Here is a 112,167-nt window from a genome sequence, read left to right on the forward strand (position 1 = left end):
GGGCACAGTCGTTCGGACTATTGCCGACTAGGCGTTGCCGGACAGCTTCTCACGCAGAGCCGCCAGCTGGGCGTCGCTCGCCAGCGAACCGCCGCCGGACTCGGTCTGGCTGGCGGAAGCCTGCGAACCGCTCTCGGAAGAGTAGTTCGACGCGCCGCCGCCGTTCGCGGCCTCGGCCGCGGCGTCGGCCGCCATCTTCTCCATCTGCGCGGTGTGCATCTTGTGGCGACGCTCCGCCTCGGCGTAGCGGCCTTCCCACTCCTCGCGCTGCTTGTCGAAGCCCTCGAGCCACTCGTTGGTGTCGGGGTCGAAGCCCTCGGGGAAGATGTAGTTGCCCTGCTCGTCGTAGCTGTCGGCCATGCCGTACTTCGACGGATCGAACTCGGCGTGGTAGTCCTCGTTGGCCTGCTTGAGGCTCAGCGAGATCCGGCGACGCTCCAGGTCGATGTCGATGACCTTGACCATCGCGTCGTCGCCGACGGCCACGACCTGGTCCGGCACCTCGACGTGGCGCTCGGCCAGCTCGGAGATGTGCACCAGGCCCTCGATGCCCTCCTCGACGCGGACGAACGCGCCGAACGGAACGAGCTTGGTGACCTTGCCCGGCACGATCTGGCCGATCGCGTGGGTGCGGGCGAACTGACGCCACGGGTCTTCCTGGGTCGCCTTGAGCGACAGCGAGACACGCTCGCGATCCAGATCGACGTCGAGCACCTCGACGGTGACCTCGTTGCCGACCTCGACGACCTCGGACGGGTGGTCGATGTGCTTCCAGGACAGCTCGGAGACGTGCACCAGACCGTCCACGCCGCCCAAGTCGACGAAGGCGCCGAAGTTGACGATCGAGGAGACCACACCCTTGCGGACCTGGCCCTTCTGCAGCTGGTGCAGGAACTCGCTGCGGACCTCGGACTGGGTCTGCTCCAACCAGGCGCGGCGGGACAGCACGACGTTGTTGCGGTTCTTGTCCAGCTCGATGATCTTGGCCTCGATCTCCTTGCCGACGTACGGCTGCAGATCGCGGACCCGGCGCATCTCGACCAGCGACGCGGGCAGGAAGCCGCGCAGGCCGATGTCGAGGATCAGGCCGCCCTTGACGACCTCGATGACGGTGCCCTTGACGGCCTCGTCCTTCTCCTTGAGCTCCTCGATGGTGCCCCACGCACGCTCGTACTGCGCCCGCTTCTTCGACAGGATCAGGCGGCCTTCCTTGTCCTCCTTGGTGAGAACAAGGGCCTCGACCTCATCACCCACGGAAACGACCTCATTGGGGTCGACGTCGTGCTTGATGGAGAGTTCGCGAGAGGGGATGACGCCTTCGGTCTTGTAACCGATGTCGAGCAGGACCTCGTCGCGATCGACCTTGACGATGGTTCCTTCGACGATGTCGCCGTCGTTGAAGTACTTGATCGTGGCGTCGATGGCGGCGAGGAAATCCTCGGCGGAGCCGATGTCGTTGACGGCTACCTGCGGCGAGGTGACGGTGGTGGGCATATGTCGGTTTGCTCCGGACGGATTGTGGTCGGTTGCGGACATTGGAACTTTCGGTACGCTGCGATCTCACCGCGAGGTGTGAAGACGGACACTTAGGAACGTACCGCACGTGACGCGCGTGAAACTCAGCACGGGTTGAACTCCGGTACGGTTGTACGGAAGACACTCGCGCGTTCAGCGTACGCGACCGCGGTCCGGGCGGGCAAACCGTCGGGTCGCCACGCCGTTAGTCTGATCGGCGTGTCGGAAGATCGCCATGCGCAAGCGAACGCACTGCTCGGAACGGCGGGCATCGCACGGACCCGGATCGGATCGGCGGCCAGCAAACTGGCCAGCCGGCGGTGGTGGGACGCCGATGCCGCCCAATACCACGAGACGCACGCGGAGTTCCTCGGCGTGGACTCCCCCGGCGGCGAGTTCGTGTGGTGCCCGGAGGGTCTGCACGAGGGCGACCTGCGATTCCTCGGCGACGTCACCGGCAAGCTGGTGCTGGAGATCGGCTGCGGCTCGGCCCCGTGCGCTCGCTGGCTGGCCGGACAGGGCGCGCGGCCGGTCGGACTGGACCTGTCGCGCGGAATGCTCGAACGGGGCCTGGCGGTGATGGCGCGCGGCGGCCCTCGGGTGCCGCTGGTGCAAGCGGACGCCGAAGCTCTTCCGTTCGCGGACGAATCGTTCGATCTGGCCTGCTCGGCGTTCGGCGCCGTGCCGTTCGTCGCCGATTCGGCGCTGGTGATGCGGGAGGTGGGGCGGGTGCTGCGGCCGGGCGGGCGCTGGGTCTTCTCGGTGAACCACCCGATGCGCTGGATTTTCCCGGACGATCCCGGTCCGGCGGGCCTGACCGCCACCATCCCGTATTTCGACCGCACCCCCTACGTGGAGGTCGACGGCGACGACGTGCCCACCTACGTCGAGCACCACCGGACCATCGGCGACCGGGTCCGGGAGATCGTCGCGGCGGGACTGGTGGTGGAGGACATCGTGGAGCCGGAATGGCCGGAATGGCTCGATCGCGAATGGGGACAGTGGAGCCCGCTGCGCGGCGAGCTGTTCCCCGGCACGGCGATCTTCGTCACGAGGAAGCCCGGACGCTGAGGCGACGATCGTCGACCAGCTCGAGGATCGAGACCTCGTGGCTGACCAGCAGCATCTGCGTGTGCGGCAGGTCGATCAGCTTGTGCAGCGCGCCTCGAAAGGCCTCGGCCTCCGCCATGGTGTCGAAGTCCAAGTCGACGAGCACCCGGTTGGGGTTGTGCGTGAAGCGCGCCACCCGGCAGCTGCGGGCCCCCGCCTCCGCGAAGAACTGCTCGAGACCGTCGAACGCCGGCTTCCACGTCTCGTAGTCGCGCACGGTGTCATCGATGTGCACAATCGTGGTCATCATTTCCCCTTTCGGTGCCGATGGCCGGACACTTGCTGACACCTTGCAAGTCTTCGCGCCCTCGGGCCGGGGCACCATCTCTGATCGGTATCGAGGTCGTGTCACTGCGACTTCGGTTTGCGCCCCGCCTGCTCCAGCGCCATGCGCAGCGCGTACTCGATCTGGGCGTTGATACTGCGCAGGTCGTCGGCCGCCCACTTCGCGATGGCGTCGTGGACGGCCGGGTCCAGGCGTAGCAGCAGTTTCTTGCGCTCAGCCATGCGCCGCCCGCCTCAGGAGTACAACGAACCGGCGTTGACGACGGGCTGGGCCGGGCGATCACCGCAGAGCACAACGAGCAGGTTCGACACCATCGCCGCCTTGCGCTCCTCGTCCAACTCCACCATGCCCTCCTGTGCGAGCCGCTGCAACGCCAAGCCGACCATACCGACCGCGCCCTCGACGATCCGGGTGCGCGCGGCGACCACCTGGGCGGCCTGCTGGCGAACCAGCATGGCCTGGGCGATCTCGGGCGCGTAGGCGAGGTGGGTGATCCGCGCCTCCAGCACCTCGATGCCCGCCATCTCGGTGCGCTCGCGCAGTTCGACGGTCAGCTCCTCGGCCACTTCCGCACCGTCGCGCAGGCTGGTGCGGTCGGCCTCGTGCGCGTCGTAGGGGTGCGTCGTAGCCAGGTGCCGCACGGCCGCCTCGGATTGGGTCTCGACGTATTCCTCGTAGTCGTCGACGGCGAAGGCTGCTTTGAAGCTGTCCACCACCCGGTAGACGACCACCGCGGCGATCTCCACCGGGTTCCCGTCGGCGTCGTTGACCTTCAACTTCTGGGTCTCGAAGTTCCGCACGCGCAGCGAGATGCTTTTGCGGTCCGTCAGCGGGAGCACCGAGAAGAAGCCCGGCTCGCTCACCGAGCCGACGTAGCGGCCGAAGAACTGCACCACTTTGGCCTCGTTCGGGTTCACCACGGTCAAGCCGGTCGCCAGCAACAGCAAGACGACGATCACGACGATCGCCGCGATCGCGCCGATCACGGCCGAGGCGTTGTCGTGCCGGGCGCCCACGGCGAAGCCGAGCACTGCCGCGCCGCCGAACAAGATCGTGAGCACGAACCACCCCAGCAGCACCAGGAAGCCGTTGACGTGGAACGCGGATCTGAACTGCATGACATCCTCCCAATATCAAAGTGATATCACGAAGATAGCATGGTGCCGCCGCGCCGCACCAGGCGCGGCGGCGGCATAGTCACCCGGCGTCCGGTCGGATGTTGCGGTTGAAGCGGAACAGGTTGCGCGGATCGTGCCGGGCCTTGAGCGCGGCCAGCCGGGCGTAGGTGTCCGGCCGATAACCCGCCCGGGTCTGCGCCTCGTCTACGTCGTCGCCCGCGCCGTAGAGGAAATTGAGGCTGTGCCCGAGCGTCCACGGCATCAGCGCGGCACGGATACCGGCTCGGGCCGCCGCATTCTCCGGGCCGGTGATGATCCGCACGATATAGGCGGCTTCCCGATGGTCCACCGCGATTCCGGCGTCGCCCGCGCGAGCCAGCGCGCCACCGAGATGACGGACGTCGATGACGGCTCCGGCGCCGGATTCTGGCCCCGCGACATCGAGCAAGGCCACGGCCGTCTCCTGGGTGAACGCGCCCAGCAGTGCGTTGGTGGCGGCGTAGGCGTGCGGATGGTCGGGGTCGCTGTGAATGGTGTGCGACTCGGTGTACGGCATCGCGCGCAGGTCGTCCTTCAGTCGTTCCCCGACCGACCGCAGCGGCGCGACCAGCCGTTCACCCTCTTCGGCGGGGCCGCTGTACGCGATCCGGATCGACGCGACGTACCGCCCGCGCAACGGCGCGGGTACCTGCGGGATGTCCGGGAACGCGAGCATGCTCACCGTCGAGGTCAGGTCTTCCGGCACGGTCGCGGTCCAGCGCCGCCACGCGTCCAGCGCTCGCTCGACCAGCGGTGTGTTGAATACGAGCTGTCCGCCGTACACCGTCGTGACGGGGACGAGTCCGACCTCGAGCCCCGTCACGACACCGAAGTTGCCGCCGGTGCCGAGAACGGCGCCGAACAGTTCATCTTCCGGGGTCAGCGTGCGCACGCGGCCGTCGGCGGTGACCAGTTCGATCGTCCGCACGTGCTCGGCCGCGTACCCGAACCGGCGGGCGAGCAGCCCGACTCCCCCGCCGAGCAGGTAGCCCACCACACCTACCGACGGCGACGAACCGTTCACCGGCGCCAGCCCGTGCTCGGCCGCGGCCTCGACCAGCGCGCCCGCGCGCACCCCCGCGCCGATGTGCGCGGTCCGGCGGGCCGGATCGATCCGGATGCCGGTCATCCGCCGCGTGCTGATCAGCACGCCGCCGTCGGTGGCGACGGACAGGCCGTGGCCGGTGGCCTGCACGGCGATCGGCAGCTCGCGGCGCGCGGCGTACTCCACGGCGGCGCGCACGTCCTCCGCGTGCACGGCGCCGACGATCAGCGCGGGCCGATGCGAGTAGGCGGTCTGGAAGCCGGCGATCTCCGCGGCATAGCCGTCGTCGCCTGGGCGGAAGACCGGACCGGAGAAGATGTGGACAATTTCCTCGGCTTGTGCGGTGTCGTTTCCCATGACTTCGACCCTGCTACGGGCAGCGAAAGAAGTAAAACAGATAATTCTTCTACTTCTTATAATGATCAGTTATGGAACTACGGCAGCTGCGCTACTTCGTCACGATCGCGCAGGAGGCGAGCTTCACCCGCGCGGCGGCTCGGCTGCACTTGGCCCAGCCCGGGCTCAGCGCCCAGATCCGGCAGTTGGAGCGCGAACTCGGCCACCCGCTGCTCGACCGTGGCGGGCGCACGGTGACCCTGACCGAGGTCGGCGCCGCCGTCCTGCCGCATGCGCGGGCGGCGCTGGCCGCCGCGGAGCGGATCACCCACACGGTGGACGAGTTCACCGGCCTGCTGCGGGGTCAGGTCCGGGTCGGGCTCATCTCCGGGGCGGCGGTCGAGGAATTCGACGTCGCCGCCGTGCTCGCCGATTTCCACCACGACCACCCGCAGATCGGAATCAGCTTGACCGAGGACACCTCCGAGCGGATGCTCGCCGCACTCGGCCGGGGTGGGCTGGACATGGCCCTGATCGGGATGACCGGCGCGGAACCCGATCCGGCCATCGGCATCGAAGTGGTACTGGAGACCGCGGTGGTGGCCGCGGTGGCGGTGGCGGACCGGGGCTACGGCGCCGAGATCGCGCTCACCGCGCTACGAGATCGCCCGCTGATCTGCCTCACCCCGGGCACCGGCATTCGCGACGTCTTCGAACGAGCTTGTGCGGCGGCCGGATTCGAGCCCGGAATCGCCTACGAGGCGGCTGCGCCCGCGCTGCTGCTGCGCTTGGCCGCACGCGGACTCGGTGTCGCCGTCGTGCCCGAACTCACCGCCGAGGAGGCCGTCGCCTTCGGGGTGCGAACCGTACGCATCGTCGAGCCGGAACTGCGCGGACGCCTCGCGCTGGCCTGGCGCGCCGACCGCCCCGCGAGCCCGGCGGCCAAAGTGCTGCTCGGGCAGCTGCGGATCGCGCTCCGCGCCGACGGGTGAGTCCGACGGCCGAAGCACAACCCGCCCACCTGCACATCGCCCGCGCACCCGACAGCCGAAGCACAACTACACCTACCCTGCGCACCGACAGATGAGCCGCGCAGCCCGCCATCGTCGCCGCAGGCACGGGTTCCCGGCCCGAGCCGGGGGCGAGTACAGCCCGCCCCCGGTGACACTGGTTGTTCCCCGCGGTCGACCCAGCCATCTCCAGCAGGTCGGCGCGTGCCGGGAGCCGGGCTCAGAGCAGTCGGGAGAGAAACGCCTTGGTGCGCTCGTGCCGCGGATCGGCCAGCAGCTGCCGGGGCGCTCCCGCCTCCACCACCACGCCGCCGTCCATGAAGACCAGCTGGTCGGCGACCTCGCGCGCGAAGCCCATCTCATGGGTCACCACGACCATCGTCATGCCCGAGCGGGCGAGTTCCCGCATGACCGTGAGCACCTCCCCGACCAGCTCCGGATCCAGTGCGGAGGTCGGTTCGTCGAACAGCATGAGCTTGGGGTCCATGGCCAGCGCACGGGCGATCGCCACGCGCTGCTGTTGCCCGCCGGACAGCTGCGCCGGATAGGCGTTCGCCTTGTCGGCCAGGCCGACGCGGTCCAGCAGTTCGCGCGCCCGGGCCACCGCGTCGGCCTTGCGCACCTTCTTCACCTGGACAGGCGCCTCGATGACATTCTCCAGGGCCGTCCGGTGCGGGAACAGGTTGAAGTGCTGGAACACCATGCCGATCTCGCGACGCTGCTTGGCCGCGTCACGCGGGTGCATCTCGTAGAGCTTGCCGTTCTTCTCCCGGTAGCCCACGATCTCGCCGTCGACGTAGAGCCGGCCCGCGTTCACCTGTTCGAGGTGATTGATGCAGCGCAGGAAGGTGGACTTACCCGAGCCGGACGGCCCGATCAGGCACAGCACGTCGCCGCGGCCGACCTCGAGGGAGACGCCCTTGAGCACTTGCAGCGCGCCGAAGTTCTTGCAGACCCGGTCCGCGACGATCATCGCCGGGGCGGTGGCCTTCTCGACATCCACGCTCATTTCGCCTTCTCCCCCTGCTGGGCGTCGGCGAGTTCCTGCAGCTGTTTGGCGGTCAGCCGGCGGGAGACACCGCGCGAGTAGTAGCGCTCCAAGTAGTACTGCCCGACCATGAGCACACTCGTGATGGCCAAGTACCAGGTGGCGGCGACCAGCAGCAGCGGGATGGGCTGGAAGTTCACGCCGTAGATGTCGCGGGCCCGGCCGAACAGATCGGTGCTCAGCGGGATGCCGGTGACCAGCGAGGTGGTCTTCAGCATGCCGATGAGTTCGTTGCCGGTCGGCGGGATGATCACACGCATGGCCTGCGGCAGCACGGTGCGGCGCATCGTCTGGCTCCAGGACATGCCGAGCGCGGACGAAGCCTCCCGCTGCCCCTCGCCAACGGAATTGATTCCGGCCCGGACGATTTCGGCCATATAGGCGGCCTCGTTGAGACCGAGGCCGAGCACCGCGAAGGCGAACGCGGCCTGCAGTTGCTGCACATCGAGCTGGAAGAACTGCGGCCCGAACGGAATGCCCAGGTGGATCTGCCGGTACAGCGAGGGAACCAACCCCCAGAACACCAGCTGTACGAACACCGGGGTGCCGCGGAAAATCCAGAGATACACCCACGCCGTGCTCCGCAACACCGGATTCGGCGACAGCCGCATGACGGCGAGCGTCGTCCCGAGCGCGACCGCGATCGCCATCGCGCACACAGTCAGTTCCAGCGTCACGACGGCGCCGGCGGTGATCCGGGTGTCGAACAGGTATTTCCCGTAGGTATCCCAGCGGTAGGCCGGGTTCGTCGTGGCGCCGTAGACGAACAGCGCCACCAAGACGAGGATGACCGCCGCCGCTATCCAGCGCCCCGGCCTGCGCAGCGGAACCGCTTTGATCGGCTCCGGCGCCCGCGCCTGGTCCGCTCCACCGGGCCCGGGGTCGCCGGGCGCCGGCCGAGTGTCGTCGTCCGCCATCGATCAGCTCACGGCGCCGTTGACGACGGACTTGGTGATGGCGCCTTCCTGGACGCCCCAGTTCTTCGTGATCTCGAGGTACTTGCCGGTGTCGATCAGATGCTGGACCGCCCTCTGCAGCACGGCGGCCAGGGGCGCGCCCTTGGGCACCGCCCAGCCGTAGGGCGCGGAGTCGAACACCGGGCCCGCGTTCTCGATCTTGCCGTCGCTCTGCTTGATCGCATACGCCGTCACCGGGGAGTCGGCCGACATCGCGTCGACCTGGCCGAGCACCAGCGCGTTGGTCGCGGCGCTCTGCTCGTCGAACGGCTTGATGTCGATGGCGGGTTTGCCCTCGGCGACGCACTCGGCGCTCTTGGCGGGCACCTCCTCGGTGTGCTCCACCGTCGTGGCCTGCACGGCGACCTTCTTGCCGCAGGCGTTCTCCGGGTCGATCGGCTTGCCCTTCTGCTGGGCCCACTGGACGCCCGCGTTGAAGTAGGTGGTGAAGTCGACCTGCTGCTCGCGTTCCTTGGAGTCGGTGATCGACGACATGCCCACGTCGTAGGTACCGGCCTGGATCGAGGGGATGATCTTCTCGAAGGCCGACTCGACGTATTCGGCCTTCACGCCGAGCACGGAGGCGACCGCGTCCATCAGGTCCACGTCGAAGCCGGCGATCCGGCCACTCGCGTCCTTGTACTCGTTCGGCTGATACGGAATGTTCACGCCGACGACGAGCTTGCCGGACTGCTTGATCTTGTCGGGGAGCTGCGCGGCGATCTCGTCGACTTTGTCCACCTGCACCTTGGCCACCGAGGGTCCGGTCTCCTCGGTGTTCGTGGTACATCCCGTCAGCACCAACGCACCCGCGGCGAGCGCACCCATGGTGGCTCGCAGGGCGCGCCTGCCGAGAAACCAACGATCAGACACAGCAGCCCTCCACATTTCGGCTCCACGCAACCCGGGCGTCATCACCCGTTTGGCAATCTAAGCGACCGGGACGCTCCGCGCTGGACAGTAATGCAACAGCAACACGAGTGGTTGCGCGTCCGGTGCCGGTACACCGGCGGGACACCCTACCCCGCTGTCCGCTGACCTGCGAATTCGGGACCGCGCGGGCGGTGCGGCGCCGCGGGCGAGCAAATGCGGACGGCGTACGAATTCGTCTGCGCCACAAGACCCGCTTCCAGCGCACCGGGTCCGGCTACCTGCGATGCACCCTGGCGCACACCTGCTCGGTGAATTCACTGGTGGAAGCCAGTCCCCCGAGGTCGGCGGTGGCGATGCCCGCCTCGAAGGTCGCGGCGACGGCCCGCTCGATCCGCTCACCCGCCCGCGCCAAGGTCACCTCGGCGTCCCGCGTCGCCAGCCATCGCAACAGCATCGCCGACGACAACTGCAACGCCGCCGGATTCGCCCGGTTGTGCCCGGCCAGCGACGGCGCGGCGCCGTGCACCGCCTGGGCCATCGCCGTGGTGGCCGAACAGTTGAGCGACGCGGCCAGCCCGAGTGATCCGCTCAACTCCCCGGCCAGGTCGGACAGAATGTCACCGAACAGGTTCTCGGTGACCAGTACGTCGTAGTCGGCGGCGGCTCGGACCAGGTGCGCGGCCGCCGCGTCGACGTGTTCGTCGTCCACCTCGATCCCGGGGTACGCCTGGCCGACCTCGTGGCAGACGTCGCGGAACAGCCCCATCGTCAGCGGCAGGACATTGGCCTTGTGCACGATGGTCACCCGCTTGCGCCGTGTCGCGGCCAGCCGGAACGCCTGATGCGCGATTCGCTCGCAGGCCGCACGGGTCACCAGCCCCACCGACATCGCGACGTCCGGCGTCGGCCGGAACTCCCCCGAGCCGGCGAACATGTTGCGGTCGGCGTAGAACCCCTCGCTGTTCTCCCGGACGATCACCAGGTCGATATCCGGCGCCGCCGAGTGCACACCGGCGAACGCCCGCGCGGGACGGATATTGGCGTAGAGATCGAAATGCTTGCGGATCGAGCCGCCGGGCGCGACACGATGTTCGGCCGGATAGGACGCGTTGTCGTGCGGGCCGAGAATCCACGCGTCCACCCGGGCCAATTCCTCGAGCGTCTGCTCGGGCAGCGGGGCGCCGAACTCGGCGATGGCACGGTGGCCCATGACCAGCGGCACCCACTCGACCGGCGCGGCTCCCGCCGCGGCCAGCGCCTCGTCGACCACCTGCTTGGCGGCTCGCACCACCTCGGGGCCGATGCCGTCGCCATCGATCAGGCCGAGCCGCAGCGCCCGGTGCCCGCGGGATTGGTTCGCGTCGTTCACCGGGACATCCTCCCGCCGCCGCGCCCGGCTGCCGGAAGCGGCCCGCGGACACGCCGGTTGCGGTTACCTTCGGAGACCATGGTGCAGTCGGTCGAACTACTTCTCGACGAGGCCGCCGATACGGAGATCCGCAGGCAGTGGCAGCTGCTCGCGGAGGCGGGCGTGCGGAGCCTCGCCGCGCGCACCGACGAGTCCCATCGTCCGCACATCACCGCCGCGGTGGCCAGGCAGATCTGGCCGCGCATCGAGCAGGCGCTCGACGAGCAGGTCTTCGCGCCGATTCCCGTGCGGCTCGGTGGAGTGGTGGTCTTCGGGGCACGCCGCCCCATCCTGGTGCGACTGGTCGTCCCGACCGAGGCGCTGCTCACCCTGCACCGCCGGATCTTCCAGACGATCTCCCCGTGCCCCGGCGTTCCGGCCAACGTGCAACCGGACGCGTGGACCCCGCACATCACCCTGGCCAGGCGGGTGCCCCCGCATCAGCTCGGCGAGGCGATCCACGCCGTCGCCGCCGACCGGGATTTTCCGGCGACTGTGCTGGGTATCCGTCGATGGGACGGGGATCAACGGCGCGAATGGCCGATCGGCCGGATCCGCCGTGGAAGATAACCCGAACAGCCCGCGTTATAGCAGGCACACCGAAACGAGAGGACGTCATGGCCACCCAGACGCTGACCCAGCACAATTTCGATGAGGTAGTCACCGGAAACGACGTGGTACTCGTCGACTTCTGGGCCGAATGGTGCGGTCCGTGCAAGAGTTTCGCACCGACTTTCGAGGTCTCCTCCACCAAGCACCCCGACGTGGTGCACGGAAAGGTCGACACCGAATCCGAGCAGGGCCTCGCGGCGGCCGCCAACATCCGCTCCATCCCGACGATCATGGCCTTCCGGGAGGGTGTGCTGGTGTTCGCGCAGCCCGGCGCGCTGCCGCCCGCGGCGCTGGAGGATCTGGTGAGTCAGGTCAAAGCGCTGGACATGGACGAGGTGCGCAAGCAGATCGCCGAACAGCAGCAGGCCGCTGAATAGCAGACATACGGTGCACCGTGCGGCGCGATAGGCTTTGCGACGCAACAAAATTCATAAGGGCCCGGATACGGATACACGAAGCGGCAATCCGCAGCCGGGCCCGCTCCGCGTCCAGGACCGGACGCGAGACCGCGGGGCGACAAGCGCCCCGCGGTCGGATACTCGATCTCAGGACACGCCCAGCAGGTTGACGCCCGCGATCATGGCGCGGACGGTCGACTCGGCGCCGTCGTCCGCGAGCGCCGCGCCCCAGCCGCGCCTGCCGTTGCATTCGCACTGCACGAACGTGGCGGTGCCCTCCGCGGTGCGCCGCTGATGGAATTGCAGGATCTCCACGGGATAGCCCTCTTCGTAGAGGGCGGAGGTCATCGCCGCCACCGGGCTGCCGGTGGCGACGACGGTCCGCAGATGGCCGGCGAATTCCAGCGTGGCGGTGAACTCCGCGGTCCTGGCGCCCGCGGGCGACCATTCGCTGAGGCGAATCGGACCGCCGTGCGCACAGTAGCGGCTGTGGAACTCCGCCGAGGTCAGCCCGTCCGCTTCGGCGCGTAGGCCCTTCGGAGCGGCGGCGTGGAACATGTCGGTATCAAGAGTCAGGATGGTCATTGAAAGTAGGTCTTCCCGAAGAATGTCGTGGCTCAGTTGACAGAGGGGACCAGCACTAACAAGGAGAAAAGCCCGCAGCGAGGGGGCCGGCCCGGAATCAGACCCCGCTACGGCGGGCTACTACGAGAACTCGGGGACGCGCCGCCACCATCGCGGTGAGCGGAAGTAGCTCGGCGCGAACCTCGGACTCGGAGGCGGTAGCCTGCGGAGCCACGGAGGACCCGATGAGCGACGCCGAAAGCAGAGCGCTGTCGCGGTCTGCGACGGTAAGCGCTGCACTGCGGCGGTCGGCGGGATTCGGCACGGCATCGAGGATAGGGACATCGCGCCGCAATAGCAACCATATCCGCTGCCCGATTTGTCTACTGACGAGTACCATCAGCGCAGTTCAGGACGTTGCGGCCGAGTCGAGGGTAGCGTCGGTGACATGGGTCTCCTCGTGGCCATGACCATCCCGGGTCTGGCGGTCCTGCTCATCCTGCTGGCCTTCGCGGAAGTGGCCTGGAACAAGCTGACCGGTGGCCGCGCGCTGCCCTGGACTCGCACGCGGTCGGGACGCCCGGTGGCGGCCGCGGGCTTCGAGGAGGTCACAGCAATCTTCCAGGGCGGCAAACACCACGAGTTCGAGCAGCGCCTGACGACGCTGATGCACCGGGAGGACGTCTCCGAGGGCGCGCCGCCGCGCGACGAGGTGGACCTCACCACAGGTTCGGCCCGCCTCCTCCCGCACCGGCTTCCGTGAAACACGCCACAGCGCAGTAGTGCGGAACTCGCCTTACTAGCGGGGCAGAACCTCGTTCAGCTTGCCGGTGGCCACGTCGAACACGAAACCGCGGATCGAGTTCTTGTGCGGGACGAACGGGCTGGCGAGGATGCGCGCGATCGATTGGCGCACATCGGTTTCCAGGTCCGAGAACGCCTCCGCCGACCAGTCCGGCTTGATGCCGGTCTCCTCTTGGATGCTCGCTTTGAAGTCGTCGTCGGTGAAGGTGAGCATGCCGCAATCGGTGTGGTGGATCAGGATGATCTCCCTGGTCCCGAGCAGTCGCTGGCTGATCGCCAGCGAGCGGATCTCATCCGCGGTGACGACGCCGCCCGCATTGCGGATGACGTGCGCCTCGCCCTCGGCGAGCCCGAGCGCGCCGTAGACGTTCAGCCGCGCGTCCATGCACGCGACGACGGCAACGCCCTTCGCGGGCGGCAGCGGCAGCGGGCCGCGGAAGGTGCTCGCGTAGGCCGCGTTGTTCTCCAGGTACTCATCGGTGACAGTCATAAGCCATCCCCTGCGCTCGGTATGCGTGAATCCCTCTGTACGACCAGCCCTACGGTAGGTGGCCGCGCGGCACGGGACAGCCGTCCCGTTCACCGTGATTCGTTTACTTGCACGCGGCCCGATGGTAGCTCTACGGATGCCGAATGCCGAGCCCCTGCGGTGGGGCTCGGCATGTCCTCCTGCGCTGCGCCGGTCCAGCCGGTCAGTGCGCGGCGGAGTCCCAGCTGTGGCCGACGCCGACCGAGATCTCCAGCGGTACCGACAGGGCGATCGCCGCGGACATCTGCTCGCGCGCCAGCGCCTCGAGCGTCTCGCGCTCCCCGTCGGCGACCTCGAACAGCAGTTCGTCATGGATCTGCAACAGCATCCTGGAGCGCAGCCCGGCGTCGTCCATCGCGCGGTGCACGTTGATCATCGCCACCTTGATGATGTCGGCCGCGGTGCCCTGGATCGGGGCGTTGAGCGCCATCCGCTCGGCCGACTCCCGGCGCTGCCGGTTGCTCGAGTCCAGATCGGGCAGGTAGCGGCGGCGGCCGAACAGCGTCTGGGTGTAACCGACCTTGCGCGCCTGCTCCACCACCTCGTAGAGGTAATCACGGATGCGGCCGAAGCGGGCGAAGTAGACCTCCATCTGCTCCTTCGCCTCGGCGGTGCTGATCTTCAGCTGCGCGGACAGACCGTAGGAACTCAACCCGTAGGCCAACCCGTAGGACATCGCCTTGATCCGGCGGCGCAGTTCCGGGGAAACCTCGGAGATCGGGATGTCGAACGCTTTCGACGCCACGAAGCTGTGCAGATCCTCACCGGAGTTGAAGGCTTCGATCAGCCCTTCGTCCCCGGACAGGTGGGCCATGATCCGCATCTCGATCTGGCTGTAGTCCGCGGTCATCAGCGACTGGTAGCCGGAGCCGACCACGAAGGTGTCGCGGATCTGCCTGCCGGTGTCGGTACGGATCGGGATGTTCTGCAGGTTCGGTTCGGTCGAGGACAGCCGCCCCGTGGCGGCGATCGTCTGGTTGAACGTGGTGTGGATGCGTCCGTCCTCGGCGACGCATTTGAGCAAACCGTCGACGGTCACCTTCAAACGGGTGGCGTCGCGGTGCGTGAGCAGATGCTCCAGGAACGGGTGCTGGGTCTTCTCGTACAGCGACTCCAGCGCGTCCGCGTCGGTGGTGTAGCCGGTCTTGGTGCGCTTGGTCTTCGGCATGTCCAGCTCGTCGAACAGCACCACCTGCAATTGTTTGGGCGAGCCGAGGTTGATCTGCTTGCCGATCACGTCGTAGGCCGCCTCCGCCGCCTCGGCGACCCGGTCGGCGAACTGCCGCTGCAGCGTCGCGAGCTGGTCGGTATCCACCGCGATGCCCGCCTGCTCCAACGTGGACAGCACACCGAGCAGCGGCAGTTCCATGTCCGCCAGCAGCGGGGTGGACTCGATCTGGGCCAGTTCGCCGTCGAGCGCGTCGGCCAGGTCCGCGACGGCACGGGCGCGCAGCATCTGCGCGCGCGCCAGCTCGGCGTCGACGGCGTCCTCGTCGTCGAGCAGCGACAGCTGCGCGGTCTCGTCGGCCTCCGCGCGCAGTTCCCGGTGCAGGTAGCGCAGCGACAGGTCGTCGAGGTTGAATGTGCGCTGCCCAGGGCGGACCAGATACGCCGCCAGCGCGGTGTCGCTGGTCAACCCGCCGAGGGGCCAGCCGCGGCCGCGCAGCGCGTGCACGGCGGCCTTGGCCTCGTGCAGCGCCTTCGGCACGGCTGGATCGGCGAGCCAGGCGCCCAGCGCGGCCTCGTCCTCGGGGGTGAGCACCGTGACGTCGATATAACCGCTCTCGCCGTCACCTGCCGCGATGGCCAGCGCGCGGACGTCGCCACCGGCCGGGGAGCCCGTACCCAGGATCGAGACACCATGGCGTACACCGGCTTTCGCGTGCTCGGCGAGCCAGCCCGCGACCGCGCCGATCTCCAGCGCACCGCCGCTGATCTCGAAACCCGCCTCCGCCTCCGGCTCCGGCGGCGCCAGCGTCTCGAACAGCCGGTCGCGCAGCACGCGGAACTCGAGATCGTCGAACAGCTGATGGATCTTCTCGCGGTCCCACGGCCCCTGTGCCAACTGGTCAGGGGTGTAGGGCAGCGGCACGTCCCGCATCAACTCGGTGAGCTGCCGGTTGAGCACCACACTGCTCAGATTCGCCCGCAGCGCGTCGCCGACCTTGCCCTTCACCTGGTCGACCTTCTCGACCAAGGTGTTCAGGTCACCGTATTCGCGAATCCACTTGGCGGCGGTCTTCTCCCCCACGCCCGGGATGCCGGGCAGGTTGTCGCTGGGGTCGCCGCGCAGCGCCGCGTAATCGGGGTACTGGCTCGGCGTCAGGCCGTATTTCGCCACCACCTCTTCCGGGGTGAACCGGGTCAGGTCCGAGACGCCTTTGCGCGGATACAGCACCGTGACGTTCTCGTCCACCAATTGGATGGAGTCGCGGTCGCCGGTGACGATGAACACCCGGAAACCCGCGGCCGTCGCCTGCGTGGTGAGCGTGGCGATGAGGTCGTCGGCCTCGAAGCCCTCGATCGCCATCACCGGGATCCCCAGGGCACCCAGCACGTCCTTGGTGAGTTCGACCTGGCCGCGGAACTCGTCCGGCGTGGTGGTGCGATTGGCCTTGTACGCCGGGTACGCCTCGGCGCGGAAGGTCTGGCGCGAGACGTCGAACGCCGCGGCGACGTGCGTCGGCTTCTCGTCGCGCAGCAGGTTGATCAGCATCGCGGTGAAGCCGTAGACCGCGTTCGTGGTCTGCCCGGTGACCGTCTTGAAATTCTCCGCCGGTAGCGCGAAGAACGCGCGATAGGCGATCGAATGCCCGTCCAGCAACAGCAGCGTCGGCCGGTCTCCCGAGCCGGGATCGCCGGAGCCGGACGCGGGGGCAGGACGCGGAGCGGTCGTGGGTGAACTCACGCCCCAGAGTCTAGGGACCGGCACCGACAGGGCAATACGCCGACACCCGGCAGCCAGGCGCGGCCGGATTTCCGGCTCGCGGGGCGCGTGTCGATCGCGCCCCGCTGCCGTCACAGCGTGGCGACCAATTCCCGCAGCACGGGCAGACTCACCGATCCGGAGCCGAGCACCACGTCGTGGAATGCTCTGATGTCGAAGTCCGCGCCGAGCCGCTCGGTGGCCGCCACCCGCTGGCGCAGGATCTCCAGCTGGCCGATCTTGTAGGCGACCGCCTGCCCCGGCATGGCGATGTAGCGGTCCACCTCCACGGTGATCTCGGCCAGTCCGACCGGCGCGTTGGCCACCATGAAGTCGATGGCCTGCTGCCTGCTCCACCCCTTCGCGTGCAGGCCGGTGTCGACCACCAACCGGCAGGAGCGCCAGGAATCTCCGGCCAGCATGCCGAGCCGGCCCAGATCGTCCTCGTACAAACCCATTTCGTCGGCCAGCCGCTCGGTGTAGAGCGCCCAGCCTTCGACGAAAGCGGTGTTGGCGAAGGACTGACGCTGGAAGCGCGGCAGATGGTCGAGTTCGTTGGCGATGGTGAGCTGCAGATGATGGCCCGGAATCGCCTCGTGGTAAGCCACCGACGCGGTCTCGTAGCGGCCGCGGCCGGTGGGATGGTGCTGGTTGACGAAATACGTGCCCGGCCGGGATCCGTCGGCGGCGGGCGGGAAGTAGTACGCCGCAGGCGAATCCGCGGCCAGGAACTCCGGCACCGGGACGATGTCGCAGGACTCCTTCGGCAGGCGCCCGAACCAGTTCCCCATCTCGGCGCCCGCCATGGCCAGCGCCCGGCGGGCGTCGAACATGATCTGCTCGGCGTCGTCGTAGCACAGCGCGGGATCGTCGCGCAGCCGGGCGAAGATCTCGCCGAGATCGCCGGTACCGAACAGGCGCGCGCCCACCGTCGCGTACTCCTCGCGCAACTTCGCCAGCTCGGTGAGGCCGAGGTCGTGGATCTCGTCGGCGCCCAGCTCGGGCAGCGTCGTGTGGTGGCGCAGCAGTCGCCGGTAGATGTCCTCGCCGTCGGCGCCGAGCCAGCACAGACCCGGCCGGTCGTCGGGACGAGCGGCGGGCAGCAGTTCGTCGTACAGCGCGTCGCGGTAGACCTGGAACGCGGGGCGGATGACATCCCGTGCCACGTCGGCCAATTCGGCGCGCCACGCGGGCTCGCCGTCCCAGCCCTGCGGGCCGGGGAAGGTGACGAACGGGTCGGCGGCCATATCGGAATCGAGGTAGCCGTCCAGCTGGTTGAGCGCGCGCTCGATCGCGATCCGAGCGGGCGCGCGCCCGGCGGCCAGGCCCGCCCGGAACCGTTCCACGGCCTGGCCGAGCAGGTCACCGAACTGCCGGTAGCGCCGCACCAGCGCCAGCGCGTGCTCCGGCCGCGGCGCGTTCGTCTGCGGCGCCATGATCAGCACGCCTGCGTGCACGCCGTTCATCTGGTCGGAGGCCAGCTCCACCGGCCGCCATTCCAGATGTTCGACCGCGCCGTGCAACTCGGTGCGCAGCAGGCTGCGGGTGGTGCGGTCGGTCGGGCTCAACCGCTCGGCGTCGAGCGCGTCGACCGCGCGCAGCAGATCGCGCCAGGTCGACAGCAACCGCTGTTCCGCGTCGACGGTCAGATCCTCGATCCGATCGTCGAAGCGGCGGTCGCCCAGCAAAGTCGCCTCGCTCGGCGCCGCCTCGAGCACACTGTCCCAGTACCGCTCGGCCAGGCTCATCAGCTCGTCGTGACCATCCATGGTCACGATCATGCCTCGAGCCGGGCCGAACGGCACCGGAGTCGGCGCGCCCGCCGGGGCGTCGGCGGTAGCGGGAGTCCCGCACCCGCGCTCGGCCCGGCGAAGGCGCGGCGGCCGCCTAACCCACGCCCAGATAGGCCGATTTCACCGCGGGATCGGTGAGCAGCTCCGCGCCACGGCCGGTTTTGGTGACCTCACCGGTTTCCATGATGTAGGCGCGGTCGCTGCGGGCCAGCGCCTGCTGGGCGTTCTGCTCCACCAGCAGCACCGTGGTGCCCTGCTGGTTGATCTCGCCGATGATTCGGAAGATCTGCTGGATCACCATGGGCGCCAGTCCCATCGACGGCTCGTCGAGCAGCAGCAGCCGCGGACGCGCCATCAGCGCGCGGGCGATGGCGAGCATCTGCTGCTCGCCGCCGGAGAGCGTGCCGCCCACCTGCTTGCGCCGCTCGAGCAACCGGGGGAAGAGCTCGAACACCCACTCCAGCGTCCGGTCGTACTCGGCCTTCTGCTTGAAACCTCTTCCGTAGCAACCCATGTCCAAGTTCTCCTGCACCGTCATACCGGGGAACACACCCCGGCCCTCCGGCGCCTGGATCAGCCCGTGTGTCACCCGCTCGTGCGCCTTCATGCGGGTGATGTCGCGGCCCTCGAACGTGATCCGACCCCGGGTCAGCGGCAGCAGTCCGGACATCGCGCGCATCGAAGTCGTCTTGCCCGCGCCGTTGGCGCCGAGCAGAGTGACCAGCTCGCCCTCGGCAACGGTCAGCGAAATGCCGTGCAGCGCCTGGATTCTGCCGTAGTTCACGACCATGTCCTCGACCTCGAGCAGCGGGACTCCCCTACCGGCGGCGGGCTCGCGCGTCGCCTCCGGCACCGGCTCGGTGACCGCCGTCTTGCCGAGCGGCGCCGCTCCCGGTTCCGGACCCGTCGCCCTCGCATCGTCTCCGGTCGCGGGGCCGCCGGATTCGCTCACCTCGGTATCCGGCACCCCGAGATACGCGGCGATCACAGCGGGGTTGTCCCTGATGTCCGCGGGCAGCCCGTCGGCGATCTTGCGGCCGAACTCGAGCACCACGATCCGGTCGGTCACACCCATGACCAGGCGCATGTCGTGCTCGATCAGCAGCACGGTGAACCCGTCGTCGCGGATCTTGCGGATCAGGTCCATGAGCGCGGACTTCTCACTCGGATTGAACCCGGCCGCAGGCTCGTCCAAGCACAGCAGCTTCGGCTCGGTGGCCAGCGCGCGGGCGATCTCCAGTCGACGCTGGTCGCCGTAGGACAGATTGCGCGCCTTCTCCACCGCGCGCGGGGCGATGCCGACGAACTCCAGCAGCGCCATGCCACGCTCGATGGCGTCGCGTTCCTCGCGCCTGTGCCGCGGCGTCCGGAACACCGCGCCGGGCACCGACGTGCGGTGCCGTGCGTCGGTGCCGACCACGACGTTCTCCAATGCGGTCATCTCGCCGAAGAGCCGCACGTTCTGGAATGTGCGCGCGATGCCGAGGCGGGTGATCGCGTTGCGTTTGGTCTTGGTCAGCGGCTTGCCGTCGAAGTGCACCAGCCCGGAGGTGGGCTGGTAGACACCGGTGATCGCGTTGAAGCAGGTGGTCTTGCCCGCGCCGTTGGGCCCGATGAGACCGAGGATCTCGCCGCGGCGGATCTCGAAGCTCACCTGGTCCAGGGCGGTGAGACCGCCGAACTTCACCGTGAGGCCCTCGGTGCGCAACAGCGGCTCACCCACCGCGGTCTCGATCTCGCGATGCGGGGCGACGACTTCCGCGACGGTCTCGGCATCGGCGAGGTCCGGGATCACCCGGGTGAGGTCGACCGTGCCCGCGGACTCGGGCTGCGGTTCGGCCGCGTAACCCGCGGCCAAATCCTCGTTGTCGAACAGCGCGTCACCCGCGCCCGGCCCGGTCATCGTCCCGCTCCGATCGGTTCGGCCGGGGCCGGTCTGCGCACGGCCTGATACACCTGCCTGCCATAGGTGAGCAGCTTCTGCCGCACCGGGAACAGACCCTGCGGACGCAGAATCATCATCACCACCAACGCGATACCGAAGTACAGATATTTGAGGTCGCCCAGCGACTGCGCGCCACCCTTGCGGAACAGCAGCACGCTGCCCAGCAGCAGCAGCGCCAGCACACCGGTCACCACCATGCCGGTGATCACACCGCGCCGTGGCCACACGCCGAGCCGGCCGGCCCACAGCCGCCAGGCGACGATCAGCGCGACGAACGCCGCGACATCGATCGCCAGCAGGACGTACCCGGTGGACTCGTTGCTGACCAGGTTCACCGACTGCAACCGCGCGGGCAGATAGGCGATGACGAACGCGCCGAAGATCACCCCGAGCTTGTTGCCCTGCCCGCCGATGACCACCGCGCACAGGAACAACATCGAGTTGATGATGTTGAAGCCGGTGGGATTGATGAACTGCACCTGCCCGGCGTAGATCGCGCCCGACATGCCGCCCACCGCGGCGCCGATCATGAATGCCCACAGCTTGAACTTGAACGTCGGCACGCCCATGATCTCGGCCGCGTCCTCGTCCTCGCGGATGGCCACCCAGGCGCGACCGACCCGGCTGCGCTCCAGGTTGCCGACCACCAGCAGCACCACGACCACCAGCGCCATGCCGAACCAGTACCAGTAGGTGCCGTAGCTGGCGCGGTCGAGCAGGTTGGCGCTGTCGGGGTCGCCGCTGTTTCCGCCGGAGAACACGCCCTCCGGTTTGCTCGCGGATTCGCCCACATGCGGGTAGGCCACACCCGACAGACCGAGGCTGCCGTTGGTGATCTCCGTGAGGTTCTCGGCGAGCAACCGGACGATCTCACCGAAGCCGAGGGTGACGATCGCCAGGTAGTCGCCGCGCAGCCGCAGCGTCGGCGAACCGAGGATCAGGCCGGACACCGCGGTCACCGCGACCGCGATCGGCAGGCACGCCAGCCACGCCCACTTCGGATCGAGCCAGCCGCCGTCGGTCTGGTTCCACGGGCTGTTGGGGCTGGTGAGCAGGCCGACGGTGTAGGCGCCGACCGCGTAGAAACCGACGTAGCCCAAGTCGAGCAGGCCCGCCTGCCCGACCACCACGTTGAGGCCGATGGCCAGCAGCGCGTACATCGCGACCTGGGCCATCACCAGGCCGAAGTTGTAGGAGGGGGTGTTCAGCAGTGGCGGCGGGAACAGCGGCAGCAGCGCGAGCAGAAGGAGGATCGGGACGCCGACGCCCCACTGCGCAGGCCTGCTCAGGCCGTCCCACCAGGTGCGGATCGCATCGCCGACGCCGCGGCGCGCGGTGTCCGGCGCGGAGGCCGTCTTGATCGTGTCGGTCATGCGCGCGCCCTTCCGAGACTTTCGCCGAGAATGCCGGTCGGGCGAACCATCAGCACCAGAACCAGCACCACGAACGCGACCACGTCACGCCACTCGGTGCCGAACAGGATCTGGCCGTACTGCTCCACCACGCCGAGCAGCAGGCCGCCGAGCAGCGCACCGCGAAGGTTGCCGATACCGCCGAGCACCGCGGCGCTGAACGCCTTGATGCCGAGGACGAACCCGCCGGAGTAGATGATCCCGTTCGGGATCTTCAACGTGAACAGCATCGCCGCCGCGCCCGCGAGCACGCCGCCGATGAGGAAGGTCAGCATGATGACCCGCTCGCGCGACACGCCCATCAGCGTCGCGGTGTCCGGATCCTGGGCGACGGCCCGGATGCCACGGCCGAACTTCGTCCGGTTGATCAGCACCTCGGTGGCGATCGCCAGCACCACCGCCGCCGAGACGATGAGCAGCATGATGTTGGTGACGTCCGCGCCGCCGAAACCGAACTGCACGGTGGGCTCGACCAGCCGGATCGGCTGCTGGGCGTTGGTACCACCGAGATCGGGGCGGATCTTCGGCAGAACGAAGTGCACCAGCTCCTGCAGCACGAACGACATGCCGATCGCCGTGATCAGGAAGGCCAGCGGTTTCGCGCCCCGTTTGCGCAAGGGCCGGTAGGCCACCCGCTCCAATCCGACGGCGGCGCCACCGGATACCAGCATGCCCACGATCATCGCCAAACCCAGATATACGACGGTGAGCACCACACCCTGGGTGTAAACGTCCGGACTCGCGACGAATCCGAAGATCATCAATCCGACCAATTGCCCGAACAACCCGAGCATGAAGATTTCCGAATGGGCGAAATTGATCAGGCGCAATACGCCGTAGACCAAGGTGTAGCCCACAGCGACCAACGCATAGATGGCGCCGTAGGTCACGCCGTCGACGGTCAGTCGCCAGAAACTATCGATCAATCCCTCGTAGTTGAAGTCGATCGAACCGGCAGCGAGTTGTATCCCACCGGCCGATAACGTTTGTTTCATTTATTTCTGCCCCTCATCCTTTCGCCCACCGAACAACGGCACGTACGGGGATTCGGATGAACCCCCGTACGTGCCGTTCGCCCGGGATCCGGGACTACTTGACCTCGTACACCCAGATCAGCGCGTTCGACAGTTCGCCGTTCGGGTTCCACTTGTACTGACGCGCGAGGCCGGCACCGTCGTACGTCCGTACATAGTCGAGCAGGTCCGGGCGGGTGACCTTACCGCTGTCGATGCCCTTGGCCAGGATCGTGGTCAGGTCGTACGCCTCGACGGAGTAGACGCCGGGCGCTTGGCCGTTGAGCGCCTTGTAGTCCTCGGCGAACTTCTCCGGGGCGGGACCACACGGGCACGACAGTTTCGCACCCTTGGCGGCGCTGCCCGCCTGGGCGACGAACTGCGGGTCGTTGGTGCCGTCGGCGGAGACGAAGACCGCCTTCACTCCGCCGGACTTCAACTGCTGGGCCAGCGGTGCGCCCTCGGAGTAGTAGCCGGAGTAGAAGATGGCGTCGGGATTCGCGGCCGCCACCTTGGTGACCGTCGCGGAGAAGTCCTTGTCGCCCTTCTTGATGCTGGCGGCGCACGCCGGATCGGCGGCGGCGCCGAGGCCCTCGGTGATCGACTTCGCCAGGCCGGTGCCGTAGTCGGTGTTGTCCTGGATGACGCAGACCTTCTTGTAGCCCGCGCCGTTGACCAAGTACTTCGCCACCGAGGGACCCTGTACGTCGTCGTTGGCGAGACCGCGGAAGAAGGTGGTCCAGCCGTTCTGGGTCAGCGTCGCGTTGGTCGCCGACGAGGTGACCGAGACGAGGCCGGCGTCGCTGAGGATCTTGCCGGTCGCCTTCGTCTCACCGGAGAAGGCGGGGCCGACCAGGCCGATGATCGAGCGGTCGTTGACGATCTGCGGAATCACCTGGGTGGCCTTCTGCGGGTCACCCTCGGTGTCGAACTGCTTCAACTCGATCTTGCAGCCCGGGTTGGCCTTGTTGTGCTTGTCCAGGGCGAGCTTGACGCCGTTGACGATGTTGATGCCGAGCGCGGCGTCGGGGCCGGTCAGCGCACCCGCCATCGCGATGGCCGTGCCCGGTGCGCAGGTCGCCTTGCCGTCGCCCGCGGGATCGGCCGCCGTGGCCGCGTCGGCCTTCGGCACTTCCTTGCCCTGCTGGTCGACCTGAAGAACCGGCTGGATGGACAGGCCACCCGCGCCGTTGGTGCCCGAGGAATCCGAACCGCTGCTGGTGGATTTGTCGCTACAACCGGTCAGCACCAGCGCGGCGGCGGCGCCGACGGCCAGAACAGCTCGCGTCGAGCGACTGCGCCATGTCGAACTAAGCACGTTTCACCTCATCTAAGTTCTGTGCTCCCCCGGGGTCGCCGAGGAGGCCGAACACATCAGCCCGGTCAGAACATAGCGTCGGTACGTTAGTTCCGCATCACATTCGGATCATGCGCGCGACATCGTTTCGAATTCTTCTTCACCACGACGTTTCGACTGCGTAAAATTTTCGCTACGCGGGCGCGATCACTTCGGTGTCAGGTTCTCCAACACGACCTCCGCGACCGCCTTCATCGTCGTGCGGCGGTCCATTGCGGTGCGCTGAATCCACTTGAACGCCTGTGGCTCCGAAAGGCCCTGCGTCTGCATCAGAACACCCTTGGCACGCTCGACCAGCTTGCGCGTCTCCAACCGCTCGGCGAGATTGGCGACCTCGCTCTCCAGCGCGGTGATCTCGTGGAAGCGGCTGGCCGCCAATTCGATGGCCGGCACCAGATCCGATTTCGTGAACGGCTTCACCAGGTAGGCCATCGCACCCGCGTCACGCGCCCGCTCCACCAGATCACGCTGGCTGAACGCGGTCAGGATGACCACCGGGGCAACACGTTTCGACGCGATCTCCGCCGCGGCGTCGATGCCGTCGCGGCGCGGCATCTTCACGTCCATGATGACCAGATCCGGCCGGTGCTCGACCGCGAGATCCACCGCCTGCTGGCCGTCACCCGCCTCACCGACCACCTGATAGCCCTCTTCGGTCAGCATCTCGACCAGGTCCATGCGGATGAGCGCTTCGTCTTCGGCGACGACGACCCGCTTCGCCCCGGCGTCCCGCTTGGTGCCGGCGCCCCCAGCTGCTGTGCTCATAGGTAGACCCCTCTGGTTCCGATGCCCTGTCCCGACCCAACCGAAAGAAAGCCGCGCTCGCACCGGGCGACCATCGGCCATCCATCGGGCTGTCGAGTGATGTAAAGAGTACCTTTCACTTCGGCATAGAACGCATATACCCTGCGCAAACCGTCTCCTCGCGCCGTAGAGGACAACCCATTCGCGTCCACGCCACCCGACCCGCTATAGTTGCCACCCGGTGCGCCGAGTTGGCGGAACTGGCAGACGCGACGGTCTCAAAAACCGTTGTCCGAAAGGACGTGTGGGTTCGAGTCCCACACTCGGCACTCGCTTTCGGGTGTCCCCTGCTCGCGGAGAGCGCTTGCAGGGGGCGCTCGTCATTTCTCTGGGGCGCAACCCCCAGCCCCGCTCGGCTGGGCTTCCTCCGACCCCCAAAGTGCGGGATCGCGTTGGGTGGGATGGTTCGAGTTCCTGACGCTCCGTCTCGGGGTTCGCCCCGTCTTCGGCGTCGAGCACGGCGAGGCTTGTACGGCGCTTTCGGCCGCGCGAACTACGGTCTACGGCCGGGCGCGCAGGGCTTCGCTTCACCGGTACGGGGTTTGCCCCGGCGTTACGGTCGATGGCGGTTTCCGTTCATAGTTTTCTTCAGAGCACGGGCTCCGTCAGCCCGGTGGCGGGGGTTCACGGCGGCGGGCGGTCGATCACGCGACGGTGAGGGTGCGGCAACCTGCCTTCATCGAACCGATTCGATCGCAGGATCGTTGACACGGACCCGGACACGGGGGCTCGCGCGATTCGCGCCCGCCGTCGCCTCACGCGGTGACCGGTTCTCCACCCACGGACGGGTCCACGCCCGGCCCCCGAGTCGAGCAGTCGTGCGCGAATCCACGTACTACAGCGGCGAATCCGAGTAGTCTACCCACGCTGTCATATCACAAAGCAATCACAAAGCAGCGTTTGAGCGTGTGAGCTCCGGGGTACAGCCATCAGGAGAATCGCATCGCACCACTCTTTCCGAGTGACGTACGTCGCAGGCCAGGAGCCGAAAGCGGCGCACTTCGTGTACGGCGTGCTACGAGCAGATGAATATGTTGTTCCCACATGTGGGACTAACGACTTCGGCCCTTCTGGTAGCTTCCGTGCCGTTTATCGTGTTCTGTATGCACGTCCTGTTCGTCTGCAACGGCAATGTTTGCCGATCGGTGATCGCCGAGCGGCTCACTCGCGCCCTCGCGGTCGAACACGATTTCCCCTATCTCACCGCCGAAAGCGCGGGAACCCGTGCCTTGGTGGGTTTTCCGGTCGAGCCGCTCGCCGCGCAGACCATCACCGGGCTCGGCGCGGACGCGAGCAACTTCCGGGCCCGTCGCCTGAAGCCGGAGATGATCGACAAGGCCGACCTGGTTCTCACGATGACCGAGCAGATTCGCGAACAAGCGATCGATCTGGCCTTCGGTGCGGGCGCGCGCACCTTCACGCTGCTGGAGGCCGGCCGCATCGCGCACGTCACCGGCGCGCGCACGGTCGCCGAATTGCACCGGGCGCGTAACGACCTCTCGCTGGTCGGGCGGGAGAACATCGCCGACCCGGTCGGGCTGTCCGCCCAAGCGTTCTGCGAAGTCGGCGACCGTATCGCCGAGACGCTCGTGCCGCTGCTGCTGGCGCTCGCCCCGCACGAGCAGCCGCGCTGGCCGCACGACGAGCGCCGGGGGCTGGTGATCCGCCCCGGCGGCGCGCCTGCACCGCTGGCGACCTTCCTCGCCGCCCAGCGCACCCGCTGACCGCCGGAGCGGCGACCGCACCGGACGCGCCCGGATACCCCGCGTATCAACCTGTTACCACGCGGCTGTGTCCATTTCCGCCCCCGACGCACTAAACTCCCGCCGGACACCATAATCCGCCGTTGCTGCGTCGACACAGGACAGGAAGAAGACATGCCGAAACGCATTTCGGATGTTTCGCTCCATGTTTATGTGACACCGGAAATGCTCGAACGCGTCGTCGATACCGTGCGCGAGGTGGTGGACGATCACCTCGCCGACCGTGACGTATTCGCCTGGCGCTTCACTTTGCCGGTCGACTCCGACGACCCGGCCCACGCTGCGCTCGCGAGCAGCTGCCCCACGGATCCGCCGGACGGTATCACCGGCCGCCGCGGCACCTACGAAATCGCGCTCAGTTTGGTCGGCGCGCCGGACCAGCTGACCGACGCCGACACGGCCGCACTGGAACACCAATTGCTGCATGCCGTCTCGGGGCTGGCGCGAACCGAGCCGGAAGGCGGGATCCCGGTCTCGATCCGCGCATCGCAACGCACCGACGTCGACCTGGACATCGATCGCGACCGCGAGCTGCTGTAGTCCTAGCGCCGCGGCGGGAAGTGGCGGATGAGTCCCTCTTGCACCGTGGTGGCCAGCAGATCGCCGCTGCGGGAGTAGAAGCGGCCGGTCGCCAGGCCCCGAGAGCCCGCGGCCACCGGCGACTCGGTGCAGTACAGCGCCCACTCGTCGAAACGGAACGGACGGTGGAACCAGATCGAATGGTTGACCGTGGCCGCGACGATGCGGTCCAGACCCCACGACAGCCCGTGCGTGGTGATGATCGAGTCCAGCACCGTGGTGTCGGACGAATAGCCCAGCGTCGCCACATGGACCAGCGGATCATCGGGCAACCTGCCGTCCGCGCGCATCCACACGCGGTTGTGGTTGAGCCGCTCCCCCGTGCCCTTGAGAATCCAAGCCGGATCGTTGGTGTAACGCATGTCGATCGGATGCGGCGCCTTGACGAACATCTCCAGCTTGTCCTCCAAGCCTTCGAAGCTCTCCTCGACCCGCGGCAGCGTCTCCGGATCCGGCACCTCCGGCTGGGCGTGCGCGTGCTCGAGCCCCGTGCCCCAATCCTGGAACGCGGCGAGCATCACGAACAGCTCCTGGCCGTCCTGGCTGGCGGTCACGGTGCGGTTGGCGAACGCGCGACCGTCGCGATGCCGGTCCACCCGGTACTCGATCGGCTTCTTCACATCGCCGCCGCGCACGAAATGCGCGTTCACGGCGTGCACCGGACGGTCACCGACCGTCCGGCCCGCCGCGATGATGGCCTGCGAGACGAGCTGACCGCCGAAGGTCCGGCTCCACACCTTTTCCGGGTGCTGGCCGACGAACACGTCTTCGTCCATCTGCTCGAGATCGAGCAGACCCAGCAGCACATCCAGGTCGGAGCGCGGCGCGTGCGGATCCGCGCTATCGACGGGGCTGCTCAGGGAAGCACTCACTAATGGTCCTCCTCACCGATTCGGTGAACGTGGATCAGGTTGGTGGACCCGACGGTACCGGGCGGCGACCCGGCGACGATGACCACCAGGTCACCCTTCTGGTATCGGTCCATCGACAGAAGTGCTACATCCACCTGGTGGATCATGGCGTCGGTGCTGTCGACCGTCGGCACGATGAAGGTCTCGGTGCCCCAGGTCAGCGCGAGCTGGCTGCGCACCTCCGGCAGCGGCGTGAACGCCAGCAACGGCAGCGGAGTGTGCAGCCGGGCCAGGCGGCGCACCGTGTCGCCCGACTGGGTGAACGCGACCAGCGCCTTGGCGTTGAGCCGCTCGCCGATGTCGCGGGCGGCGTAGGAGATCACGCCGCGCTTGGTCCGCGGCACGTGGGTCAGCGGTGGCACCCGGGTCGATTCGGTTTCCACGGCGTGCACGATGCGGGCCATCGTGCGCACCGTCTCGATCGGATACTTCCCCACCGAGGTCTCACCCGACAGCATGACCGCGTCGGCGCCGTCGAGCACCGCGTTCGCCACGTCCGAGGCCTCGGCGCGGGTAGGGCGGGAGTTCTCGATCATCGATTCCAGCATCTGCGTGGCGACGATGACCGGCTTGGCGTTCTCCCGAGCCATCTGGATGGCGCGCTTCTGCACGATCGGCACCTGCTCGAGCGGCAGTTCCACACCGAGGTCGCCGCGCGCGACCATCACCGCGTCGAAAGCCAGGACCACGGCCTCCAGATTGTCGATCGCCTCCGGCTTCTCCAGCTTGCCGATCACCGGCACCCGGCGGCCCACCCGGTCCATCACGTCGTGCACCAGTTCGACGTCGGACGGGGACCGCACGAACGACAGCGCGATGAAGTCCACGCCGAGCTTCAACGCGAACTCCAGGTCTTCGATGTCCTTCTCCGAGAGCGCGGGCACCGACACGTCCATGCCGGGCAGCGACACGCCCTTGTTGTTGGACACCGGGCCGCCCTCGGTGACCCGGCAGACCACGTCGTTGCCGTCGACGCCGGTGACGATGAGGCCCACCTTGCCGTCATCGACCAGCAGGCGGTCGCCGGGCTTGGCGTCCTGCGCCAGTTCCTTGTAAGTGGTGGACACGCGGTCGTGGGTCCCGTCGACATCCTCGACGGTGATGCGGACCTCTTCGCCCGTCGCCCAGACGGTTTTGCCTTCCAGGAAGCGGCCCAGGCGGATCTTGGGACCCTGCAGGTCGGCGAGGATGCCCACCGCCCGGCCGAGGTGGTCGCAGGCCTGACGCACCTTCTTGTAGTTCTCGGCATGGTCGCTGTGCTCGCCGTGGCTGAAGTTCAGCCGAGCCACGTCCATGCCGCTCTCGACGAGTTCGCGGATACGGTCCTCGGTGGCAGTGGCCGGGCCGAGCGTGCACACAATCTTCGTCCGTCGCATCACGAGTAGAGCCTAGTCCCGCTCGGTGGGCAGGTCCCGCCGTGGCCACGGTGAAACCTTGGTGAAAAATATGAACGACGGCTGTGCGGCAGGTACAAACGGATACTCATCGGGCGACATGACGGGCCAACCTCGTTTCCAGCCGGGTCTGCCCGAACCCGAGGATGAGGCAGATCACCCAGTAATACAACGCCGCGACCCCGTAGAGCGCGAAGAAATCGAACGTCGGCGCGGCGGCGAGCTGGGCCACGCGCAGCAATTCGGTCACCAGGATGGTCGAGGCCAGCGAGGTGTCCTTCACCAGAGAGATCAGCGTATTCGACAGCGGCGGCACGGCGATCCGCGCGGCCTGCGGCAGGATGATCATCCGCAGCAGCAGAGGGTAGGACATGCCGAGCGCCTGCGCCGCCTCCCATTGCCCCGTGGCGACGCTCAGAATGGCGGCCCGTACCACTTCGGCCGCGTAACCGCCGACGTTGAGGCTGAACGCGATCACCGCGGCGGGAAACGGATCGATCACCAGGCCGAACTGCGGCAGCGCGTAGAACACGATGAACAACTGCACCAGCAGCGGTGTGCCGCGAATGATCGAGATGTAGCAGCGGGCCGCCGCCGACAGCGGCCACATCGGCGACATCCTGGCCAGTGCGACGAACAGCGCGAGCACCAGGCCGATGGCGAAGCTGATTGCGGTGAGCGGCAGGGTCTTGGTGAGGGTGGCCTGCAGCATCGGCCACAGGTTGTGCCAGATGAGTTCCCGGGTGGCGGCGTCCATGAATGATGTCGGCTACTGGCTGACGTCGGTCCCGAAATACTTCTCGGAGATCTTCGCCAGCGTGCCGTCGGCGCGCAGCTGGTTCAGCGCGTTGTCCACGTCGGTGATCAGCGCATCGCCCTTGCGCGCCGCGAACGCCTGCTTGCTCACCGATCCGGTCCGGCCGGCGATCTTCACACTCGTGTCACCGGTCTTCTTGGTGAATTCTGCGACCGCGAGGCTGTCGTTGACGGTGGCGTCCACGCGGCCGTTCTTCAGTAGCTGGATCGCCTGCACGAAGCCTTCCACGGCCTCGACCTTCGCGCCCGCGTCGGTGGCGACCTTGCTCCAGTTGCTGGTGGCCGACTGCGCGCAGGTCTTCCCGGTGAGGTCGGCCAGCCCGGTGACGGCGTTGTTGTCGGCACGGGTGACGATCACGCCGGCCGAGGTGGTGTAGGGCGCCGACAGCGCGTATTTCGTCGTGCGCTCGTCGTTGACGGTCACCTGGTTCGCCACCAGATCGAAGCGCTTGGACTCCAGACCGGCGAAGATGGCGTCCCACGGCGTCTGCACGAATTCGACCTTCTTGCCGAGTTTGTCGCCGACCGCCTGGATCACCTCGACGTCGTAGCCGGTGAGCTTGCCGTCGGAGCCCTGGAAGCTGAACGGGGCGTAGGTGCCCTCGGTGCCGACCTTCAGCACGTTGGGGTCGCTGCCGCCGCACGCGCTCAATCCGGAGGCGGCGACGATGGCGAGCATGACGGCGGCGAACAGCTTACGACGCACGGGATCCCTCTCCTCGGTGCGTGGAGCTCCACACACGGCAGGCGAATCCGGTCATGCTACGCCCGGACCGTCGTCAGCGACAGTATCGCGATCATGGTGCGCGGAAGGGTTGCGCGCAGCGCTGCGACGACCGGGAGGCGGGCGCCCGCTCCCGCCTCCCGGTTCTGCCGAGAGCGACGCGGGTCAGTCGCGCAGCGGGCGACCGTCGCTGTCGGGCACCTTGCCGGTGAGCATCAGCACTCCGTCGATGATGCCCCAGATCCAGCCGACGGTGAAGCAGGTGAGGATGCTGACCACCAGCTGGGCTATGCCCAGGCCGGTGTATCCGAGGTAGAAGCGGCCGACGCCGAAGCTGCCCAGGAAGATCTGCAGGAGCCCCGCGACCAGTTTCTGCTTGTCCGACAGCGGTACACCGAAAGGGTCACGCCCCCAGGGTGCCTCCGGGTCGTTGGGGTTGTAGCCCTGCGGCCCGACCGGATACGAGGCGGGCGGGTAGCCGCCCGGCTGCTGACCGTACGGATCGACGGGCTGGCCGTACTGCGGCTGCCCGTAGGGATCCGACGGCGGGCTGTACGGTGCCTGGCTCTGCGCGTCCAGCGGCTTGGTGAGATCAGGACCGGTGCCGGGCGGGCCGTACTGCGGTCCACCGGCGCCCGGATTCTGCTGGTAAGGGTCGGTCACTCAGATCCTCCTCAGTAGTGCGGGCACCCTCATGTCGGCTCCCCGGCTCCGCGGGGATGGCCGAACTGCCGCTCGCGACGATCAGAAGCCATTGTCGCCGGGATCGACCGGGTTGTCGCCCCAGTGGCATTCGGCCCGCGCACAGTTATCGCGGCCGGTCGCCCCAACGTTGCCGCAGAAGGAAACTCACAGCCGACGGCAACGGATCAGGTCGGGAACCGCCTGCGTCGGCGCACCGGCCCGTGCCGAAATCAGCTCTTGTCGGAGGCCGTCTTTCCCGAATCCGTGTTCTCCGAGGCGGTCTGAGCGGACTCGGCGGCCTGCTTCGCACCGGACTCGGCATCGGTCACGGCGCTCTCGGACGCGACGGCATCGGCATCGGTCGCGGGTTCGCCGGTGTGCGAGACCTTCCCGGGCGCCGCACCGGCCGCGCGCAGGGCGCGGATCTGCCACGGCCACGGCCGCGGGCTCGCGCCGGGTTGGAGCTGCTCGGGCGTCTCGCGACCCTTCGTCGCGAACACGAAGTAGGCGATCGCACCCACGAACACGACGGCCGAGGTGAACGAGTTGATCCGGATGCCCGCGATCTTCGTCGCCTCGTCGGCGCGCATCAACTCGACGAAGAAGCGTCCGAAGCAGTAGCCGGCCACATACAGCGCGAACAGTCGGCCGTGGCCGATCCGGAAACGCTTGTCCACGTACACCAGCAACAGGACGACGAGCACATTCCACAGCAGTTCGTACAGGAAGGTGGGATGCACGATCTTGTCGACCACGCCGGTGGAGGCGCCGTTCATCATGTCGAGCCTGCCGTCGTCACCCACCCGCCGGTAGATCTCCAGGCCCCACGGCAGGTCGGTCTCGCGTCCGTACAGTTCCTGGTTGAAGTAGTTGCCGAGCCTGCCGATGGCCTGGGCCAGCAGGATCGGCGGGGCGACCGCGTCGCCCAAGGCGGGCAATGGGATTCGGTACACCCGGCAGCCGATCCACGCGCCGATGCCACCCAGCAGCACCGCGCCCCAGATGCCGAGCCCGCCTTGGTAGATCTTCAGCGCGTCGACCGGATTCCCGTCCGCGCCGAAGTACTTCTGCCAATCGGTGGCCACGTGGTAGAGCCTGCCGCCGACCAGGCCGAAGGGCACAGCGAACATCGCGACGTCCAGGATCGCGCCGGGCTGTCCGCCGCGTGCGCGCCAGCGCCGTTCGCCCCACCAGATCGCGACGACGATGCCGAGGATGATGCACAGGGCGTACGCCCGCAGGGGGAACGGCCCCAACTGCCACACGCCCCGCGCGGGGCTGGGGATGTAGGCCAGCACGGCGCCGCTGACGCCGCCGTCGGCCAGGACACTGTCTGCGAGGACTCGTAACGTCACGGGGTCACCGTAGCGGAGAAGCTCGGCCGCCACGCCACCACCGCACCGCCCTCGTCGTGGCAGGGCGCGCCATCGCGACGCCAGGACGCGCCCGCCCACCCGTTGCCCCTCGTCGCGGCGAGCGCGATCGCTGATCCCGGATCATGACGGCGACCCGGACGCGAGCGGCGAGCCGACGAGCCGACGAACCGACGAACCGACGAGCCGACGAGCCGACGAGCCGACGAGCCGACGAGCCGACGAGCCGACGAGCCGACGAGGGCAGCCCACCATGCGGATGGCCGAGGCGCGTTCCGGTAGTACCGCGGCATTCACCCGGCAGTACACCGCCCGGCCGATCCGCCTCTCTAGGACGCCACGGTGGCCGAGCGCACGCCTTCGGCGAGTTCCGCCGTTAGTGCACGGACGGCGTCGAGGCCGTCTCCCGCCGCGCTCACCAAAGCCGAGCCCACGATGACGCCATCGGCGTAGGACGCGATTTCGGCGGCCTGCGCACCCGAGCGAACGCCGAGACCGACGCCGATCGGAATGTCGGAGTGAGCCCGGACCCGCGCGCACAGCGCGGGCGCGGCCGAGGACACCACGTCACGCGCACCGGTGACGCCCATGGTCGAGGCCGCGTAGACGAAGCCGCGACTGGCCTCGAGCGTTTTCACCAGACGCTCCTCGGTGGACGACGGCGCGACCAGGAAGATGCGGTCCAGGTTGTGCGTGGACGAGGCGACGAACCAGTCGTCGGCCTCCTCCGGAATCAGGTTCGGGGTGATGATGCCCGCGCCGCCCGCGGCGGCCAGATCACGCGCGAAGCGATCCACGCCGTACTTGAGCACGGGATTCCAGTAGCTCATCACGACGGCCTTGCCGCCCGCGCCGGAGATCGCCTCGACCACCGTGAACACGTCGCGCACCCGCACGCCGCCACGCAGCGCCTGCTCGGCGGCGGCCTGGATGGTCGGTCCGTCCATCACGGGATCGGAGTAGGCGACGCCGACTTCGATGATGTCGCATCCGGCTTCGACCATGGCGCGCACGACCTCGATCGACCCGGCCAGATCGGGGTAGCCCGCGGGCAGGTAGCCGATCAGCGCCGCGCGACCCTCGGCGCGGCAGGCGGCGAAGGTGTTCGCCAAGCGGGACTGCTGGCTCACCGGCCCTCCTCCTTCGGCTCGTCGAACAGCCCGAACCACCGCGCTGCCGTGTCCATGTCCTTGTCACCGCGGCCCGAGAGGTTCACCAGGATGATCGCGCCCGGGCCGAGTTCCTTGCCCAGTTGCAGCGCGCCCGCCACCGCGTGCGCCGACTCGATCGCGGGAATGATGCCCTCGGTGCGGCTGAGCAGCAGCAGCGCGTCCATCGCCTCGCCGTCGGTGATCGGCCGGTACTCGGCACGGCCGATGTCTTTGAGGTAGGCGTGCTCCGGGCCGACACCCGGGTAGTCCAGGCCCGCCGAGATCGAATGCGACTCGATGGTCTGCCCGTCCTCGTCTTGCAGCAGGTACGAGTAGGCGCCCTGGAACGCCCCCGGCGTGCCGCCGGTGAAGGTGGCCGCGTGCCGGCCGGTGTCGACGCCGTCACCGGCCGCTTCGTAGCCGATCAGCCGGACGTCGGCGTCGTCGAGGAACGCGTGGAAGATGCCGATGGCGTTGGATCCGCCGCCGACGCAGGCGACGACCGCGTCGGGCAGTCCGCCGGTGGCGGCCTGCACCTGGGCGCGGGCCTCCATGCCGATGATGCGCTGGAAATCGCGCACCAGCATCGGGAACGGGTGCGGGCCCGCGGCGGTGCCGAAGCAGTAGTAGGTGTCGTCGGCGTTGGTCACCCAGTCGCGCAGGGCCTCGTTGATGGCGTCCTTGAGGGTCTGCGAGCCGGAGGTCACCGAGATCACCTCGGCGCCGAGCAGGCGCATGCGCGCCACATTCAGCGCCTGGCGGGCGGTGTCGACCGCGCCCATGTAGACGACGCAGTCCAGGCCGAGCAGCGCGCAGGCGGTCGCCGTGGCGACGCCGTGCTGGCCGGCGCCGGTCTCCGCGATCACCCTGGCCTTGCCCATCCGCTTGGCGAGCAGCGCCTGACCGAGCACATTGTTGATCTTGTGCGAGCCCGTATGGTTCAGGTCTTCGCGCTTGAGCAGGATGCGCGCGCCGCCCGCGTGCTCGGCCAGGCGCGTGCACTCGAACACCGGCGAGGGGCGCCCGGTGTAGTCGCGCTGCAGCCGGTCGAGCTCGTTGAGGAAGGACTCATCGATCCGGGACTTCTCGTATTCGGCGGTCACCTCCTCGATGACGGCCATCAGCGCCTCGGGGACGTGCCTGCCGCCGTAGACGCCGAAGTGCCCGCCCACGTCGGGCTCGTGTCCGCTGCGCTGGGCGATGCCGTCGCTGGCTTGAGGTACCGCCACGCCGGTCACCGGCCCCGCCGTGCCGGCTTGGGGCAGGACGGGTGGGTGCCCGCGGTCACCAGTTCCGAGACCGCGGCGCGAGGGTCGCCGCTGGTCACAAGGCCCTCGCCGACGAGAACGGCGTCCGCGCCCGCGCCCGCGTAGGCCAGCAGGTCGGCGGTGCCGCGGATGCCGGATTCGGCGATCCGGATGACCTCGGTGGGCAGTCCGGGCGCGATCCGCGCGAACACGTCGCGGTCGACCTCGAGCGTCTTGAGGTTGCGGGCGTTCACGCCGATCACCGACGCGCCCGCCTCCAGTGCGCGGTCGGCTTCCTCCTCGGTGTGCACCTCGACCAGCGCGGTCATGCCCAGCGACTCGGTGCGGTCGATCAGGGAGGACAGCACGTCCTGCTCCAGCGCCGCGACGATCAGCAGGATGACGTCCGCGCCGTGTGCGCGCGCCTCGTGGATCTGGTACGGGCCCACGACGAAGTCCTTGCGCAGGATCGGGATGCTCACCGTGGCGCGGACCGCGTCCAGGTCGTCGAGCGACCCGTTGAAGCGGCGGCCCTCGGTGAGCACGCTGATGATCCGCGCGCCGCCGTCCTCGTAGGACTTGGCCAGGCTCGCCGGGTCCGGGATGTCGGCCAGCTCGCCCTTGGACGGACTTGCCCGCTTGACCTCGGCGATCACGCCGATGCCGTCCTCGAGCAGCGCCGCGCGGGCGTCCAGCGGCGCGGGCGCCGCCGCGGCGGCCGCCTTGACCGCCTGGAAGTCGAGAAGGGCTTCCCGAGCGGCCACATCCGCGCGGACCCCGTCGAGAATCGAGTCGAGTACCGTCATCTGGCTCGAATCCTTTCTGGGGAGACGGACTTGCTACCTGAGAATCCCCCCAGGCGCTGTCTCACCGATGCTGACAAAGAATAAATGGACCTACCGGGCGCGGATGCGCCGGGGCTCGGGTTGAACCATGCGGAAGGGCTCGGCGCAAGGTGGCACCCGCCACACCCGCCGCGCGAGAACAGCTCAGCGGCCACGTCGTTCCGCCTCACCGTGCTCCGGGTCCGCCGGACCCGACTGCCCGGCTGCGGGCTCGTCGGTCGGGTCGGTACCCGCGTCCAGCGCGTCCCACAGCACGCGTTCGGACAGCTGGGGCGAGGACGCCTCGTCCGGGGACTGCGCGCGCCGCTGCGTGACCTCCTCGGTAGCGGCGGCACGCCGGGAGACCGGGTTGTCGTACTTGCCGGACAGCCGCGCCGCCTCGGCGGGCATCCGGGCGAGTAGCGCGCCCGCTCCGAACGCGGCGACCGCGCCGAGCAGCGCGAGCACGGCCGGGAACGCCGACGTGGTCGCCGTCTCCACCTGCGCGCGCGCCGGAAGCTCGGCGAGAGTCGCGGCCCGCTCGGCGATCTTGCCTGCCTCGGTGAGCAGCGCGAACGCGGGCACCGCGGCCACCGCCGCGACCAAGGCGATCAGCACGCCGACCACGCGGCGCAACCAGCCCCTGGTGGCCAGCACGGCCGCGATCGACGCGAGTAGCACCAGCGCGAGCGGCGTGAGCGCGCCGAACCAGACCCCGCCGTCGAGGTTGTCGGTGCGGGGCTGGGTGAGGCCGTCGGAGGAGTTGACGCTCACCCAGGTCATCCGGGACGACGCCCACAGCGCGGCGGCGGCGACAGCGAGCAACGCGACCGCGGCCACGGGGTATCGGCGGCCCGACTCGGTTACCGTGCCCGGCGCCTCGGTGCGGGCGGTGGAATCCCCCGCCGCAGGGCCGTTGGTGTCCGGTGCGGGCTCCCGAGCCCGGCCCGGTTCGTCTTCGGAGTGGGCAGCCGTCATAGCGGTCCGCCGTCCGCCGCACCGGGCTCCGTGCCGTAGGCCCGCATCGTTCCGGCCGCCGCGACCGCTTTCAACACCGCCATCGCCTTGTTGCGCGATTCCACGTCCTCGTATTCCGGATCCGAGTCCGCGACCACGCCCGCACCCGCCTGTACGTAGGCCGTGCCGTCCTTCAGCAGCGCGGTGCGGATGGCGATGGCGGTATCGGCGTCACCGGCGAAGTCCAGGTACCCGACGACGCCTCCGTAGACGCCGCGCCGGGTCGGTTCGAGTTCCTCGATCAGCTCCATCGCGCGCACCTTGGGGGCGCCGGACAAGGTGCCCGCCGGGAAGCACGCCCGCACCGCGTCCAGCGCGATCCGGCCGGGCGCCAACCGGCCCGATACCGTGGACACCAGGTGCATGACATGGCTGTAGCGCTCGATGTGCCGGTATTCGGTGACCCGCACGGTGCCCGGCTCGCACACCCGGCCCAGGTCGTTGCGGCCGAGGTCGACGAGCATGAGGTGCTCGGCGTTCTCCTTCTCGTCGGCGAGCAGGCCCTTCTCCAGCAGCAGGTCCTCTTCCTCGGTGCCGCCCCGCCAGCGAGTGCCCGCGATCGGATGGGTTGTCGCAACACCGTCTTTCACGGTCACCAGCGATTCGGGGCTCGAACCGACGATGGAGAACGCGGTGCCGCCCTGGCCGTCCGGGATGTGCAGCAGATACATGTACGGGCTCGGATTGGACGCGCGCAGCATCCGGTACAGGTCGATCGGCGCCCCGTCGTAGTCCATCTCGAAACGCTGGGACAGCACCACCTGGAACGCCTCGCCCGCCTCGATCTCCTTGATCAGGCGGCGTACGCCCGCGCCGAATTCCTCGGTGGTGCGCTTGCGCCGGTACCGCGGCTCGGGCTGGTCGAAGACCGACACGGTGGATTCGGCGGGCGCGCCGAGCGCGGCGGTCATCCGGTCCAACCGGGCCACCGCGTCGTCGTAGGCCTCGTCGACGCGCTCATCGGTGCCGTTCCAGTTGACCGCGTTGGCGATCAGCGTGATGGCGCCCTCGTGGTGGTCGAACGCGGCCAGGTCGGTGGCCAGCAGCAGGACCATCTCCGGCAGGCGCAGATCGTCCAGCGCCAGGCTGGGCAGCCGCTCGATCCGGCGCACCGCGTCGTAGCCGAGGTACCCGACCATGCCACCGGTCAGCGGCGGCAGTCCGGGCAAGCGCTCGGTGCGCAGCAGCTCCAGCGTCTCGCGCAGCGCGACCAGCGGATCGCCGCCGGAGGGCGCGTCGGCCGGGAGGCTGCCCAGCCAGGCCGCCTCGCCGTCCACGACGGTCAGCGCCGACGGGCTCCCCGCGCCGATGAACGACCAGCGCGACCACGACCGGCCGTTCTCCGCGGACTCGAACAGGAAGGTGCCCGCCCGATCGCCCGCGAGCTTGCGGTAGGCCGACAGCGGAGTCTCGGAGTCCGCCAGGACCTTTCGGGTCACCGGGACCACCCGGTGCTCCGCGGCCAGCTGGTGGAACTGTTCGCGGGTCGTGGTGGTGGGAGTGGACGCACCTGACATGCACTCATCATCCCAGGCCGCGCCGATCGGCCGGTGAGCGGTGCCGGTGACACGAGGACGGACGCGACAAACCCGACAAATCAGGTCGACCGTCCGGTTCTCACGCGGTCACCGAAGGTGTGGCGGCGCTCACTACACTCGCGGCGTTCCACGTCGCACGCGGTAACCATCTCGAGAGGAGACAACTGATGTACCCCTCGCACTCGGTAGCGCCCGAGGGTCCTCGGCACATCCCGAACCACAGCGTCCCGCGCCCGCACGCCTCGCGCACAGCGGGCACCGGCCGGCCGAGCTACCCGCAAGACGTCCCGAGCAACGCGCTCGCGTCCTTCGTCACCTACGTCAAAGCACTGGAGTCCCTGGACAAGAACCGTTTCCCCGACGAATACGCCGGCCACAGCGACCGCATCAAGGAGCTTCGGCCGTTCCTGCGGGCCCACGGCATCCTCGATGTGATGGCGATCAAGAACCCTGAGGTGGCAGCGCTCATCGGCGCGTAGCCGCCACACCCTCGGCTCGTGCCCGGTCACCGGCGCGGCGATCGGATCGCAGGCGCCGCCTCCACGGGCACGAGCAACGGAGCGTGCTTCTTCATGACCTCCCCGCGCACGACCGGCGATACCCGATTCGACCAAGCGACCCGTAGTGTTCCCGGGTATGCAGCAAGGACAGCTCGCCCCCGATTTCGAGCTTCCCGATCAGTCCGGCACCCCCCGCTCGCTCGATGCGCTGCTGGCGGACGGCCCACTGATCCTCTTCTTCTATCCCGCGGCCAATACACCCGTGTGCACGGCCGAGGCCTGTCACTTCCGTGACCTCGCCGCCGAATTCGCCGCGCTCGGCGCCACCTGCGTCGGCATCAGCACCGACAACGTGGACACCCAGGCCGGCTTCGCCGACAAGCAGCGCCTCGGCTACCCGCTGCTCTCCGACGCCGACGGTGCCGTCGCCGCGAAATTCGGAGTCAAGCGCGGGCTGCTCGGCAAACTCGCGCCGGTGAAGCGGCAAACGTTCGTCATCGACACCGACCGCACCATTCGCAAGATCATCACCGGCGAGTTGCGCGCCGCGGTGCACGCCGACGAAGCCCTGAACTACCTGCGTACCAGGTAGCCCGCGCGGCGCGCCGCGACCGCGCAGCCGCTGCCGGGCCTAGGCTGGCTCCATGACTTCGACGGAGGTTCAGCCGGGCGGGCGCAAACCTACCGCAGCCGTCTGGCGCACCCGGATCATCGGCGGTGCCGCGCTGTTGGCCGTCCTCGTCGTCCTCTACTTGATCCTGTCCGCGTTCATCCCCCGCTGGTGGGCGCAGCGGTTGGGGTCGATGGTGCACGGCAGTTTCGCGAAAGGCATCGGCTGGGGTCTGTTCTTCGGCGGGATGTGCACCGTCGTCACGCTTTTCCTGTTGCTGTTCGCCGTGCTGGTATGGCGGCGCAAAGGAGGCAGGTTCCTCGCCGGTGCGGCCGCGGTCGTCGCGATCCTGTTCGCGCTGCCCAACCTGATGACGCTGACCATCGTGCTCGGCAACAGCAGTGCCGCCCACGCGGGCGAACGGATCCTGGATGTCGACGCGCCCGCCTTCCGCGGCGCCGCGCTCACCGGCGCCGTCATCGCGACGCTCCTGCTCCTCCTGGCGGTCGCGCTGTTGCTGCTGCGCAGGTGGCGGCGCACGCACCCGCGTCAGCCGAAGGCCGAGGACACACCGCCGGACAGCGTGTGAGTGAACTCACGTCATACAGCATCTTTATGACGGTCGAGCGAAGTCGTGGCAAACTCGTTGTCGCGGGTGACTGTGCACAAGCTTCTCGACAATCACTAGGACAACGAACAAAACCACGTCACTTGGCTTGAAAGAAGGCACACAGTGACGAAGTGGCTCGATCCGGTCGAACAACGCGCTTGGCGTGCGATCGTGGCGCTGATGACCCGGCTGCCGGGAACTCTGGACACCCAGCTCCAGCGCGAGTCCGGTGTGACGCATTTCGAGTACTGGGTATTGACCCTGCTGTCGGAGGAACCGGGCCACCGACTGCAGATGAGTGAGCTTGCCCACAAGGCAAATGCATCGCTATCGCGCTTGTCGCATGTGGTGTCCAAGCTGGAGCGCATGGGCTGGGCGCAGCGCTCGGCGACCGCGGGACGGCGTGGCGTGCATGCCGTGCTCACCGACGACGGGTACCTGAAGGTCGTGGAGGCCGCGCCCGGATACCTTGCGGCCGTCCGGCACCTGGTCTTCGACGGCTTGGACGACGCCCAGAAGGCCCAGGTCGCCGAACTCGGCGAACTACTGGCCGAGCGGCTCGCCGACGCGCTCGACAAGCTCGGCGGACTCACCCAGGCGAGCCGGGACGACCAGCGTCCGACCGGCGGCTAGCCCGGCGCCGGTCAGGACCGCGGGGCCAGGAGCACATCGGAGTCGAAGCAGGTGTGCGTGCCGGTGTGGCAGGCCGCCCCCTGTTGATCGACGACCAGCAGGATGGTGTCGCCGTCACAATCCAGCCGCACCTCGTGCACATACTGGGTGTGGCCGGAGGTCTCCCCTTTCACCCAGTACTGCCGGCGGGAGCGCGAATAGTACGTCGCCTTACGGGTTTCCAGCGTGCGCGCCAGCGCCTCGTCGTCCATCCACGCGACCATCAGCACGTCACCGGTGGCGCGTTCCTGCGCGACAGCCGACACCAGCCCGGCGTCGTTGCGCTTGAGACGGGCGGCGATAGCGGGATCGAGACTCATGGCACCGTTATAACAGGGGCGCCTTGGCCCGGAGTACGCGGTCAGCGCACCCGCGAGCGCTGGAGTTCCCTGAGCAGCTCCCAGGTGCGCCGCTGGTCCTCCGGGGTTGTCAGATCGGTCTGCGAAAACACCACTTCCCTCGCACCTGCCGCGAAGTGTTCCGCGACACGGGCCGCGATCAGCTCCTCGTCACCGATCACCACGAGATCCGCCGCCCGCGCCCGCACCGGACAACGCGATCACCCGGGCGTAGGACGGGATGTCGTCGTAGAACGACGTCTGGGCCGCCGCCGCACGCGCGGTGTCGAGGTCGGCGGTGACCACACCGGGGACCAGGACGGTGACCCGCGGCGCGGGCCGGCCCGCCCGACCGGCCGCGGCGGTGAGCGGCGCGACGATGTGCTCGGCCGGCGCACCGGGGCCGACCAGGAAGGGCAGGACGCCATCGGCCAGTTCACCGGTGACGCGCACCGCCTGCGGTCCCATGGCGGCCACCAGGATCGGCACAGGTGGACGCGCCCCGGCCACCGCGGCGGGCAGCGGGACGGCAGCGGTGAGCGTCTCGCCGTGGAAATCCACCGTGCGCGAACCGCCTTCCGGCTCGGCGGATTCCCGCTGGCCGCTACCTGATGACGATCTTCTCCGCCCGCATCGAATCCTTGACCTGGCCGATGGTGAGGTCGCCGAAGTGGAACACACTGGCCGCGAGCACCGCGTCGGCGCCCGCGTGCACGGCCGGGGCGAAGTGCTCGACCGCGCCCGCGCCCCCGCTGGCGATCACCGGGACCGTGACGGCCGCCCGCACGGCACGGATCATCGGCAGGTCGAAACCGGCTTTGGTGCCGTCGGCGTCCATCGAGTTGAGCAGGATCTCGCCGACACCGAGTTCAGCGCCGCGCACCGCCCATTCGACGGCGTCGATACCGGTGCCGCGTTTGCCGCCGTGCGTGGTGACCTCCCAGCCGGAGGGCGTGTCCGGCTGCTCCTCCGGCACGGTGCGCGCGTCCACCGACAGCACGATGCACTGGGAGCCGAATCGCTCGGACATCTCGCGCAGCACCTCCGGCCGCGCGATGGCGGCGGTGTTCACCGACACCTTGTCCGCGCCCGCGCGCAGCAGGCGGTCCACATCCTCGACCGTACGCACCCCGCCGCCGACGGTGAGCGGGATGAAGATCTGCTCGGCGGTGCGGGTCACCACGTCGATCATGGTGCCGCGGTCGCCGGTGGAGGCGGTCACGTCGAGGAAGGTCAGCTCGTCGGCGCCCTGCGCGTCGTAGAGTGCGGCCAGTTCGACGGGATCACCCGCATCGCGCAGGTTCTCGAAGTTGACGCCCTTGACCACCCGTCCCGCGTCGACGTCCAGACACGGGATCACCCGTACGGCCAACGTCATTGCCTCACCCTTCCTCCGCGGCCGCCGGGTCGGCCACCGTGCAGATCATGTCGAGCAGTTCCTCGTGCACGCCCGGCGCGGCCGCGAGCACGGAGCCGGAGGTGATGGTCCACGGCCTGCCCACCAGGTCGGTGACCACGCCGCCCGCCGCGCGAATCAGGGCGACGCCCGCCGCGTTGTCCCAGGGATGGTGCCCGAACACGATCGCGCCGCCGAGTACGCCGGAGGCGGTGAACGCCAGATCGATGCCGGTCGAGCCATGCATGCGCACCCGGGATGACAGCCTGCTCAGCGGTCCAAGCAGGTCGAAGCGGAATTGTCCCGGGATGCGGCCGTGCGCGTCCACGTTGAACGCGCCGAAACCGATCATGGCCTCGGAAAGCCTGCCGCGCGGCAGCGGCGGTAGCGCACGCCCGTCCAGCAGCACGGGGCCTCCGGCCATCGCGGCGTAGCGGCGACCGAGCAACGGCAGCCAGGTCAGTCCCAGCACCGGTTCCCCGTCGCGGACCAGCGCGAGCAGCATTCCCGAGAGCGGATGCCCGGAAGAGTAGTTGAACGTGCCGTCGATCGGGTCGAGCACCCACGCGGTGCCGGAGGTGAGCTGCGGTCCGCCGAATTCCTCGCCGTGCACCTCGATTCCGGTACGCCGCAGCAACTCGGCGGAGACGGTGCGCTCCAGCTCCAGGTCGAGTTCCGTGGCGAAATCGTTGCGGCCCTTCTCGACCGCGCTCGGCGCGCCGATGCCCTCGACGAACCGCGAGCACACCGAATCCAGGACCTCGCTCGCCTCCGCGAGCAGGTTCGACAGCTCCTGGCTCATCTCACCGCGGCCAGCGCCTCGGGCAGGGTGAACCGGCCCGCGTAGAGCGCCTTGCCGACGATCGACCCCTCGACGCCGTCCGGCACGAGTTCGGCGATCGCGACCAGATCCGCGATGGTGGACACGCCGCCGGAGGCGATGACCGGGGCGTCGGTGGCCGAGCAGACCTCGCGCAGCAGGTCCAGGTTCGGGCCGGTGAGCGTGCCGTCCTTGGTCACGTCGGTCACCACGTAACGCGAGCAGCCGTCCCGCTCCAGGCGCTCGAGCACCTCCCACAGGTCGCCGCCGTCGCTGACCCAGCCGCGGCCGCGCAGCCGGTACTCGCCGTCGATGATGCGCACGTCCAGGCCGACCGCGATGCGCTCGCCGTGCCGGGCGATGGCCTTCGCGCACCAGACCGGGTCCTCCAGCGCGGCGGTGCCGAGATTCACCCGGGCGCAGCCGGTGGACAAGGCCGCCTCGAGGCTCTCGTCGTCGCGGATGCCGCCGGACAGTTCCACCTTGACGTCGAGTTCACCGACCACGCCCGCCAGCAGTTCCCGATTCGAGCCCCGGCCGAACGCCGCGTCCAGGTCGACCAGATGCACCCATTCCGCGCCGGCTTCCTGCCAGGCCAGCGCCGCCTCGCGAGGCGAGCCGTAGCTGGTCTCGCTCCCGGCCTCTCCTTGCACGAGGCGCACGGCCTCTCCGTTGGCGACATCGACGGCGGGTAGCAGCACAAGACTCACGAGAGCAGCCTAGTGGTTACCCGGCCGCGTCCGAGTGCAGGGCCTGGGCGGATGGGACCGCCATCACCGCGGCGGCCCGGCCGCGTGCGCGTCCAGGATGCGGGTCAGCAGCGTGACCAGGGTGCGCCGGTCGTCCGCGGAGAAGCCGGCGAGCAGTTCGTCCTGGGCGACCTTCAGCCGCTCGTCGAGATCGGCCAAGTGGCGCGCGCCTGCGGCGGTGAGGGTGACGATGTTGCGGCGGCGGTCGGCGGCGTCGGGGCTGCGCTCGACCAGCCCCCGTGCGGCGAGATCGTTCACCGCCGCGACCACGTCGCTGCGGTCGATGCGGGTCCGCCTGCCCAGCTCCGCCTGGCTGGCCGAACCGAACTCCCCGAGCGTGGCCAGCAGCGCGTAGTGGTGCCGCCGGGAGCCGGTGGGCTCCAGCGCCCGCTCGGTCGCCCGGTTCGCTACGAGCGCGACCTGATTGACCAACCTGGTGGGCAGGACCCGGAGCCGTCCCGCGGCGTCCGCGTGCGCTATGTCCATGCGGTCACTCTAACAAAATCGTTGGCAGTACCCACGATCTGTTATGTTGGTTAAACCAACATTGGCCGTACCAACGTTCTATTCGAAAGGCGCTTTCGATGCGCAAGATTCATTCCGCCCTCTCCTTGCTCGTTCTTCCTCTGGCCGCCCTGGCCGCCGCCTGCACCTCCGCCGCCGCGACCCCCGCGCCAGAGGTGCGCGAGATAGTGGACCGGCAACAGATCACCGCTCTGGTCGACCGGCTCGGCCGTGCCTTGGACGAGGGCCGCTTCGACGACCTGCGGGCGATCTTCACCCAGGACGCGACCGCGAAGACGCCCGGCGGCACGGCCGAAGGGCGCGCCGCGCTGATCGCCCAGGCGAGCCGGAATCACAGCGACGAGCAACGCATCCAGCACGTCATCGGCAACGTGCTGATCGATCTGCGCGGCGACGCGGCCGATGTCCGGGCCAACTTGATCGCCACCTTCGCGCCCGCCTCCGCCGACGGGACGATTCCGCAGCCGCGATACACCCTCGGCGAGATCTACCGCTTCGACGCGGTCCGTACCGAGAAAGGCTGGCGGCTGTCCCGCGTACAGACCACTCCGATCTGGTCCACCGGCACTCGTCCGTGACCGGTGCGCGGCGTAGCTCCTCGGCAGCGGGCGTCATGAGCCGTCGTCGGCCTCGGCTCGAGTGCGGCGGGCACAGGCGGCGCGAGAGCGGTGAAGTAGCCGGACAGTTGGATGCGGCGGCGGAGACCGGCGCGGGATCGCCGCGCAGCGGGCCGGGCGGAAGGTAACGTCTCCGCTCGGCGATCACCCCCGGTCGCCGCTTCCCCTTCGCACCGAGGAAGTGCATGTCACGATCCACACTCGCTGCCGCCCTGTCGCTTTCGGCAGCAGCCTGCTTCGCGGCCTTCGTCGCCGCACCCGCCGCCACCGCCGCCCCGCCCGAGGAGGCGCGCCTGGCGGGATGCGAATTCGGCTTCGCCGCGGCGACCTACGACTACGCGCGATTCGGCGAACACGCCCGCCGCATGCTCGACCTCAGCACCGGTGAGTTCCGTGCCGAGTTCGAGAATTTCCGCGCCAATATCCAGGCCGGCGCCGAGGCCGCGCACAGTCGCGCCGAGGCCAACTCGGCCGACTGCCGCATCGTCTCCGGCGACGACCACCGAGCCGAGGTGGACGTCGTCGTGGTGCGCACGGTGACCAGCGATGAAACCGACGGTCTCCCGCAGACCAGCCGCATGGCGATGACCGTGACGGTGGACAACGTCGACGGACGCTGGCTGGTCAGCAAGGTTCGCAAGCACTGACCGGAGGGGCGGTCCCGCGCGCCTCGGTGCGCGGGACCCGCCCTACAGCGAGTTCACCCAGTTGCGCAGCAGGTGAGCGCCCGCGTCGCCGGATTTCTCCGGGTGGAACTGGGTCGCCGACAGTGCGCCGTTCTCCACCGCCGCCAGGAACGGCACCCCGTGCTCGGCCCAGGTCAGCTTGGGCGCGGCGAAGTGCTCGCTGGGCGGCAGGTCCCAGGTCTGCGCGGCGTAGGAGTGCACGAAGTAGAAGCGGGTGCCGGCGTCGAGGCCGGCGAACAGAACGCTGTCGGACGGGGCGGAGACGGTATTCCATCCCATGTGCGGCAGCACTGGCGCCGAAAGTCGGTCGACCGTGCCGGGCCATTCAGCGCACCCGTCGCTCTCCTCGCCGAACTCGACACCCCGCTCGAACAGGATCTGCATGCCGACGCAGATGCCGAGCACCGGGCGTCCGCCGGCCAGCCGCTGACCGATGAGGCGCTCGCCCCGGACCTCGCGCAGTCCCGCCATGCACGCGGCGAACGCCCCGACGCCCGGCACGACAAGACCGTCGGCGGCCAGCACGGCCTGCGGGTCCGCGGTCACATCGACGCGCGCGCCCGCCCTGGTCAGCGCCCGTTCGGCGGAGTGCAGGTTGCCGGAGCCGTAGTCGAGCAGGGCCACCGATTTGGCACTCACAGCGTTCCCTTCGTCGACGGGACGCCGCTGACCCGCGGGTCGAGTTCCACCGCGGCCCGCAGCGCACGCGCCACGGCCTTGAATTCGGCCTCGGTGACGTGGTGCTGATCGCGACCGTAGAGCACCCGCACGTGCAGGGCGATGCGCGCGTTCAACGCGATCGACTCGAACACGTGGCGATTGAGCACGGTGGAGTACGGCGCGCCGGGGCCGGACCCGGGAATCACCGTGTGCACCAAGTGCTCCGGCTCGCCGGTGTGCACACAGTAGGGGCGGCCGGACACGTCGACCGCGGCGTGCGCCAGCGTCTCGTCCATCGGGATGTAGGCGTCGCCGAAGCGGCGGATCCCGGCTTTGTCGCCCAGCGCCTTGCCGAGCGCCTGACCGAACACGATCGCGGTGTCCTCGACCGTGTGGTGCGCCTCGATCTCGATGTCGCCTTCGGCGCGCACGGTCAGGTCGAAGCTCGCGTGCGCGCCGAGCGCGGTCAGCATGTGGTCGTAGAACGGGACGCCGGTGGCGATCTCGGTCTTGCCGGTGCCGTCCAGATCCAGCTCGACCACGATGCCGGATTCCTTGGTGACCCGCTCCACCCGTGCGGTCCTACTCATGCTCACGTCCAATCGAGTTGTCGCCGAACATTTCCCGGCGCTGGTTCATCGCGGTGCGAGGTCGCTGCCTGCCAGCAGCCCGCTGACCCGCAGCAGTTCGTCGTTCTCGGCGGCGAGGCCGATGGTGGTGCGCAGATAGCCCGGAATACCGACGTCGCGGATCAGCACGCCGCGCTCGAGGTAGCGCTGCCAACTGCGCGCGGCGTCGGCGAAGCGGCCGAACAGCAGGAAGTTGGCGTCGCTGGGGATCACGTCGTATCCGAGTTCCCGCAGTGCCGCGGCCACCCGGTCGCGCTGCGCGGCCAGTTCGGCGACGCTGCCGAGCGTCTCGTCGGCATGCCGCAGGGCCGCGCGCGCGGCGGCCTGCGTGACCACCGACAGGTGGTAGGGCAACCGCACCAGCAGCATCGCGTCGATCACCGCGGGCGCGGCGACCAGATAGCCGAGCCGCCCACCGGCGAACGCGAACGCCTTGCTCATCGTCCTGGTCACCACGAGCTTCGCGGGGAACCGGTCGATCAGTCCGATGGCGCTCGGCTGCGCGGAGAACTCGCCGTATGCCTCGTCGACCACCACGATGCCGGGGGCTGCCGCGAGGATGCGCGCCAGATCCTGCTGCGAAATGCTGTGCCCGGTGGGATTGTTCGGGCTGGTCACGAACACCACGTCCGGCGTGCGCTCGGCGATGGCGGCCAAGGCGTGGTCGATGTCGAGGGAGAAGTCGGCGTTGCGCTCGGCTTCGATCCACTCGGTGTCGATGCCTTCGGAGATGATCGGGTGCATCGAGTACGAGGGCACGAACCCCAGTGCGCTGCGGCCCGGTCCGCCGAAGGCCTGCAACAGCTGCTGCAGGATCTCGTTGGAGCCGTTGGCCGCCCAGACGTTGCCGGTGTCCACCTCGACACCGGTCTGCGTGGTCAGATACCGCGCCAGATCGGTGCGCAGAGCGACGGCGTCGCGGTCCGGGTAGCGGTGCAGGTCCGCGGCGGACGCGCGGATCGACTCGGCGACGTCGTCGATCAGCGCCCGGCTGGGCGGATGCGGGTTCTCGTTCGTGTTGAGCTGCACGGGGACCGTCAATTGCGGTGCGCCGTAGGGCTTCTTGCCTCGCAAGTTCTCCCGCAGCGGCAGGTCGTCCAGGGTCAGGTCCGCGCCGGGCGCGCTGGCCGAGCGCGTCACGACAGGGCCTCGAAACGCGCTTGCACGGCCTGGCCGTGGGCGGGCAGGTCCTCGGCGTTCGCCAGCGCCACCACATGACCCGCGACATCCTTCAGCGCCGCTTCGGTGTATTCCACGACGTGGATCCCGCGCAGGAAGGTCTGCACGCTCAAGCCGGAGGAGTGCCGCGCGCAGCCCGCGGTGGGCAGCACGTGGTTGGAGCCGGCGCAGTAGTCGCCCAGGCTGACCGGCGCGTACGCGCCGACGAACACCGCTCCGGCACTGCGCACCCTGGCCGCGACCGCGGGCGCGTCGGCGGTCTGGATCTCCAGGTGCTCGGCGGCGTAGGCGTTCACCACGCGCAGGCCCTGCTCGATGTCGTCGACCAGGACGGTGCCGGACTGCTTGCCGCGCAGCGCCTCGCTCACCCGGTGGGCGTGCTTGACCATCGCCAGCTGCGTGTTCAGCGCCACGTCCACCGCGTCGGCCAGCTGCTCGCTGTCGGTGACCAGCACGCTGGCGGCCAGCACGTCGTGCTCGGCCTGGCTGATCAGGTCGGCGGCTACATGTGCCGGATCAGCGGTCGCATCGGCGAGGACCGCGATCTCGGTGGGGCCCGCCTCTGCGTCGATGCCGACCAGGCCGCGGCACAGCCGCTTGGCCGCGGTGACGTAGATGTTGCCCGGCCCGGTGATCAGGTCGACCGGCTCGAGCTGCGCGCCGTCGGTGTCGAGGCCGCCGTAGGACAGCAGCGCGACGCCCTGGGCGCCGCCGACCGCCCATACTTCGTCGACGCCGAGCAGCTGCGCGGCGGCCAGGATGGTGGGGTGCGGCAGCCCACCGAACTGCGCCTGCGGCGGCGATGCCACCACCAGCGAGCCGACGCCCGCGGTCTGCGCGGGCACCACGTTCATCACGACGCTGGACGGGTAGACGGCGTTGCCGCCCGGCACATACAGGCCGACCCGCTCGACGGGCACCCAGCGCTCGGTGACGGTGCCGCCCGGCACCACCTCCGTGGTCTTGTCGGTGCGCCGCTGATCGGCGTGCACCTTGCGCGCCCGTGCGATGGACTCCTCCAGCGCCGCGCGGACCGCTGGGTCCAGCCGCTCCAGCGCGGTTTCCAGCTCGGCCGCGGGCACCCGGACCGTCGCCGGGATCACCCCGTCGAAGCGTTCACTGAACTCCAGCGCCGCCGACACACCCTGATCGCGGATCGCCTCGACCACCGGACGCACCTGATGCAGCACCGAGTCCACGTCGACTCCCCCGCGCGGCAGCGCGGCGCGCAGCTCGGCGACGGAGGGAGTACGACCGCGCAGATCGACGCGGGCGAGCTCGATGCGGGATGTCATGTGGTGTCGGTCCTTGTCTCCAGCTGAATCCGCAACAGGAAAGTTGCCGCTACCAGCCTAATGGGCCGACGTCGGCCGGTATCCGCGTGGTCCGGGCGGGCCGGGTCGCGACGGCGCGGAGTGCGCAGGTCCGGCGGCCCGCACGTTGCCGCGGTGTGCCGAACTGTGGCGTCGCTCTCGTCTGGCGAACGGCTTCGCTCGCTCGCGTCCGCCCCTGGTGCCGCAGCGACAGCGGCGCTCGCCGTCGCTTCCGAACCCGGGTACTCGCGTCAATGCGTGTCGCTGTCGATCAGCACAGACCCGTTGCCGGGATTGATCACCCGAAGCGTCACCGACTTGTTCTGGCCGCCGTAGGTCACGCTGGCCACGTTGACGTCCACCGAGCCGTCCGCGTTGGTGCCCGAACCGCCACCGGCCGTGTCGACGGTGTTGAAGCCCGTGACCCGATTCTGCGTCCAGTAGTCCTCGAAGGCTTGCTGGCTGCCGAACACCTGCTGAGCAGCGGGGGTGAGCTGTTTCCAGGCAGCGGAGAAACTCAGATACGTGAGGTTGTTGTAGAAGTTCACCACCAGATCGATGGACTGTCGCGAGTCGGCCTTGCCGACGCTCTTCGTCTCCCCCACGGGGACGGCGGCGGACGTCGTGTTGCCGCCGGGGCGAGTCGAGGCGACCACCGATGATGTACTGCCCTGCGCCGCGGTGGTGCCCGAGCCCGACGAGCTCAGCGTGTTCACCAGGATGGCTCCGGCCACCACGACCGCACCGATCAGCGCACCGATCAGTACCGCGCGCCGGTTCCCTCCCGAGCCTTGCCTCGGCGTCGGGCGCGGCTGCGCCATGGTGCGGGGATGGGTGGCGGTGTCCGGGTGGGGAGGCGGCGGGGGCACGGGACGGGGACGCGGCTGACGCTCGGTCGGCGTGTACGGCGCCGAAGCCATCGCCGACGGTCGCAGCGCGCGTGTCGCGGATTCGGGCTCGCCCGCCCTCGGCCGGGCGAACGCTTCGCTGGCAGGCACGAACCCGGCGGCCACCGGCGCGGGACCGGCATCGGCGAACGCGGCGAGGTGGTCGCGTGCCGCCCGCATGCTCGGACGCTCGCGCGGCTCGGGGCTGAGCAGGTCGAGCAGGAAATCTGTCGCGGGCCCGGCGTTGCGCGGTTCGCTCAGCTGACCGTTGGCGGCGGCGTAGAGCACCGCGAGCGGGTTGGAGCCCGCGCCGTAGGGCGGCTCGCCCTCGAGCGCGTGGAACAACGTGGCGCCCAGCGCGAACACATCGGAGGCGGGGCTGGGATCGGAGCCGCGGGCGACCTCGGGCGCGAGGTAGGCGGCGGTGCCGCAGATCAGTCCGGTCTCGGTGAGGGTGACGTCGCCGGTCGCGCGGGAGATGCCGAAGTCGGTGATCTTCACCGTGCCGTGATCGTCGAGCAGGATGTTGCCCGGTTTCACGTCGCGGTGCACGATGCCCGCCTGGTGCGCGGCGATCAGCGCCGAGGCGACCTGCTCACCGATCCGCGCGACCTGGGTCAGCGGCAAGGTGCCCTGCGCGCCGATCACCGCGGCCAGGCTCTTGGACTTCAGGTACTCCATCACCAGGCAGGGATCGCCGTCGTGCTCGGTGATGTCGAACACGACGATCGCGTTCGGATGCTGGAAGCGGGCGGCGTTGCGAGCCTCCCGGATGGCGCGCTGCCGCACGACGACGCGTTCGGCCTCGGGCAGGCTCGGCTGGATGTGGATTTGCTTGACGGCCACGGAGCGCTGGAGGCGTTCGTCGACGGCACGCCAGACCACGCCCGTGCCGCCGCTACCAATCCGCTCGACCAGGCGGTAATGCTCCGCGATCAACTGACCGGTATCGATGGCGCCTACTCCGAACCTTCTCGAAATCGTGACATCCCGCATATTGATTACTCACGCGGTCCGGGGATGAGTGTAGCGGGCGCCGGAACACTCGTACGCGTCAGCCGGGCCTTACCGCGGCCCCAAATCGCCCGAATCGGACTATCCGCGAGCCCGCAGCATCCGGCCCGCCGCGTCCACCGCGGGCGCAGAACTGCTCGCGTCGCTGATGAACACCGCAAATGCCAGGTCGCCGTCGATGCCGACGAACCAGCCGTGCGCGTGGGTGTCATCGATGTACTCCGCGGTGCCGGTCTTGCCGAGCAGTCCCGGGAGGTCGCGCAATTGCGTCGCGGTGCCGTCGGTGATCGTCTCGCGCATCATGGCTTTCAGCTGGTCGTCGACCTGCGGGGGCAGCGCGTCCGGCGTGCGGTCCGGCGTACCCGGCTTGCCCGCGACGAGCGTGGGCGCGGGCACGGCGCCGCGGGCGATGGACGCGGCGACCAAGGCCATTCCGAACGGCGACGCTGTTACCTGCCCTTGACCGATCGCCGACTCCACCCGCAGCGCGGAGGTATCCGCCGCCGGAACTTTTCCGGTGACAGTGGTCAGGCCCGGTGTGACGTAGTCGATGCCGAGTCCGAGCTGTGCGGCCGCTTTCGTCAGGGCGTCGGCGGGCAATCGCACGCCGAGGGCGCCCATCGTGGTGTTGCAGGACCGGGCGAACGCGGTGTGCAGCGGAACCGGACCGAGATCGAAGTTGTTGTCGTTCGGGATACGGCGGCCCTCGATGTTCGCGGTCCCCGGGCAGGGCAGCACGGTGTCGGGTGTCACGGTGCCCGCCTGCAACGCGGCGGAGACGGTGACCGTCTTGAACGTCGAACCCGGCGGGTAGAGCCCCGTCAGCGCGATCGGGCCCTGTGCGTCGGCGGCGGCGTTCTGCGCGATCGCGACGACCTCACCGGTCGAGGGCCGCAGGGTGACGATCGCGGCGGGCTGGGCGACCGGAGCCAGCGCGGCCTCGGCCGCGCGCTGCATGCCGAGATCGAGCGTGGTCGCGATGTCGGCGGTGGGCTTCGGGTCCGTCCCGGCGACGCGCTGGGTGCCCTGCGGCGTCTGGGCGCGCACCGCCCATCCGGCGTTCGCGTCGGCGGACTCCTGCCACAAGTCGGCCAGTCCGGACAGTGTCGGGGCGGCCAGCGCCTTGTCGGTCGTCAGCAGCCGGGTCTGCGGCGCGAGGGTGACGCCCGGCAACGCGGTCAGGCGCTCCTGGATCGGGGCGAGGTCCGTCTCGCGCAGGGTGATCGCGGTGATCGGCTTTCCTTGCGCCGCCGCCAGTTCGGCCTGCAACGACTGCGCGGTGAGGCCGGGCGAGAGCGGGCCGAGCAGATCCGCGACCGCGGTGAGGTCGGCGCCGGGAGCGAGCATCACCAGCGTGACGATCTGCTCGGTCATCAGTTCGCCGCCCGCGGCATCGAGTATGCGGGCCGGTGCGGGATAGACCCTGCTGTAGCTCAACGGCCCGTCGGCCAATCCCGGGGCGACGGTGGCGGGATCCCACTTCACCCGCCACCCCCTCCCGTCGTCGTGCGCGGTGCCGTTGGTGGTGTAGGTCCACTCGGACTTGCCGTCCGCGCCCAGTTTCCAGGTGGCGGCCAGCGCGAAACCGTCGTCGTCGACCGAGCGGACCTCGAAGCGCACATCCTTACCCAGCCCCTCGTAGAGCGCGCCGAGGGTGTCGGAGGCCAGGGCCGGGTTGTCGGTGAGCGCGGCCGCCGCGGCGATGTCGTCCTGGTTCAGCGCCTCGGCGAACTGCCCGGCCACGGTGTCGGGTTGATCCGGTCCGGACGAGCAGGCGGCGAGCACGAGCACCGGTGCGGCGAACAGGACGAGGGACTTCCGGTTGGTACGCACGCCGACGACCTTATCGGGCCGGACGCGATGCCGGGCGGTGGCGCGATGTCAGTCGCGCGACCACCCGGCCTCCGCCAGCGCGGCGGCGTCGGCGTCGGTGAGGTCGATGTCGAACACCTCGGCGAGGATCTTGGGCAGGTCGGCGGGTTCCAGTTCCCGCGTATCGCTCGACCCGTCGGGGTACTCGGTGACGAACGTGGTGCCGTCCAGCACGTGATGCACGTGCGGGTGGAAGCGCTGCACATACGGCCGAGTGGTGAACGGGGATCGCGGTGAGGTCGACACGAAGTGATTGCCGACGGCGTAGTCGATGCGGTACTGCGGATTCAGGGTGAAGCTGTGCCGATCGATCCACCCGTCGCGGCCGTATTGGTGCAGCACCCACAGCTCGGAATCCAGCTCCCCGCGTGTGCGCTCCAGCCGGAACTTCCACTCCCCCGCCGTGAATTCGCCCGTCTCGGACGATAATTCGAATGGCGCGAGCGGTCCGGCGCCGAAGCCGACGTCGCACAGCCAGACCCGGTCGTCGCCGGTGGTCGTCACGCGCAGCAAGGCGTGCGTGGCGGGGCGCAAACCCGCGCCCGCGCCCATGCTCACCCGGCCGCTCAGGCCGGTGACGCCGAAACCGAGTCGTTCCAGCGCGGCCGCGAACAGTCCGACGTTCTCGTAGCAGTAGCCGCCCCGGCGGCGGCGCACGATCTTGTCCTGCAAAGTCGCCAGGTCGAGCGGGATCGACCGGCCCAGGATGATCTCCAAGTTCTCGAACGGGATAGCGGTGGTGTGCGCCCGCACCAGGTCGTGCAGCGTCCGGACGGTCGGGGCGCGCTCGCCGTCGAAACCGATCCTGGCCAGGTAGGCGTCCAGATCGAGATCCGCTCCGTTCCAGTGGTAGGCCGGGTCGGTCGGCTTGCTCATCACGTCCTCGCTTCGTCGTTCGGTCTTCTCACTCAACCGCGCGGAGGGACGATCATGTTCCCGGCCTCACGCCGCGCATTTCGCGCCCGCGGGGGCGGGCGGGGCGGTGACGACGCCGTGCGCGACGTCCACGACATAGTCGCGGTCCGGGCCGTCGACCGGTTCCGTGCCGAGCAGCAGTCGCTCGACGACGCAGCCGCCCTCGAAGAAGGCAGGGCCGACGCTGTGGTCGCCCGGCGCCACCCGGCCGTTCAGGTCACGCCCGGTGAGGATGGTGTACATCGAGGCGGGCTTGCCCGCGGCGGCAAGTCCCGCGCGCATCTCCACGCTGGTGGCGTAGGGCACCACGTCGTCGGCGGTGCCGTGGATCAGAAAGGCGCGCCGCACGTCCATCCGGGCCGCCAGCAGCGCGGGCGAGCGTTCGGCGTAGGCGAGCGGACAGGCGGCGGGCGGGCAATCACCGGCGTCGCGCTCGATCTGCGCGGGCAGTGCCGGATCTACGACCACCGCGCCCAGCCACATCGTGAAATCGTCGGCGGGACCGTAGTTGTCGACCCAGTAGTCGAACATCCCGCGCGGACCGTGCGCCGCCGCCAGGCCGCTGGTGATACCGCCCTGGCTCCAGCCCCACAGCACCGTGCGGGCGATCGAGCGGTGGTCCTGCCGGTACCAGTCGGTCGCGGCGACGATGTCGCGCCAGCCCGCCCACAGATTCCACTCTCCGGTGCGCCATCTGCTCTGCGCGGAGCGCAGGTCCATCGACAGGATCGGGGTCGTGGTGCGCCGCGCGATCGAGTCGAGGTAGCCGGCGAAGTCCGCCGACGACCCGTCGTGCCCGTGCACCGCGACCACGAGCGCTTGCGCGGTCACATCGCCCTCGGCGCACCGGTAGGGCTCGTAGACGCGCCCGGTCGCCTCCTCACCGTCCACGGTCAGCGAGACCGGGCGCACCACCACACCCGCCGCGCAGGCCGGATCCGCCGAAACACGCGGCGCCGCGGAGATTGTCGTCACGAGCACGCCGACCAGCGCGCAGCAGAGGAGGAGTACCGGATATGCCCGTCGCATCCTCGGATGATGTCACGGCGTCCGGGCGTCCCGCTCGCCCTGATCCGCGCCGGGGAACCCGAGAACCGATCCCGAATTTTGGGGGCAGGCTCCGGCGTTCGCGCCCTGTTACGGTCCCGGTATTCATTCCGAGTCCGGATGGCACGGGTCCGCGCGTTCGGACGTCTTCTCATGGAGTCAGCCATGACCTTCGCACCCCGGCGCATCCCCGACGTGACCCTGATCGGTTCGGCCGAGACCGCCGCGATGTGGCGAGAACAGTTGCTCGCCAAACGGAACCAGTTGCGCGGCGGCAACTTTCGTGACGCCGCCGTCGCCCTGTGTGCACTGGTCGCGGTGGCCGACGGCACGACCGCGGTGGCCGACCGCGCCACCGTCGCCGAGCTGGTCACGGCCGATCCGGTCCTGCGCAATTTCCCGGTCGACGACTTGCGCGCCCTGTTCGAGGACAACTGCAATCGGCTGGCGAACGATCCGATCCGCGGCTGCGCGCACGTGCTGCGGCAGATCGCCAAAGCGGGTGGAAAGCCGGCCGAGGCGGACGCGGTGATCCGCACCGGCATACTGATCGGCAGCGGCGCCGGCGCCTGCGGCCCGGAAGCGGCCGAGGCCGTCCGCGACGCCTGCCGGACGCTGCGCCTGGCCCCGGAGCGCTTCGGCCTCTGAACCACGGCGCGAACGCTACGATTCGCCTATGCGTTCGATTGATGCCGCGCAGCGGCGCGCTCGGCTGGCGGTGCGACACCGGCTGGCGATGCCGGAGCGGACCGAGCGGGTCGCGGAGATCGCCCGCTCAGTGGTCGCCCTGCACGCGACCGATCCGGCGACCGTGTTCCTCTCCGTCGCGGCCCGCGCCGACGGACTCGCGCCCTCGGATGTCGAACAAGCGCTCTACGAGGACCGTTCGCTGCTGCGGATGCTCGCCATGCGCCGCACCATGTTCGTGGTGCCGGTGGATTCGGTTCCGATTCTCCAGGCTTCGTGCGCGGACGCGCTGGCGCACAAGCAACGACGCAACTACGGCAAGTACCTGGCGCAAGCGGGCATCGGGGACGGCGACACGGCCGGCTGGTGGGCGGAGGTCGAAGCCGAGACGCACAAGGCGTTGCTGGCCCGCGGCGCGGCGACCGGCGCGCAGCTGAGCAAGGATGTCCCGCGGTTGCGCACCCAGGTGAACACCGCTCCGGAGAAGGCGTATTCGAAGCCGACGAACATCACCACCTGGGTGCTGGTGACTCTCGGCTGTGCGGGCCGCATCGTGCGCGGCAGGCCGAACGGTGGCTGGACCAGCAGCCAGTACAGCTGGGCGCCGACCGAATCGTGGTTGCCGGAGGGAGTTCCCGCGCTATCCGCCGCCGAGGCCAGGGTGGAACTGGTCCGCCGTTGGTTGCGCGCCTTCGGTCCCGCGCCGGTGTCCGACGTGAAGTGGTGGACCGGGTGGACGCTCGGCGAGGTGCGCGCGGCACTCGGCGCCCTGGATCTGGTCGAGGTCGATCTGGACGGCGTGACCGGCGTGCTCCTGGCCGACGACGTGGACCCGGTCGCCGCGCCGGAACCCTGGGCGGCGTTGCTGCCCGCCCTCGACCCGACGCCGATGGGCTGGCAGGCGCGGGAGTGGTATCTCGGCGGGCACGCTCCGCGCCTGTTCGATCGCAACGGCAATATCGGACCCACCGTCTGGTGGGATGGGCGCATCGTCGGCGGCTGGGCGCAACGTAAGGACGGCGAGATCGTCTACCGCCTCCTCGACGACGTGGGCGCGGACGCCGAAGCGCTGATCGCCGCGCAAGCACAACGCGTCGCCGGCTGGTTCGGCGAGGTCCGCGCCATCCCACGCTTCCGGACACCGCTGGAACGCGAGCTCACCGCCTGAGCCGTTCGACCGGTACCGGCTAGTTTGGAAGGCATGGAGATTCGCGGGTTCACCGACAGCGACCGAGACGCGCTGCGCGCCCTGTTCGTTCGAGCGGGTGCGGGTTCGCCGACCGAGTCGCTGTGGGGGCATCCGGAGTCCGAGGCGGCGATCTATCTGGAGCCGTACATGGATCTGGAATCGGAGTCACTGTTCGTCGCGGAGTCCGGGGGCGAACTGGTCGGGTATCTGACCGGCTGCGTGGACAGTGCGGCCTTTCCCAGCGAGAGCGAGCGGATCGATCAGGCGATCCGCCGTCACCGTTTGATCTTCCGGCGCGGGCCCGCCGGATTCTTCGCGCGCAGCATCGCCGATGTCGCCGGTGCGGCGATCCGCCGCGCGCCGACGGCGGGCGACTTCCACGACGAGCGCAGGCCGAGCCACCTGCACATCAACGTCGCGCCGGAGGCCAGGGGCACCGGCGCCGCCGACCGGCTGATGGTCCGCTGGTTCGAGCGGCTCGCCGAGACCCGCTCGCCGGGCTGTCACTTGCAGACATTGACCGAAAACGTCCGTGCGGTGCGATTTTTCGAACGCATGGGCTTCACCGCGCACGGGCCGGAGCCCCTGGTCCCCGGCCTACGCTACCGCGGCGAACGTGTGCACCAGCGCACGATGGTCCGTGACAGCTGACGAGGACGCGGCGGCGTTCCGCACGACGCCCTCTGCTGCTCGATCGACGTCGGCCCGCTGTCTATCGGAGCGGACCATGCGACCGTCCATGCCGCCGGCGACGGTTACCGCCGGGCGACTCGACCCTGTGCGCACCAAGTACCCGGGCGCCTACACGTCCAGCCCGAGGTCTAGCACCCGGACCGAATGGGTGAGGGCGCCGACGGCAAGGTAGTCGACGCCGGTGCGGGCGTATTCGGCGGCGACGTCCAGGCTCAACCCGCCGGAGGACTCCAGTTTCGTCCGGGGGGACGCGGCGTTGCGGCGCTGGACGGCCGCCTGGGTCTGCCAGAGCGGGAAGTTGTCCAGCAGAACGAGTTCCACGTTCTCGGCGAGCACCGCGTCGAGCTGTTCGAGGCTGTCGACCTCGACCTCGCAGGCGATGTCCGCAGCGGCGGCGCGCACCGCGCGCAGCGCCTCCACCACCGACCCCGCGGCGACCACGTGATTGTCCTTGATCAGCGCGGCGTCGCCGAGGCCCATGCGGTGGTTGACGCCACCGCCGACCCGCACGGCGTACTTCTGCAGCGCACGCAATCCGGGCAGTGTCTTGCGGCTGTCGCGGATGCGGCAGTGGGTGCCCGCGACGGCGTCCACCCAGGCGGCCGTCGCGGTCGCGATGCCGGACAGATGACACACCAGGTTGAGCATGGTGCGCTCCGCGGTGAGCAAACCGCGCGTCGGCGCGATGACAGTCAGGACGGGTTGCCCCGGCGACACCCGGGTGCCATCGGCGACGCGATCGGTGATCTCGTACTCGCCCGCACCGATCACCTCGTCGAGCACCAGCAAACCGGCGTCGAGCCCGGCCACGGTCCCCGGTTCCCGCGACACCACCGACGCTTTGATCACCGCGTCCGCGGGCACGGTGGCCGTCGTGGTGACGTCCGGGCCGTAACGCAGGTCCTCGTCCAGCGCGGCGCGGATGACGCGCAGCACCTCGTCGCGATCCAGGGCGGCATCCAAAGCCATCGAAGTGTTCCTCTCTCGCCGAGCGGGGCCGGTGGACAGCCCTGGTCGGCGCGTGTGGTCAGGGAAGTGGTGCGTACTCGGGGACGCCGTCGTCGTTCAGCCGGATCGGGAGGCTGCGGCGGAGTTCGTCCACGGTGTCCGGGTGATCCGACCGGGTGTGACAGCCCCGGCTCTCGGTGCGGGCGAGTGCGGCCACCAGCAGGGTGCGCGCCGCGAGGGTGAGCGCGGCGTCCTCGATTCCGGCGATCGGATGTGCGGCGGCGGTGTAGGTGTCGCGACGGACGACCACGTCGTCGAGCCGCTTGAGCGCTTCGGCGAGACCGGCGCGGTCGCGGACCACCGAGGCGTGCGTGGTCATCAGGGCCTGCACCACGTCACGGTCGGCGAACTCGGCGGTGCGAGCGGGGAGCTCGTCCACCACGGCCCGCTCACCGAGCCGCTCGGCAGCCGCCGCGCCGGCGCGCTCGCCGACCACCAGGCCCTCCAGCAAGCTGTTGGACGCCAACCGGTTCGCCCCGTGCAGTCCGGTGCGCGCGACCTCACCGGCCGCGTACAGGCCGGGCACTCCGGTGCGGCCGTGGGTGTCGGTGACGACTCCTCCGCACTGGTAGTGCGCGGCGGGTGCGACCGGGATGAGATCCGCGCGCGGATCGATGCCCACCGCCAGGCACGAAGCGGTGATCGTCGGAAACCGTTGCGGGAAACCGTCGATCGAGCGCGCGTCGAGATAGACGTGCTCGGTGCCGAGTGCCCGCATGCGCGCGGCGATGGCACGGGAGACGACATCGCGGGGAGCCAGGTCACCGCGCGGATGCACCCCCGCGGTCACCGGATTGCCTTCGGTGTCGACCAGCGTCGCGCCTTCGCCACGCACTGCTTCACTGATCAGCGGCCTGCGCCCGATTCCGCCGGGGGTGTACAGCACCGTCGGATGGAACTGCACGAACTCGAGATCGGCGACGGCCGCACCGGCCCGCAGCCCGAGCGCGACGCCGTCCGCGGTGGCGCCCGGCGGATTGGTGCTGAGCGCGTACAACTGACCGAGACCACCGGTGGCCAGCAGCACGGCGGGCGCGTGGACGACGCCGAATCCGTTCTCCGACACCGCGACCACGCCGCGCACACCGTTCGGCCCGGTGACGATCTCACCGACGGCCGCGCCGAACAGCACGGGCAGACCGGCCTCGTTCAGCGCGCGCTGTACCTCCGCGCCTGTGGCGTCGCCGCCCGCGTGAATGATCCGGCGGGTGCTGTGCCCGCCCTCGCGGGTCCGCGAGATCTGGCCGTCGCGGCCGAGGTCGAACACCGCGCCCAGGTCGGTCAGCGCGGCCACCGCGGCCTGCCCGCCCTCGACGATGGAGCGCACGGCGTCCGCCTCGCACAATCCGGCGCCCGCCTCCACCGTGTCGTGCACGTGCGATTCGACCGAGTCACCGTGCGGCGCGACGACGGCGATGCCGCCTTGGGCGTACTGGGTGGACGTATCGGTCGGGCCACCTTTACTGAGCGTGAGCACCCGCATGCCACGCAGTGACGCCGTGCGCGCCGCGGTCAGTCCCGCTACGCCGCCGCCGATCACGACCAGATCGGCCTCGGCCTCCCAGTCGATCGAAACCCGGGTTGTCATCGGCCCGCGCCTCTCCGTCTTCCGGTCCGCGAACGTTCCCCGGCGCGGACACGGTGGTCAGCACCGCGGCCACCGTGTTCCGCCGGAGAACGAACCACCGCCCTACGGGCAGCGGTCGGACTCATTCACCGCCGCCGGGATTGCCGATCGCGATCATCCGCTGCACCGAATTGCGGCCCAGCGCAGCGGTTTCGGGATCGACGTGCACCTCGTCACGGCCTTCGACCAGGCAGCGCAGCAGCGCCGCCGGGGTGATCATCTTCATGTACTTGCACGACGCCCGGTCGTTCACGGCCTGGAAATCGATGCCGGGGGCGGCCTTGCGCAGCTGGTGCAACATGCCGACCTCGGTGGCCACCAGCACCTGATTCGACTTCGCCGCCTTGGCCGCGTCGATCATGCCTCCGGTGGACAGGATGTGCACCCGCTCGGCCGGGAACGCGCCCTCGCCCGCCAGATACAGCGCCGAGGTGGCGCACCCGCATTCGGGGTGCACGAACAGCTCCGCGTCCGGATGGGTGCGCGCCTGCTCGGTCAGCTCGTCGCCGTTGATGCCCGCGTGCACGTGGCACTCACCGGCCCAGATGTGCATGTTCGCGCGGCCGGTGACCCGCTTGACGTGCGCGCCGAGGAACTGGTCCGGCAGGAACAGCACCTCGCGGTCCGGGTCGATCGAGGCGACCACGTCGACCGCGTTGGACGACGTGCAGCAGATGTCGGTCAGCGCCTTCACCTCGGCGGTGGTGTTCACGTAGGACACGACCATCGCGTTCGGGTGCTCGGCCTTCCACGCGCGCAGTTCGTCGGCGGTGATGGAATCCGCGAGCGAACATCCGGCGCGCTGATCCGGGATGAGCACGGTCTTGGCCGGGCTGAGAATCTTCGCGGTCTCGGCCATGAAGTGCACGCCGCAGAACACGATGGTGTCCTCGGGCGCCTCGGCCGCGATCCGCGACAGCGCCAGCGAATCACCGACGTGGTCGGCCACGTCCTGAATCTCCGGCAGCTGGTAGTTGTGCGCCAGGATCGTCGCGTTGCGCTCCCGAGCCAGTCGCTCGACTTCTCGCGCCCACTCCGGCGTTGCCTCGACACCCGCGAACCCGGAGGGCCCGTCGAACACCTGCCCCATCAGCGGGGGCGCCAGTTTCGCACCCGTCGTCGCCATGGATGGCTCCCTTCCTCGTGCGGTCGGCCGCGCGCCGATTCGCACCAAACCAGGTTTTCGACTTACAATCGAAAACGTGGCCCATAGTAGCACCATCCACGAATCGCTCACCGCGGTGTTCCAGGTTCGCCGCTTTCCCAGCGACATCACCGCAGGTCAACGCTCCGTAGACCGCACGGAAAGCATGCTGCGACGTTGCCCGCCCGATCAACGGACCGAACTCGCGGTGTTGCTGTGGGAGCGGGCGCTCGACCCACAGAAGGACACCTGGTCGCTACCCGGCGGCAGGCTGCGCGACGACGAGGATCTCGACACCTCCGCCCGCCGCCAACTCGCCGAGAAGGTCGACGTGCGCGAGCTGAGCCATCTGGAGCAACTGTCGGTGTTCAGCGCCCCCGACCGGGTGCCGAGCCCGCGCCGCATCGCATCGGCCTACCTCGGCCTCGTTCCACTGACCGCCGACCCCCACCTGCCCTCGGACACCGCCTGGCACCCGGTCGCGGCACTGCCGGACATGTCCTTCGACCACCGCACGGTAGTAGACCACGCCCGCACCCGCCTGGCGGCGAAACTGTCCTACACCAACATCGCCTTCGCCCTGGCGCCGGACCGGTTCACGATGTCGACCTTGCGCGAAATCTACTGCGCGGCGCTTGGATACGACGTCGACACGACGAACCTCCAGCGGGTCCTCTCCCGCCGAAAGGTGATCACACCCACCGGCGCCACCGCCGCCCCCGGCCGCGCGGGCGGGCGCCCCGCCGCGGTCTACCGCTTCACCGACTCCGGGCTGCGTGTAACGGACGAATTCGCCGCACTCCGCCCACCCGGCTCCTGATCAGCGGCGCGATCTCTGCGGACACCCGACATACCCGCGGATGACGTATGGCCTCGTCCGGGTCCTGCGAGCACGTGCGCGAAGGCGCCTGGAGTCAGTAGTCGGTGGCCACTTTCCGATGCTTGTCCTGGCGTCGATACTGCCGCTTGCTCGGTACCGGGCCCGCGGCGTTGCTGCGGCGCAGGGCATCTCGCCGCCGCCAAGCCACTAGATCTGCGCGCTCCTCGGCGACAGGAGGCGTCTCGGCCATCGTGTGATGTGCTCGCTTCATCCCCGCCTCCTCTCGGCCCGCTCAGGGCCGCCTCCGGCCGCCCACCCTATCCTCGCTACCGATTCCCCCTCCACTGCTTTTCGCCGCGGACCACGGGTGCACCGCGGCGGCTCCTCCGACGGTGGTGCGGATACTTCGACCCGCGGAGGCCTTGCCTGCGATCCCGGTGCCGACTGTGCTCGCCGCCCAACCATCACAGCTTGGACAGCTCACCGACCCGAAGCCGCCGAAGTCGGCTGGTCGGCCGCCCCCAGAGGCTGATCCAGCGAATCACGCCGCGGGGTCGACGAGGACCACGTGTGTCGGTTAGCTCACAAAACGGGGCGTGCGGTGTCGCGAAGCGCCGGATCGTGGCAGTGTTGACCGTTGAGATCGAGCAATCGATGTGATTGGCTCGGCTCATCTACAGAAAAGAATGAAGTAAGCAATGGCTCAAGGCAGTGTGAAGTGGTTTAACAGCGAAAAAGGCTTCGGCTTCATCGCGCAAGACGGTGGCGGCGCCGACGTCTTCGTTCATTACTCCGCCGTGTCCGGCTCGGGATTCAAGTCCCTTGAAGAGGGGCAGCGCGTGGAGTTCGAAATCGGCCAAGGACAGAAGGGCCCGCAGGCTCAGGACGTCCGCGCGATCTGATCGACGTAGCTAGGTAGGAGCCCCGCACCATGCAGGTGCGGGGCTTTTGCGTGTGATGAGCGTCCAGGCCGCGGCATCCCGGTGGTCGAGAATGCCGGGCTGCTGAGTCATTGCGCGCCGGAAAGCTCCAGGTCTGCCACCTCGACCAGCCCCTCTTCCGACCGTGCCGTCTCCAGCGTGAACCGCGCGGACCGGCCACGGACGACGAGGGAGGCGATCGAGTTGCCGAAATGCGGGCCGCTGATCTTCCGCCATCGGACCGGATCCGGTGAGATCCCACGCCGATCCGCGAGCCACCGCAGCGCCGACGCGATCGGCGCCGCCCACGACAGCGCGAACGCCGGATGGAGCAGCTTGGACGGTTCGTTGTGCACCGGCGAGCACACCAGTTGCAACACTCGAGATTTCGTCGGCTGCGGGTAAACCGCGCCTGCGACGTAGCTGTGATGCACGTCCCCGGACAGCACGCAGATCGTGCCGGGTGCACCCGGTGCATCGCCCAGCCGATGAAGCAGCCGGGCCAACCGTTCGAACGACGCACGGAACGCGGGCCAGTGCTCCAGATCCGCTGCCTGCCTGACCTTCTCGCCGAGCCGCCCGCGCCATCCCGGCAGATCCGCCGCACGCTCGTTGAGCGATTGGAAGTGGCTCAGCGCGGGGGGCATCAGCCACGGCAGGGACGATCCGATCAACAGATGGTCGAAGTCGCCCTCGGCGTTGCGCTCGATCCAGTCGAACTCCTCCGGCCCGACCATCAGCCGCTGCCCGTCGAGGATTCGGCCGCTGCGGGTGTCGATCACCAGCAGCCGGACCCGGCCGAAGTCGCGGCGGTAGCTCCAACGGGCGGGTTTGCGGCCGTCGACCTCCTTGTCGGCCTGCTCCGCGAAATCCTCCAGCAACTCCTGCACGTCCGCACCCGCCTCGGTGACCTGGCGGTAGAGCGGGTCACGCGCCAACTCGTCCGGGCCGAGGTTGCCGATGTGCTGGTATACCCAGTAGGACGCGAGCCCGGCGCGAATGCGCTTGCGCCACCACGGCTTCGTCGCCATCTGCGCACGCCATGCGCGCGAGGTGTTCCAGTCGTCGCGAACATCGTGGTCGTCGAAGATCATCGACGTCGGCACGGTCGACATCAGCCAGCGGATCTCCGGGTCCGCCCACGACTCGTGGTACAGCTCGGCGTATTCGCGGAACGACACGACCTCGCCGCGCGGCTCCTGCCCGCCGCGCCGCTGGGCGAGCCACTCCGTCATCCGCGGTGTCGGCTCGTCGGCGTAGACCTGGTCGCCGAGGAGCAGCAGCGCGTCCGGCCATTCCCGCTCGGGCGCGCCCATCATGCGCCGGGCGTAGGCGTCCAGCGCGTCCACCCCCAGCTTGTCGGCCTCCAGCACGCCCGACGTGGCCTTGGCCGCCCGGCACGACCCGAACAAAATCTTCTCCACGGTGCGCGTGCGAATCCGGCAAGGCGGCAGCTCGGATCCCGGTTCGGGCCACACCGCCACCCCGTCGAGCCGCACCTGGTAGGGAATCGACGCACCGGGCTCGAGTCCATCGATCGAAACCAGCGCGAAGTGCTGCTCCCCCACCTGGAACGTGCGAGCACGCCGTCCCAGAACGTCCACCTCACACGCGTCATCGGTTTCCACCCAGACGGTCGCCGAGGTCGCGTCGACATGCCGCAACACCGGCCCCAAAACCAGATCCGCCATACCTCGAACGCTACGTCCCCGATCGTCGCCAGGAAATCGAGATCGACGGAATATGGCTGCGGCATCGTCCGAGACGAGCTCTCCACCATGTGCTGTTGATCGTGAAAGGGTGGGGATACCGGGTCGACGTGGAAGGTCAGGCCGTCCTCATCTGCGGGTCCGGGGGTGGGGCTTCGGTCCGCCGCGTCACCCGGGATACGGCCCAGAAGGCGAGTTCCACCAACCAGAACAGCAGGAGGAAGATCGTCACCACGGTGACGGGTACCGCCAGGAAGAGCACCGACGGGACGGCGACGACAACGAACCGGGCGACGTCGGCCGGGCTCGCGCCACGCAACCGGTGGGCCGCGCGTACGGCCGCCCACATCATCCAGCGGCGCGGCAGCGAGACGCCGAGTTCGTGCAGGCTCCGGCGGAAGATGCCGTCGGCGTCGGCCACGCTCACCGTGCCGGAGCTGAGCAGGTAGTCGTGCAGGATCGCGGCGCGGGTGTAGCTGCCGTAGCGCGGGATCAGCCAGACCAGTGCGCGCGGCACCGAGGCGAAATCGGTGCGGAAACCGGCGGGAACCACGAATTCCTGACTCGCGCCGTGATAGACGAGGGGTTCGGTCACCCGCCAGAACTTGGCGTCGAGCTCTTCGACGACCGGCCCGCCACCGACAAAGGTCACGTCCTGTTCCTCCAGCGCACGCTTCGCTCCCACACCCACTGTGGTTCGGAGAGCCTTCCGTCGTCGCGGCTACCCGCCGGGCGACGCGTCAGTACCGTGGACGGTATTCGGGTACCGAATATCCTTCCGCGGCAGGCTCGTAGCCACGATAAGGCAGCTCCGCTCCCTTCGCAGCTTCACCATAGGGCGGGAAGGAGCCGAAGGCTTCCTCCTCGCTCCGCGCGATGCGGCGTCCGCTGCCGAGATCCTCCGACGTACTGAGCGCGGCGAGGAACAGCAGGACGAACGACGCGATCAGCGGCTGCACGATCAGCGCCAGCGCACTGCCCAGTTCGATAGGCAACGTGACGATCTGTCCGACCGGCGGGTCGTGCGAGCGTGGGTGCAGCCATTCGGCGACCTGCTCCCCCACACGCGCCATCACCACCGCGCCCACGCCGGAACCAACCAGCAGGCCGAGTTGCAGCAGCGGCCCGCGCGCCGAGCGCCACCGCCACACGGCGAGCGCGCAGAGCAGACCGAGCACCGCCCCCGCGAGCACGAACAACGCCAGCGCGTCGAATTGATGCGCGCTCTCACCGGTCAGCGCGACCCCACGGCCCGGCTCGACCACCAGCAACCGTTCGGTCGGCGCCAGCAGGCCCCATCCGGCACCGGCGAGCGCGCTCACCATCACCACGGCCACGGCGATCACCGCCGCCGCGCGTGCCTCGTCCCGCAACGACGCCACTAGCGGCGTTCCAATTCGGCCGAGTCGGTGACGCCGTGCCGGGAACACTTGGCCCACCAGCCGTCCGGGCTCACCTGCACGATCATGCGGCGGCCGCACTGTTCGCAGAAACGCGGCGGCTCCAGGCCGAGTGCGGCGGCGGCCGGGATCGCGTCGTCTAGACCCGGCACGATTCGCTTGCCGGTGAACGGGTTGTAGCGCTCGTCCATATTCATGACAGTACCCATGCTCGCCTGCCTCATCGTCGCAACCGAGCCGGGTCAGAGTGTTTCGTTGAGCGCCTTGATCGGCATCTTCAGCTCGCCCAGCAGATCCAGGTCCTGTTCGGCCGGGCGGCCGAGGGTGGTCAGGTAGTTGCCGACGATGACGGCGTTGATGCCGCCCAGGATGCCCTGCTTGGCGCCGAGATCGCCCAGGGTGATCTCGCGGCCGCCCGCGAAGCGCAGCATGGTGCGCGGCAGCGCCAGCCGGAACGCGGCGACGGCGCGCAACGCGTCGGACGCGGGCAGCACCTCGAGATCGCCGAACGGGGTGCCCGGCCGCGGGTTGAGGAAGTTCAACGGCACCTCGTCGGGTTCGAGTTCGGCCAGGTTCGCGGCGAACTCGGCGCGCTGTTCCAGCGTCTCGCCCATGCCCAGGATGCCGCCGGAGCAGACCTCCATGCCCGCCGCACGGACCATGCGCAGGGTGTCCCAGCGCTCCTCCCAGGTGTGCGTGGTGACCACGTTCGGGAAGTAGGAGCGGGAGGTCTCCAGATTGTGGTTGTAGCGGTGCACGCCCATCGCGGCCAGTTGATCGACCTGTTCCTGGGTGAGCATGCCCAGCGAGCAGGCGACCTGGATGTCGACCTCGTTGCGGATCGCCTCGACGCCGGCCGCCACCTGGGCCATCAGGCGCTCGTCGGGGCCGCGCACGGCGGCCACGATGCAGAACTCGGTGGCGCCGGTCTTCGCGGTCTGCTTGGCGGCCTCGACCAGGCTCGGAATGTCCAGCCACGCGGCGCGCACCGGCGACTGGAACAGCCCCGACTGCGAGCAGAAATGGCAGTCCTCGGGGCAGCCGCCGGTCTTGAGGCTGATGATGCCCTCGACCTCGACTTCGGGACCGCACCACTTCATGCGTACCTCGTGGGCCAGGGCGAGCAGCTCCTCCAGCCGGTCGTCGCCCAAGCGCAGCACCTCGAGGGTCTGCTCCTGGTTCAGCCCTTCCCCGCGTTCGAGCACCTGCTCGCGGGCGATCGACAGAATGCGCGACGTCCCGACCTGCGTCGGTGCTGGCGCAGTGGTGTCTACAGGTGCCTGGGTCACTGCCACGAATCCCTTCGTCCGGCCGAGGTGGCCGTGCAACTTGAACGGTGTTCAGGCTAGGGTAGCGGTAGGAGTGAGTCAAAGCACGACGGGAAGGGCATCGAGTGCAACTGCACCGGGCGGACGTGGTCGAGGGCGCCATCGCGATTCTGGACCGATACGGCCTCGCCGACCTCACCATGCGCAGATTGGCCGGTTCTCTCCAGGTGCAGCCGGGCGCGTTGTATTGGCACTTCCCGAACAAGCAGGCGCTGCTCGGCGCGGTCGCGGACAAGATCCTCGCGCCCATGGAAGACCCGATCGAGGCCGAGGAATGGTCCGGTCAGATCACCGAATTGGCCCACCGGATGCGCGACTGCCTGCTGGCCTATCGCGACGGCGCCGAATTGGTCTCGGCGACTTACGCTTCCCGGCTCACCACGAGCAAGGGACGAGAGCGTCTGGTGAGCGCCGCGATTCGCGCGGGCATGCCCCGCCAGGAGGCCGAACTCGCGGCGTTCACGCTGCTCTACTACGTCCTCGGCGAGACCGTCGACGAGCAGTCGAGGATGCAGATGGACTCGGCGGGCGCCCTGCCCGACGGCGCCTCGCCACTGGAGGAAACCACGGACGCCACAGCCCGTTTCGACTTCGGCCTGCAACTGTTCGTCGCGGGCGTGCGGCACCTGCTCGGCACCCGCGTCCGCTGACGCCGGGCGCGACGGCGGTCCGTTCGACATGTGCCGACGGTGGACATTGTTTTCGCCACCCGGCGCCTACTCGGTCTCCCGCCGCGCTGGTGTCCCGACCACGCCGGGAAACCAGCGGTGCATCGTGTAGGCCCCCGCCGCGGCGGTGACCGCGAGCGCGATGGACGCCCCGCCGAGGACGGTGAGGGCGCTGATCGCGCCGACCGCCACCGGCCCGGCGAACATGCCGATGTCGTGGGTGAGCCGCCAGGCGCCGAGGAATTCCGCGCGCTGCCCCTCGGGGGCGACGTCGGCGCCGACCGTCATGATCAACCCGTTGCTCAATCCGTTGGCGAGCCCGAGCAGCACGGCGGCGCAGCCGAGACCGAGCACCGAGGAGGTGAACGGCAGCGCGCCGAAACCGAGGGCGAACAGGAGCATCGACGGCACGCCGGTGGCGCGCCTGCCGTAGCGATCCAGCCACACGCCCGCCGGATAGGACATCAGCACGTCCACCGCACCCGCAGCGCCGAACACCAAACTGGTGGTCGACGCACTCGATCCGATGTGCGCCGCCCACAGCGGCAGCAGCGCCAGCCGTGCCGCCCGTGCGGCGCCGACCAGCAACGCGGCCGAGCCGAGCGTGCCGAGAACTCGGCGATGCTCGACCACGACCGCTCCCAGCGAATGCCGCTCCCCTGCCCCGCCCGCTGCCTCCGGCGACCGGATCGCCGCCATGGCCGCGCCGGAGATCACCGTGGTCACCAGTTGCAACCACAGCGCCCCGTTCGGGCCGAGCGAGTGCACCACGGCCGCACCGAGGAACGGTCCGCAGAAGAAACCCAGCCGCATCGAACCGGCCAGCGTCGACATCGCGCGCCCGAGCTCGGCGGTGGGCACCACGGCCACCAGGTAGGTCTGGCGAGCCAAGCCCCACACCGCGCCCGCCGCGCCATTGAGCAGCATCGCCAGCGCGAGCACCCCGACGTTCGGCGCGACGATCGCGGCGAGCACCCCGACGGCCCCGAGCACCGAACCCACCGCCAACGCGCCGCGCTCGCCGATCCTGGCGACGACCCGTCCAGCGGGCAGATCCGTGAGCACCATGCCCAGCCCGGACAGCGCGACGATGACTCCCGCGATCGCGGCCGACGCACCCAGATCCAGCGCCCGCAGCGCGTACATCGGCGCCGCCGCCCCTGACCCGACGCCGTACACCACCATCGGCACGAACACGGTCCAGGTCAGCGACCGTAACCGCACCGGCATGGCGACCTCGCCCAAAACCGCGGACCGCTCGCTCATCGCCGCGCCCTCGATCGGCGGAAACCGCCCCGCGTCTCCGGTGCCCTGTCCCAGCCGATCACCTGCCGGCCGCCACCACCGTTCGGGGCAGGGCCGCGTGCCGATCGCGATCCGCTACCTGTGGCGGAGTTCGCCCCTCCGGGGCTTACCGACTCGGCTCGTCGCCAACGCGGCTCACGCAGCGCGCCGACCGCCCGCCGCCCCGCTGACCAGCCCTTGCGGCGTCGATCGCTCGGTGACCGCCATGCTGCGCGGCGATTCCATTCGAGCCGGATATCGTGCCGTTCGCCGGGCCGCACCGAACAGTAGCTCGGTGCCTTTTCCCGTCTGCTGTGAAAGACCGACAGGGCGCGATAGCCCGAGGACGGTGCCACCCGCGCCCGGGAGACGGCACCGGCTGCACCCGCATTGGACGCGTGCGACCGATCCGTGGTGCGCAGCGGCGCCGTCCTCTGCCGGACCGACCGGTGAAACTGTGCGGAACAGTCGGTTTCGCCCGGGCCGCTCACCTGGTCAGGGCGGGCTGCCGGGCGAAGCGGCTGTCGGGGCGGGGCAGGCCGAAGTGGTCGCGCAGGGTGGTGCCGGTGTACTCGGTGCGGAACAGTCCGCGCTCCTGGAGGATCGGCACAACCGTTTCGGCGAAGACTTCCAGTCCGCCCGGGTAGTACGGCGGCATCACGTTGAAACCGTCGGCGGCGCCGTTGCGGAACCATTCCTCGATGGTGTCGGCGACCTGTTCGGGGGTTCCGGCGAACACCCGGTGACCGCGCGCACCGGCGAGACGGTGCAGCAGACCGCGCACAGTCGGCCGTTCGCGCTGCACGATGCCCGCCACGACCTGCAACCGGCTCTGGCCGTTGTCGGTGACATCGCCCGCGTGGGTGAACAATTCGACCGGAATCGGCTCGTCCAGCGGCAGGTGTCGCAGGCTGATCCCGGCGATGCCCTCCAGCTGGCCCAACCCGTACTCCGGCACGGTGAGTTCGTTGAACTCCCGTTCCAATTTCTTGGCCGCGGCCTCGGTGTCGGCGATGAACGGGCTGATCCCGGGCAGGATCTTGACGTGCTCGGGGTCGCGCCCGAAGCCGCGGGCGCGCGACTTGATGTCGGCGTAGAACGCCTGCGCGTCGCTGAGCTGCTGATGCGCGGTGAAGATCGCCTCGGCGTACTTGCCCGCGAATGCGCGGCCGTCGTTCGACGAGCCCGCCTGTACCAGCACCGGGTATCCCTGCGGCGTGCGCGGCGCGTTGAACGGCCCGCGCACCCGCAGGTGTTCGCCTTCGAAGTCGATCCGGTGGATCTTCTCCGGGTCTGCGTACAGGCCGGAGGATCGGTCCAGGACGATGGCGTCGTCTTCCCAGCTGTCCCACAGCGCGATCACGGCATCGACGAATTCCCGTGCCCGCGCGTACCGTTCGGCATGATCGGGATGCTTGTCCAGGCCGAAGTTCGCCGCGGCGAGATCGGTGCCGGTGGTGACGATGTTCCAGCCGGCGCGGCCGCCGGAGATGTGGTCCAGCGTGGAGAACAGCCTGGCCAAGTTGTAGGGCTCGTAGTACGTCGTCGACGCGGTGGCGATCAGACCGAGATGCGTCGTGGCCGTGGCGATCGCGGTGAGCAGGGTGATCGGCTCCAGTCCGGAGGCCGCGTTGTGCTTGACCTCGGTGCGCAGCGCGGGACCGTCGGCGAAGAACACCGCGTCCAGCTTCGCCGCTTCGGCGGTGCGTCCGATTTCCTGGTAGTAGGCGACGTCGTAGATCCGCTCGGGACTGCTCCACGGATGCCGCCAGGCGGCCTCGTGGTGGCCGGAAGGGTAGATGAAGGCGTTGAGGCTGAGTTGGCGCGGTGCGGTAGTCATGAGGCTTTCTTCTCGTCGGTGGGCGTGTCCGCGACATCGACGCCCAGGCTGGCCAGCAGCAGGGATCGGTGCCGCAGGAACGCGGGGTCGCCGTGACGGCGTGGGCGTTCCAGGTCGATGCGCTGGTCCACCGCGATGCGCCCGTCGTCGAGCACCAGGACGCGGTCGGCGAGCAGCACCGCCTCGTCCACGTCGTGGGTGACCAGCAGGACGGCGGGCCGATGCTTCGCGCACAGGTCCTCCAGCAGCGCGTGCATCCTGATCCGGGTGAGCGCGTCCAGCGCGCCGAACGGCTCGTCCGCCAGCAGGAGTTCGGGTTCGCGCACCAGCGAGCGCGCCAGGGCCACGCGTTGTTGCTCGCCGCCGGAAAGCTCCTTCGGCCAAGCCTTTTCCCGTCCGGCAAGCCCGACTTCGGCCAGCGCCGCGCGACCGCGACCGGCCGCATCCGAACCGCCGAGCCCGAGGGTCACGTTGTCCAGCACACGCGCCCAGGGCAGCAACCGGGAGTCCTGGAACACCACGGAACGATCGGTGGGCACACTCAGCTCGCCGGAGCCCGGCACGTCGTAGTCCAGTTCGGCCAGTGCCCGCAGCAGAGTGCTCTTACCCGAACCGCTGCGGCCGAGCAGGGCGACGAACTCGCCGCGGGCGATGTCGAGATCGAGGTCGCGCAGCACGACCCGGTCGCCGAAGCCACGGCGCAGCCGCCGGGCGCGCACGACGCTCAGTCCCCGAGTGTCTGTCGCCATGACAGCGCCCTCCTTTCCGCCGCGCGCACCAGGATGTCGCCGAACAGGCCCAGCAGGCCGTAGATGACCAGGCCGACCACGATGATCTCGATCTGGCCGTAGGTGCGGGCCTGGGTCATCAGATAACCGATGCCGCTGGTGGCGTTGACCTGTTCCACCACGACCAGCGCCAGCCACGAGATGGTGACGGCCAGCCGCAGACCGGTGAAGAAACCGGGCAGCGATCCCGGCAGCGCGATCCGGCGGACGAACCCCCACCGCGACAGCCCCACCGTTTGCGCGAGTTCCACGTATCCGGCGTCGACGCTGCGCAGGTGGGCGTGCGTGTTCAGGTAGATCGGGATCGCCACGCTGGTGGTGATCACCACCAGCTTCATTTCCTCGCCGATGCCGAACCACACGATGAACAGCGGGATCAGCGCGAGGGTGGGAATGGCGCGCTTGATCTGGATCGGCCCGTCCACCAATGCTTCACCGACCCGGCTCAGCCCGGCCAGCAGCGCCAGCACCAGGCCGATCGCGACCCCGAGCCCGAGCCCGATCACGGCGCGCTGCACGGAGGTCAGCAGATTGCTCTGCAGCCGGCCGTCGGCGATCAGGTCACCGGCGGTCTCGGCGACCGTCCACGGTGCGGGCAGGGTTTCCGGATCCAGTGTGCCCGTCGCGGAACCGGCCACCCACGCGGCGATCAGCAACGAAGGTCCCACCGCGATGCCGAACGGGATCGGGCGGCCCGGCCCCAGGCGCGGCCGGGCCGGTTTGCGTTTCGCCAGTACCGGCTGCGCGGAGCGGCCGAGGCCGATGCGGCGCAGCACCGCGGCGTCCAGGGTCGCCATCAGCGTGCCTTCGGTTCGAACGATGCGCCGCTCTCGGTGACCGCCGCGGTGATCGCGGCGTCGAAGCGCAGGTCGAAGCCGTTGGACGCCTGCACCTTCTTCGGCAGTTCCCCGGCCTTGGCGATGGCGTCGATGGTGGACTGCTGACGGTCGACGAGTCGCTGGTCCAGATGCGGGAAGACGTAGGTGCCCAGCGAGTCCACGATCCGCTTGGCGTCGTCGGCGCTCACCTTCTGGTTCTCCACGTAGTACCGGCGCGCCCACTCCTCCGGGTGGGTGTTGGCCCACTGGTAGGCCCGGACGAACGCACCGACCAGCGCGCGGGTGGCGGCCGCCTTCGCCGGGTCCCGCACGACGGCGCGGCGGGCATACAGATAAGCGAGGCCACCGTAGATGCCCGCGGTCTCGGAGTCCTGGACCAGCGAGGCGCCCGCCGTGCGAAGGAACCGCGTGACGTTCGGTTCGATCAGCGGCGCGACATCGACCTGGCCGGTGCGCACGGCGTCGGGGAACTCGGCCAGTTGCAGCCGGATCAGCTGCACGTCGGAGGTGGTGAGCCCGGCCTTGTCGATGGCGCGCAACACGGCGGCCTGCTGAGCGGTGCCCTCGGCGTAGGCGATCTTCTTACCCTTCAGATCAGCGAGCTTCGCCACCGACTTGCCCGGCGCCACCGCGAGCTTCAGGGCGGTCGTGCTGGTCTGGTACGACGCGACGATCGGAACGTCCTGTCCGGCGACGAGTGCGTGTATCGGGGGGACGTCGCCGACCTGCGCGACGTCGGCGGCGCCCGCGCGGAACGCCTCCAGGATGGCGGGGCCGCCGACGAAGTTGGCGAACTCCACCTTGAACGGGAGCTTGTCGAGCTCGCCGGAGATGCGCAACACGGATTGCAGCCGTTCGGACTGGTCGGCGACCACCAGGGTGGTTCCGGCGGGAACCTCGGTCGGCAGTGGTCCGTCGGCGGCGGGACCGACCGGCTCGTCGTCCTTCGCGCAGCCGGTGAGTCCGAGGGTCGCAACGGTCGCCACGGCGAGCAATGCGGCGGTCGCGCGGCCGCGGCGGCCGGACCGGAACGTACTTGGTCGGAACATAAGGCGATTGAAACAAGACGAAACCGGCACGGAAACGGTTTGTCTCAGCCTGGTTCGAACCCCTCAGCGCGGCGGGGCGGCCACCATCGTCGACCGGACCTGTTGCTGATAGCGCTGCAGGAACGGCAGGATCTGCTGCTCGATCACCGTGTTGTATTCCCGCGGGCGCTGCATCGGGTTGGCATGCCCGGTGTTTCGCGCGAGCACCACCAGCAGTGTACCGTCCACGCCGCCGGACCGCTCGATCAGCACCCGGTGGGAGTACTCGACGTCCACCACGCGGTCGGCGCTCGCGTCGCGCGGCCGGATGAAGACGATGGCGGGTCGTGGCTTGTCCGCCACGGGCTGGGCCAGTGTGCGCAAGTCGTCGGTCGCGCCACCGGCCACGATCGCGGTGAACTGGGATTCGATCAGACCGTTGCTCGCGGCGTCGCGCGAGACGATCTTGTCCCGCAGCACTTCCGCCAGCACCTCGCCCAGCTTGCCGAATTTCACGCCGAGCGGCCCGTCGCCACGGTCGAGGAAACGGTCCCGGCGGGCGTAGGTCTCCACGGCCAGCCGTAGGCTGCGGCTTTCCCGGGCGCCGGGCAACCAGCCCATCCAGCGCAGCATGTCCTCACCGCGACCCCGGCTCTCCGGACGGACCGCGTTCAGGTCCATCGGCGTGCAGTCCAGGATCACCCCGGCCAGCCTGCGGTCGCTGTCACGGTGGATGTGCTCGGCGACCTCCAGCGCGATCACCCCACCCATGCTGTGGCCGACGAGCACGACGTTGCGCAGGCCGGACAGCTCGGCGGCGCGCACGATGAGGTCGGCGATCACCTTGGTGTCGATGCCCTCGTTGTCGTAGCGGATCGCCCACACCATGCCCATCCGGCGCAGCGCGGGCAGCGCGGTGGCGGTGTCACTGGCGTCCAGCCCGCCGAGCCCGACCAGGTCCACCACGACGGTGTCCCAGTTCTGCGGGTCCACCGGCGCGGCGACGGGCAGGATGGCGGGCTCGGTGCGCGCCAGTCGCGCTTGTTCCGGCGCGACGTCGTACTTCCAGTACTGCGCGAACACCACCAGTCCGGCCAGCAGCAGTGCGGCCACCCGCAGCAGCGTCACCCTGGTGCGGCGCAACGTCTTCCACCCGTGCCCCAGGCTCGTGTCCCGCAGCCGAGCTCGGCGTCGCGTGTCGTCCCAGTCGGAGACGGTGGACGGGTGCCGGGCGTCCATCGGCGACATCTATCCCACTGTAGGCACGGGTTCGGATGGTCGCCACGAACCCGCTACCGTTCAGCGTGCCGCCTCGGCCATAGCCGCGAGTTCGCCCAGCGAGATCCACCGGCCGAGTTCACGCGATGGCATCCGGCAACCCGTCGCGCACTGCCTCGACATCGATGCAGCCGCCGGTGTCGTGCGACGTGTAGGTGATGGTTTGCTCACCTGTCGCCGTGGGATCGACGGTCGCGAACTCGATGATCTGCCTCACCTGCCCGTACGGGACCAGCCGGGCGAAACGACCGTGGCAGGTATCGCTGCCGGTGCCGGTGGGTTCGGCGTCGGTGTGTCACCGCAACTTCGAGCGCACTCGGTCGGCGTGTCCGCGCCCGATCACCTCCGCGCCACCGGCGCACCCCGCTCGACGAATTCGCGACCCATCAGCGAAAAGGCGACCAGGCGGGATCGAACCAGCCCGGTGCGGCGGCGGTGAATCGCGCACGCTGCCAGCCGCCCGCGCCTTCCGGCACCGAACCCACCAGCTCGACGCCGGTGACGCGGGTCAGATCGGTGCGGTTGCACTCGGCGGCGAGGTCCGGTTCGGCGGGCCAGGAACCGATCACCAGGCCCGCGCACCGCACGCCAGCCGATTGCAGTGCGCGGGTGGTCAGTTCGGTGTGGTTGAGCGTGCCCAGCCCGGCGGCGGTGACCAGCAGGACGGGTGCGCCGAGTTTCTGGGCGAGGTCGAGCAAGGTGAAATCGCCCAGGCGCACCAGTAGGCCACCCGCGCCTTCGACCAGAACGAGGTCGGCGTCGGTCAGGGAATCGACGGCGGCGGAGGTATCGGCGAGTGTCAGCTCCGGCAGCCCGGCGCGGCGGGCGGCGGTGTCGGGCGCCAGCGGGTCCGGGTAGCGGGCGAGTTCGACCGTCCGGCTGACACCGGAGAGCCGCTGGATCTCGGCGAGGTCACCGGGTTCGCCGACCGCGACACCGGTCTGGCCCGGCTTGCACACCGCCACCGAACGACCGTTCGCCCTGGCGAGGGCCGCGACGGCGGCGGTGACGACGGTCTTGCCGACGTCGGTGGAGGTTCCGGTGATCAGCAGGACGGTCATGCGGGTACCGCTTCCCGCGCCTCGGCCAGCACCTCACCGAGCACCGTCGCGATGGCATCGAGTTCGGCCGCGGTGAGGCTCGCTCGCGCGGTCAAGCGCAGTCGCGACGTGCCTTCCGGAACCGTCGGCGGACGGAAGCAGCCCACGTCGAGCCCGCGCGCCCGGCAGGCCTGGGCGGCGTCGAAGGCCACCTGCGCCGGGCCGAGGACGACCGACACCACCGCCGACGGCGGCGTGGGGACCCCGGCGATCCGGGCGATGTCGGCGGCACGGTCCAGCACCCGTCCGGCCAGTTCCGGTTCGGAGCGCAGCAGGCGCAGCGCGGCCCGCGCGCCGCCGACGGCGGCGGGCGCGAGACCGGTGTCGAAGATGAACGTGCGCGCCGCGTCGATGAGGTGGGCGCGTACCCGCGCACTGGCCAGCACCACACCGCCCTGCGCGGCGAGGGATTTCGACAGCGTCGCGGTGATCACCAGGTCCGGCGCACCGGCCAGGCCCGACTCGTGTACCAGGCCGCGCCCGCCCGCGCCGCGCACGCCGAGGCCGTGCGCCTCGTCCACCACGAGTACCGCCGCGTTGGCCCTGGTCACCCGGTGCAGTTCGGCGAGTGGGGCGAGATCGCCATCGGCGCTGAAGACCGAATCGGTGAGCACCAGCGCGCGTTCCTCGGTGCGCTCCGACAGCAGCCGGTCCACCGCCGCGACGTCGCGATGCGGTGCGATCTCCACCCTGGCGCGCGACAGCCGGCACGCGTCCACCAGCGAGGCGTGGCTACCGGCGTCGGAGATCACGAGCGAGCCGCGCCCGGCGAGCGCGGTGACCGCGCCCAGGTTCGCCGCGTAGCCGGAGGCGAACACGAGTCCCGCTTCGGCGCCGACGAATTGGGCCAGCTCCGTCTCCAGCAGTTCGTGCTCGGCGGTGGTGCCGGTGACCAGGCGCGACCCGGTGGCCCCCGCGCCCCAGCGGCGCACCGCCTCGATCGCGCCTTCGATCACCTCGGGGTGGCGGACCAGGCCCAGGTAGTCGTTGGAGGCGAGATCGATCGAGGATGCCCGGGCGGCGCGCGGGCGCAGCTCGCGACGCAGGCCCGCGGCCACCCGCGCGTCCGCGCGTTCGTCCAACCAGCTCAACGGATCGGTATTCACAGCTCCGCAGCATACTTGAACGCTGTTCAGGACGCCCGCCCACCGGCCCGCTGGTACCGTTGAGCCATCGTTGGTGGTTGTCACCGGCCCGCGGTGACGAAGTTTCACCGGGGAGGAACACGGCCGGATGCCGCGGTGGGCGATAGTCGTCGAGGAAACAACGGGCTCGGGGGAGCACAAGCGCTGGTCACCCCGGATTCTCACGGAAGTGGTCGGCACGCGCGCACAGGCGCTGGCGAAGCTGGCCGGCGTGCTGCCCACCTACACCCCCGAGCATCCCAAACTGCGCGGCCGCCGCATCGTCCTGCGCGACGGCGACACCTACTTGCTGATGGTGCGCGGCTGGGCGGACGACTACCACTGCATCTTCCGGGTATGGGAGATGGTGTCCGACAGCGATCGCCCGGACATCAGGAGCGGCTGACACGACCGGCTCACGGACCGGTGAACCAATTCGGCGGCGTATCGAGCCGGAACACCTCGCCGGGCGTCAGCAAGCGCAGATCGCGCTCCAACTCCGCCAGCCGGTCCGTGCCGAGCAGGTCCGCCCAGCGGTCATGGATCCGGTCGAAGGCGCGCGCAGACCGGGTCAGTACGTCCTCGGCGCGCTCGGTCAGCGTGTAGACCTTGCGCCGCGCGTCGGTCGGATCGTGTCCACGACGCAGGTAGCCCAGCCGCTCGAGCGTCTCGATGTGCTTGCCCGCGGCCTGTTTCGAGACGCCGAGCGCACGCCCGAGGTCCGCGGCCGTGCAACCGTGGGGCCCGCCGGCGCGGCCGACCGCCTGGAAGAGGAAGCCGTGCATCGGCCGCAACTCGGCATGACCGTGCTCGGCCAGTTCGACGTGGACCTCGTCGATCACGGCACGGAAGCCGAGCAGCATGCGCAGCGGCAACTCGTAACCGCCCGCGTCACTTGACATGATGGACAACCTCGTTGACTATATAGACAACCATGTTGTCTATCTTAGGTGGTAGCCCGATGCCCGTCATCCGACACTCCGACACCCGCCGCACCGAAACCCCGGGCGGCGTCATGACCACGCTCGCCTCCCCCACCCAGGGCGGCTCCGGGCTCGCGTTGTGGCGAGTCGAGGTGCCCGCGGACACGAGCGGACCGCTGCACTTCATCGATGCCGAGCAGATCTGGACCGTGCTGGCCGGACACATCGACATCGCACTCGACGGCACCGAACTCACCGTCGCCGAGGGCGATACGGCGATCCTCCCGGCGAACGTCTTGCGGCAGGTGCGCACCGAACAAGGCTTCACCGCCATCGTCGCCGCTCCGGCGGGCGCCCGGGCCGGAACACCGGACAGCGGCGGCACGATCGTGCCGCCGTGGATCGCCTGAGGGGTCACCGACCGGGTTGCGCGGCCACCGCGGCGCGCATCCCGGCGGTGATCGTCGCGATGTCGCCGGACGTGCTGATGAACGGCGGCATGGTGTACACCAAATTGCGGAACGGACGCAACCACACCCCGGCGGCCACCGCGGCGTCGGTCGCGGCGCGCATGTCGACCGGACGGTCCAGCTCGATCACGCCGATGGCACCGAGCACCCGCACCTCCACCACGCCCGGCAGGTCGCGCACCGGGGCCAGGCCCGCCGTCAGCTCCGCCTCGATCCCGGCCACCTCGCCGCGCCAGTCGCGCGAGCGCAGCAACTCGATCGACGCGACGGCTACGGCGCAGGCCAGCGGATTGCCCATGAAGGTGGGGCCGTGCATGAGCCCGCCGTGCGCCGCGCTGATCGTCTCGGCGATCCGCGTGGTGCACAGCGCGGCGGCGAGGGTCAGGTAGCCGCCGGTCAGCGCTTTGCCGACGCACATCACATCCGGGCCGACGCCCGCGCGGTCGGCCGCGAACAACGTTCCGGTGCGGCCGAATCCGGTCGCGATCTCGTCGAAGACCAGCAGCACGCCGTGCTCGTCACACAGCCTGCGCAGGTCGGTGAGGTAGCCGGGGTGGTGCCAGCGCATCCCGCCCGCGCCCTGCACGAGCGGCTCCACGACGACCGCCGCGAGTTCGCCCGCGTGCGCGGCGATCAGGCGCTCCAGTTCCGCCGCGTACTCCGGCCGGTACTCGCTCGGCGGCGCCGGCGCGAACACCTGGTTCACCAGGATGTCGGTCCACAGCGAATGCATGCCGCCCTCGGGGTCGCACACGCTCATCGGTGTGAACGTGTCGCCGTGGTACCCGCCGCGCCAGGTGAGTAGTCGCCGCTTCTCCGGTTTCCCCACCGAACGCCAGTACTGCAGGCACATCTTCACGGCGACCTCGACCGACACCGAGCCGGAGTCGCACAGGAACACCTTGTCCAGCCCGGCCGGCGTCGATTCGACCAGCAGTTCGGCCAGCCGGGCCGCGGGCTCGTGGGTGAGCCCGCCGAACATCACATGACTCATGCGCCGCGACTGCGCGACCAGCGCGGCGTCGAGCACCGGATGCCGGTAACCGTGGATGGCGGCCCACCAGGAACTCATCCCGTCGACCAGTTCGCGGCCGTCGGCCAAGGTCAGCCTGGTGCCCGCGGCGGCGGTCACCACCAGTGGTTCGGTCGTCGCGGGGAAGCCACCGTAGGGATGCCAGACATGCTCGGCGTCGAGTGCGGTGATCTCGTCGGGGGTCAGTGCCACAGGAATCCTCGCGTCACGGCCCCGGCCGTCCGGGGCGGCTTGAACGCCGTTCAAGTTAGCACCCGAGCCGGGTGGGTCCGCCGGGGGTGGGCCGAGTGCGGCCGTTTCCATGCCCGGCCGCGTCTCCCCGGGATAATCTTTGACAAAGTCAAAGATTGGAGCCGACGTGACCGCCGCCGCCCCCGCCGACATCGCCGCCGTCCGTGAATTCAACCGCCTCTACACCCGGGTGATCGGCGTACTGGGCGAGGGCCTGCACGACAGCCGGTACTCACTGACCGAGGCCCGAATCCTGTTCGAGCTGGCCGGATCCGAGGCGACCGAAGTGGTCGCGCTGCGCCACGCCCTCGACCTGGACCCGGGCTACCTCAGCCGCATCCTGGCCCGGTTCGAACAGTCCGGCCTGGTGCGGCGCAATCGCTCCGGCACCGACGGCCGCCGCCAAGAGGTCCGGCTGACCGACCAGGGCAGGGCGGTCTTCGCGACGCTGGATCAACGCTCCAGCGACGAAGTCGGCGCGCTGCTGGACGCGCAACCGCGAGCGACCCGGGCCCGGCTGATCACGGCGATGCGAACCATCCAGCGAATTCTGGACCAGCCCGCCGACACCCCTGCCGTGTCGCTGCGATCCCCGCGCCTCGGCGATTACGGCTGGGTGATCCAGCGCCATGCGGAGCTCTACGCGAACGAATACGGCTGGGACGCGACCTACGAGGAACTGATCGTGCGCATCGTGGCCGATTATCTGGCTTCCCGTGACGAGCAGCGCGAGCGCGCCTGGATCGCCGAAGCGGACGGCCGCCCGGTGGGCAGCGTCTTCTGCGTGCGCGAGGACGACACCACCGCGCGGCTGCGGCTGCTGCTGGTCGAGCCCACCGCCCGCGGCCTCGGCGTCGGTTCCGCGCTCGTCGACGAATGCCTGCGCTTCGCCGCCGCGGCGGGATACCGCGAGATCGTGCTGTGGACCAACGACGTACTCAGCGCGGCGCGGCGCGTCTATCAGCGTGCCGGCTTCGAACTCGTCGACCAGAGCCCGCATCACAGCTGGGGGCACGACCTGGTCGGCCAGACCTGGCGGCGGTCGCTCACGCCCGGGGGCTGAGGCACACGCCGGCTTCAGCAGCGTCGCCGGTATCCCGGCCTTCCCGCAACGGGCCGTGCCCGGCGGACTCGCACGCGTCGCGGTACTTCTCGGCTACCGCCGCCGCCGGCTGGAAAATGCCTCCGACCTCGACTGATCCGGTCGGCCGGAACCACCCGCGGTGCGCGGCGCCCGGCTGGCGCTACTGTCGTTGCCATGGCTCAGCCCGACGCAGCGCCCGGCGACGCGACCCCACTGGGTGTCTGGCCCGGCACCGCCTATCCCCTCGGGGCAACCTACGACGGCGCGGGTACCAATTTCTCGGTGTTCTCGGAGGTTGCCGACGCGGTCGAACTCTGCCTGATCGCCGGGGACGGCGCCGAGACCCGGATCGCGCTCGACGAGGTCGACGGCTACGTCTGGCATGCCTACCTACCCGCGATCGATCCTGGTCAGCGTTACGGATTCCGGGTGCACGGCCCATACGACCCCGACCGTGGATTGCGCTGCGACCCGAGCAAGTTGCTGCTCGATCCGTACGGCAAGGCTTTCGACGGTGACTTCGACGATCACCCCTCGCTCTACACCTACGGGCTGGACTCGCTCGGCCACACCATGACCGGCGTGGTGATCAACCCGTATTTCGACTGGGGCGCCGACCGCGCGCCCAACCGCCCCTACCACGAGACCGTGATCTACGAGGCGCACGTCAAGGGCATGACGATGACCCATCCCGAGGTGCCCGAGGAGTTGCGCGGCACGTACTCGGGGATCGCGCACCCCGCGATCGTGGATCACTTGAAGGGGTTGGGCGTCACCGCGATCGAATTGATGCCGGTACACCAGTTCCTGCACGACCGTGTACTGCTGGACCAGGGTCTGCGAAATTATTGGGGTTACAACAGTTTCGGCTACCTCGCGCCGCACAACGGGTACGCGGCGATGGACCGCGCCGGGTCGGCGGTCACCGAGTTCAAGGCGATGGTGCGCGCGCTGCACGCCGAAGGCATCGAGGTGATCCTCGACGTGGTCTACAACCACACCGCCGAGGGCAACCACCGCGGCCCGACGATCGGCTTCCGTGGCATCGACAACGCCGCCTACTACCGCCTGGTCGACGACGATCCCTCGCACTACATGGATTACACGGGCACCGGGAACAGTCTCAACGTGCGCCACCCGCACACCTTGCAACTGATCATGGACTCGCTGCGCTACTGGATTCTGGAGATGCACGTCGACGGCTTCCGCTTCGATCTGGCCGCCACGCTGGCGCGGGAACTGCACGACGTGGACCGGCTGTCGACCTTCTTCGACCTGGTGCAGCAGGACCCGGTGGTCAGCCAGGTCAAGCTCATCGCCGAACCGTGGGATGTCGGCGAGGGCGGCTACCAGGTGGGTAATTTCCCCGGCCTGTGGACGGAATGGAACGGCAAGTTTCGCGACACCGTGCGCGACTACTGGCGCGGCGAACCGGCGACACTGGGCGAATTCGCCTCTCGGCTCACCGGCTCCTCGGACCTGTACGAGGCCACCGGGCGCAGACCGAGCGCGAGTATCAACTTCGTCACCGCGCACGACGGATTCACGTTGCACGACCTGGTGTCCTACAACGAGAAACACAACGAGGCCAACGGCGAGGACAACCGGGACGGCGAGAGCTGGAACCGTTCGTGGAACTGCGGCGCCGAAGGGCCGACCGACGATCCGGCCGTTCTCGCCCTGCGCGCCCGGCAGAGCCGCAACCTGCTCGCGACGCTGATGCTCAGCCAGGGTGTGCCGATGCTCGCGCACGGCGACGAGATGGGCCGCACCCAGCGCGGCAACAACAACGTCTACTGCCAGGACTCGCCGCTGGCCTGGATGGACTGGTCGCTGCGGGAACAGAACGCCGATCTGCTCGAATTCACCCGCGCGGTGGTCGCGTTGCGCACCGAGCACCCCGTCTTCCGGCGCCGCCGCTTCCTGGCGGGCGGCCCGACCCGTTCGGCGGACGACGCCCGCGACATCGCCTGGCTCACCCCGTCCGGCGAGGAGATGACCGAAGCGGACTGGGACAGCGGATTCGGCAAGTCGCTGGCGGTCTACCTCAACGGCGAGGCGATTCCCGAACCCGGTCCACGCGGCGAACGGATCACCGATGACTCGTTCCTGCTGTGTTTCAACGCCCACGACGCGGCTATCGACTTCGTGCTACCGCGCACCGGCGACGGCGGGGAATGGTCGGTGGCATTGGATTGCTCGACACCGACCGGCCTGACCGACGCCGGGTACCCCGGTGGCGCGACCGTCGCCGTCGAAGCCCGCTGTCTCCTCGTCCTCCGCCAGGCCGCCTGACCCGAATGCCGATGAACGCACCCGATTCCACCGAGATGCATGTGACCGACCCGGTATCCCTGCGACGCAAGCCCGCCCGCCAGACGACGATCCGCAGCGTCTACCGGCTTCAGCTACGACCGGACGCGCTGACCTTCGCCGAAGCGCGCGCCATCGCGGAATACCTTCAGCAGCTGGGCATCTCACATCTCTACCTGTCACCGATCCTGACCGCGACGCACGGCTCGACGCACGGCTACGACGTCACCGATCCGACCACCGTCTCCGCCGCCCTCGGCGGGCCGACCGGGCTCAAGGCCCTCGCCGACGAGGTGCGCAGCCGCGGCATGGGACTGATCGTGGACCTGGTGCCCAATCACGTCGGCGTGGCCGATCCGCGGCAGAACGCCTGGTGGTGGGACGTCCTGCGGAACGGTCAGGAGTCGAGATTCGCGCCGTATTTCGACATCGACTGGAGCCCGGGCAACGGCGCGGGCGGACGGCTGGCACTGCCGGTGTTGCAGAGCGAGAACGACCCGGCCGCCTTGACCGTGGACCGCTCCGGCGCCGAACCCATGCTCGCGCTGCACGATCTGCGTTTCCCCATCGCGCCGGGCACCGACGGTGACAACGCCCTGCGCATCCACGACAAGCAGCACTACCGGCTGGTGAGCTGGAAGGCCGGGCTGTGTACCTATCGGCGGTTCTTCGCGGTCAGCAGCCTGGCCGCGATCCGGCAGGAGAACGCCGAGGTCTTCGAGGTCACCCACCGGGAGCTCGCCGCGTGGTGCGAGCACGACCTCATCGACGGCGTGCGCATCGACCATCCGGACGGCCTGGCCGATCCGGCCGGCTACCTCACCCGCCTGCGCAGGCTGATCGGCCCGCACCGGCTGCTGCTGGTGGAGAAGATTTTGGCCAACCGCGAGCCGTTGGACGCGACGCTGCCGATCGACGGCACCACCGGCTACGAGGCGCTGGCCGACTTCGGCGGCGTGCTGATCGATCCGCGCGGGGAACACGCGCTCACCGAACTCTCACGCCGGGTCGCCGGGCACGGCAGCGACCGGGCCTGGATCGGCGAGACCGAGCACCGGATCAAGCGCGCGGTCGCGGAGACCATTCTGACGCCGGAGATCCGGCGGTTGGTGGCCGCGATCAAACAGGACGCGAACGCCGAGAGTTTCGACACCATGGCGCTGACCAACGCCACCATCGAGGTGCTGGCGTTCATGCCGGTGTACCGGGCCGACTACGCGCCGCTGGCCGGGATGGCGGGCGCGGTGATCGCCGAGGTGGAAAAGCGCAACAGCGAGCTCACCGCGCCACTGGCGGTCCTGGTGGCGGCGCTGGCCGCCGACGGGGCCGCGGCGGTGCGTTTCAGCCAGGTCTGCGGGGCGGTGACCGCGAAGGCGGTCGAGGACACCATGTTCTATCAGGCCGCGCGGCTGGTCTCGTTGCAGGAGGTCGGCGGCAACCCGGCGCGTTTCGGTCATTCGCTCAACGAGTTCCACCTGTCCAGCAGCCAGCGCGCGCAGCTGTGGCCCGCGACCCTGACGACGCTGTCCACGCACGACACCAAACGCGGCGAGGACGTACGCGCCCGCATCGGCGTGCTGTCCCAGGCCGCGGAGACCTGGGCGCGCAACGTCGACTCCTGGCTGGAGACCACTCCGGCGCCGGACGGGACGACGGCGCTGTTCCTGCTGCAGAACATGTTCGGGGTGTGGCCCGCGGACGGCAGGCCGGCCGCCTCGGTTCCCGGCCTGCGTGAACGCCTGCACGCGTTCGCCGAGAAAGCGATTCGGGAGGCGAACACCAAGACGTCCTGGGAGGAGCCCGACGCCGAGTTCGAGTCCGCCGTGCACGCGTGGCTGGACGCGGTGATCGACGGGCCGGTGGGCTCCGAACTCGGCGACCTGGTTCACGAGCTGGCTCCGCACGCCTGGTCGGACTCGCTGTCGCAGAAACTCCTGCAACTGTGCGGTCCGGGCATCCCGGACGTCTACCAGGGCTGCGAACTGTGGGAGGACTCCCTCGTCGACCCGGACAACCGCAGGCCGGTGGACTTCGCCGCCCGCGCGGGCATGCTGCAATCGCTCACCGGCACACCGGCGCTGGACACCACCGGCGCCGCGAAGATGTGGATCGTCGCCTACGCGCTGTGGTTGCGCCGCGAACGTCCCGACTGCTTCGTCGGCGGCACCTACCGGCCGCTGTTCGCCACCGGCGATCACGCGGCCAAGGTGGTGTCCTACGCCCGCGGCCGCACGGGCGAGCCGCCCGAGGTGATCGTCGCCGCCACCCGGCACAGCGTGAGCCTGGCCTCGAGCGGGTGGGGCGACACCTTCCTCGACCTGCCCGCGGGCAGCTGGACCGACCGGTTGACCGGCCACACCTTCCAGGGCCGGGCGAGGCTGGAGAAGATGTTCGGCAGGCTGCCCGTCGCGCTACTGGTGCGCTGAGAGCTCGAGCGGGGGCGCGTCGGCCAGCACGGTCACCCGCTCGAGTTCCTTCGCGAAAACGCCGCGAACCTGCTCGAAGGTCTTCTCCGGAATCACGCCGCCCAGCTCTTCGCGCCAGCGCCGCAGGTTCGCGGGATGGTAGTCCAGCGCGTCCTGTGTGCTGACCGACAGCCGTACGCCCTGATCGGTGGGCGTGTGGATCCGCCGCCAGGAATCCCAGTGGAAGCGGCGACTTCGCGGGTTGCGCAGCGTCCGCAGCAGATTCAGGATGCGATAGCCGATGCTCAGAGAATCGTGCAACCGCATGTGGTCGCCGTTGGTGGTCTGGCAGCGCTTCGACAGCGCGTCCAGCCGATCCCGGTCGAAGGCCAGCCCGACCGACTCCGCCTCCCGGACCATCCACTGCAACGTCGCGTCGGACAGACCGCATTCGGCGTAGCCGCCGCCGATATCGCTGTGCACGCCGGGGAACCACACCTGCTTGACCCGCTCGAAACCGCGCCGGTACTTCACAGTCGGTTCGACCGGCACCTCCCACAGGGACGGTTCGAAGTTGCGCCGCCGTTCGTCGATGGCCAGTGCCTGCCGGGCGCAGTGCACGTGGCGGGAGAGTTTGACGTCGTGGAAGCGGTGCCGCAGCGAGGTGACGCCGGGGACGCCAAGCGCGCCGACGGTGTCGAACACGCCGAGGAAATCGATCTTCGCTCTCCGGCAGTTCTTCCGGCGGAACTCCTGCCATTCCTCCGGCTCGGCCGGATCCGGGTCTTCCGGCGTCGGCGCGGGCGGGCGCTGCCGATAGATGCGCAAGGCGTCCGGGTACTTGCCCGCGATCATCGCCTCCGGGGTCATGATCCCGATCCGGCTGATCAGGCCGGCCAGGCTGCGCGCGGTGAAGGCGCCGCGGCTGAAGCCGAAGATGTAGATCTCGTCGCCCTTTTCCCAGTTCAGGGCGAGATGCCAGTAGGCGGACGACAAATTCGCTTCGAGTCCGAGCCCGAAGGCGCCGCCCATCAGGCGATCGCTGAGGAATCCGCGCGCGCCCGGGCCGGAGACGTAGGTGACCCACTGCTGGATCGTCTCCCCCGCCGGGCCGGGCGCGTCGAACCGGATCGTCTGCGCGATCTTGACGATGTTCGAAACCGTGCTGCTCGACTCGGCCTTCCAGGTGCCGTCGCAACATACAACCAGGCGTTTCATGCGCTGATCCTCCCGCTGGTGTCCCACCGAAACCCGCGTACTCGACTACTCGAATTCATCGCGTGAGACGGGGAAGCGTTAATGCGGGGCGAGCTACGGCGTGTCGCCGGGCCGCTCGCCGAGACCAGCGAGGGCCATTCCGACCAGCCACCGCGCCGCCGCGAGCGCCGCCGCCGCGAGCACCGCGATCTGCGGCGAGCCCGTGATCAGCACCAGGACGAGGCAGGTCGCGAGCCCGACGATCAGTGCGTCGAGCTTGTAGGCCGGCCACGCGCTACCGGCGATGTCGATCGTGGTGCCGCGCGCCGAAGAGTGAACGACCGCCATCTGCTCAGGGTAGTCGGAATCGGAAGTTCGGGCCAGCGAACTTTTGTTCGCAGGGAACACATCGAATCGCCGCGATGTTGCCGCAGACATGCCACTGACAGGTGAATACGAACCGAGTACATCCGACTGGGCCCGCGAGCAAGCCGAGAAGTACGAGAACTCCGGCGGCACCGAGGGCGCGACCTTGCAGGGCAAGCCCATCATCCTGCTCACCACCAAGGGCGCGAAGAGCGGCAAGTTGCGCAAGACGCCGCTGATGCGAGTGGAGCACAACGGCGAATACGCCGTGGTCGCCTCTCTGGGCGGTGCGCCGAAGCACCCCGTCTGGTATCACAACATCAAGGCCGAACCGCATGTGGAGCTGCGCGACGGCACGGTCAACAAGGACTACACCGCGCGCGAGGTCTTCGGCGAGGAGAAGGCGCAATGGTGGGAGCGCGCGGTCGAGGTGTGGCCGGACTACGCGAACTACCAGACCAAGACCGACCGCGAGATCCCCGTCTTCGTCCTCACACCCAGGTAGTTCTACGCAGGTAGCCAGCGTGTCATCGCCACCCGCCGCAGCTCACGGGCACGGCGGGTGGCACCATGATTGGGGTGTCCAATCCGCTTGATGTCCTCGACGCATTGTCCGCTTCTCGCCCCGCGCTCACCGCGGACGAGATCGATGCTGCCGCCAAGCGAATTGCCGACGTCATCGACCCGACCCCGCTCCAGCACAGCGAGCGACTGTCCAAGCTGACCGGGGCGAACGTCTATCTGAAACGTGAAGACCTCAGCGCGGTCCGCTCCTACAAGCTGCGCGGCGCCTACAACCTGGTGGTCCAGCTGACCGAGGAGGAACGCGCCGCAGGCGTGGTCGCGGCCAGCGCGGGCAACCACGCGCAGGGCGTCGCGTTCGCCTGCCAGGCGATGGGGATCAAGGGCCGCATCTACGTGCCGACCACCACGCCGAAGCAGAAGCGTGATCGTATCCGCGTGCACGGCGGCGAGTTCGTAGAACTGATCGCGGTCGGTGAGACCTACGACGCCGCCGCCACGGCCGCCGCCGACGACGTGGAACGCACCGGCGCGACCATGGTGCCGCCGTTCGACGACGCGCGCACCGCGGCCGGGCAGGGCACCATCGCCGCGGAGATCCTGGAGCAGCTGGCCGGCCCACCCGACCTGGTGATCGTGCCGGTGGGCGGCGGCGGCTGCCTGGCCGGTATCGGCACCTACCTGCGGGCGCGTTCCCCGCGCACCGCCATCCTGGGCGTGGAGCCCGCGGGCGCGGCCTCGATGACCGCGGCCCTGGTTGCGGGGGGCCCGGTCACGCTGCCGGAGATCGACCCGTTCGTGGACGGCGCCGCGGTGCGCCGGGTCGGCGCCGTGCCGTACGGCGCGGTGGCCGGGTTCGGCGGACGAGTGGTCTCACACGCCTCGCTGCCGTTGCTGACCACCACCGAATCGCCGAGGGGCGCGGGCACATTCCAGATGATGCAGGTCGACGAGGGCGCGATCTGCACGACCATGCTCGACCTGTACCAGAACGAGGGCATCATCGCCGAGCCCGCGGGCGCGCTCACCACGACGGCGCTGGCGGAGATCAGCGTGGAGCCGGGCTCGACGGTGGTGTGCCTGGTGTCCGGCGGCAACAACGACGTGTCCCGCTACGGCGAGATCATCGAGCGTTCGCTCGTGCACAGCGGCCTGAAACACTACTTCCTGGTGGATTTCCCGCAGGAACCCGGCGCGCTGCGCCGCTTCCTCAACGAGGTGCTCGGTCCCGAGGACGACATCACCCTGTTCGAGTACGTCAAGCGCAACAACCGGGAGACGGGCGCGGCGCTGGTCGGCATCGAACTTGGCGCGCCGGATGGGTTGGGGCCGCTGCTGGAGCGGATGCGCCATTCCCCGATCCAGTGCGAGCGCCTCGAGCCCGATTCTCCGGCCTACCGCTACCTGACCTGAGCCGGATCTACGGCGGGTCGCCCACTCGAGCCGGACCGCCACCGGACCGACCAGACCCGAGCCGGACCGCCAGGTCGACCCCCCTGAGCCCCGGACCACCACCAGGTCAACCCGACCCCAGCCGGACTGCCACCGGACCGACCCGGCCCGAGCCGGACCGCCGCGGGGTCAGGCCGCCTTGGGCGTCTCCGTTGCCGGGATCCGGCGGCGGGAAGCGCGCAGGCAGTTCATCATGAGCGGCAACAGCCAGAATGCCACCGTCTGGTCGTAGCTGAGCTGCGCGGCGGAGAGCCGGTTGTGCACGAAGCCGACAGACAGGCCGAGCCGGGGTTCGGCCCAGCCGAATGAGCCGCCGAGACCGATGTGCCCGAACCCGGCGTGGGCGCCCGGCACCGGCAGCGAGTGATAGCCGAGCCGCCACATCATCGGCAGGTAGAACAGGGCGCGGTCGGGCTGATAGGTCTCGACGCGGCGCAGCGCCTTCATGGTGCGACGGCCGAGGTACCTGCCGCCCGCCACGGTGCCGTCGCCCGCGAGCGCTCCGTACATCGTGGCCAGCGCGGGCGCGGTGGCCACACCGTTGCCGGCGCCGAGTTCGGTCTCCAGGATCGGCGGGCTTGCGCCCTCGAGAATGGCTTCCAGTCCGGGCAGGAACAGGCAGCGGGTGGCGGCGCCGAGCGCGCCGGGGATCCGGTGGCTGCGGCCGAGAACCGCGGCCCCCAGCGGCTTTCCGAGCATGCTCAGCTGGGTGCCCGCGAGCGGCGCGTAGGTGATCGCCGCACCGGCAGGTGGCTTTCCGAGATACAGGCCGTCGATGCCGAGCGGCTCGGCGACCTCGGTGCGGATCAGTTCGGCCAGGCTGGTGCCGGTGATGGCGCGGGCAAGGCCCCCGACCAGCCAGCCGAAGGTGAGCGCGTGGTAGGTGGGCACACCGAGCGAGCGGTCGGGCTTCGCCGCGGCCAGGCGCTGCTCCATGAGCTCGTGATCCAGCACGTCGGCCAGTCCGCCGGTGGCGATCGGGGCCAGCGCGGACAGTCCCGCCCGGTGGGTGAGCAGCTGGCGGACGGTGATCTTGCGCTTGCCGTTGGCGCCGAATTCCGGCCAGTACTCAGCGACGGGGGCGGAATAGTCGAGCAGCCCGCGGTCGGCGAGACGATGCACGACGGTGGCGGCGATCCCCTTGGTGGCCGAGAAGATGATCGTGCCGGTGTCTCTGTTCCACGGAGCGTCACCAGCGGAACCGACCCAGATGTCGATCAGCGGCTCTCCGTGCCGGTGCAGCGTGAACGCCGCGCCCGCACCCCGGCGAGTGCCGAACGCCCGTGCGAAAGCACGCACGAACGGTGCGAATTCGGCGGCTGCGCTGCCACCCATCCCCGGGGGAAGAACCGCGAGGTCCCCGGAAGCGACGTTGCTCATCTCTCCACGGTAATGGCATGGGACGATTCCGGCAAAGTGCCCGTCTCGGACAGTTGCCCGCCCGTGATCCCGAAACCGCCCGAAAGGCGGCCCGGAGCTGGGATTCCACGCTATCGGCGCGGGCCGGGCAGCGCGGTTTCCAGCAGGGTGAAGGAGTGACCGGGAACGGTTGTGGCGGAAGGGCCGATCGTCGGGGATTCCCAGGACAGCAGCGGGAGGCCCGCGATCGGGATCGCGACCTGGTCCTCCCCGAGGTTGCACATCAGGGCCAGCGTGCCCCGGCGCACGACGATCCATCGCGCGGCCTCGTCGTAGTCCACCGAAACGTGGGTCAGCCAGGGGTCACTGAGCTCCGGCCGGTCGCGGCGCAGGGCGAGCAGGGCGCGGTAGCAGGACAGCAGCCGTGCGTGCTCCGGCTCGTCGGCTTCGGTCCAGTCGAGCTTGGAGCGCAAGAACGTCTTCACGTCCTGCGGGTCGGGCACCTCGCCCGCGGGCCAGCCGTGTGCGGCGAACTCCTTCTTGCGCCCGGATGCGGTGGCGGCGGCGACCTCTGGGTCGGTGTGCGAGGTGAAGAACTGGAACGGCGTGCGCGCCCCCCACTCCTCCCCCATGAACAGCATCGGCGTGAACGGGCCGCACAGGACGAGGGCCGCTTTGATCGCGAGCTGGCCGTCGGTCAAGTAGGAGCTAGGGCGATCACCGAGCGCCCGGTTGCCGATCTGATCGTGGTCGCAGGTGTAGGCCAGCAGGGCACTGCCCGGGATCAGGCCGCGATCGATCGGCCTGCCGTGTGTGCGGCCGCGGAAGCTGGAATACGTTGCCGCGTGGAAGAACCCGTGTTTCAGAGTGCGGGCGAGGCAGCGCAGCGAGCCGAAGTCGGCGTAATAGCCCTGTCGCTCACCGGAGACGGCGGTGTGCACGGCGTGGTGCAGGTCGTCGTTCCACTGCGCGGTCAGGCCGTAGCCACCGGCCGCGCGCGGGGTGATCAGCTTCGGATCGTTGAGATCGCTCTCCGCGATCAGCGTCAGCGGCCTGCGCACGTGGGTGGCGAGCCGCTCGACGGCCACCGACAACTCGGCCAGCAGGTGCGTGGCCGTGCGGTCGACGAGGGCGTGCACCGCGTCCAGGCGCAGCGCGTCGATGTGGAAATCGCGCAGCCAGCGCACCGCGGCGTCGAGGATGTATCCGCGCACCTGATCGGACTGCGGGCCGTCGAGGTTGAGGCTCTGCCCCCAGGTGTTGCGGCCCTCGGTCAGATACGGCGCGAAGCGCGGCAGGTAGTTGCCGGACGGACCGAGATGGTTGTAGACGACGTCCAGGCAGACCGCCAGCCCCCGGATATGGCAGGCGTTCACGAACCGTTGCAGACCGTCGGGCCCGCCGTAGCTCTCCTGCACCGCGTACCAGAGCACGCCGTCGTAGCCCCAGTTGTGCGCGCCGTCGAAGGCGTTCACCGGCATCACTTCGACCACGGTGACGCCCAACCCGACGAGATGGTCCAGCCGGTCGATCGCGGCGTCGAAGGTGCCTTCGGAGGTGAACGTTCCGATGTGCAGTTCGTAGTAGACCGCCCCGGCGTGCGGCCGCCCGGTCCAGTCCACATCGGTCCACCCCGCCGGATCGAGGGTGTGCAGCGCCGAACGGGCGTGCACCCCGTCGGGCTGGCGCGGCGAGCGGGGATCGGGTAGCACGGTCGGGTCGTCGTCGAGCAGGAAGCCGTATCTGGCCCCGCTCCCGGCCGGAACGTCGGTGCGCCACCACCCGTCCGGCGACCGAGTCATCGAGTGGACGACACCCTCCAGATCCAGTCGCACCGCCTCCGGCCGCGGCGCCCACACCTCGAACCTAGTCACCGCGCCAGCATCGCACGGACACGCCCGGCCCGCCGGATACGGACACCGGCCTCGGGCGCAGCGGCGCGCACAGCCACCGGATACGAGCACCGGCCTGACCACGACGGCGCGCATCAACACCAACACCGACCCAGGCACAACACCGCACAGCACCACGAACACCGACCCTCGGCACAACAGCGCGCACGGCCACCGACCCGACCGCAGCCGCGTGCGCACCCCCCGCACTCGACCACAGCGGCATGTGCGGTCCCGGCTCGCCTGCCAACCGACTGAAGTCGCTTCACTCGGTCCGCGCAACCACGGTGACCGGGCCGGGCGCGGGCGCCCACCGGGGTGTGGGCGTAGGACCCTGGCCCAGACGCGCGATGCCTGCAAGAGTGGAGGTGTGGGTGTCTATGCGGAACATGTGGTTCCCCGGATCGTCAACCTGGCCTGCGGGATGCGGGACCTGGATCCGCTGCGCGAGCGGGCCTGCGCCGATCTGCACGGGCAGGTCGTGGAAGTCGGTTTCGGTTCGGGATTGAACGTGCCGTTCTACCCGGCGACGGTCGCGTCGGTGCGAGCGGTCGAGCCCGCCGATCTGGGCTGGCGGCTGGCGAGCGACCGCGTCACCGCCGCCACCGTGCCGATCGAGCGGGCCGGTCTGGACGGGCAGGCGCTGCCCTTCCCGGACGACAGCTTCGACTGCGCGCTATCGACCTGGACCATGTGCACCATCCCCGACATCGCCGCCGCGCTCGCCGAGGTCCGCCGGGTGCTCATCCCCGGCGGGACCCTGCATTTCGTCGAACACGGGCTGGCGCCGGACGAGAAGGTACGTGTGTGGCAGCACCGGTTGAACCCGGTGCAGAAACGACTGTTCGGCGGCTGCCACCTCAACCGCGACATTCGCGGCCTGGTAGCAGACGCCGGTTTCGAGATCCGCGACGCCGAGTCGTTCTACGGGGAGCACGCTCCCCGCTTCCTGGTCGCCCAGACGCTCGGTGTCGCGGTCTCGCCCTGACGATCAGACGATGCGCACCGACAAGGTGTAGGTCGCGTTGCCACGGCTCGGCTCCACCGAAATGGTGTAGTAGCCACTCTTCGGCAACGTGATCCGGCTCCAGGTCTCCTCCGCGCACAAGACGCGTCCGTCCGGGCCGCTGGTGGTGAACCGCGCATTGCCCTCGACGGAGGTGAGCTCGAGGGTCAAGCTCTGCCCGGCCCGCGCCTCGAACGCGTAGGTGTCGGCGTCGCCGCGGATGACCGCGCCGTCGACCGATGTGTGATCGCTTCCCGGCGCGAACTCGATCGCGTAGACCGACCCCGCGTTCGCCGCGCCTGCCCCGACCGTCGTGACGGCGAACGCGGGCACGAACAGGGTGGCGCCGAGCACGAGCAGGCGCAGAGTGCGCAGGATGGCTTGCATGATGATCCTCGTTTCCTGGAGTGGACGACTTGCCCAGAACTGTGTGCGAACCCGCCTATCGGATGCTTAACGCCCGCTTGGATCTCCGAACACCTCAGGTCCGCAGCCCGCTCCAACCATATTGGAACGATCTGTTCAAAACTGTGCTAGCGTGACCCCATGCCACGACCGAGATTGTTCGACGAGGACCGCGCGGTGGACGCGGCGATGCACGCCTTCTGGCGCACGGGATACGAGGCGACCTCCACCGAAGACCTCTGTGTCGCGACCGGACTCGGCCGCAGCAGCATCTACAACACGTTCACCAGCAAGCGCGAGCTCTTCGACCGCGCCCTGCGCCGCTACATGACGACGAAGAACGCCGCGACGTTCGACCTGCTCGACCGCCGAACCGAGGTGCGCGCCAAGATCCACGCCCTGCTGTGGCAGATCGTCGAGGCCTCCGACGAGGATCCACTCGGCTGCCTCGTCGTCAATTCGATGATCGAACTCGCTCCGCGCGATCCAGAACTGGCCGCCGTTCTCGCAGCCGATCACCAACGGCGACTCGCCGCGCTCACCGATGTCTTCGAAAGCGCCCGGCGCGCGGGCGAGATCGCCACGGACAAGGACCCGCGCGCGCTGGCCCACTTCGTGATCGCCACGATCAGCGGCATGCGGGTGGCCGCGCGAGGCGGCGCGGACCGCGAGACGCTGGCCGCCATCGCGACCACCGCCCTCGACGCCCTCTGACACCTTTCGCCCCGGCGACGGCTGTGCCGCGCCGCAATTTTGGATAGATCAGTACAAAACAAAGGAGGTACCGATGCCCGTGGCGATCTATGTCCTGGGTCTGTCGATCTTCGCCCAGGGCACCTCGGAGCTGATGCTCGCGGGCCTGCTCACCGAGATGGCCGGGGACCTGGGCGTCTCCGTGCCGCGCGCGGGGCTGCTCATCTCGGGGTTCGCCCTGGGCATGCTGGTGGGCGCGCCGGTGCTGGCGGTGGCGACGCTGCGCTGGTCGCGACGCACCGCCCTGCTGGCCTTTCTCGCGGTGTTCGTCGGCACGCACGTCGTCGGAGCGCTCACCTCGGACTACTGGGTGCTGTTCGCGACGCGGGTGGTCGGCGCGTTCGTCTACGCCGGATTCTGGGCGGTGGCCGCGACCACGGCGATCAGCCTCGTGCCTGCCACCGCGCGCGGCAAGGCGATGAGCATCGTCGCGGGCGGGCTCACCTTGGCCATCATCTTCGGGCTTCCTGCGGGCACCGTGATCGGACAACAGCTGGGCTGGCGGGCGGCGTTCTGGGCCGTCGCGCTGCTGTCGGCGGCGGCCGGGATCGGCGTGCTGGCGAAGATCCCCGGCGGACGGACCGACGCGCCGCTGCGACTGCGCACCGAACTGCGCACGATGATGCGTCCCGCGCTGTGGCTGTCCTACGCCACCACCGCACTGTCCATCGCCGCACTGATGGTCACCTTCGCCTACCTCGGCGCCCTGCTGTCGCGCGCCACCGGCGTGGCGGACGGCTGGATCCCGGTGGTACTCGGCATCTACGGGCTCGGCGCGTTCCTCGGCATCGTCATCGGTGGGCGCACCGCCGACGATCGCCCGCTCACCAGCCTGTACGTCGGCATCACCGGTGGCGTGCTCACCTCGGCGCTGCTCGCCGTCACGATGGAACACACCGTGCCCGTCGTACTGCTGTCGTTCCTGCTGGGCGCGTTCGGCTTCGGCATCAACCCCACCCTGAACAGCCGCGTCTTCGCCCTCGCGGGCGACGCGCCCACCCTGGCGGGAGCCACCAACATCTCCTCGTTCAACGTGGGCATCACCGCAGGCCCCTGGCTCGGCGGCCTGGCCATCAGCGCGGGCCTCGGCTACGACGCGGTGGCTTGGATCGGCGTAGCCCTCGGCCTGGCCGCCCTCGCCGTGGTCGCGTGCAGCCACGCCCTGCATCGCAAGGGGGTGGCGCGAGCATCGGTCGAGGCACCTGCCCCGGTACTGTCCGACGTCGGGTAGCTCCTCACACAAGCCGGCGTCCCCGGCCCGACATCACGCAGATCGGTTGCGGGGCCGCCGTTGTGGCGAGTGGCACGACCACCGCATCACCTCGGGTGGTTCGAGACCGACAGCGACTTCGTCCGGCCGCGGATGTGTCGCCATGCCTCGGCGATCGCGAGTAGCCCGCGTAACTCCGCGGCGATGTCCCGTGTCCCCCGTTGGATGGGGGTGCCGGGGCGTGCACCGGCTCGCGCTCGGGGATATCCGGCAGCTTCGGTGGCAATGGCCTCGGTGATGCGGCGGGCACCGATAGGTGGCTCACCACCGGCGGCCAGGGTGCCGGTCCGTTTCGGACGTCGGACTACGTGTGGACCGGTCCGGGCTCTGGGTGGATAGCCGACTTCATCCGACCGTCCGTTTTTGCCGTCAGGATGCTGTGCGCGTGCAGCACCATAGCCGCGTGACCCGACAACATGGAACCCTCTCCGTCGCACAAGTCCGAATCCTGCGGACGCCGAGCTACGGAGAGATCCTCACCGAACATCAGATCAAGCTGTCGGCCAGCCGCACCGAGCGAAAGCCCCGCCAAGCTCTGCCGAACCTCCTCACCCGCAAACTCACCGTGACCAGAGCCCGAAGAGGCCGCTACGAAATCACCCCAAGCGGCCGAAAAACGCTGGCGGCAAAGGCATCCGCCACACACTTCAAGATCAACGGCACATGGTGGAGAGCCTTCTCGCGAAATGCCGCAGCCATGTGCCACTCGACATCACCGGCCCAGGTGGGCGATGGAGGAATTCGAAATATGTTGCGTCATGGCGGGGGTGGTGAGGCTTTTGCTGCGCTGCCAGGGATTCGCGGTTTCGCCGAGGTCGAGCTGGCGCATCGGCAGATGCGACGGCACCTGGAATGCCGGATCGATCGGTGCGCGTGGAAGGCGGTCGCCTTTCACACCCTCGTGCGACACGGCCGGATCGTGCCGCAGAAGACGAGTCCACGCCAACGCGCGCACCAGCGTGGCATCGACTTCCCGACCGATCACACCGGTCTCGCGATGTCCGCCGACAGCATGCCGGAACCTCGAACTTTCCAGCAGGTGCTCGATGGTCTGCGCAAGCTCGCGGAGGACCTGCGCGCCGATCCGGGCTTCGGCTGCCAGCGGTAAGTGGGCGTGGGGATGTGCATCATGTTATCGAGCATCGCGGCGGTCTTCGCCGGGTGCGGGGCGGCGTTGCTCGCCGTCGGGTGCGTGTGGCCGACCGACCGGCCGCACCGCCCCTCCCCTCGGCGCGAGCCGGCTCACACGCAGCGCCACTCGCGCTCGATCCAATGGCCGGAAGTGTGGACCTGCGCCACCCCTGCCCAACCGTTGACCATCGCCGAGGCACACCACGCGATGCAGTCTCACCGCGACCACGACTGCGCCCGCAAGCGCGCCGCGTTCACCGCGCTGGTCACCGCCGGGCGCATCACGCCCGATTCCACACGACAACACCACCCCTGGAGGAATTGCCTGTGAATCGATCCGAGGGAGTCAGACCGGACCGCCGCGCGGAACGGCTCCGAGACCTCACCGACCGCGCAACCCGGGCGGGCTACTGCCTGGTGCGCGCTCCGGTTTCACCGCACGACTGGAAGCTGGTGGATGCCGAAGACGGTGGCGTCGTCGTCTCCGCCCCGAATCTCGAGCAGATCGAGCGATGGCTCGATTCCTGACCCCCAGTCAGCCTGCCGGGCAGGCCGGCCCACCTGTGGGCTGATTCCCGTCAGCGCCGAACCGCCCGTAAACTCACCGGCTTCATCGGGACGTTACCCAGGATGGGTGGTGCGCGGTCCACGCATCGCCGAATAGCAGAAAATGTGGGCGAGCTGAACTGCGGTCAGATCCCGGTGGCGACACCGGACCCGGCCGGGCCCATCCAGGCACGTAGATCCACGACGGTATTGCAGTAGTCGTCGGTGTCGTCGAGGACCGGTCGGCGCGCGAGATCGCCGCTACGGGCGAGCGACGCCAGCTCTTGGGCGAGGTAGGAGTAGCCGGTCGGGCGCCCGTCGGTCCCGCTGACGGCCAGATCGACGCCGTAGGTGTGGTCGGTGCGGGTCACACGGATATAGATGCGGCAGGTATCGGCCTCGGTGTAGAGGAATCCGGCGAAGCTGTAGTCGTCGGCGAACCACGGCAGGCCACCGCCGATCAGCAAGCTGAACAGACTGAACAGGCGCTGGTCACCGGAATCGACCGAGCCCGCGTAGTCGAACCCGACATCGTTCGCGGCGAGAACAGTATTGCCGTGACTGTCACGCGGCTGGTCCCGGTGAGCTGCCAGCAGGTGCGTGACGGCGGGCGCGACGGTGAACCGCGCATGGTCGACCGCACCGGTGACATCGAGCATGTGCCCTGCACCCGAGGTCAGTTCGTAATCGACCGCAATCCCGGGGCCCATCGTCGCGTCGGGCGACAGCACGATCCGGGCGTGCCCGGAACCGGCGCGTACCACCCCACGTACCCGGGGCTGGGCCGCAACACCGGCCGGTGCGAGGACGAGCGGAATCGTGCGGCACAGCAGCAGATCGAACCGGCCATCGGCGTCTGCGTCGGGCACCGAATTACCTCCTGGGTCAGCGGATCGTGTTCACCCAACCGGGACACACGTTCGTGCCTTCACAATATGCGGTGATCACCCCGATGTTCTTGCCATCCGTGACCTTGTGAGCCCGATCATCGGTCGCGCCGGCAGCCTGCACGATCACCCGCACCGTCAGCCGAACGCCACCCCTGTTGTCCACCGCCAAGCTGGTGTATTCAACCCGCGCACCGAACTCCTTGTCCGGGCGGTGGGTCTGGAAGGCCGCATGAATGGGCACGCGCGAGGTCAGATTGTGTTCGGATGCGTAGTGGGCGTAGCCGAGGAAATTATTCCCTTCCCGGACCGGGGCACTCACCCCGCGCAGATCGCGTTCGTCCCATTTGATAATCGCCCACCCGTCGCCCTGCTGCCGGCGCATCGGGCTGCGCACCACCGTCACAGATCCCGAACCCGCTTCAGCCACGACATCGGCGGCGGCCGGCGCGGGCTTCCCCCAGCGGGCCTGATACTGCTCCGGCGATAGAAAGACCAGTTCAGAACCTGGCTGCGCCGCAGCAGCAACACCTGCTGTAGTGACCACCAAGACGCCGGCACCGAACAGACCCCGTAGGACACTGACCATCATCCGGTAGGAACGTCCGCGCCGGAAACCTCTACACAGCAACGAATCTTTCATCGACAACCCCCCAAATCTTCGGAATGCGATCCTGCGAGGCCCCCGGCCACAGAAGCGATAAGTACCACTCTACGTATGCCAGAACCCTCCTGGCACAACAATTTTCTCAGCTCTTAGACCGCCATCTGCCCCATGTACCACAGCCGAGCCGACCTTGGACCGAACCAGCTGCCTGCACTGCTGCGACTTCTCGGCCGACATAGATGTGCATTGTCCGATGTCGGGGAACAGGGATAGCCGCTGCGTCACGCTCGGGCCGATGACCACATATGGTCAGCCGGCCAGGCAGCCCGGCCCGAGCAGCGCCTTCAGATCGCCCATCAGTGCCGAGGACGGGGAGACTCGCAAGCGTTCGTCGAGTTTCAGCAGTGTGGTTTTTTCTCGGGCGCCGACGTGCCGGATATGGACGTCCGAGGTGCCGGGGTGCCGGGACAAGACCCGCTTGAGTTCGCCGATCTTGTCCGGCGTGCACATCCGGGTGGTGACGGTGACCGCGAGCGGCTTGGCGACGCCGACCGCGGACAGGTCGGGCACGGCGAGATCGTTGGCGATCAGCGAGATCCGGTCGTCGCGAACCGAGACGCGGGCCTTCACCAGCACCACGGCGTCCTCTACGACGTCCATCCCGTACACCGAGTACGACTGCGGGAAGAACAGCACCTCGATGCCACCGGTGAGGTCTTCCAGCTGCGCCGAGGCCCAGGCCAGGCCGTTCTTGTTGATGCGCCGGTTCACCGAGGCCAGGATGCCGCCGACGGTCACCTGGGTGCCGTCTTTGATGTCGCCTTCCAGGATGGCGGGGATCTGTGTGTCGGCCTGCGCCGCGAGCACGTGCTCGACGCCGTTGAGCGGATGCCCGGAGACGTACAGGCCGAGCATCTCCCGCTCCAGCGCGAGCCGGTGCTTGGACTCCCACTCCTCGTCGGGCACCTTCACGTTGAACACCGAGGTCACCGACTCGTCCGCGTCCAGGCCACCGAACAGGTCGAATTGACCGATCGCCTCGGCCTTCTTGGTGGCCATCACAGCGTCGATGGCATCGGAGTGGATCAGCAGCAGGCCCTTGCGCGGATGACCGAGGGAGTCGAAACCGCCTGCCTTGATCAGCGATTCGGTGACCTTCTTGCTCGCGGCGATCGCGTCGATCTTGTTCAGGTAGTCGGAGAAATCGGTGAACTTCGACTTCTCCTTGCGCGCCTGGATGATCGAGGCGACGACGTTCGCGCCGACGTTGCGCACCGCACCGAGACCGAAGCGGATGTCCTTGCCGACGGAGGCGAAGTTCTGCTCGGACTCGTTGACATCCGGCGGCAGCACGGTGATGCCGAGACGGCGGCAGTCGGAGAGGTAGACCGCGGCCTTGTCCTTGTCGTCGCCGACGGAGGTGAGCAAGCCCGCCATGTACTCGGCCGGGTAGTTGGCCTTGAGGTAGGCGGTCCAGAACGAGACGAGGCCGTAGCCCGCGGCGTGCGACTTGTTGAACGCGTAGCCGGCGAACGGAAGGATGGTGTCCCACAGCGCCTTCACCGCGGCCTCGGAAAAGCCGTTGTTGGTCATGCCCTCGTGGAAGCCCTTGTACTCGGCCTCGAGCACCTCGAGCTTCTTCTTACCCATGGCCTTGCGCAGCGCGTCGGCCTTGCCCATCGAGTAGGAGGCGACCTTCTGCGCGATGAACATGATCTGCTCTTGGTAGACGATCAGGCCGTAGGTCTCGGCGAGGATCTCCTTGAGCGGTTCCTCCAGCTCGGGGTGGATCGGCTTGATCGGCTGCCGCCCGTTCTTGCGGTCGGCGTAGTCGTTGTGCGCGTTCATGCCCATCGGGCCGGGCCGGTACAGCGCGAGCACGGCGACGATGTCGTTGAAGCCGGTGGGCTGCATGCGGCGCAGCAGGTCGCGCATGGGGCCGCCGTCGAGCTGGAAGACGCCGAGCGTGTCGCCGCGCGAGAGCAGTTCGTAGGTCGCGGGGTCGTCCAGCGGCAGGTTGTCCATGTCCAGGTCGATGCCGCGGTTGGCCTTGATGTTGTCCAGCGCGTCACCGATGACGGTGAGGTTGCGCAGACCGAGGAAGTCCATCTTCAGCAGGCCGATGGCCTCGCAGGACGGGTAATCCCAGCCGGTGATGATCGCCCCGTCCTGGGGCCGTCGCCACACCGGGATGGCGTCCATCAACGGCTCGGAGGACATGATCACCGCGCAGGCGTGTACACCGGCGTTGCGGATCAGGCCCTCGAGCCCGCGCGCGGTCTCGTAGATCTTGGCCACGTCCGGGTTGGTGCCGATCAGCTCGCGCACCTCGGCGGCCTCTTTGTACCGCTCGTGATCGGGGTCCATGATGCCCGACAGCGGGATGTCCTTGGCCATGATCGGCGGCGGCAGCGCCTTGGAGATCTGGTCGGCGATGGCGAAGCCGGGCTGGCCGAACTGGACGCGCGCGGAGTCCTTGATCGCGGCTTTGGTTTTGATCGTGCCGAAGGTGATCACCTGGGCGACCCGGTCGGTCCCCCATTTCTCGGTCGCGTAGCGGACCATCTCACCGCGACGGCGATCATCGAAGTCGATATCGATATCGGGCGCGGACGGGCGCTCCGGGTTGAGGAACCGCTCGAACAGCAGGCCGTGCGGCAGCGGATCGATGTTGGTGATGCCGAGCGCGTAGGCCACCAGTGAACCGGCCGCCGAACCACGGCCGGGGCCGACCCGGATGCCGACCTCCCGCGCGTGCTTGACGAGGTCGCCGACGACGAGGAAGTAGGCGGGAAAGCCCTTCTGCTTGATGACGTCGAGTTCGAAGTAGGCGCGGGTGTAGTACTCGTCGGGCACGCCGTCCGGGAACCGGCGCGCCAGGCCGCGGTCGACCTCTTTGCGCAGCCAGGAATCCTGGTCCTCGCCCTCGGGCACCGGGAAGATCGGCATACGGTCCTTGAAGGCCCACACGTCGTCGTAGGACTGGACCCGCTCGCCGATCAGCACCGTGTTGTCGCACGCGCCGGGCACTTCGGCGTCCCACAGCGCCCGCATCTCCTCGGCGGACTTCAGGTAGTAGCCGTCACCGTCGAACTTGAACCGTGTGGGATCCGACAGCGTCTTGCCGGTCTGCACGCACAGCAGCGCCTCGTGGTTGGCGGACTGATCCTTGGTGACGTAATGACAGTCGTTCGTGGCCAGCGCCGGAATGCCCAGCTGCTTGCCGACGTTCAGCAACCCTTCCCGGACCCGGCGCTCGATGGACAGGCCGTGGTCCATGATCTCGAGGAAGAAATTGTCCTTGCCGAAGATCTCCTGCCACTTGGCGGCGGCTTCCAGCGCCTCGCGCTCGTGCCCGAGGCGCAGACGGGTCTGCACCTCGCCAGAGGGGCAGCCGGTCGTCGCGATGATGCCCTCGGCGTACTGGGCGATGATCTCCTCGTCCATCCGCGCCCACTTGCCGAGCTGGCCCTCGATGGAGGCCAGCGAGGAGAGTTTGAACAGGTTGCGCAGGCCGGTCGCGTTCTCGGCGACCATGGTCATGTGCGTGTAGGCGCCCGAGCCGGAGACGTCGTCGCCCTTCTGGCTCGGATCACCCCACTGCACGCGCTTGGTGTCGAACCGGGAGGCGGGCGCGATGTAGGCCTCGATGCCGATGATCGGCTTGACGTCGTGCTTCTTGGCCGAGTTGTAGAACTCCGAGGCGCCGTACATGTTGCCGTGGTCGGTCATCCCGACCGCGTTCATCCCCAGCCGTTTCGCCTCGGTGAACAGTGGCGATATCTTGGCCGCACCATCGAGCATGGAGTACTCGGTGTGGTTGTGCAGATGGACGAACGATCCGGACGAGGCGGCCAAGACGGTCCTTCCTCCCAAGGTCTCGACGGGGGTTGGCTGGACCGATTCTAGGCGTGCGCACCGACTGCTTTTGACCGGCGCGCTGACGCCACTCGGGCGCGCGGCGTGTCGGTGGGGAAGATCACCGGCGCGTCCTGGGGACTCGCCGTATGAGTGGCTGATTTCCGCGAGTGTCGGGGTCTTGCCGAATGCGGGAACAGCCGAACGGCGGCCGTGACACGGCGGTACGCTCTGCTTCCCTCCCCACGACGATGCCGGGCGCTACTCGGGGACGGGTGAGCACGACAGACCAGATTTTCCCGAAATCGTGGAGGTGTCGATGAATTCGACGACAGCGCTGTTGATCGTTCCCGCCACGGCGATGGCGGCACTGGTCGCCACGGCCGCGCCCGCCGCGGCCGCCCCCGCCGCATTCGCCACCGTGTACACCCTGGCCCAGGGGCCGTGCGTGGGTCAGGTGGAGATGTCGGTCAACGGCAACGCCTACCCCAACCAAGCGGCGTTCACCGTGGGCACGACGCTGGTCGGCGCCGGGCCGTGCACGCTTCCGATCACCCTGAACTACCGCAACGTCGGCACCGGTCAGGAAGGAACATTCCAGGTCGTCGCGCAGGGCCCCGGTTACTGGGGCAACAGCGGCCACTCCGCACTGTTCCTTCCGGGCATCGGCCAGTTCACCGCGACGGTCAGCATCGGCGCGGCGCACTTCCCCGAACCCGGCACCATCGAGTTCACGGTGCCGCAGTACCAGGGCTGAAATTTCACAGGCCGGCCCGCGCCTCGCCCAGCGGTGGCGCGGGCCACGCTTACTGGACTCGGCCCGTCCGCGACCACTGGCACGATCGGCTGTCGTCAGCGCCCGTGCCCGGTTGTACCCCCGCGTTCGCTCCACACCCGATCGGGTCGAAACCCGCCCGGACAGGACTGCGACCACGCCCGACAGAGACGGGTCCGCGTGCACCGGATCCAGCCCGTCCGCGCGGCCACCGTCTCGTGCCCGCGCCGAGTCGCACCCACGTTCGCGCCACCGCGCCACACCCGATCGGGCCGACGCGATAATCGGCGCATGAGTTTCCTGCGCCGATGCCCGCCATGACCACCGCACTCGCCGTCGTGGCCGCGGCGGCGTTGGTCGCCGGTGCGCTGCTGATCTGGTCGCGCACCCGCAGAGTCGTGACCACCCCCGCCGAGCGGGCGGTGCATTCGGCGTTGCACACCGCGTCGCTGGCGGCGGTCCCGCTGCGGCGCGGGTTGACCGAGCAGTCCGCGCGGGAGGCGGCGCCGCACCTGCGCGCGCTGACCGGCGCCGAAGCGCTCGCGCTGGCCGATCCCGAGGGCACGTTGCTCGCCTGGGACGGCCCGCACGCCGAACTGGCCGAATACTTCGGCGAAGCCGCCGCGCGCGCCGTCGCGGGCGAGCGTCCGGTGCTCGTCGCCGGACCGGGCCGGGGCGAACACGCGGGACGCACGCTGATCGCGCAACCGCTGCTGATCGAATCCAACGGCGTAGCCGGTGTGCTGGGTGTCGTGAGCGCCGGCCAGCCGGGGCCGGGGCGGCTGGGTGCGGTCGCCGAGGTGGCGCGGTACGCCTGCGGCCAGCTCGAATTGGCCGAACTGGACGCGTCGCGCGCGCGGCTGGACCGCGCCGAGGTGCGCGCGCTGCGGGCCCAGATCAGCCCGCATTTCATCTACAACGCCCTGAACACCATCGCCTCGTTCGTCCGCACCGACCCGGCGCGGGCACGCGAGCTGATCCTCGAATTCGCCGACTTCACCCGGTACTCCTTCCGCGCGGCGGGCGAATTCACGGTGCTGTCCGACGAATTGCGCAACATCGAGCGGTACCTCGCGCTGGAACGCGCCCGTTTCGGCGACGCGCTGCAGGTCCGGCTGCGGATCGCGCCCGAGGTGCTCGGCGTGGTCCTGCCCTTCCTCGCGCTGCAGCCGCTGGTGGAGAACGCGGTGCGGCACGGGCTGGCGGGCACCGCGCACGGCGGCACCGTCAGCATCGTCGCCACCGACGCGGGCACCGACTGCGTGATCAGCGTCGAGGACGACGGCGTCGGCATGGACCCGGATCTCCTACGCTCCGGCGCGCTGGACGCCGTCGACACCGGGACGGGCCCGGCGGGCTCCGGTGCGGCCGCGCACATCGGGCTGGCCAACGTCGACGACCGGTTGCGCGCGGCCTTCGGCGACGACTACGGATTGGTCGTGGAAACCGCGCCCGGCGCAGGCACGAAGGTCAGCCTGCGCGTTCCCAAGTTCCGCGCGGGCATCCGGGCATGAGATGGGGCGTCACGCCGACGGCACCCGGTCGGCGGCCCCACACGGGACCCTTACGATGGAGCGATTGTGACCCGCGTTACCGGCAAACCGGCGGGCGCGCTGCGCGTGCTCGCCGTGGACGACGAGAAACCCGCTCTGGACGAGCTGGTGTATCTGCTGCGCGCGCGGGCCGAGATCGGCGAGATCCACGCGGCCGGCGACGCCACCGGCGCGCTGCGGGTGCTGCGCGCCCATCCGATCGACGCGGTGTTCTTGGACATCAACATGCCGGGACTGGACGGCATGGAGCTGGCAGGCATCCTCTCGGAGTTCGCCGCCGCGCCCGCCGTGGTCTTCGTGACCGCCCACGACGACCGTGCGATCGCGGCGTTCGACCTGGGCGCGGTGGACTATCTGCTCAAGCCGCTGCGTGAGGCCCGGCTCGCGGAGGCGGTGCGGCGGATCGCCGCCGCGCGGAGCGCACCGCAGCAACCGGCCGCCGACGCGCGCGCCGACCCGAGCGAGGTCATCCCGGTGGAACTGGGCGGGGTGACCACGCTGGTGCCGAGATCGAGCGTGAGCTGGGTGGAAGCCGACGGGGACTACGCGCGGCTGCACACCAGCGCCGGATCGCACCTGGTGCGCATTCCGTTGTCGGCGCTGGAGGCTCGCTGGCAGGATGCGGGATTCCTCCGGGTGCACCGGTCCTATCTGGTGGCGCTGCGGCTGGTAACCGGGCTGCGCAGCGTGGGCTCCGGGACCGTGGTGTGCCTGCGGGCCGAGGGCGACGCGCAGGCGGTGGAACTGCCGGTCAGCCGACGACAGGTGCGCGAGCTGAAGCACCGGCTGGTGCACCGGTCCCGGCAGCACTGGGGCAATCAGTGACCGCGCCGCAGCGTCCGGTGCGCAGGCGCGTCGTGCTCTCCGAGCGACGTGGTGCGCGGCGGGTGCGTACCAGGGTGGAAGTCGCCGAGCAGACCGAGTTCGGCGAAGCGCTCATCGGGGGGCTGATCCGCGCGCAACTCGGGCTGGCGCTGCGCGTGGGCCTGGTGAGCATCGCGCTGCTGTGCGCGCTGCCGGTGCTGCTGCGGACCGGCTCGATCGGCTCGATGACGGTGCTCGGCATCCGGTTGCCGTGGCTGCTGCTCGGCGGCGCCGTGTACCCGTTGCTGTTCCTGCTCGGCCGCACCTATGTGCACTTGGCCGAACGCAACGAACAGGACTTCCTCGAACTGGCCGAGGACTGATCGTGCGGCGCACCTCCGCAGCGCGCGGCACGGCCTACGCCCCATCCATATGGCGAGCGATTCGATGAGCGCAGATACCTCCCGGTCGCTCCGGAGGATACGACCGACAACGCTACGGCCAGCCCGGATTCGCGCAGTCGACCGGAGCCGACGGCCCTGGCGACAATCCGCCTCCGCCGCGAACAATTCGATCACGTCCACATCACCCGCCGAACCGCTGCGTTCGTCCCGAACCACCTCTGTAGCGCCGACTACCGGCTTCACCCCCGCACGGGGGGCAAGCGATTCGACGAGCACGGATACGCCCCGGCCGCTCCGCCGGGAAGCGCGCATAGCGGCAGTCGGTCGGAGCCGGTGGCCAAGGCAGCGATCGACATCGCCCGCCACACCGCTTCACCCTCCCGGGGCCGCTTCGTGATCTCGGGCACGGCGCCTGCGCTCACCGTGGCCGCGTTGGTCCTCGCGGCGCTGGCGACCGTCGCGATCGGCGCGTACGGCGTGCGGCTCGCGCGCACCACTTCCGACTTCCTCGTCGCTTCGCGCAGCGTGGGACCGCGCTGGAACGCCGCCGCGATCTCCGGCGAATACCTCTCGGCGGCCTCGTTCCTCGGCGTGGCCGGGTTGATCGCGAAATACGGCGCGGATGCCCTGTGGTACCCGGTGGGCTTCACCGCCGGATACCTGGCGCTGCTGCTGTTCGTCGCCGCGCCGCTGCGCCGCTCAGGCGCGTACACGGTGCCCGACTTCGCCGAATTCCGGCTCGGCTCACTGCGTTTGCGCAGGCTCGCGGCCACCGTCGTGGTGCTCATCTGCGCGGTGTATCTGATCCCGCAGTTCCAAGGGGCCGGCCTGACGCTGCACATCCTGCTCGGGGTGCCGGACTGGGTGGGCGCGGTGGCGGTGGGCGCGATCGTGCTCGCCAACGTGGTCGGCGGCGGGATGCGCTCGATCACCCTGGTCCAGGCGTTCCAGTACTGGTTGAAGTTGACCGCGGTGGCCCTTCCCGCGCTGGTCCTGCTCGGGCACTTCCTCGCCGACGAGCGGGAACTGGGCGCGCCCGCCCCGCCGACGGTGTCCGAGCGCACCACGGTCGACGTGACCACCGACGTGGTGGTGCGGGTCGGTGTGCCGCAGCAGGTTTCGATCACGGGAACCCTCGACGACCGAGCGGTCGACGGCCCGGTGCCGCTGGCGCCGGGCACCCACGAGTTGGCCGCGGGCACGCGGTTGGTCCTGGAGGCCGGGGCCGCGGTGCCGGTGGTCGCGGGCGCACCCGCCGACGGCGCGGGCTGGCTGGCGCCGGGCGGCGGCTTGGGTGGACCGCATCCGACCTACCAGGTCTATTCGCTGATCCTCGCGACCTTCCTCGGCACCATGGGCCTGCCGCACGTGCTGGTGCGCTTCTACACCAACCCCGATGGGCGGGCCGCGCGCGCGACGGCGCTCGCGGTGATCGGCCTGGTCGGACTCTTCTACCTGTTCCCCGTCCTGCTGGGTGTCTTCGCGCGGCTGTACGTGCCGCAGCTGCTGATCACCGGAACCTCCGACGCCGCGGTGGTGCTGCTGCCCGGCTCGGTGGTCGCCGGGCTGCCGGGTCAGCTGCTCGCGGCGCTGGCCGCGGCGGGCGCGATCGCCGCGTTCCTGTCCACCTCGTCGGGCCTGCTGGTGAGCATCGCGGGCGTGCTCAGCACCGACATGCTGCGCGGGCGGATCCGGGATTTCCGTGTCGCGGCGCTGGCCGCGGGCTCGGTTCCGCTGGCGCTGTCGCTGACCGTCGTGTCGCTGGACCTGTCACGCACCGTCGGCTTGGCCTTCGCGGTGGCCGCCTCCACACTGTGCCCGCTGCTGGTGCTCGGCATCTGGTGGCGCGGGCTGACCGCGGCGGGCGCGGCGGCCGGCCTGGTCGCGGGCGGGCTCGCCGCGGGGACGGCGACCGCCGTCTCGGTCACCGGCGGATTCTCCGACGACGTGGCGGGCGGCTGGCCCGCGGCGCTGCTCGGCTATCCGGCGGCGATCAGCGTGCCGTTGGCGTTCGCCACCATGGTGCTGGTCAGCAAGTGCACCCGTGGGCTCGGTACCAGGGCGGTGAGCCGCATCTTCGTCCGGATGCACGCGCCGGAGCGGCTCGGCATGGGCGCGGACCGCGAGCGCAGCCTGCGTTCGGACTGATCGAGGACTCCGGGCCGACCGTTCGTCGCGTCACATCGACCGTTCAGCGCAGATTAGGGCACCTTCACGGAGTGACCCACACCACAGCCTACTGGCGGCCCGCAGGGCTGGCTTACCGTCCTCGAGAAGTAAGCCACGTCACTTGGTAGGACAAACATGACCAGTACCGAACTCGACGACACCGCACCGCGGCGAGCGCCGAGCGCAGCAGAATTCGCCGAAGTGCAGGCGAGCCCCCAATTCCAGGAACTGCGAACGCGCTTGCGCCGCTTCGTGTTTCCGATGACCGCGTTGTTCCTGCTCTGGTACCTCGGTTATGTCCTGTTGGGCGCCTACGCGCACGACTTCATGAGCCGCCCCGTGTTCGGCAACGTCAACGCCGGATTGCTGCTCGGCTTCGGGCAGTTCGTCTCCACCTTCGCCATCACCGCGCTGTACGTCCGGTTCGCCAACCGGGAACTGGATCCGCGCGCGGCGACCATCCGCGACTACCTCGAGGGAGACCGCGCATGAACACCGTGCACACCTACGCCGCCGCGGCGACGGTCGGCAACCCGGTCGCCAATATCGCCATCTTCGGCGTCTTCGTCGTGTTCACGATGATCGTGGTGATCCGGGCCAGCCGCAACAACGCCACCGCCGCCGACTACTTCACCGGCGGGCGCGGCTTCTCCGGGCCGCAGAACGGCGTCGCCATCGCGGGCGACTATCTCTCGGCGGCGAGCTTCCTCGGCATCGCCGGCGCCATCGCGGTCTACGGCTACGACGGTTTCCTCTATTCCATCGGATTCCTGGTCGCTTGGCTGGTCGCGCTGCTGCTGGTCGCCGAAATGCTCCGCAACACCGGCAAATTCACCATGGCCGACGTGCTGAGCTTCCGGCTGAAGGAAGGCCCGGTACGCACCGCAGCCGCGCTGTCCACGCTCACCGTGTCGCTGTTCTACCTGCTCGCACAGATGGCGGGCGCGGGCGGCCTGGTCGCGCTGCTGCTGGACATCTCCGACAAGACCGGGCAGTCCGTCGTGATCGCCGTGGTGGGCGTGCTGATGATCGTCTACGTGCTGGTCGGCGGCATGAAGGGCACCACGTGGGTGCAGATCATCAAGGCCGTGCTGCTGATCGTGGGTGCGGCGCTGATGACCGTCATGGTGTTCGCGAAGTTCGGTTTCAACTTCTCCGACATTCTCGGCTCCGCGCAGGAAGCGGTCTCCGGTTCGGCGAACAAGGCCGTCGCCGCGCGCGACGTGCTCGCTCCCGGCGCGCAGTACGGCGGCAGCGAGACCTCGAAGCTCAACTTCCTGTCCCTCGGCCTGGCACTGGTGCTCGGCACCGCGGGCCTGCCGCATGTGCTGATGCGCTTCTACACCGTGCCCACCGCCAAAGAGGCACGGCGCTCGGTGGTCTGGGCGATCGGCCTGATCGGCGCGTTCTACCTGTTCACCCTGGTGCTCGGTTACGGCGCGGCGGCGATCGTCGGCCCGGACCGCATCCTCGCGGCCGCGGGCGGGCAGAACTCGGCGGCGCCCTTGCTGGCCTTCGAACTCGGCGGCGTGGTGCTGCTCGGCGTGATCTCCGCGGTCGCCTTCGCCACCATCCTCGCGGTGGTCGCGGGCCTGACCATCACGGCGTCGGCCTCGTTCGCCCACGACATCTACGCCAATGTCATCAAGCGTGGCAAAGCCGGTGAGCGCGAACAGGTCCGGGTCTCCCGGATCACCGCGGTGGTGATCGGCGTGCTGGCCATCGCCCTGGGCATCCTGGCCAACGGGCAGAACGTCGCCTTCCTGGTGGCGCTGGCGTTCGCGGTCGCGGCGTCGGCGAATCTGCCGACCATCCTGTTCTCGCTGTTCTGGCGGCGGTTCAACACCACCGGTGCGCTGTTCAGCATGTACGGCGGCCTGATCTCGACGATCGTGCTGATCGTGTTCTCCCCCGCGGTCTCCGGCAGCAAGACCGCCATGCTCCCCGGATCGGACTTCGACTGGTTCCCGCTGTCCAACCCGGGCATCGTCTCCATTCCGTTGGCGTTCGGGCTCGGCATCATCGGAACCTTCGTCGGCGGCCGGTCCGAGGATCCGGCCAAAGCCGCGGAGATGGAGGTGCGTTCGCTCACCGGCGTCGGCGCGGAGAAGGCGGTGGTGCACTGACCGCTGCCCGGCATTCCCCGTCCCCCTTGCTCTTTCGTTAGGAGATCTCGCGTGACCAGCGCAACCACCGATGCCCGCGACAACACCACCGCCTACCCGCCGACCGCGGAGTTCGCTGCCCAGGCGAACGCCGACGCGGGGTTCTACGAGCGGGCCGGGGCCGATCGCGAGGCGTTCTGGGCCGAGCAGGC

The 112,167-nt window shown here is 69.2% G+C and carries 111 protein-coding genes, 1 tRNA gene and 1 pseudogene; 40 read left to right on the plus strand and 73 right to left on the minus strand.

The genetic code is table 11. The annotated features are described in order from the left end of the window. Nucleotides 1-27: 27 nt before the first annotated feature. Nucleotides 28-1,494, minus strand: a complete 1,467-nt coding sequence (rpsA, locus tag ACFU5M_RS07025) for a 30S ribosomal protein S1 (RefSeq protein WP_379045081.1) — start codon at nucleotides 1,492-1,494, stop codon at nucleotides 28-30. 240 nt (nucleotides 1,495-1,734) lie between these two features. On the opposite strand from rpsA, the gene ACFU5M_RS07030 reads away from it, so the two are divergent. Continuing rightward, the gene (locus ACFU5M_RS07030) at nucleotides 1,735-2,586 is read left to right on the plus strand and encodes a class I SAM-dependent methyltransferase (protein ID WP_379045084.1); all 852 of its coding nucleotides are present in this window, start codon (nucleotides 1,735-1,737) and stop codon (nucleotides 2,584-2,586) included. Here the strand turns inward: ACFU5M_RS07030 and ACFU5M_RS07035 are convergent. The 4 genes from ACFU5M_RS07035 to ACFU5M_RS07050 all read right to left on the minus strand — a co-directional run bounded on the left by ACFU5M_RS07035 (nucleotide 2,564) and on the right by ACFU5M_RS07050 (nucleotide 5,470). Beyond that, nucleotides 2,564-2,872, minus strand: coding sequence for a hypothetical protein (locus tag ACFU5M_RS07035; protein WP_379045087.1), 309 nt, complete (start codon nucleotides 2,870-2,872; stop codon nucleotides 2,564-2,566). The two genes, ACFU5M_RS07030 and ACFU5M_RS07035, sit on opposite strands and share 23 nt — an antisense overlap. 101 nt (nucleotides 2,873-2,973) lie before the next feature. Next, nucleotides 2,974-3,132: a toxin-antitoxin system HicB family antitoxin gene (locus ACFU5M_RS07040; protein ID WP_379045090.1), complete on the minus strand. Its 159-nt coding sequence runs from the start codon at nucleotides 3,130-3,132 to the stop codon at nucleotides 2,974-2,976. A gap of 12 nt (nucleotides 3,133-3,144) precedes the next feature. After that, nucleotides 3,145-4,029: an SPFH domain-containing protein gene (locus ACFU5M_RS07045; RefSeq protein ID WP_379045093.1), complete on the minus strand. Its 885-nt coding sequence runs from the start codon at nucleotides 4,027-4,029 to the stop codon at nucleotides 3,145-3,147. Nucleotides 4,030-4,108: 79 nt separating this feature from the next. Continuing rightward, nucleotides 4,109-5,470 carry an FAD-binding oxidoreductase gene (locus tag ACFU5M_RS07050; protein WP_379045096.1) on the minus strand — a complete coding sequence of 454 codons (1,362 nt, stop codon included), beginning with the start codon at nucleotides 5,468-5,470 and terminating at the stop codon, nucleotides 4,109-4,111. 71 nt (nucleotides 5,471-5,541) lie between these two features. Between ACFU5M_RS07050 and ACFU5M_RS07055 the strand changes: the two genes are divergently transcribed. Then, the gene (locus ACFU5M_RS07055; protein ID WP_379045099.1) at nucleotides 5,542-6,441 is read left to right on the plus strand and encodes a LysR family transcriptional regulator; all 900 of its coding nucleotides are present in this window, start codon (nucleotides 5,542-5,544) and stop codon (nucleotides 6,439-6,441) included. 238 nt (nucleotides 6,442-6,679) lie between these two features. Here ACFU5M_RS07055 and ACFU5M_RS07060 read toward each other — a convergent pair whose 3' ends face one another. From ACFU5M_RS07060 to ACFU5M_RS07075, 4 genes are all read right to left on the minus strand, one after another. Next, nucleotides 6,680-7,432 (minus strand): amino acid ABC transporter ATP-binding protein, encoded by a 753-nt coding sequence (locus tag ACFU5M_RS07060; RefSeq protein WP_379045386.1) that lies wholly within the window; start codon nucleotides 7,430-7,432, stop codon nucleotides 6,680-6,682. Between the two features lie 32 nt (nucleotides 7,433-7,464). Further along, nucleotides 7,465-8,424: an amino acid ABC transporter permease gene (locus tag ACFU5M_RS07065; protein WP_379045102.1), complete on the minus strand. Its 960-nt coding sequence runs from the start codon at nucleotides 8,422-8,424 to the stop codon at nucleotides 7,465-7,467. Between the two features lie 3 nt (nucleotides 8,425-8,427). Continuing rightward, nucleotides 8,428-9,291, minus strand: coding sequence for an ABC transporter substrate-binding protein (locus tag ACFU5M_RS07070; protein ID WP_379045388.1), 864 nt, complete (start codon nucleotides 9,289-9,291; stop codon nucleotides 8,428-8,430). A gap of 319 nt (nucleotides 9,292-9,610) precedes the next feature. After that, nucleotides 9,611-10,705, minus strand: coding sequence for an isocitrate/isopropylmalate dehydrogenase family protein (locus ACFU5M_RS07075; protein WP_379045105.1), 1,095 nt, complete (start codon nucleotides 10,703-10,705; stop codon nucleotides 9,611-9,613). 78 nt (nucleotides 10,706-10,783) lie between these two features. On the opposite strand from ACFU5M_RS07075, the gene ACFU5M_RS07080 reads away from it, so the two are divergent. Continuing rightward, complete coding sequence (locus tag ACFU5M_RS07080; protein ID WP_379045108.1) at nucleotides 10,784-11,314, plus strand: 2'-5' RNA ligase family protein; 531 nt, start codon at nucleotides 10,784-10,786, stop codon at nucleotides 11,312-11,314. 47 nt (nucleotides 11,315-11,361) lie between these two features. Next, nucleotides 11,362-11,733: a thioredoxin gene (gene trxA / locus ACFU5M_RS07085; protein WP_379045111.1), complete on the plus strand. Its 372-nt coding sequence runs from the start codon at nucleotides 11,362-11,364 to the stop codon at nucleotides 11,731-11,733. A gap of 168 nt (nucleotides 11,734-11,901) precedes the next feature. On the opposite strand, the gene ACFU5M_RS07090 is transcribed toward trxA, so the two are convergent. Beyond that, nucleotides 11,902-12,339, minus strand: a complete 438-nt coding sequence (locus ACFU5M_RS07090) for a 2-keto-3-deoxygluconate kinase (protein ID WP_379045114.1) — start codon at nucleotides 12,337-12,339, stop codon at nucleotides 11,902-11,904. Nucleotides 12,340-12,766: 427 nt separating this feature from the next. On the opposite strand from ACFU5M_RS07090, the gene ACFU5M_RS07095 reads away from it, so the two are divergent. Beyond that, nucleotides 12,767-13,081, plus strand: coding sequence for a DUF6191 domain-containing protein (locus ACFU5M_RS07095; protein ID WP_379045117.1), 315 nt, complete (start codon nucleotides 12,767-12,769; stop codon nucleotides 13,079-13,081). A 36-nt stretch (nucleotides 13,082-13,117) separates the two neighbouring features. On the opposite strand, the gene ACFU5M_RS07100 is transcribed toward ACFU5M_RS07095, so the two are convergent. The 9 genes and pseudogenes from ACFU5M_RS07100 to ACFU5M_RS07140 form a co-directional block, all read right to left on the minus strand. Then, on the minus strand, nucleotides 13,118-13,612 hold the full coding sequence (locus tag ACFU5M_RS07100) for a beta-class carbonic anhydrase (RefSeq protein WP_379045120.1): 495 nt from the start codon (nucleotides 13,610-13,612) through the stop codon (nucleotides 13,118-13,120). Nucleotides 13,613-13,814: 202 nt separating this feature from the next. After that, on the minus strand, nucleotides 13,815-16,559 hold the full coding sequence (gene polA, locus ACFU5M_RS07105; protein WP_379045123.1) for a DNA polymerase I: 2,745 nt from the start codon (nucleotides 16,557-16,559) through the stop codon (nucleotides 13,815-13,817). Between the two features lie 110 nt (nucleotides 16,560-16,669). After that, entirely contained in the window at nucleotides 16,670-18,346 is a 1,677-nt protein-coding gene (locus ACFU5M_RS07110; protein WP_379045126.1) for a DUF885 domain-containing protein, read from the minus strand. A 118-nt stretch (nucleotides 18,347-18,464) separates the two neighbouring features. Beyond that, entirely contained in the window at nucleotides 18,465-19,160 is a 696-nt protein-coding gene (locus ACFU5M_RS07115; RefSeq protein ID WP_379045391.1) for an ABC transporter ATP-binding protein, read from the minus strand. Between the two features lie 156 nt (nucleotides 19,161-19,316). After that, nucleotides 19,317-20,273: pseudogene (locus ACFU5M_RS07120) on the minus strand (ABC transporter ATP-binding protein); the annotation flags it as partial. Then, entirely contained in the window at nucleotides 20,270-21,688 is a 1,419-nt protein-coding gene (locus ACFU5M_RS07125; protein ID WP_379045129.1) for a branched-chain amino acid ABC transporter permease, read from the minus strand. The pseudogene ACFU5M_RS07120 and the gene ACFU5M_RS07125, both read right to left, overlap by 4 nt. Next, nucleotides 21,685-22,722, minus strand: coding sequence for a branched-chain amino acid ABC transporter permease (locus ACFU5M_RS07130; protein ID WP_379045132.1), 1,038 nt, complete (start codon nucleotides 22,720-22,722; stop codon nucleotides 21,685-21,687). Before ACFU5M_RS07130 ends, ACFU5M_RS07125 begins: the two co-directional genes overlap by 4 nt. 94 nt (nucleotides 22,723-22,816) lie before the next feature. After that, the gene (locus ACFU5M_RS07135; protein WP_379045135.1) at nucleotides 22,817-24,058 is read right to left on the minus strand and encodes a branched-chain amino acid ABC transporter substrate-binding protein; all 1,242 of its coding nucleotides are present in this window, start codon (nucleotides 24,056-24,058) and stop codon (nucleotides 22,817-22,819) included. Nucleotides 24,059-24,244: 186 nt separating this feature from the next. Then, entirely contained in the window at nucleotides 24,245-24,862 is a 618-nt protein-coding gene (locus ACFU5M_RS07140; RefSeq protein ID WP_062970851.1) for an ANTAR domain-containing response regulator, read from the minus strand. A 224-nt stretch (nucleotides 24,863-25,086) separates the two neighbouring features. Between ACFU5M_RS07140 and ACFU5M_RS07145 the strand changes: the two genes are divergently transcribed. From ACFU5M_RS07145 to ACFU5M_RS07155, 3 genes are all read left to right on the plus strand, one after another. Then, nucleotides 25,087-25,170, plus strand: a tRNA-Leu gene (locus ACFU5M_RS07145). Nucleotides 25,171-26,004: 834 nt separating this feature from the next. Next, nucleotides 26,005-26,625 carry a low molecular weight phosphatase family protein gene (locus ACFU5M_RS07150; protein ID WP_379045139.1) on the plus strand — a complete coding sequence of 207 codons (621 nt, stop codon included), beginning with the start codon at nucleotides 26,005-26,007 and terminating at the stop codon, nucleotides 26,623-26,625. Nucleotides 26,626-26,778: 153 nt separating this feature from the next. Then, entirely contained in the window at nucleotides 26,779-27,204 is a 426-nt protein-coding gene (locus ACFU5M_RS07155; protein ID WP_379045142.1) for a hypothetical protein, read from the plus strand. Between the two features lie 2 nt (nucleotides 27,205-27,206). Here the strand turns inward: ACFU5M_RS07155 and ACFU5M_RS07160 are convergent, their stop codons facing one another. From ACFU5M_RS07160 to ACFU5M_RS07210, 11 genes are all read right to left on the minus strand, one after another. Beyond that, nucleotides 27,207-28,019: an acyl-CoA thioesterase gene (locus tag ACFU5M_RS07160; protein ID WP_379045394.1), complete on the minus strand. Its 813-nt coding sequence runs from the start codon at nucleotides 28,017-28,019 to the stop codon at nucleotides 27,207-27,209. A gap of 95 nt (nucleotides 28,020-28,114) precedes the next feature. After that, complete coding sequence (gene pyk / locus ACFU5M_RS07165) at nucleotides 28,115-29,533, minus strand: pyruvate kinase (RefSeq protein ID WP_379045145.1); 1,419 nt, start codon at nucleotides 29,531-29,533, stop codon at nucleotides 28,115-28,117. A 103-nt stretch (nucleotides 29,534-29,636) separates the two neighbouring features. Beyond that, on the minus strand, nucleotides 29,637-30,305 hold the full coding sequence (locus ACFU5M_RS07170) for an amino acid ABC transporter permease (protein WP_379045148.1): 669 nt from the start codon (nucleotides 30,303-30,305) through the stop codon (nucleotides 29,637-29,639). Nucleotides 30,306-30,317: 12 nt separating this feature from the next. Then, the gene (locus tag ACFU5M_RS07175) at nucleotides 30,318-31,043 is read right to left on the minus strand and encodes an amino acid ABC transporter substrate-binding protein (protein WP_379045397.1); all 726 of its coding nucleotides are present in this window, start codon (nucleotides 31,041-31,043) and stop codon (nucleotides 30,318-30,320) included. Nucleotides 31,044-31,253: 210 nt separating this feature from the next. Further along, the gene (locus ACFU5M_RS07180) at nucleotides 31,254-31,751 is read right to left on the minus strand and encodes a TM2 domain-containing protein (RefSeq protein WP_379045151.1); all 498 of its coding nucleotides are present in this window, start codon (nucleotides 31,749-31,751) and stop codon (nucleotides 31,254-31,256) included. Nucleotides 31,752-32,002: 251 nt separating this feature from the next. Beyond that, entirely contained in the window at nucleotides 32,003-33,127 is a 1,125-nt protein-coding gene (gene lgt, locus ACFU5M_RS07185) for a prolipoprotein diacylglyceryl transferase (RefSeq protein ID WP_379045154.1), read from the minus strand. A gap of 347 nt (nucleotides 33,128-33,474) precedes the next feature. Continuing rightward, nucleotides 33,475-34,275 (minus strand): tryptophan synthase subunit alpha, encoded by an 801-nt coding sequence (trpA, locus tag ACFU5M_RS07190; RefSeq protein ID WP_379045157.1) that lies wholly within the window; start codon nucleotides 34,273-34,275, stop codon nucleotides 33,475-33,477. Further along, nucleotides 34,272-35,534: a tryptophan synthase subunit beta gene (trpB, locus tag ACFU5M_RS07195; RefSeq protein ID WP_379045160.1), complete on the minus strand. Its 1,263-nt coding sequence runs from the start codon at nucleotides 35,532-35,534 to the stop codon at nucleotides 34,272-34,274. The genes trpA and trpB overlap by 4 nt, the downstream gene beginning before the upstream one ends. Continuing rightward, entirely contained in the window at nucleotides 35,531-36,349 is an 819-nt protein-coding gene (trpC, locus tag ACFU5M_RS07200; protein WP_379045163.1) for an indole-3-glycerol phosphate synthase TrpC, read from the minus strand. Before trpC ends, trpB begins: the two co-directional genes overlap by 4 nt. Nucleotides 36,350-36,532: 183 nt before the next feature. Beyond that, nucleotides 36,533-37,345 carry a TIGR02234 family membrane protein gene (locus ACFU5M_RS07205; RefSeq protein WP_379045166.1) on the minus strand — a complete coding sequence of 271 codons (813 nt, stop codon included), beginning with the start codon at nucleotides 37,343-37,345 and terminating at the stop codon, nucleotides 36,533-36,535. Then, complete coding sequence (locus tag ACFU5M_RS07210) at nucleotides 37,342-38,901, minus strand: anthranilate synthase component I (protein WP_379045169.1); 1,560 nt, start codon at nucleotides 38,899-38,901, stop codon at nucleotides 37,342-37,344. Before ACFU5M_RS07210 ends, ACFU5M_RS07205 begins: the two co-directional genes overlap by 4 nt. Nucleotides 38,902-39,089: 188 nt before the next feature. On the opposite strand from ACFU5M_RS07210, the gene ACFU5M_RS07215 reads away from it, so the two are divergent. From ACFU5M_RS07215 to ACFU5M_RS07230, 4 genes are all read left to right on the plus strand, one after another. Then, the gene (locus ACFU5M_RS07215) at nucleotides 39,090-39,401 is read left to right on the plus strand and encodes a hypothetical protein (RefSeq protein ID WP_379045172.1); all 312 of its coding nucleotides are present in this window, start codon (nucleotides 39,090-39,092) and stop codon (nucleotides 39,399-39,401) included. A gap of 157 nt (nucleotides 39,402-39,558) precedes the next feature. Further along, nucleotides 39,559-40,014, plus strand: a complete 456-nt coding sequence (locus ACFU5M_RS07220; RefSeq protein WP_379045175.1) for a peroxiredoxin — start codon at nucleotides 39,559-39,561, stop codon at nucleotides 40,012-40,014. Nucleotides 40,015-40,066: 52 nt separating this feature from the next. Continuing rightward, nucleotides 40,067-40,621: a permease gene (locus tag ACFU5M_RS07225; RefSeq protein WP_379045178.1), complete on the plus strand. Its 555-nt coding sequence runs from the start codon at nucleotides 40,067-40,069 to the stop codon at nucleotides 40,619-40,621. A gap of 201 nt (nucleotides 40,622-40,822) precedes the next feature. Beyond that, nucleotides 40,823-41,275, plus strand: a complete 453-nt coding sequence (locus ACFU5M_RS07230; RefSeq protein WP_379045400.1) for a MarR family winged helix-turn-helix transcriptional regulator — start codon at nucleotides 40,823-40,825, stop codon at nucleotides 41,273-41,275. Nucleotides 41,276-41,286: 11 nt separating this feature from the next. Here the strand turns inward: ACFU5M_RS07230 and hisI are convergent, their stop codons facing one another. The 7 genes from hisI to ACFU5M_RS07265 form a co-directional block, all read right to left on the minus strand. Then, the gene (gene hisI / locus ACFU5M_RS07235) at nucleotides 41,287-41,634 is read right to left on the minus strand and encodes a phosphoribosyl-AMP cyclohydrolase (RefSeq protein WP_379045181.1); all 348 of its coding nucleotides are present in this window, start codon (nucleotides 41,632-41,634) and stop codon (nucleotides 41,287-41,289) included. 41 nt (nucleotides 41,635-41,675) lie between these two features. Next, entirely contained in the window at nucleotides 41,676-41,834 is a 159-nt protein-coding gene (locus ACFU5M_RS07240) for a hypothetical protein (protein ID WP_379045183.1), read from the minus strand. Continuing rightward, complete coding sequence (locus tag ACFU5M_RS07245) at nucleotides 41,824-42,213, minus strand: LLM class flavin-dependent oxidoreductase (RefSeq protein WP_379045186.1); 390 nt, start codon at nucleotides 42,211-42,213, stop codon at nucleotides 41,824-41,826. Before ACFU5M_RS07245 ends, ACFU5M_RS07240 begins: the two co-directional genes overlap by 11 nt. 43 nt (nucleotides 42,214-42,256) lie before the next feature. Then, a complete protein-coding gene (gene hisF / locus ACFU5M_RS07250) occupies nucleotides 42,257-43,030 on the minus strand; it encodes an imidazole glycerol phosphate synthase subunit HisF (protein WP_379045189.1) in 774 nt (257 codons plus the stop codon). Between the two features lie 4 nt (nucleotides 43,031-43,034). Next, entirely contained in the window at nucleotides 43,035-43,850 is an 816-nt protein-coding gene (locus ACFU5M_RS07255; protein WP_379045192.1) for an inositol monophosphatase family protein, read from the minus strand. Continuing rightward, the gene (gene priA, locus ACFU5M_RS07260; RefSeq protein WP_379045195.1) at nucleotides 43,847-44,578 is read right to left on the minus strand and encodes a bifunctional 1-(5-phosphoribosyl)-5-((5-phosphoribosylamino)methylideneamino)imidazole-4-carboxamide isomerase/phosphoribosylanthranilate isomerase PriA; all 732 of its coding nucleotides are present in this window, start codon (nucleotides 44,576-44,578) and stop codon (nucleotides 43,847-43,849) included. Before priA ends, ACFU5M_RS07255 begins: the two co-directional genes overlap by 4 nt. Before the next feature lie 63 nt (nucleotides 44,579-44,641). Continuing rightward, entirely contained in the window at nucleotides 44,642-45,103 is a 462-nt protein-coding gene (locus tag ACFU5M_RS07265) for a MarR family winged helix-turn-helix transcriptional regulator (protein ID WP_379045198.1), read from the minus strand. Nucleotides 45,104-45,201: 98 nt separating this feature from the next. On the opposite strand from ACFU5M_RS07265, the gene ACFU5M_RS07270 reads away from it, so the two are divergent. Further along, nucleotides 45,202-45,720 (plus strand): nuclear transport factor 2 family protein, encoded by a 519-nt coding sequence (locus tag ACFU5M_RS07270; protein WP_379045201.1) that lies wholly within the window; start codon nucleotides 45,202-45,204, stop codon nucleotides 45,718-45,720. 224 nt (nucleotides 45,721-45,944) lie between these two features. After that, nucleotides 45,945-46,406 (plus strand): hypothetical protein, encoded by a 462-nt coding sequence (locus tag ACFU5M_RS07275; protein ID WP_379045204.1) that lies wholly within the window; start codon nucleotides 45,945-45,947, stop codon nucleotides 46,404-46,406. A 42-nt stretch (nucleotides 46,407-46,448) separates the two neighbouring features. Here the strand turns inward: ACFU5M_RS07275 and hisH are convergent, their stop codons facing one another. The 8 genes from hisH to ACFU5M_RS07315 form a co-directional block, all read right to left on the minus strand. Next, on the minus strand, nucleotides 46,449-47,084 hold the full coding sequence (hisH, locus tag ACFU5M_RS07280; RefSeq protein WP_379045207.1) for an imidazole glycerol phosphate synthase subunit HisH: 636 nt from the start codon (nucleotides 47,082-47,084) through the stop codon (nucleotides 46,449-46,451). Next, nucleotides 47,081-47,695 carry an imidazoleglycerol-phosphate dehydratase HisB gene (hisB, locus tag ACFU5M_RS07285; RefSeq protein ID WP_379045210.1) on the minus strand — a complete coding sequence of 205 codons (615 nt, stop codon included), beginning with the start codon at nucleotides 47,693-47,695 and terminating at the stop codon, nucleotides 47,081-47,083. Before hisB ends, hisH begins: the two co-directional genes overlap by 4 nt. Before the next feature lie 45 nt (nucleotides 47,696-47,740). Next, nucleotides 47,741-48,874, minus strand: coding sequence for a histidinol-phosphate transaminase (locus ACFU5M_RS07290; protein ID WP_379045213.1), 1,134 nt, complete (start codon nucleotides 48,872-48,874; stop codon nucleotides 47,741-47,743). Next, nucleotides 48,871-50,208 carry a histidinol dehydrogenase gene (gene hisD / locus ACFU5M_RS07295; protein ID WP_379045216.1) on the minus strand — a complete coding sequence of 446 codons (1,338 nt, stop codon included), beginning with the start codon at nucleotides 50,206-50,208 and terminating at the stop codon, nucleotides 48,871-48,873. Before hisD ends, ACFU5M_RS07290 begins: the two co-directional genes overlap by 4 nt. Before the next feature lie 269 nt (nucleotides 50,209-50,477). Beyond that, complete coding sequence (locus ACFU5M_RS07300) at nucleotides 50,478-52,109, minus strand: protein kinase (protein WP_379045219.1); 1,632 nt, start codon at nucleotides 52,107-52,109, stop codon at nucleotides 50,478-50,480. Nucleotides 52,110-52,208: 99 nt separating this feature from the next. Beyond that, the gene (locus ACFU5M_RS07305; protein WP_379045223.1) at nucleotides 52,209-53,960 is read right to left on the minus strand and encodes a penicillin-binding transpeptidase domain-containing protein; all 1,752 of its coding nucleotides are present in this window, start codon (nucleotides 53,958-53,960) and stop codon (nucleotides 52,209-52,211) included. Between the two features lie 48 nt (nucleotides 53,961-54,008). Next, nucleotides 54,009-54,875 carry an arylamine N-acetyltransferase gene (locus ACFU5M_RS07310; RefSeq protein WP_379045226.1) on the minus strand — a complete coding sequence of 289 codons (867 nt, stop codon included), beginning with the start codon at nucleotides 54,873-54,875 and terminating at the stop codon, nucleotides 54,009-54,011. Nucleotides 54,876-54,941: 66 nt separating this feature from the next. Further along, nucleotides 54,942-55,943, minus strand: a complete 1,002-nt coding sequence (locus tag ACFU5M_RS07315) for an alpha/beta hydrolase family protein (RefSeq protein WP_379045229.1) — start codon at nucleotides 55,941-55,943, stop codon at nucleotides 54,942-54,944. Nucleotides 55,944-56,126: 183 nt separating this feature from the next. Here ACFU5M_RS07315 and ACFU5M_RS07320 point away from each other — a divergent pair, with 183 nt between their 5' ends. From ACFU5M_RS07320 to ACFU5M_RS07330, 3 genes are read left to right on the plus strand one after another with little or no spacing between them, the layout of a single operon-like run. Beyond that, nucleotides 56,127-56,609, plus strand: coding sequence for a TerB family tellurite resistance protein (locus ACFU5M_RS07320; protein ID WP_379045232.1), 483 nt, complete (start codon nucleotides 56,127-56,129; stop codon nucleotides 56,607-56,609). A gap of 28 nt (nucleotides 56,610-56,637) precedes the next feature. Further along, complete coding sequence (locus ACFU5M_RS07325; protein WP_379045235.1) at nucleotides 56,638-57,816, plus strand: winged helix DNA-binding domain-containing protein; 1,179 nt, start codon at nucleotides 56,638-56,640, stop codon at nucleotides 57,814-57,816. A gap of 33 nt (nucleotides 57,817-57,849) precedes the next feature. Then, on the plus strand, nucleotides 57,850-58,488 hold the full coding sequence (locus ACFU5M_RS07330; protein ID WP_379045238.1) for a GNAT family N-acetyltransferase: 639 nt from the start codon (nucleotides 57,850-57,852) through the stop codon (nucleotides 58,486-58,488). Nucleotides 58,489-58,638: 150 nt separating this feature from the next. On the opposite strand, the gene nadC is transcribed toward ACFU5M_RS07330, so the two are convergent. The 3 genes from nadC to nadA form a co-directional block, all read right to left on the minus strand. Continuing rightward, on the minus strand, nucleotides 58,639-59,499 hold the full coding sequence (nadC, locus tag ACFU5M_RS07335) for a carboxylating nicotinate-nucleotide diphosphorylase (RefSeq protein ID WP_379045241.1): 861 nt from the start codon (nucleotides 59,497-59,499) through the stop codon (nucleotides 58,639-58,641). Nucleotides 59,500-59,557: 58 nt separating this feature from the next. Next, nucleotides 59,558-61,126: an L-aspartate oxidase gene (locus tag ACFU5M_RS07340; protein WP_379045244.1), complete on the minus strand. Its 1,569-nt coding sequence runs from the start codon at nucleotides 61,124-61,126 to the stop codon at nucleotides 59,558-59,560. Between the two features lie 121 nt (nucleotides 61,127-61,247). Next, complete coding sequence (gene nadA, locus ACFU5M_RS07345) at nucleotides 61,248-62,291, minus strand: quinolinate synthase NadA (RefSeq protein WP_379045247.1); 1,044 nt, start codon at nucleotides 62,289-62,291, stop codon at nucleotides 61,248-61,250. A 76-nt stretch (nucleotides 62,292-62,367) separates the two neighbouring features. Here nadA and ACFU5M_RS07350 point away from each other — a divergent pair, with 76 nt between their 5' ends. Then, the gene (locus ACFU5M_RS07350; protein WP_379045251.1) at nucleotides 62,368-63,129 is read left to right on the plus strand and encodes an NUDIX domain-containing protein; all 762 of its coding nucleotides are present in this window, start codon (nucleotides 62,368-62,370) and stop codon (nucleotides 63,127-63,129) included. A gap of 94 nt (nucleotides 63,130-63,223) precedes the next feature. Here the strand turns inward: ACFU5M_RS07350 and ACFU5M_RS07355 are convergent, their stop codons facing one another. Beyond that, a complete protein-coding gene (locus ACFU5M_RS07355) occupies nucleotides 63,224-63,400 on the minus strand; it encodes a hypothetical protein (protein WP_379045254.1) in 177 nt (58 codons plus the stop codon). Nucleotides 63,401-63,827: 427 nt separating this feature from the next. Here ACFU5M_RS07355 and ACFU5M_RS07360 point away from each other — a divergent pair, with 427 nt between their 5' ends. Beyond that, nucleotides 63,828-64,031: a cold-shock protein gene (locus ACFU5M_RS07360; RefSeq protein ID WP_040741190.1), complete on the plus strand. Its 204-nt coding sequence runs from the start codon at nucleotides 63,828-63,830 to the stop codon at nucleotides 64,029-64,031. Nucleotides 64,032-64,138: 107 nt separating this feature from the next. Here ACFU5M_RS07360 and ACFU5M_RS07365 read toward each other — a convergent pair whose 3' ends face one another. The 5 genes from ACFU5M_RS07365 to bioB form a co-directional block, all read right to left on the minus strand. Beyond that, nucleotides 64,139-65,740: an alkaline phosphatase D family protein gene (locus ACFU5M_RS07365; RefSeq protein WP_379045257.1), complete on the minus strand. Its 1,602-nt coding sequence runs from the start codon at nucleotides 65,738-65,740 to the stop codon at nucleotides 64,139-64,141. Between the two features lie 136 nt (nucleotides 65,741-65,876). Next, nucleotides 65,877-66,410: a DUF1353 domain-containing protein gene (locus tag ACFU5M_RS07370; protein ID WP_379045260.1), complete on the minus strand. Its 534-nt coding sequence runs from the start codon at nucleotides 66,408-66,410 to the stop codon at nucleotides 65,877-65,879. A gap of 88 nt (nucleotides 66,411-66,498) precedes the next feature. Further along, nucleotides 66,499-67,140 (minus strand): DUF2567 domain-containing protein, encoded by a 642-nt coding sequence (locus ACFU5M_RS07375; RefSeq protein WP_379045263.1) that lies wholly within the window; start codon nucleotides 67,138-67,140, stop codon nucleotides 66,499-66,501. Beyond that, on the minus strand, nucleotides 67,140-67,367 hold the full coding sequence (locus ACFU5M_RS07380; RefSeq protein ID WP_062970925.1) for a hypothetical protein: 228 nt from the start codon (nucleotides 67,365-67,367) through the stop codon (nucleotides 67,140-67,142). The genes ACFU5M_RS07375 and ACFU5M_RS07380 overlap by 1 nt, the downstream gene beginning before the upstream one ends. Before the next feature lie 33 nt (nucleotides 67,368-67,400). Next, nucleotides 67,401-68,447, minus strand: coding sequence for a biotin synthase BioB (gene bioB, locus ACFU5M_RS07385; protein WP_379045266.1), 1,047 nt, complete (start codon nucleotides 68,445-68,447; stop codon nucleotides 67,401-67,403). Between the two features lie 104 nt (nucleotides 68,448-68,551). Between bioB and ACFU5M_RS07390 the strand changes: the two genes are divergently transcribed. Further along, complete coding sequence (locus ACFU5M_RS07390) at nucleotides 68,552-69,136, plus strand: TetR/AcrR family transcriptional regulator C-terminal domain-containing protein (RefSeq protein WP_379045269.1); 585 nt, start codon at nucleotides 68,552-68,554, stop codon at nucleotides 69,134-69,136. 66 nt (nucleotides 69,137-69,202) lie between these two features. Here the strand turns inward: ACFU5M_RS07390 and ACFU5M_RS07395 are convergent, their stop codons facing one another. The 9 genes from ACFU5M_RS07395 to ACFU5M_RS07435 all read right to left on the minus strand — a co-directional run bounded on the left by ACFU5M_RS07395 (nucleotide 69,203) and on the right by ACFU5M_RS07435 (nucleotide 78,417). Continuing rightward, entirely contained in the window at nucleotides 69,203-70,420 is a 1,218-nt protein-coding gene (locus tag ACFU5M_RS07395; RefSeq protein ID WP_379045272.1) for an MFS transporter, read from the minus strand. A 505-nt stretch (nucleotides 70,421-70,925) separates the two neighbouring features. After that, a complete protein-coding gene (locus ACFU5M_RS07400) occupies nucleotides 70,926-72,278 on the minus strand; it encodes an LLM class flavin-dependent oxidoreductase (RefSeq protein ID WP_379045276.1) in 1,353 nt (450 codons plus the stop codon). Next, on the minus strand, nucleotides 72,275-73,027 hold the full coding sequence (locus ACFU5M_RS07405; protein WP_379045279.1) for an ABC transporter ATP-binding protein: 753 nt from the start codon (nucleotides 73,025-73,027) through the stop codon (nucleotides 72,275-72,277). The genes ACFU5M_RS07400 and ACFU5M_RS07405 overlap by 4 nt, the downstream gene beginning before the upstream one ends. Then, nucleotides 73,003-73,863: an ABC transporter permease gene (locus tag ACFU5M_RS07410; RefSeq protein WP_379045284.1), complete on the minus strand. Its 861-nt coding sequence runs from the start codon at nucleotides 73,861-73,863 to the stop codon at nucleotides 73,003-73,005. The genes ACFU5M_RS07405 and ACFU5M_RS07410 overlap by 25 nt, the downstream gene beginning before the upstream one ends. Further along, nucleotides 73,863-74,954 (minus strand): ABC transporter substrate-binding protein, encoded by a 1,092-nt coding sequence (locus ACFU5M_RS07415; RefSeq protein WP_379045287.1) that lies wholly within the window; start codon nucleotides 74,952-74,954, stop codon nucleotides 73,863-73,865. The genes ACFU5M_RS07410 and ACFU5M_RS07415 overlap by 1 nt, the downstream gene beginning before the upstream one ends. Nucleotides 74,955-75,017: 63 nt before the next feature. Further along, nucleotides 75,018-76,181 (minus strand): esterase/lipase family protein, encoded by a 1,164-nt coding sequence (locus ACFU5M_RS07420; RefSeq protein WP_379045290.1) that lies wholly within the window; start codon nucleotides 76,179-76,181, stop codon nucleotides 75,018-75,020. 109 nt (nucleotides 76,182-76,290) lie between these two features. Next, the gene (locus ACFU5M_RS07425; RefSeq protein ID WP_379045293.1) at nucleotides 76,291-76,428 is read right to left on the minus strand and encodes a hypothetical protein; all 138 of its coding nucleotides are present in this window, start codon (nucleotides 76,426-76,428) and stop codon (nucleotides 76,291-76,293) included. A gap of 169 nt (nucleotides 76,429-76,597) precedes the next feature. Next, nucleotides 76,598-77,272: a dethiobiotin synthase gene (gene bioD, locus ACFU5M_RS07430; RefSeq protein WP_379045296.1), complete on the minus strand. Its 675-nt coding sequence runs from the start codon at nucleotides 77,270-77,272 to the stop codon at nucleotides 76,598-76,600. Continuing rightward, nucleotides 77,269-78,417 (minus strand): 8-amino-7-oxononanoate synthase, encoded by a 1,149-nt coding sequence (locus tag ACFU5M_RS07435; RefSeq protein WP_379045299.1) that lies wholly within the window; start codon nucleotides 78,415-78,417, stop codon nucleotides 77,269-77,271. The genes bioD and ACFU5M_RS07435 overlap by 4 nt, the downstream gene beginning before the upstream one ends. 127 nt (nucleotides 78,418-78,544) lie before the next feature. On the opposite strand from ACFU5M_RS07435, the gene ACFU5M_RS07440 reads away from it, so the two are divergent. Further along, entirely contained in the window at nucleotides 78,545-78,841 is a 297-nt protein-coding gene (locus ACFU5M_RS07440) for a hypothetical protein (protein WP_379045302.1), read from the plus strand. A gap of 10 nt (nucleotides 78,842-78,851) precedes the next feature. Here the strand turns inward: ACFU5M_RS07440 and ACFU5M_RS07445 are convergent, their stop codons facing one another. Beyond that, nucleotides 78,852-79,337: a MarR family winged helix-turn-helix transcriptional regulator gene (locus ACFU5M_RS07445; RefSeq protein WP_379045305.1), complete on the minus strand. Its 486-nt coding sequence runs from the start codon at nucleotides 79,335-79,337 to the stop codon at nucleotides 78,852-78,854. A gap of 59 nt (nucleotides 79,338-79,396) precedes the next feature. Between ACFU5M_RS07445 and ACFU5M_RS07450 the strand changes: the two genes are divergently transcribed. Next, nucleotides 79,397-79,768: a cupin domain-containing protein gene (locus ACFU5M_RS07450; RefSeq protein ID WP_379045308.1), complete on the plus strand. Its 372-nt coding sequence runs from the start codon at nucleotides 79,397-79,399 to the stop codon at nucleotides 79,766-79,768. Nucleotides 79,769-79,772: 4 nt separating this feature from the next. Here ACFU5M_RS07450 and ACFU5M_RS07455 read toward each other — a convergent pair whose 3' ends face one another. After that, the gene (locus ACFU5M_RS07455; protein WP_379045311.1) at nucleotides 79,773-81,053 is read right to left on the minus strand and encodes an adenosylmethionine--8-amino-7-oxononanoate transaminase; all 1,281 of its coding nucleotides are present in this window, start codon (nucleotides 81,051-81,053) and stop codon (nucleotides 79,773-79,775) included. Between the two features lie 166 nt (nucleotides 81,054-81,219). On the opposite strand from ACFU5M_RS07455, the gene ACFU5M_RS07460 reads away from it, so the two are divergent. From ACFU5M_RS07460 to treY, 3 genes are all read left to right on the plus strand, one after another. Beyond that, nucleotides 81,220-82,155, plus strand: coding sequence for a GNAT family N-acetyltransferase (locus ACFU5M_RS07460; RefSeq protein WP_379045314.1), 936 nt, complete (start codon nucleotides 81,220-81,222; stop codon nucleotides 82,153-82,155). Between the two features lie 195 nt (nucleotides 82,156-82,350). Beyond that, nucleotides 82,351-84,471, plus strand: a complete 2,121-nt coding sequence (glgX, locus tag ACFU5M_RS07465; protein ID WP_379045318.1) for a glycogen debranching protein GlgX — start codon at nucleotides 82,351-82,353, stop codon at nucleotides 84,469-84,471. Nucleotides 84,472-84,506: 35 nt separating this feature from the next. After that, complete coding sequence (gene treY / locus ACFU5M_RS07470) at nucleotides 84,507-86,915, plus strand: malto-oligosyltrehalose synthase (protein ID WP_379045404.1); 2,409 nt, start codon at nucleotides 84,507-84,509, stop codon at nucleotides 86,913-86,915. Here treY and ACFU5M_RS07475 read toward each other — a convergent pair. Further along, nucleotides 86,901-88,112: a DUF2235 domain-containing protein gene (locus tag ACFU5M_RS07475; RefSeq protein ID WP_379045321.1), complete on the minus strand. Its 1,212-nt coding sequence runs from the start codon at nucleotides 88,110-88,112 to the stop codon at nucleotides 86,901-86,903. The genes treY and ACFU5M_RS07475 overlap by 15 nt on opposite strands. 93 nt (nucleotides 88,113-88,205) lie before the next feature. Next, the gene (locus ACFU5M_RS07480; RefSeq protein WP_379045324.1) at nucleotides 88,206-88,439 is read right to left on the minus strand and encodes a hypothetical protein; all 234 of its coding nucleotides are present in this window, start codon (nucleotides 88,437-88,439) and stop codon (nucleotides 88,206-88,208) included. Nucleotides 88,440-88,527: 88 nt separating this feature from the next. Between ACFU5M_RS07480 and ACFU5M_RS07485 the strand changes: the two genes are divergently transcribed. Continuing rightward, the gene (locus tag ACFU5M_RS07485) at nucleotides 88,528-88,962 is read left to right on the plus strand and encodes a nitroreductase family deazaflavin-dependent oxidoreductase (RefSeq protein WP_379045327.1); all 435 of its coding nucleotides are present in this window, start codon (nucleotides 88,528-88,530) and stop codon (nucleotides 88,960-88,962) included. A 74-nt stretch (nucleotides 88,963-89,036) separates the two neighbouring features. Further along, complete coding sequence (gene ilvA, locus ACFU5M_RS07490; protein WP_379045330.1) at nucleotides 89,037-90,392, plus strand: threonine ammonia-lyase IlvA; 1,356 nt, start codon at nucleotides 89,037-89,039, stop codon at nucleotides 90,390-90,392. A gap of 168 nt (nucleotides 90,393-90,560) precedes the next feature. Here the strand turns inward: ilvA and ACFU5M_RS07495 are convergent, their stop codons facing one another. After that, entirely contained in the window at nucleotides 90,561-91,811 is a 1,251-nt protein-coding gene (locus ACFU5M_RS07495; protein ID WP_379045333.1) for a serine hydrolase domain-containing protein, read from the minus strand. Nucleotides 91,812-91,921: 110 nt separating this feature from the next. Further along, nucleotides 91,922-93,664, minus strand: a complete 1,743-nt coding sequence (gene treZ, locus ACFU5M_RS07500) for a malto-oligosyltrehalose trehalohydrolase (protein WP_379045336.1) — start codon at nucleotides 93,662-93,664, stop codon at nucleotides 91,922-91,924. Between the two features lie 388 nt (nucleotides 93,665-94,052). On the opposite strand from treZ, the gene ACFU5M_RS07505 reads away from it, so the two are divergent. Beyond that, complete coding sequence (locus ACFU5M_RS07505; protein ID WP_379045339.1) at nucleotides 94,053-94,670, plus strand: class I SAM-dependent methyltransferase; 618 nt, start codon at nucleotides 94,053-94,055, stop codon at nucleotides 94,668-94,670. Between the two features lie 3 nt (nucleotides 94,671-94,673). Here ACFU5M_RS07505 and ACFU5M_RS07510 read toward each other — a convergent pair whose 3' ends face one another. Next, the gene (locus tag ACFU5M_RS07510) at nucleotides 94,674-95,075 is read right to left on the minus strand and encodes a PPC domain-containing protein (RefSeq protein ID WP_379045342.1); all 402 of its coding nucleotides are present in this window, start codon (nucleotides 95,073-95,075) and stop codon (nucleotides 94,674-94,676) included. Between the two features lie 159 nt (nucleotides 95,076-95,234). Here ACFU5M_RS07510 and ACFU5M_RS07515 point away from each other — a divergent pair, with 159 nt between their 5' ends. The 5 genes from ACFU5M_RS07515 to ACFU5M_RS07535 all read left to right on the plus strand — a co-directional run bounded on the left by ACFU5M_RS07515 (nucleotide 95,235) and on the right by ACFU5M_RS07535 (nucleotide 98,775). After that, nucleotides 95,235-95,807, plus strand: coding sequence for a TetR/AcrR family transcriptional regulator (locus ACFU5M_RS07515; RefSeq protein WP_379045345.1), 573 nt, complete (start codon nucleotides 95,235-95,237; stop codon nucleotides 95,805-95,807). Between the two features lie 73 nt (nucleotides 95,808-95,880). Next, entirely contained in the window at nucleotides 95,881-97,077 is a 1,197-nt protein-coding gene (locus ACFU5M_RS07520; RefSeq protein ID WP_379045348.1) for a Cmx/CmrA family chloramphenicol efflux MFS transporter, read from the plus strand. Between the two features lie 442 nt (nucleotides 97,078-97,519). After that, complete coding sequence (locus ACFU5M_RS07525) at nucleotides 97,520-98,224, plus strand: hypothetical protein (RefSeq protein WP_379045351.1); 705 nt, start codon at nucleotides 97,520-97,522, stop codon at nucleotides 98,222-98,224. Between the two features lie 21 nt (nucleotides 98,225-98,245). Continuing rightward, nucleotides 98,246-98,578: a hypothetical protein gene (locus ACFU5M_RS07530; protein ID WP_379045353.1), complete on the plus strand. Its 333-nt coding sequence runs from the start codon at nucleotides 98,246-98,248 to the stop codon at nucleotides 98,576-98,578. After that, nucleotides 98,575-98,775: a hypothetical protein gene (locus ACFU5M_RS07535; RefSeq protein ID WP_379045356.1), complete on the plus strand. Its 201-nt coding sequence runs from the start codon at nucleotides 98,575-98,577 to the stop codon at nucleotides 98,773-98,775. Before ACFU5M_RS07530 ends, ACFU5M_RS07535 begins: the two co-directional genes overlap by 4 nt. Before the next feature lie 164 nt (nucleotides 98,776-98,939). Here the strand turns inward: ACFU5M_RS07535 and ACFU5M_RS07540 are convergent, their stop codons facing one another. The 3 genes from ACFU5M_RS07540 to dnaE all read right to left on the minus strand — a co-directional run bounded on the left by ACFU5M_RS07540 (nucleotide 98,940) and on the right by dnaE (nucleotide 104,145). Next, complete coding sequence (locus ACFU5M_RS07540) at nucleotides 98,940-99,662, minus strand: hypothetical protein (protein WP_379045359.1); 723 nt, start codon at nucleotides 99,660-99,662, stop codon at nucleotides 98,940-98,942. 16 nt (nucleotides 99,663-99,678) lie between these two features. Beyond that, complete coding sequence (locus tag ACFU5M_RS07545) at nucleotides 99,679-100,323, minus strand: hypothetical protein (protein ID WP_379045362.1); 645 nt, start codon at nucleotides 100,321-100,323, stop codon at nucleotides 99,679-99,681. Between the two features lie 273 nt (nucleotides 100,324-100,596). After that, nucleotides 100,597-104,145, minus strand: coding sequence for a DNA polymerase III subunit alpha (gene dnaE, locus ACFU5M_RS07550; RefSeq protein WP_379045365.1), 3,549 nt, complete (start codon nucleotides 104,143-104,145; stop codon nucleotides 100,597-100,599). Between the two features lie 319 nt (nucleotides 104,146-104,464). Here dnaE and ACFU5M_RS07555 point away from each other — a divergent pair, with 319 nt between their 5' ends. The 7 genes from ACFU5M_RS07555 (at nucleotide 104,465) to ACFU5M_RS07585 (ending at nucleotide 111,976) form a co-directional block, all read left to right on the plus strand. After that, nucleotides 104,465-104,902 (plus strand): hypothetical protein, encoded by a 438-nt coding sequence (locus ACFU5M_RS07555; RefSeq protein WP_379045368.1) that lies wholly within the window; start codon nucleotides 104,465-104,467, stop codon nucleotides 104,900-104,902. Between the two features lie 326 nt (nucleotides 104,903-105,228). Then, a complete protein-coding gene (locus tag ACFU5M_RS07560; RefSeq protein ID WP_379045371.1) occupies nucleotides 105,229-106,434 on the plus strand; it encodes a sensor histidine kinase in 1,206 nt (401 codons plus the stop codon). 66 nt (nucleotides 106,435-106,500) lie between these two features. Beyond that, on the plus strand, nucleotides 106,501-107,298 hold the full coding sequence (locus ACFU5M_RS07565; protein ID WP_379045374.1) for a LytR/AlgR family response regulator transcription factor: 798 nt from the start codon (nucleotides 106,501-106,503) through the stop codon (nucleotides 107,296-107,298). Further along, the gene (locus ACFU5M_RS07570) at nucleotides 107,295-107,660 is read left to right on the plus strand and encodes a hypothetical protein (RefSeq protein WP_379045377.1); all 366 of its coding nucleotides are present in this window, start codon (nucleotides 107,295-107,297) and stop codon (nucleotides 107,658-107,660) included. Before ACFU5M_RS07565 ends, ACFU5M_RS07570 begins: the two co-directional genes overlap by 4 nt. A gap of 414 nt (nucleotides 107,661-108,074) precedes the next feature. After that, nucleotides 108,075-109,829 (plus strand): cation acetate symporter, encoded by a 1,755-nt coding sequence (locus ACFU5M_RS07575; protein WP_379045407.1) that lies wholly within the window; start codon nucleotides 108,075-108,077, stop codon nucleotides 109,827-109,829. Nucleotides 109,830-109,985: 156 nt separating this feature from the next. Then, nucleotides 109,986-110,342, plus strand: coding sequence for a DUF485 domain-containing protein (locus ACFU5M_RS07580; protein ID WP_379045380.1), 357 nt, complete (start codon nucleotides 109,986-109,988; stop codon nucleotides 110,340-110,342). Then, on the plus strand, nucleotides 110,339-111,976 hold the full coding sequence (locus ACFU5M_RS07585) for a cation acetate symporter (RefSeq protein WP_379045383.1): 1,638 nt from the start codon (nucleotides 110,339-110,341) through the stop codon (nucleotides 111,974-111,976). Before ACFU5M_RS07580 ends, ACFU5M_RS07585 begins: the two co-directional genes overlap by 4 nt. Nucleotides 111,977-112,167: the final 191 nt, after the last annotated feature.

The sequence above is a fragment of the Nocardia sp. NPDC057455 genome (genome assembly GCF_042802775.1).
Lineage (GTDB): Bacteria > Actinomycetota > Actinomycetes > Mycobacteriales > Mycobacteriaceae > Nocardia.

Coding starts and splice junctions, on each gene's coding strand:
- ACFU5M_RS07115 (WP_379045391.1), bottom strand. CDS start 19,160: ATGGTCGTGAACTACGGCAGAATCCAGGCGCTGCACGGCATTTCGCTG.
- hisI (WP_379045181.1), bottom strand. CDS start 41,634: ATGAGTCTCGATCCCGCTATCGCCGCCCGTCTCAAGCGCAACGACGCC.
- ACFU5M_RS07060 (WP_379045386.1), bottom strand. CDS start 7,432: ATGATCGTCGCGGACCGGGTCTGCAAGAACTTCGGCGCGCTGCAAGTG.
- ACFU5M_RS07100 (WP_379045120.1), bottom strand. CDS start 13,612: ATGACTGTCACCGATGAGTACCTGGAGAACAACGCGGCCTACGCGAGC.
- bioD (WP_379045296.1), bottom strand. CDS start 77,272: ATGACCGTCCTGCTGATCACCGGAACCTCCACCGACGTCGGCAAGACC.
- ACFU5M_RS07580 (WP_379045380.1), top strand. CDS start 109,986: ATGACCAGTACCGAACTCGACGACACCGCACCGCGGCGAGCGCCGAGC.
- nadA (WP_379045247.1), bottom strand. CDS start 62,291: ATGGCGACGACGGGTGCGAAACTGGCGCCCCCGCTGATGGGGCAGGTG.
- ACFU5M_RS07045 (WP_379045093.1), bottom strand. CDS start 4,029: ATGCAGTTCAGATCCGCGTTCCACGTCAACGGCTTCCTGGTGCTGCTG.
- nadC (WP_379045241.1), bottom strand. CDS start 59,499: ATGGCTTTGGATGCCGCCCTGGATCGCGACGAGGTGCTGCGCGTCATC.
- ACFU5M_RS07410 (WP_379045284.1), bottom strand. CDS start 73,863: ATGGCGACCCTGGACGCCGCGGTGCTGCGCCGCATCGGCCTCGGCCGC.
- ACFU5M_RS07405 (WP_379045279.1), bottom strand. CDS start 73,027: ATGGCGACAGACACTCGGGGACTGAGCGTCGTGCGCGCCCGGCGGCTG.
- ACFU5M_RS07275 (WP_379045204.1), top strand. CDS start 45,945: ATGTCACGATCCACACTCGCTGCCGCCCTGTCGCTTTCGGCAGCAGCC.
- ACFU5M_RS07400 (WP_379045276.1), bottom strand. CDS start 72,278: ATGACTACCGCACCGCGCCAACTCAGCCTCAACGCCTTCATCTACCCT.
- ACFU5M_RS07210 (WP_379045169.1), bottom strand. CDS start 38,901: ATGTCAGGTGCGTCCACTCCCACCACCACGACCCGCGAACAGTTCCAC.
- ACFU5M_RS07475 (WP_379045321.1), bottom strand. CDS start 88,112: ATGAAACGCCTGGTTGTATGTTGCGACGGCACCTGGAAGGCCGAGTCG.
- ACFU5M_RS07325 (WP_379045235.1), top strand. CDS start 56,638: ATGCGTTCGATTGATGCCGCGCAGCGGCGCGCTCGGCTGGCGGTGCGA.
- ACFU5M_RS07220 (WP_379045175.1), top strand. CDS start 39,559: ATGCAGCAAGGACAGCTCGCCCCCGATTTCGAGCTTCCCGATCAGTCC.
- ACFU5M_RS07560 (WP_379045371.1), top strand. CDS start 105,229: ATGCCCGCCATGACCACCGCACTCGCCGTCGTGGCCGCGGCGGCGTTG.
- ACFU5M_RS07440 (WP_379045302.1), top strand. CDS start 78,545: ATGCCGCGGTGGGCGATAGTCGTCGAGGAAACAACGGGCTCGGGGGAG.
- ACFU5M_RS07080 (WP_379045108.1), top strand. CDS start 10,784: ATGGTGCAGTCGGTCGAACTACTTCTCGACGAGGCCGCCGATACGGAG.
- ACFU5M_RS07545 (WP_379045362.1), bottom strand. CDS start 100,323: ATGAAAGATTCGTTGCTGTGTAGAGGTTTCCGGCGCGGACGTTCCTAC.
- hisD (WP_379045216.1), bottom strand. CDS start 50,208: ATGACATCCCGCATCGAGCTCGCCCGCGTCGATCTGCGCGGTCGTACT.
- hisF (WP_379045189.1), bottom strand. CDS start 43,030: ATGACGTTGGCCGTACGGGTGATCCCGTGTCTGGACGTCGACGCGGGA.
- ACFU5M_RS07395 (WP_379045272.1), bottom strand. CDS start 70,420: ATGAGCGAGCGGTCCGCGGTTTTGGGCGAGGTCGCCATGCCGGTGCGG.
- ACFU5M_RS07320 (WP_379045232.1), top strand. CDS start 56,127: ATGACCTTCGCACCCCGGCGCATCCCCGACGTGACCCTGATCGGTTCG.
- rpsA (WP_379045081.1), bottom strand. CDS start 1,494: ATGCCCACCACCGTCACCTCGCCGCAGGTAGCCGTCAACGACATCGGC.
- ACFU5M_RS07090 (WP_379045114.1), bottom strand. CDS start 12,339: ATGACCATCCTGACTCTTGATACCGACATGTTCCACGCCGCCGCTCCG.
- ACFU5M_RS07555 (WP_379045368.1), top strand. CDS start 104,465: ATGAATTCGACGACAGCGCTGTTGATCGTTCCCGCCACGGCGATGGCG.
- ACFU5M_RS07340 (WP_379045244.1), bottom strand. CDS start 61,126: ATGACAACCCGGGTTTCGATCGACTGGGAGGCCGAGGCCGATCTGGTC.
- ACFU5M_RS07205 (WP_379045166.1), bottom strand. CDS start 37,345: ATGACGGCTGCCCACTCCGAAGACGAACCGGGCCGGGCTCGGGAGCCC.
- ACFU5M_RS07530 (WP_379045353.1), top strand. CDS start 98,246: ATGTTATCGAGCATCGCGGCGGTCTTCGCCGGGTGCGGGGCGGCGTTG.
- trxA (WP_379045111.1), top strand. CDS start 11,362: ATGGCCACCCAGACGCTGACCCAGCACAATTTCGATGAGGTAGTCACC.
- ACFU5M_RS07365 (WP_379045257.1), bottom strand. CDS start 65,740: ATGGCGGATCTGGTTTTGGGGCCGGTGTTGCGGCATGTCGACGCGACC.
- ACFU5M_RS07225 (WP_379045178.1), top strand. CDS start 40,067: ATGACTTCGACGGAGGTTCAGCCGGGCGGGCGCAAACCTACCGCAGCC.
- ACFU5M_RS07485 (WP_379045327.1), top strand. CDS start 88,528: ATGCCACTGACAGGTGAATACGAACCGAGTACATCCGACTGGGCCCGC.
- ACFU5M_RS07110 (WP_379045126.1), bottom strand. CDS start 18,346: ATGGATGGTCACGACGAGCTGATGAGCCTGGCCGAGCGGTACTGGGAC.
- ACFU5M_RS07450 (WP_379045308.1), top strand. CDS start 79,397: ATGCCCGTCATCCGACACTCCGACACCCGCCGCACCGAAACCCCGGGC.
- ACFU5M_RS07175 (WP_379045397.1), bottom strand. CDS start 31,043: ATGCTCGCCATCGTCGCCGCCTCCGGATTGAGCGCGTGCGGCGGCAGC.
- ACFU5M_RS07355 (WP_379045254.1), bottom strand. CDS start 63,400: ATGAAGCGAGCACATCACACGATGGCCGAGACGCCTCCTGTCGCCGAG.
- ACFU5M_RS07315 (WP_379045229.1), bottom strand. CDS start 55,943: ATGCGACGGGCATATCCGGTACTCCTCCTCTGCTGCGCGCTGGTCGGC.
- ACFU5M_RS07420 (WP_379045290.1), bottom strand. CDS start 76,181: ATGTCGCCGATGGACGCCCGGCACCCGTCCACCGTCTCCGACTGGGAC.
- ACFU5M_RS07520 (WP_379045348.1), top strand. CDS start 95,881: ATGCCCGTGGCGATCTATGTCCTGGGTCTGTCGATCTTCGCCCAGGGC.
- ACFU5M_RS07095 (WP_379045117.1), top strand. CDS start 12,767: ATGGGTCTCCTCGTGGCCATGACCATCCCGGGTCTGGCGGTCCTGCTC.
- ACFU5M_RS07585 (WP_379045383.1), top strand. CDS start 110,339: ATGAACACCGTGCACACCTACGCCGCCGCGGCGACGGTCGGCAACCCG.
- ACFU5M_RS07255 (WP_379045192.1), bottom strand. CDS start 43,850: ATGAGCCAGGAGCTGTCGAACCTGCTCGCGGAGGCGAGCGAGGTCCTG.
- ACFU5M_RS07170 (WP_379045148.1), bottom strand. CDS start 30,305: ATGGACGCCGCCACCCGGGAACTCATCTGGCACAACCTGTGGCCGATG.
- ACFU5M_RS07515 (WP_379045345.1), top strand. CDS start 95,235: ATGCCACGACCGAGATTGTTCGACGAGGACCGCGCGGTGGACGCGGCG.
- ACFU5M_RS07270 (WP_379045201.1), top strand. CDS start 45,202: ATGCGCAAGATTCATTCCGCCCTCTCCTTGCTCGTTCTTCCTCTGGCC.
- ACFU5M_RS07130 (WP_379045132.1), bottom strand. CDS start 22,722: ATGAAACAAACGTTATCGGCCGGTGGGATACAACTCGCTGCCGGTTCG.
- ACFU5M_RS07445 (WP_379045305.1), bottom strand. CDS start 79,337: ATGTCAAGTGACGCGGGCGGTTACGAGTTGCCGCTGCGCATGCTGCTC.
- trpC (WP_379045163.1), bottom strand. CDS start 36,349: ATGACGGTACTCGACTCGATTCTCGACGGGGTCCGCGCGGATGTGGCC.
- ACFU5M_RS07065 (WP_379045102.1), bottom strand. CDS start 8,424: ATGGCGGACGACGACACTCGGCCGGCGCCCGGCGACCCCGGGCCCGGT.
- ACFU5M_RS07380 (WP_062970925.1), bottom strand. CDS start 67,367: ATGGGTACTGTCATGAATATGGACGAGCGCTACAACCCGTTCACCGGC.
- ACFU5M_RS07155 (WP_379045142.1), top strand. CDS start 26,779: ATGCCGAAACGCATTTCGGATGTTTCGCTCCATGTTTATGTGACACCG.
- ACFU5M_RS07140 (WP_062970851.1), bottom strand. CDS start 24,862: ATGAGCACAGCAGCTGGGGGCGCCGGCACCAAGCGGGACGCCGGGGCG.
- ACFU5M_RS07510 (WP_379045342.1), bottom strand. CDS start 95,075: ATGCAAGCCATCCTGCGCACTCTGCGCCTGCTCGTGCTCGGCGCCACC.
- ACFU5M_RS07495 (WP_379045333.1), bottom strand. CDS start 91,811: ATGAGCAACGTCGCTTCCGGGGACCTCGCGGTTCTTCCCCCGGGGATG.
- ACFU5M_RS07480 (WP_379045324.1), bottom strand. CDS start 88,439: ATGGCGGTCGTTCACTCTTCGGCGCGCGGCACCACGATCGACATCGCC.
- ACFU5M_RS07040 (WP_379045090.1), bottom strand. CDS start 3,132: ATGGCTGAGCGCAAGAAACTGCTGCTACGCCTGGACCCGGCCGTCCAC.
- ACFU5M_RS07415 (WP_379045287.1), bottom strand. CDS start 74,954: ATGTTCCGACCAAGTACGTTCCGGTCCGGCCGCCGCGGCCGCGCGACC.
- ACFU5M_RS07055 (WP_379045099.1), top strand. CDS start 5,542: ATGGAACTACGGCAGCTGCGCTACTTCGTCACGATCGCGCAGGAGGCG.
- ACFU5M_RS07150 (WP_379045139.1), top strand. CDS start 26,005: ATGCACGTCCTGTTCGTCTGCAACGGCAATGTTTGCCGATCGGTGATC.
- ACFU5M_RS07050 (WP_379045096.1), bottom strand. CDS start 5,470: ATGGGAAACGACACCGCACAAGCCGAGGAAATTGTCCACATCTTCTCC.
- ACFU5M_RS07330 (WP_379045238.1), top strand. CDS start 57,850: ATGGAGATTCGCGGGTTCACCGACAGCGACCGAGACGCGCTGCGCGCC.
- ACFU5M_RS07215 (WP_379045172.1), top strand. CDS start 39,090: ATGTACCCCTCGCACTCGGTAGCGCCCGAGGGTCCTCGGCACATCCCG.
- ACFU5M_RS07300 (WP_379045219.1), bottom strand. CDS start 52,109: ATGCGGGATGTCACGATTTCGAGAAGGTTCGGAGTAGGCGCCATCGAT.
- hisB (WP_379045210.1), bottom strand. CDS start 47,695: ATGAGTAGGACCGCACGGGTGGAGCGGGTCACCAAGGAATCCGGCATC.
- ACFU5M_RS07360 (WP_040741190.1), top strand. CDS start 63,828: ATGGCTCAAGGCAGTGTGAAGTGGTTTAACAGCGAAAAAGGCTTCGGC.
- ACFU5M_RS07035 (WP_379045087.1), bottom strand. CDS start 2,872: ATGACCACGATTGTGCACATCGATGACACCGTGCGCGACTACGAGACG.
- ACFU5M_RS07230 (WP_379045400.1), top strand. CDS start 40,823: ATGACCCGGCTGCCGGGAACTCTGGACACCCAGCTCCAGCGCGAGTCC.
- treY (WP_379045404.1), top strand. CDS start 84,507: ATGCATGTGACCGACCCGGTATCCCTGCGACGCAAGCCCGCCCGCCAG.
- ACFU5M_RS07070 (WP_379045388.1), bottom strand. CDS start 9,291: ATGGGTGCGCTCGCCGCGGGTGCGTTGGTGCTGACGGGATGTACCACG.
- ACFU5M_RS07265 (WP_379045198.1), bottom strand. CDS start 45,103: ATGGACATAGCGCACGCGGACGCCGCGGGACGGCTCCGGGTCCTGCCC.
- ACFU5M_RS07160 (WP_379045394.1), bottom strand. CDS start 28,019: ATGGACGAAGACGTGTTCGTCGGCCAGCACCCGGAAAAGGTGTGGAGC.
- ACFU5M_RS07310 (WP_379045226.1), bottom strand. CDS start 54,875: ATGAGCAAGCCGACCGACCCGGCCTACCACTGGAACGGAGCGGATCTC.
- ACFU5M_RS07125 (WP_379045129.1), bottom strand. CDS start 21,688: ATGACCGACACGATCAAGACGGCCTCCGCGCCGGACACCGCGCGCCGC.
- glgX (WP_379045318.1), top strand. CDS start 82,351: ATGGCTCAGCCCGACGCAGCGCCCGGCGACGCGACCCCACTGGGTGTC.